The 115343-nt window shown below is 28.3% G+C and carries 105 protein-coding genes and 1 tRNA gene (1 of these 106 running past the window's edge); 45 read left to right on the forward strand and 61 right to left on the reverse strand.

The genetic code is table 11. The annotated features are described in order from the left end of the window. Nucleotides 1-136 precede the first annotated feature (136 nt). Nucleotides 137-559, reverse strand: a complete 423-nt coding sequence (locus I0K12_RS13740) for a hypothetical protein (RefSeq protein WP_196888705.1) — start codon at nt 557-559, stop codon at nt 137-139. Nucleotides 560-684: 125 nt separating this feature from the next. On the opposite strand from I0K12_RS13740, the gene I0K12_RS22120 reads away from it, so the two are divergent. The 9 genes from I0K12_RS22120 to I0K12_RS13780 all read left to right on the forward strand — a co-directional run bounded on the left by I0K12_RS22120 (nt 685) and on the right by I0K12_RS13780 (nt 11888). Further along, the gene (locus I0K12_RS22120) at nt 685-819 is read left to right on the forward strand and encodes a hypothetical protein (protein WP_255552899.1); all 135 of its coding nucleotides are present in this window, start codon (nt 685-687) and stop codon (nt 817-819) included. A gap of 574 nt (nt 820-1393) precedes the next feature. Next, nucleotides 1394-2860, forward strand: a complete 1467-nt coding sequence (locus I0K12_RS13745; protein WP_196888706.1) for a cobyric acid synthase — start codon at nt 1394-1396, stop codon at nt 2858-2860. Further along, the gene (locus I0K12_RS13750) at nt 2857-3882 is read left to right on the forward strand and encodes a pyridoxal phosphate-dependent aminotransferase (RefSeq protein WP_196888707.1); all 1026 of its coding nucleotides are present in this window, start codon (nt 2857-2859) and stop codon (nt 3880-3882) included. Before I0K12_RS13745 ends, I0K12_RS13750 begins: the two co-directional genes overlap by 4 nt. Next, the gene (gene cbiB / locus I0K12_RS13755) at nt 3861-4787 is read left to right on the forward strand and encodes an adenosylcobinamide-phosphate synthase CbiB (protein ID WP_196888708.1); all 927 of its coding nucleotides are present in this window, start codon (nt 3861-3863) and stop codon (nt 4785-4787) included. Before I0K12_RS13750 ends, cbiB begins: the two co-directional genes overlap by 22 nt. Then, a complete protein-coding gene (locus I0K12_RS13760) occupies nt 4777-5256 on the forward strand; it encodes an AAA family ATPase (protein ID WP_196888709.1) in 480 nt (159 codons plus the stop codon). Before cbiB ends, I0K12_RS13760 begins: the two co-directional genes overlap by 11 nt. Before the next feature lie 317 nt (nt 5257-5573). Continuing rightward, nucleotides 5574-7463, forward strand: coding sequence for a T9SS-dependent choice-of-anchor J family protein (locus I0K12_RS13765; protein WP_196888710.1), 1890 nt, complete (start codon nt 5574-5576; stop codon nt 7461-7463). 121 nt (nt 7464-7584) lie between these two features. After that, the gene (locus tag I0K12_RS13770) at nt 7585-8388 is read left to right on the forward strand and encodes a TrmH family RNA methyltransferase (protein ID WP_196888711.1); all 804 of its coding nucleotides are present in this window, start codon (nt 7585-7587) and stop codon (nt 8386-8388) included. A gap of 4 nt (nt 8389-8392) precedes the next feature. Continuing rightward, nucleotides 8393-9628: a M48 family metallopeptidase gene (locus I0K12_RS13775; RefSeq protein ID WP_196888712.1), complete on the forward strand. Its 1236-nt coding sequence runs from the start codon at nt 8393-8395 to the stop codon at nt 9626-9628. Between the two features lie 43 nt (nt 9629-9671). Further along, nucleotides 9672-11888 carry a RelA/SpoT family protein gene (locus I0K12_RS13780; protein ID WP_196888713.1) on the forward strand — a complete coding sequence of 739 codons (2217 nt, stop codon included), beginning with the start codon at nt 9672-9674 and terminating at the stop codon, nt 11886-11888. Between the two features lie 124 nt (nt 11889-12012). On the opposite strand, the gene I0K12_RS13785 is transcribed toward I0K12_RS13780, so the two are convergent. The 3 genes from I0K12_RS13785 to I0K12_RS13795 form a co-directional block, all read right to left on the reverse strand. Beyond that, a tRNA-His gene (locus I0K12_RS13785) sits at nt 12013-12088 on the reverse strand. 79 nt (nt 12089-12167) lie between these two features. Then, the gene (gene bshB1 / locus I0K12_RS13790) at nt 12168-12887 is read right to left on the reverse strand and encodes a bacillithiol biosynthesis deacetylase BshB1 (protein WP_196888714.1); all 720 of its coding nucleotides are present in this window, start codon (nt 12885-12887) and stop codon (nt 12168-12170) included. Nucleotides 12888-13027: 140 nt separating this feature from the next. After that, nucleotides 13028-13381: a hypothetical protein gene (locus I0K12_RS13795; RefSeq protein ID WP_196888715.1), complete on the reverse strand. Its 354-nt coding sequence runs from the start codon at nt 13379-13381 to the stop codon at nt 13028-13030. A gap of 225 nt (nt 13382-13606) precedes the next feature. Here I0K12_RS13795 and I0K12_RS13800 point away from each other — a divergent pair, with 225 nt between their 5' ends. Continuing rightward, nucleotides 13607-14266, forward strand: a complete 660-nt coding sequence (locus I0K12_RS13800; RefSeq protein WP_196888716.1) for an alpha/beta hydrolase — start codon at nt 13607-13609, stop codon at nt 14264-14266. Nucleotides 14267-14441: 175 nt separating this feature from the next. Here I0K12_RS13800 and I0K12_RS13805 read toward each other — a convergent pair whose 3' ends face one another. The 8 genes from I0K12_RS13805 to I0K12_RS13840 all read right to left on the reverse strand — a co-directional run bounded on the left by I0K12_RS13805 (nt 14442) and on the right by I0K12_RS13840 (nt 21947). Then, nucleotides 14442-15287, reverse strand: coding sequence for a metallophosphoesterase (locus I0K12_RS13805; protein WP_196888717.1), 846 nt, complete (start codon nt 15285-15287; stop codon nt 14442-14444). A 102-nt stretch (nt 15288-15389) separates the two neighbouring features. Beyond that, complete coding sequence (locus I0K12_RS13810; protein WP_196888718.1) at nt 15390-16328, reverse strand: hypothetical protein; 939 nt, start codon at nt 16326-16328, stop codon at nt 15390-15392. Then, nucleotides 16312-17373 carry a DNA polymerase beta superfamily protein gene (locus tag I0K12_RS13815; protein WP_196888719.1) on the reverse strand — a complete coding sequence of 354 codons (1062 nt, stop codon included), beginning with the start codon at nt 17371-17373 and terminating at the stop codon, nt 16312-16314. Before I0K12_RS13815 ends, I0K12_RS13810 begins: the two co-directional genes overlap by 17 nt. Nucleotides 17374-17386: 13 nt before the next feature. Then, nucleotides 17387-17959, reverse strand: coding sequence for a hypothetical protein (locus I0K12_RS13820; RefSeq protein WP_196888720.1), 573 nt, complete (start codon nt 17957-17959; stop codon nt 17387-17389). 8 nt (nt 17960-17967) lie between these two features. Then, the gene (locus I0K12_RS13825; protein WP_196888721.1) at nt 17968-18723 is read right to left on the reverse strand and encodes a DNA polymerase beta superfamily protein; all 756 of its coding nucleotides are present in this window, start codon (nt 18721-18723) and stop codon (nt 17968-17970) included. A 133-nt stretch (nt 18724-18856) separates the two neighbouring features. Then, entirely contained in the window at nt 18857-19546 is a 690-nt protein-coding gene (locus tag I0K12_RS13830) for a hypothetical protein (RefSeq protein WP_196888722.1), read from the reverse strand. A gap of 87 nt (nt 19547-19633) precedes the next feature. Next, entirely contained in the window at nt 19634-20740 is a 1107-nt protein-coding gene (locus tag I0K12_RS13835) for a hypothetical protein (protein ID WP_196888723.1), read from the reverse strand. An 88-nt stretch (nt 20741-20828) separates the two neighbouring features. Further along, nucleotides 20829-21947 carry an FAD-dependent oxidoreductase gene (locus I0K12_RS13840; protein WP_196888724.1) on the reverse strand — a complete coding sequence of 373 codons (1119 nt, stop codon included), beginning with the start codon at nt 21945-21947 and terminating at the stop codon, nt 20829-20831. Nucleotides 21948-22028: 81 nt separating this feature from the next. Here I0K12_RS13840 and I0K12_RS13845 point away from each other — a divergent pair, with 81 nt between their 5' ends. The 3 genes from I0K12_RS13845 to I0K12_RS13855 all read left to right on the forward strand — a co-directional run bounded on the left by I0K12_RS13845 (nt 22029) and on the right by I0K12_RS13855 (nt 24678). After that, nucleotides 22029-23381: a hypothetical protein gene (locus tag I0K12_RS13845; RefSeq protein WP_196888725.1), complete on the forward strand. Its 1353-nt coding sequence runs from the start codon at nt 22029-22031 to the stop codon at nt 23379-23381. A gap of 133 nt (nt 23382-23514) precedes the next feature. Continuing rightward, nucleotides 23515-24156: a hypothetical protein gene (locus tag I0K12_RS13850; protein WP_196888726.1), complete on the forward strand. Its 642-nt coding sequence runs from the start codon at nt 23515-23517 to the stop codon at nt 24154-24156. A 117-nt stretch (nt 24157-24273) separates the two neighbouring features. Next, complete coding sequence (locus I0K12_RS13855; RefSeq protein ID WP_196888727.1) at nt 24274-24678, forward strand: hypothetical protein; 405 nt, start codon at nt 24274-24276, stop codon at nt 24676-24678. 81 nt (nt 24679-24759) lie between these two features. On the opposite strand, the gene I0K12_RS13860 is transcribed toward I0K12_RS13855, so the two are convergent. Then, nucleotides 24760-25626: an SDR family oxidoreductase gene (locus I0K12_RS13860; protein ID WP_196888728.1), complete on the reverse strand. Its 867-nt coding sequence runs from the start codon at nt 25624-25626 to the stop codon at nt 24760-24762. A gap of 105 nt (nt 25627-25731) precedes the next feature. Between I0K12_RS13860 and I0K12_RS13865 the strand changes: the two genes are divergently transcribed. Next, complete coding sequence (locus I0K12_RS13865; RefSeq protein WP_196888729.1) at nt 25732-26091, forward strand: winged helix-turn-helix transcriptional regulator; 360 nt, start codon at nt 25732-25734, stop codon at nt 26089-26091. A gap of 2 nt (nt 26092-26093) precedes the next feature. Here I0K12_RS13865 and I0K12_RS13870 read toward each other — a convergent pair whose 3' ends face one another. The 8 genes from I0K12_RS13870 to I0K12_RS13905 all read right to left on the reverse strand — a co-directional run bounded on the left by I0K12_RS13870 (nt 26094) and on the right by I0K12_RS13905 (nt 37582). Beyond that, nucleotides 26094-26537, reverse strand: a complete 444-nt coding sequence (locus tag I0K12_RS13870; protein WP_196888730.1) for a 4-fold beta flower protein — start codon at nt 26535-26537, stop codon at nt 26094-26096. A gap of 57 nt (nt 26538-26594) precedes the next feature. Then, nucleotides 26595-28304 carry a hypothetical protein gene (locus I0K12_RS13875; protein WP_196888731.1) on the reverse strand — a complete coding sequence of 570 codons (1710 nt, stop codon included), beginning with the start codon at nt 28302-28304 and terminating at the stop codon, nt 26595-26597. A gap of 116 nt (nt 28305-28420) precedes the next feature. Continuing rightward, a complete protein-coding gene (locus tag I0K12_RS13880; protein ID WP_196888732.1) occupies nt 28421-29692 on the reverse strand; it encodes an adenylosuccinate synthase in 1272 nt (423 codons plus the stop codon). Nucleotides 29693-29722: 30 nt separating this feature from the next. After that, complete coding sequence (locus I0K12_RS13885; RefSeq protein ID WP_196888733.1) at nt 29723-30187, reverse strand: Fur family transcriptional regulator; 465 nt, start codon at nt 30185-30187, stop codon at nt 29723-29725. Nucleotides 30188-30566: 379 nt separating this feature from the next. Further along, entirely contained in the window at nt 30567-31130 is a 564-nt protein-coding gene (locus tag I0K12_RS13890) for a DUF6985 domain-containing protein (RefSeq protein WP_196888734.1), read from the reverse strand. Nucleotides 31131-31220: 90 nt separating this feature from the next. Next, nucleotides 31221-32495, reverse strand: coding sequence for an efflux RND transporter periplasmic adaptor subunit (locus tag I0K12_RS13895; protein ID WP_196888735.1), 1275 nt, complete (start codon nt 32493-32495; stop codon nt 31221-31223). Nucleotides 32496-32869: 374 nt separating this feature from the next. Further along, nucleotides 32870-37177, reverse strand: coding sequence for a CusA/CzcA family heavy metal efflux RND transporter (locus tag I0K12_RS13900; RefSeq protein ID WP_196888736.1), 4308 nt, complete (start codon nt 37175-37177; stop codon nt 32870-32872). Between the two features lie 87 nt (nt 37178-37264). Continuing rightward, the gene (locus tag I0K12_RS13905) at nt 37265-37582 is read right to left on the reverse strand and encodes a DUF6660 family protein (protein WP_196888737.1); all 318 of its coding nucleotides are present in this window, start codon (nt 37580-37582) and stop codon (nt 37265-37267) included. 225 nt (nt 37583-37807) lie between these two features. Between I0K12_RS13905 and I0K12_RS13910 the strand changes: the two genes are divergently transcribed. The 4 genes from I0K12_RS13910 (at nt 37808) to I0K12_RS13925 (ending at nt 51813) form a co-directional block, all read left to right on the forward strand. After that, complete coding sequence (locus I0K12_RS13910; protein WP_196888738.1) at nt 37808-48025, forward strand: CUB domain-containing protein; 10218 nt, start codon at nt 37808-37810, stop codon at nt 48023-48025. A gap of 388 nt (nt 48026-48413) precedes the next feature. Beyond that, on the forward strand, nt 48414-50396 hold the full coding sequence (locus I0K12_RS13915; protein WP_196888739.1) for an endonuclease: 1983 nt from the start codon (nt 48414-48416) through the stop codon (nt 50394-50396). Between the two features lie 163 nt (nt 50397-50559). Then, entirely contained in the window at nt 50560-51273 is a 714-nt protein-coding gene (locus tag I0K12_RS13920; RefSeq protein ID WP_196888740.1) for a hypothetical protein, read from the forward strand. A gap of 24 nt (nt 51274-51297) precedes the next feature. Then, a complete protein-coding gene (locus I0K12_RS13925) occupies nt 51298-51813 on the forward strand; it encodes a hypothetical protein (protein WP_196888741.1) in 516 nt (171 codons plus the stop codon). A 54-nt stretch (nt 51814-51867) separates the two neighbouring features. On the opposite strand, the gene I0K12_RS13930 is transcribed toward I0K12_RS13925, so the two are convergent. Then, the gene (locus I0K12_RS13930) at nt 51868-52092 is read right to left on the reverse strand and encodes a VF530 family DNA-binding protein (RefSeq protein ID WP_196888742.1); all 225 of its coding nucleotides are present in this window, start codon (nt 52090-52092) and stop codon (nt 51868-51870) included. A gap of 113 nt (nt 52093-52205) precedes the next feature. Then, complete coding sequence (locus I0K12_RS13935) at nt 52206-53108, reverse strand: anti-sigma factor (RefSeq protein WP_196888743.1); 903 nt, start codon at nt 53106-53108, stop codon at nt 52206-52208. Between the two features lie 292 nt (nt 53109-53400). Here I0K12_RS13935 and I0K12_RS13940 point away from each other — a divergent pair, with 292 nt between their 5' ends. The 9 genes from I0K12_RS13940 (at nt 53401) to I0K12_RS13975 (ending at nt 59366) form a co-directional block, all read left to right on the forward strand. Further along, complete coding sequence (locus I0K12_RS13940; RefSeq protein WP_196888744.1) at nt 53401-53826, forward strand: hypothetical protein; 426 nt, start codon at nt 53401-53403, stop codon at nt 53824-53826. A gap of 15 nt (nt 53827-53841) precedes the next feature. Beyond that, the gene (locus I0K12_RS13945; protein WP_196888745.1) at nt 53842-54480 is read left to right on the forward strand and encodes an HAD family hydrolase; all 639 of its coding nucleotides are present in this window, start codon (nt 53842-53844) and stop codon (nt 54478-54480) included. Nucleotides 54481-54503: 23 nt separating this feature from the next. Beyond that, nucleotides 54504-55127 (forward strand): hypothetical protein, encoded by a 624-nt coding sequence (locus tag I0K12_RS13950; RefSeq protein ID WP_196888746.1) that lies wholly within the window; start codon nt 54504-54506, stop codon nt 55125-55127. Nucleotides 55128-55380: 253 nt separating this feature from the next. After that, nucleotides 55381-55608, forward strand: a complete 228-nt coding sequence (locus I0K12_RS13955) for a hypothetical protein (RefSeq protein ID WP_196888747.1) — start codon at nt 55381-55383, stop codon at nt 55606-55608. A 4-nt stretch (nt 55609-55612) separates the two neighbouring features. After that, the gene (locus I0K12_RS13960) at nt 55613-57130 is read left to right on the forward strand and encodes a S41 family peptidase (protein WP_196888748.1); all 1518 of its coding nucleotides are present in this window, start codon (nt 55613-55615) and stop codon (nt 57128-57130) included. A gap of 52 nt (nt 57131-57182) precedes the next feature. Then, a complete protein-coding gene (locus tag I0K12_RS21975; protein ID WP_231372768.1) occupies nt 57183-57374 on the forward strand; it encodes a hypothetical protein in 192 nt (63 codons plus the stop codon). Nucleotides 57375-57395: 21 nt separating this feature from the next. Beyond that, entirely contained in the window at nt 57396-57902 is a 507-nt protein-coding gene (locus tag I0K12_RS13965) for a phosphodiester glycosidase family protein (RefSeq protein ID WP_255552900.1), read from the forward strand. A 13-nt stretch (nt 57903-57915) separates the two neighbouring features. After that, entirely contained in the window at nt 57916-58995 is a 1080-nt protein-coding gene (locus I0K12_RS13970) for a WG repeat-containing protein (RefSeq protein WP_196888749.1), read from the forward strand. Nucleotides 58996-59030: 35 nt separating this feature from the next. Further along, nucleotides 59031-59366 (forward strand): hypothetical protein, encoded by a 336-nt coding sequence (locus tag I0K12_RS13975; protein ID WP_196888750.1) that lies wholly within the window; start codon nt 59031-59033, stop codon nt 59364-59366. A gap of 79 nt (nt 59367-59445) precedes the next feature. On the opposite strand, the gene I0K12_RS13980 is transcribed toward I0K12_RS13975, so the two are convergent. After that, nucleotides 59446-59925 (reverse strand): DUF4348 domain-containing protein, encoded by a 480-nt coding sequence (locus tag I0K12_RS13980; protein ID WP_196888751.1) that lies wholly within the window; start codon nt 59923-59925, stop codon nt 59446-59448. Nucleotides 59926-60009: 84 nt separating this feature from the next. On the opposite strand from I0K12_RS13980, the gene I0K12_RS13985 reads away from it, so the two are divergent. From I0K12_RS13985 to I0K12_RS14005, 5 genes are all read left to right on the forward strand, one after another. Next, nucleotides 60010-61095, forward strand: coding sequence for a glycoside hydrolase family 113 (locus I0K12_RS13985; RefSeq protein WP_196888752.1), 1086 nt, complete (start codon nt 60010-60012; stop codon nt 61093-61095). Between the two features lie 51 nt (nt 61096-61146). Further along, nucleotides 61147-61878 (forward strand): helix-turn-helix domain-containing protein, encoded by a 732-nt coding sequence (locus I0K12_RS13990; protein WP_196888753.1) that lies wholly within the window; start codon nt 61147-61149, stop codon nt 61876-61878. A 94-nt stretch (nt 61879-61972) separates the two neighbouring features. Continuing rightward, entirely contained in the window at nt 61973-62620 is a 648-nt protein-coding gene (locus I0K12_RS13995; RefSeq protein ID WP_196888754.1) for a peroxiredoxin-like family protein, read from the forward strand. A 2-nt stretch (nt 62621-62622) separates the two neighbouring features. Then, nucleotides 62623-63339: a 3-ketoacyl-ACP reductase gene (locus I0K12_RS14000; protein ID WP_196888755.1), complete on the forward strand. Its 717-nt coding sequence runs from the start codon at nt 62623-62625 to the stop codon at nt 63337-63339. 76 nt (nt 63340-63415) lie between these two features. Further along, nucleotides 63416-63847, forward strand: coding sequence for a hypothetical protein (locus I0K12_RS14005; protein WP_196888756.1), 432 nt, complete (start codon nt 63416-63418; stop codon nt 63845-63847). On the opposite strand, the gene I0K12_RS14010 is transcribed toward I0K12_RS14005, so the two are convergent. Further along, a complete protein-coding gene (locus I0K12_RS14010) occupies nt 63844-64410 on the reverse strand; it encodes a zinc-ribbon domain containing protein (protein ID WP_196888757.1) in 567 nt (188 codons plus the stop codon). The two genes, I0K12_RS14005 and I0K12_RS14010, sit on opposite strands and share 4 nt — an antisense overlap. Before the next feature lie 2 nt (nt 64411-64412). Further along, the gene (locus tag I0K12_RS14015) at nt 64413-65780 is read right to left on the reverse strand and encodes a short-chain fatty acid transporter (RefSeq protein WP_196888758.1); all 1368 of its coding nucleotides are present in this window, start codon (nt 65778-65780) and stop codon (nt 64413-64415) included. Between the two features lie 458 nt (nt 65781-66238). Between I0K12_RS14015 and I0K12_RS14020 the strand changes: the two genes are divergently transcribed. Beyond that, on the forward strand, nt 66239-67216 hold the full coding sequence (locus I0K12_RS14020; RefSeq protein WP_196888759.1) for a hypothetical protein: 978 nt from the start codon (nt 66239-66241) through the stop codon (nt 67214-67216). Nucleotides 67217-67373: 157 nt separating this feature from the next. Here the strand turns inward: I0K12_RS14020 and I0K12_RS14025 are convergent, their stop codons facing one another. The 14 genes from I0K12_RS14025 to I0K12_RS14090 form a co-directional block, all read right to left on the reverse strand. Next, nucleotides 67374-68072, reverse strand: a complete 699-nt coding sequence (locus I0K12_RS14025) for an SDR family oxidoreductase (RefSeq protein ID WP_196888760.1) — start codon at nt 68070-68072, stop codon at nt 67374-67376. Continuing rightward, complete coding sequence (locus I0K12_RS14030) at nt 68069-68692, reverse strand: DsbA family protein (RefSeq protein ID WP_196888761.1); 624 nt, start codon at nt 68690-68692, stop codon at nt 68069-68071. The genes I0K12_RS14025 and I0K12_RS14030 overlap by 4 nt, the downstream gene beginning before the upstream one ends. Before the next feature lie 393 nt (nt 68693-69085). Next, a complete protein-coding gene (locus tag I0K12_RS14035; RefSeq protein WP_196888762.1) occupies nt 69086-69895 on the reverse strand; it encodes a helix-turn-helix domain-containing protein in 810 nt (269 codons plus the stop codon). A 148-nt stretch (nt 69896-70043) separates the two neighbouring features. After that, complete coding sequence (locus tag I0K12_RS14040) at nt 70044-70448, reverse strand: hypothetical protein (RefSeq protein WP_196888763.1); 405 nt, start codon at nt 70446-70448, stop codon at nt 70044-70046. Between the two features lie 78 nt (nt 70449-70526). Further along, complete coding sequence (locus I0K12_RS14045; RefSeq protein ID WP_196888764.1) at nt 70527-70961, reverse strand: hypothetical protein; 435 nt, start codon at nt 70959-70961, stop codon at nt 70527-70529. 138 nt (nt 70962-71099) lie between these two features. After that, nucleotides 71100-72758, reverse strand: coding sequence for a serine hydrolase domain-containing protein (locus I0K12_RS14050; RefSeq protein WP_196888765.1), 1659 nt, complete (start codon nt 72756-72758; stop codon nt 71100-71102). A gap of 99 nt (nt 72759-72857) precedes the next feature. After that, on the reverse strand, nt 72858-75491 hold the full coding sequence (locus I0K12_RS14055) for a carboxypeptidase-like regulatory domain-containing protein (protein WP_196888766.1): 2634 nt from the start codon (nt 75489-75491) through the stop codon (nt 72858-72860). 7 nt (nt 75492-75498) lie between these two features. Then, nucleotides 75499-76284 carry a GLPGLI family protein gene (locus tag I0K12_RS14060; protein ID WP_196888767.1) on the reverse strand — a complete coding sequence of 262 codons (786 nt, stop codon included), beginning with the start codon at nt 76282-76284 and terminating at the stop codon, nt 75499-75501. 101 nt (nt 76285-76385) lie between these two features. After that, complete coding sequence (locus tag I0K12_RS14065) at nt 76386-76604, reverse strand: hypothetical protein (RefSeq protein WP_196888768.1); 219 nt, start codon at nt 76602-76604, stop codon at nt 76386-76388. Between the two features lie 425 nt (nt 76605-77029). Next, nucleotides 77030-77377, reverse strand: a complete 348-nt coding sequence (locus I0K12_RS14070) for a VOC family protein (protein WP_196888769.1) — start codon at nt 77375-77377, stop codon at nt 77030-77032. Nucleotides 77378-77426: 49 nt separating this feature from the next. Beyond that, nucleotides 77427-78785, reverse strand: a complete 1359-nt coding sequence (locus tag I0K12_RS14075; RefSeq protein ID WP_196888770.1) for a T9SS type A sorting domain-containing protein — start codon at nt 78783-78785, stop codon at nt 77427-77429. A gap of 112 nt (nt 78786-78897) precedes the next feature. Next, nucleotides 78898-79047 (reverse strand): hypothetical protein, encoded by a 150-nt coding sequence (locus tag I0K12_RS14080; RefSeq protein ID WP_196888771.1) that lies wholly within the window; start codon nt 79045-79047, stop codon nt 78898-78900. Continuing rightward, nucleotides 79041-79496 (reverse strand): hypothetical protein, encoded by a 456-nt coding sequence (locus I0K12_RS14085; protein WP_196888772.1) that lies wholly within the window; start codon nt 79494-79496, stop codon nt 79041-79043. Before I0K12_RS14085 ends, I0K12_RS14080 begins: the two co-directional genes overlap by 7 nt. A gap of 13 nt (nt 79497-79509) precedes the next feature. Further along, nucleotides 79510-79992, reverse strand: coding sequence for a hypothetical protein (locus tag I0K12_RS14090; RefSeq protein ID WP_196888773.1), 483 nt, complete (start codon nt 79990-79992; stop codon nt 79510-79512). A gap of 88 nt (nt 79993-80080) precedes the next feature. Here I0K12_RS14090 and I0K12_RS14095 point away from each other — a divergent pair, with 88 nt between their 5' ends. After that, complete coding sequence (locus I0K12_RS14095; RefSeq protein ID WP_196888774.1) at nt 80081-80362, forward strand: hypothetical protein; 282 nt, start codon at nt 80081-80083, stop codon at nt 80360-80362. A gap of 82 nt (nt 80363-80444) precedes the next feature. Beyond that, the gene (locus I0K12_RS14100) at nt 80445-82289 is read left to right on the forward strand and encodes a cystathionine beta-synthase (protein ID WP_196888775.1); all 1845 of its coding nucleotides are present in this window, start codon (nt 80445-80447) and stop codon (nt 82287-82289) included. Between the two features lie 91 nt (nt 82290-82380). On the opposite strand, the gene I0K12_RS14105 is transcribed toward I0K12_RS14100, so the two are convergent. Then, entirely contained in the window at nt 82381-82758 is a 378-nt protein-coding gene (locus tag I0K12_RS14105; protein ID WP_196888776.1) for a cupin domain-containing protein, read from the reverse strand. Beyond that, nucleotides 82758-83774 (reverse strand): GNAT family N-acetyltransferase, encoded by a 1017-nt coding sequence (locus tag I0K12_RS14110; RefSeq protein WP_196888777.1) that lies wholly within the window; start codon nt 83772-83774, stop codon nt 82758-82760. Before I0K12_RS14110 ends, I0K12_RS14105 begins: the two co-directional genes overlap by 1 nt. A 293-nt stretch (nt 83775-84067) precedes the next feature. Here I0K12_RS14110 and I0K12_RS14115 point away from each other — a divergent pair, with 293 nt between their 5' ends. Continuing rightward, nucleotides 84068-84727 carry a hypothetical protein gene (locus I0K12_RS14115; protein WP_196888778.1) on the forward strand — a complete coding sequence of 220 codons (660 nt, stop codon included), beginning with the start codon at nt 84068-84070 and terminating at the stop codon, nt 84725-84727. 151 nt (nt 84728-84878) lie between these two features. Then, on the forward strand, nt 84879-85331 hold the full coding sequence (locus tag I0K12_RS14120; RefSeq protein WP_196888779.1) for a GNAT family N-acetyltransferase: 453 nt from the start codon (nt 84879-84881) through the stop codon (nt 85329-85331). A 51-nt stretch (nt 85332-85382) separates the two neighbouring features. Here I0K12_RS14120 and I0K12_RS14125 read toward each other — a convergent pair whose 3' ends face one another. From I0K12_RS14125 to I0K12_RS14140, 4 genes are all read right to left on the reverse strand, one after another. Further along, the gene (locus I0K12_RS14125; protein ID WP_196888780.1) at nt 85383-86879 is read right to left on the reverse strand and encodes a hypothetical protein; all 1497 of its coding nucleotides are present in this window, start codon (nt 86877-86879) and stop codon (nt 85383-85385) included. 29 nt (nt 86880-86908) lie between these two features. Then, a complete protein-coding gene (locus I0K12_RS14130; RefSeq protein WP_196888781.1) occupies nt 86909-88723 on the reverse strand; it encodes a hypothetical protein in 1815 nt (604 codons plus the stop codon). A 484-nt stretch (nt 88724-89207) separates the two neighbouring features. Further along, nucleotides 89208-89612 carry a hypothetical protein gene (locus tag I0K12_RS14135; RefSeq protein WP_196888782.1) on the reverse strand — a complete coding sequence of 135 codons (405 nt, stop codon included), beginning with the start codon at nt 89610-89612 and terminating at the stop codon, nt 89208-89210. A 42-nt stretch (nt 89613-89654) separates the two neighbouring features. Further along, nucleotides 89655-90068: a hypothetical protein gene (locus I0K12_RS14140; RefSeq protein WP_196888783.1), complete on the reverse strand. Its 414-nt coding sequence runs from the start codon at nt 90066-90068 to the stop codon at nt 89655-89657. A gap of 140 nt (nt 90069-90208) precedes the next feature. On the opposite strand from I0K12_RS14140, the gene I0K12_RS14145 reads away from it, so the two are divergent. The 5 genes from I0K12_RS14145 to I0K12_RS14165 all read left to right on the forward strand — a co-directional run bounded on the left by I0K12_RS14145 (nt 90209) and on the right by I0K12_RS14165 (nt 95258). After that, nucleotides 90209-90598 (forward strand): hypothetical protein, encoded by a 390-nt coding sequence (locus tag I0K12_RS14145; protein ID WP_196888784.1) that lies wholly within the window; start codon nt 90209-90211, stop codon nt 90596-90598. A gap of 77 nt (nt 90599-90675) precedes the next feature. Next, nucleotides 90676-91752 carry a non-hydrolyzing UDP-N-acetylglucosamine 2-epimerase gene (gene wecB, locus I0K12_RS14150; protein WP_196888785.1) on the forward strand — a complete coding sequence of 359 codons (1077 nt, stop codon included), beginning with the start codon at nt 90676-90678 and terminating at the stop codon, nt 91750-91752. A 1-nt stretch (nt 91753) separates the two neighbouring features. After that, entirely contained in the window at nt 91754-93265 is a 1512-nt protein-coding gene (locus I0K12_RS14155) for a lipopolysaccharide biosynthesis protein (RefSeq protein WP_196888786.1), read from the forward strand. Nucleotides 93266-93275: 10 nt separating this feature from the next. Then, nucleotides 93276-94385, forward strand: a complete 1110-nt coding sequence (locus I0K12_RS14160) for an OmpA family protein (protein ID WP_196888787.1) — start codon at nt 93276-93278, stop codon at nt 94383-94385. A gap of 51 nt (nt 94386-94436) precedes the next feature. Continuing rightward, nucleotides 94437-95258, forward strand: a complete 822-nt coding sequence (locus I0K12_RS14165; protein ID WP_196888788.1) for an aminotransferase class IV — start codon at nt 94437-94439, stop codon at nt 95256-95258. Between the two features lie 58 nt (nt 95259-95316). On the opposite strand, the gene I0K12_RS14170 is transcribed toward I0K12_RS14165, so the two are convergent. The 15 genes from I0K12_RS14170 to I0K12_RS14240 all read right to left on the reverse strand — a co-directional run bounded on the left by I0K12_RS14170 (nt 95317) and on the right by I0K12_RS14240 (nt 112890). Next, the gene (locus tag I0K12_RS14170; RefSeq protein WP_196888789.1) at nt 95317-95877 is read right to left on the reverse strand and encodes a YqgE/AlgH family protein; all 561 of its coding nucleotides are present in this window, start codon (nt 95875-95877) and stop codon (nt 95317-95319) included. 102 nt (nt 95878-95979) lie between these two features. Beyond that, nucleotides 95980-96252, reverse strand: coding sequence for an HU family DNA-binding protein (locus tag I0K12_RS14175; RefSeq protein ID WP_196888790.1), 273 nt, complete (start codon nt 96250-96252; stop codon nt 95980-95982). A gap of 186 nt (nt 96253-96438) precedes the next feature. After that, nucleotides 96439-97383 carry a methionyl-tRNA formyltransferase gene (gene fmt / locus I0K12_RS14180; RefSeq protein WP_196888791.1) on the reverse strand — a complete coding sequence of 315 codons (945 nt, stop codon included), beginning with the start codon at nt 97381-97383 and terminating at the stop codon, nt 96439-96441. Between the two features lie 81 nt (nt 97384-97464). Beyond that, on the reverse strand, nt 97465-99375 hold the full coding sequence (locus I0K12_RS14185) for an ATP-dependent DNA helicase RecQ (RefSeq protein ID WP_196888792.1): 1911 nt from the start codon (nt 99373-99375) through the stop codon (nt 97465-97467). A 3-nt stretch (nt 99376-99378) separates the two neighbouring features. Next, complete coding sequence (locus I0K12_RS14190) at nt 99379-99912, reverse strand: AAA family ATPase (RefSeq protein ID WP_196888793.1); 534 nt, start codon at nt 99910-99912, stop codon at nt 99379-99381. A 464-nt stretch (nt 99913-100376) separates the two neighbouring features. Continuing rightward, a complete protein-coding gene (locus I0K12_RS14195; protein ID WP_196888794.1) occupies nt 100377-104300 on the reverse strand; it encodes a hypothetical protein in 3924 nt (1307 codons plus the stop codon). A gap of 180 nt (nt 104301-104480) precedes the next feature. Continuing rightward, a complete protein-coding gene (locus I0K12_RS14200; RefSeq protein WP_196888795.1) occupies nt 104481-105305 on the reverse strand; it encodes a GNAT family N-acetyltransferase in 825 nt (274 codons plus the stop codon). Between the two features lie 309 nt (nt 105306-105614). Beyond that, a complete protein-coding gene (locus I0K12_RS14205; protein WP_196888796.1) occupies nt 105615-105989 on the reverse strand; it encodes a hypothetical protein in 375 nt (124 codons plus the stop codon). A 3-nt stretch (nt 105990-105992) separates the two neighbouring features. Continuing rightward, nucleotides 105993-106409, reverse strand: coding sequence for a hypothetical protein (locus I0K12_RS14210; RefSeq protein ID WP_196888797.1), 417 nt, complete (start codon nt 106407-106409; stop codon nt 105993-105995). Between the two features lie 372 nt (nt 106410-106781). After that, entirely contained in the window at nt 106782-107192 is a 411-nt protein-coding gene (locus tag I0K12_RS14215) for a hypothetical protein (protein ID WP_196888798.1), read from the reverse strand. A gap of 179 nt (nt 107193-107371) precedes the next feature. Continuing rightward, nucleotides 107372-108016, reverse strand: a complete 645-nt coding sequence (locus I0K12_RS14220) for a response regulator transcription factor (RefSeq protein WP_196888799.1) — start codon at nt 108014-108016, stop codon at nt 107372-107374. Further along, nucleotides 108006-110111, reverse strand: a complete 2106-nt coding sequence (locus tag I0K12_RS14225) for an ATP-binding protein (protein WP_196888800.1) — start codon at nt 110109-110111, stop codon at nt 108006-108008. Before I0K12_RS14225 ends, I0K12_RS14220 begins: the two co-directional genes overlap by 11 nt. A gap of 85 nt (nt 110112-110196) precedes the next feature. Then, nucleotides 110197-110766: an outer membrane beta-barrel protein gene (locus tag I0K12_RS14230; protein ID WP_196888801.1), complete on the reverse strand. Its 570-nt coding sequence runs from the start codon at nt 110764-110766 to the stop codon at nt 110197-110199. A 231-nt stretch (nt 110767-110997) separates the two neighbouring features. Further along, on the reverse strand, nt 110998-111888 hold the full coding sequence (locus I0K12_RS14235; protein WP_196888802.1) for a 3-hydroxybutyryl-CoA dehydrogenase: 891 nt from the start codon (nt 111886-111888) through the stop codon (nt 110998-111000). A 36-nt stretch (nt 111889-111924) separates the two neighbouring features. Continuing rightward, nucleotides 111925-112890 carry a Gfo/Idh/MocA family protein gene (locus I0K12_RS14240; RefSeq protein ID WP_196888803.1) on the reverse strand — a complete coding sequence of 322 codons (966 nt, stop codon included), beginning with the start codon at nt 112888-112890 and terminating at the stop codon, nt 111925-111927. A 76-nt stretch (nt 112891-112966) separates the two neighbouring features. Between I0K12_RS14240 and I0K12_RS14245 the strand changes: the two genes are divergently transcribed. The 3 genes from I0K12_RS14245 to I0K12_RS14255 all read left to right on the forward strand — a co-directional run. Further along, nucleotides 112967-113608, forward strand: a complete 642-nt coding sequence (locus tag I0K12_RS14245) for a protein-L-isoaspartate(D-aspartate) O-methyltransferase (protein ID WP_196888804.1) — start codon at nt 112967-112969, stop codon at nt 113606-113608. 104 nt (nt 113609-113712) lie between these two features. After that, nucleotides 113713-114384: a porin family protein gene (locus I0K12_RS14250; RefSeq protein WP_196888805.1), complete on the forward strand. Its 672-nt coding sequence runs from the start codon at nt 113713-113715 to the stop codon at nt 114382-114384. Nucleotides 114385-114465: 81 nt separating this feature from the next. Next, nucleotides 114466-115343, forward strand: partial view of a TauD/TfdA family dioxygenase gene (locus I0K12_RS14255; protein WP_196888806.1) — the 5' portion only. Its footprint extends 169 nt past the window's final position; 878 of the gene's 1047 nt are visible here — the first part of the coding sequence; the start codon lies at nt 114466-114468; its stop codon lies off the right edge, out of view.

A 115343-nucleotide genomic window follows, 5' to 3' on the forward strand; every position in this document is an offset into this window, starting at 1 on the left:
TATCGAAATGGCAACCTATTACAAGAAATAGTTTCATTATTGAACCGCCGTATACGAGACCCGTACGTACGGTGGTGTGAGAGGTGCAACGTGAATTTATTGTTCACGTCCACCTACTCGATTGTGTAGCGTATTTTTAAATTCTCTTTGTTAATTTACCTAACCTTAAATAATTTTCTGATTCTATAAAATTAATTTTCTGTTTAATACTATATTCCTCTAATTCACCCATATTATTCATTCCTCTTATTTCTTCATCTAAACTTTTTTCATACCAATCAACAGGTAATTTAGCTTTTCTCAATATATCAATTAATATTTTTTCTAATTTCGAATTTATTTCTACTAAATAATCGTTAATATATAAACCTCCTGGACAGTATCCTTTTTCATAATTTTCAGACTCTAAAGCATTATCAACAATTCTAATCCACAAGTTTATTTTTTCTCCTTCGCAATAAAAAGAACTTCTTCCTCCATCTAAAATTCTAGAATTAGTTATTCTAAAAATAGTTTCAGTACTTAAATAATCTTCTAATAAATATTTAATTTCTTTCATTATTTTTTAAATGCTACACAACTTGCGTATAAACGGAATTCCGTTTATTTCCATTATATCCACAATGCTAATTTTTATTAAAATTAATGAATATCGCAATATTTTTGCTGCAATTTAGATTTTTAATGACTAAAATCAAAATCATCTATCTGATTTTTATTTGGTTTAAACTAACTGTTGTTTTTACAGCAAATCCACTTGAAGAAACAGAAAAGGAAGAGGAAGGAACAACTGAGACACTTGAAGGAACGGAAGAGTAAGTAGAAGGAATCACTCCGACAGTTGTTGTTACGACAAATCCACTTGAAGGAACAGAAAAGGAAGAGGAAGGAATAAGGGAGACACTTGAAGGAATAGAAGAGTGAGTAGAAGGAATCACTCCGACAGTTACATTTATGACAAATTTACTTGTTTTTAGTGCTGAGTGCCTTCGAGAGCCTCAGGTACCAACCTTCGAGAGCCTCAGGTACCAACCTTCGAGAGCCTCAGGTACCAACCTTCGAGAGCCTCAGGTACCAACCTTCGAGAGCCTCAGGTACCAGTAAATTACTTAGGGGGCCTTCGACTACGCTCAGGCACCAACGAAAGCTTCAGGTTTCTTCGTGTTTCTTTGCGAAAGGGATTGAAATGGAAAGCTTTTGTTTTTTCAAAAATTAGAAGTTCTTAAGAAATGGAGGCGACCTAAGAAGCCCACGGATTCTTTAGAAATTCTTTTTTTGAAAAACAAAAATTGGAAAGAAAAGCCCGACCTTTTTTGAGTTTTAGAAAACGAAAAATAGGATTCGCCCAAAATATAAATAGAACAATATTGGTCAATTTTCTATATTTGCCGCTATGAAAAATATCAAACCCCTAATGTTTGTTGGAACAGGTTCGGATGTTGGAAAGAGTGTTTTGGTGACAGGAATTTGCAAAGCTTTGAAGCGAAGAGGATTTCAGCCAGCACCTTTTAAAGCACAAAATATGTCGCTAAACAGTTATTCGACTCCTGACGGTTTTGAAATTGGAAGAGCACAAGCTGTGCAAGCCGAAGCGTGTGAGATTTCTTGTCACACAGATATGAATCCGATTTTGTTAAAACCAAGTTCAAAGAATAAATCTCAGATTGTTTTGAATGGAAAACCAATTGGTAGCCAAACTGCGAAAGATTATTTTTTAGGAAATAATAAAACGGCACTTTTTGAGGAAGCAAAAAAGGCTTTTGGACGTTTGGAACAAAAGTATTTTCCGATTGTGATGGAAGGAGCAGGAAGTATTAGCGAGCTGAATTTGAAACATCGAGATATTGTGAATATGCGGATGGCACAAGCTGCAAATGCGAATGTGTATTTGGTTGCGGATATTGATAAAGGTGGAGTTTTTGCGAGTGTTTATGGTACGATTGCTTTGTTGGAAGAATGGGAGCGAAAATTGGTGAAAGGAATCATTATCAATAAATTTCGAGGAGATATTAGGCTTTTTGAGGAAGGAATTAAGATTATTGAAGACTTGACAAAAATTCCAGTGTTGGGTGTTGTGCCTTTTGCGCAGGATATTTATATTGAAGAAGAAGATTCGGTTGCGCTGAAAAATAAGAATAAAAAAAGTAGTGAAGGAGCAGTGAATATTGCTGTGATTCATTATCCATATATTTCGAATTACACTGATTTTAATGTTTTAGAAAAGCAGAAAAATGTGCATTTGTATTATACTTCTTCAGAGAAAGAAATTGCAAAAGCAGATGTGATTATTTTGCCTGGAACGAAGAATACGATTCATGATTTACAGTTTTTGAAAGAGAAAAAAATAGATATTCTTTTGAAAGAATTGGAAGAAAAAGGAAAAACGATTATCGGGATTTGTGGAGGATATCAGATGCTTGGAACGGAGATTTCGGATCCTTTTCATGTGGAAGGTTCTGTAGAAAAAATCGAAGGAATTGGGATTTTTCCGATTCAGACTATTTTGAAAGAAACAAAAATTACGGAGCAAACGAATTTTAGTTTTAAAAATTATGAAAAATCTTGTGTGGGTTATGAAATTCATATGGGAGAAACTACGTTGGATGAAGCTTCTATATTGAATAAGACAAAGGAAGGAAATAAGTCGGAAGGATATCAGAAAACAGAAAATTGTTGGGGGACTTATATGCATGGGATTTTGGATAATGAGGTGGTGATAAATGATATTTTGAAACCTTTTCAGGAAGAAGAAATCTTTTTTAATTATAAAGAATATAGAGTAGAAAATTATCAGAAATTGGCAGATTTGTTAGAAGAAAGTTTGAATTTTGATCAGATTTTAAAAGATATGGAAGGATGATACACGGACATGGAGATGATTTGTATAAATATAAGACAGAGATAAAAGCCAATTTTAGTTCTAATGTTTATGCGAAAGGAATTTCGGAAACTTTGAAGAAATATTTAGAAAGTAGCATTTCGAAAGTGCAGAATTATCCGAATCCAGAAGGAAATGATTTACAGCGAAAAATTGAGCAATTTTATAGTTTATCTGAAAATAATGCAGTAGTTACAAATGGAGCTACAGAAGCTTTTTATTTGATTGCGCATATTTTTCAAAGAAAGAAAGCTTTGATTTTGACGCCAACTTTTGCAGAATATGAAAGTTCCTGTTCGATTTTTGATTTGGAGATGCATTTTCAGGATCGAAAACAATTTACTGGTGAAAATATTCAAGAAGATTTGGTTTTTATTTGTAATCCGAATAATCCGACAGGGGAGATTTTTTCGATTTCATTTATTGAAAAAATCTTGAAAGAAAATCCGAAAACGTATTTTGTGCTGGATGAAGCTTATACAGATTTTTGTGAAGAAGAAGTTTCGGTTTTAAAATTACTTTCTACTTATTCAAATTTGATTCTTGTAAAATCGCTGACAAAAGTTTTTGCGATTCCAGGTTTGCGTCTTGGTTTTATTTTGTGTTCAGAAAGAATTCAAAAAAGAATTTTGGGAAAGAAAATGCCTTGGAGTGTAAATGCTTTGGCTTTAGATGCGGGAAAATATATTTTTGATCATTTTGGTGAAATTAAAAAAGATTTTCAAGTAGATTTTGAAGCGAAAAAAAGTTTAGAAAGAGAAATTCAAAAAATAAAAGGATTTGAAGTTTTGCCAACAAAAACAAATTATTTTTTGGTGAAAATGAAAGAACCAAAAGTTTTTCAATTGAAAGAAGAATTGGTGAATCAGCATCAAATTTTGATTAGAAATGCTTCAAATTTTCGAGGATTAGATGCGCATTATTTTAGAATAGCATCACAATCTGAAGCGCAAAATCAATTATTAATTCAAGCTTTAAAAGAATGGAGTTTCAAGAATTTTTGATCATTTTAGTTTCCGCTTATATTTTGGATTTAATCTTTGGAGATCCACGTTGGTTGCCACATCCAATTCGAGTTTATGGAAATATGATTTCTTTTGGAGAAAAACTTTTGAATAAAGGAAAAAATAGAATCTTTAAAGGATTTTTATTGGTGATTTCAAGTATGATTTTAGTAGGAAGTTTTTTCTTTTTTATAACGAAATTTTTAGAGCCATATCCAGTTTTTTATTACGTATTTTCTATTGTTTTTTTATTTTATGCTTTGGCAAATAAAAGTCTTTTAGAAGAAGGAAAAGCAGTTTTTGATGCTTTAGATAAAGGTTTGGAGCAAGGAAGAAAAAGGCTTTCATGGATTGTTGGGCGAAATACAGAAAAATTGAATCCGAAACAGATTAGAACTGCTGTTTTTGAAACACTTTCAGAAAATTTGAGCGATGGAGTTATTGCACCATTATTTTATTTTGTTTTGTTTGGAGTGGAAGGAGCGATGTTGTATAAATTGGTAAATACATTTGATTCGATGATTGGATATAAATCGGAAAAATATTTTGAATTTGGAAGATTTGCAGCAAAATTGGATGATGTTTTGAATTTTATTCCTGCGAGAATTACAGCTATTATAATGTTATTAGTTACAGGGCAGATTAATAAACTAGGTTTTCTTTTTAAATATAGTAGAAATCATTCGAGTCCGAATGCAGGTTATCCAGAGTCGGCTTTGGCAGCAATTTTAAATTGTCGTTTTGGTGGACCAAATGAATATCATGGTAAAATTGTAGAAAAACCATTTATTGGAGAAAATGATCGAGATATTGAAGCGAAAGAATTTAAAAAGGTCTCCTATGTCAATCATGCGACAACTTTACTTTTTATTTTGATCAGTATTTTGATTTATTATGCAAAATAAACGATTTATCATCACAGGAGGGCCAGGAGCAGGGAAGACAACTTTATTACAAAAACTTCGAAAAAAAGGAATTTTATGCTATGATGAAATTTCGAGAGAAGTAATAAAAGAACAACAAAAAATAGGAGGAAAGGCAACACCATGGGAAGATGTGGAAGATTTTGCGAAAATTACTTTTTCAGAAATTGAAAAGCAATTGAAGAAAACACCAAATGAACTTTCTTTTTTTGATCGAGGTTTGGCGGATGTGATTGCTTATTTATCCATAGAAGGAAAAGAAATTCCAAAGTATATTTTAAATTATCCGTACCATGATTTTTATAATTCTAAAGTTTTTATTTTAAAACCTAAAAAAGAATATTATAAACAAGATTCGCAACGTCTTCAGAGTTTTGAGAAATCAATGGCTATTTATAATAAATTGTATGTTGTTTATAGTAGTTTAGGTTTTGATTTGGTTTTGTTGTGAAATTAAATTTATTAAAGTAGTATAAACTGTAATAAAATAACTTTAAAATGGGTAGTTTTCTATCATTATTATTTAAAAATAAATATTTTTGAAAAAATTAACATAAATACATGTTATTATTGATATGTTAAAAATATTAAGTTTTTATAGGGAGCTATTTTGGATATATGAGTTTTTAGAAGTTTAAATTATATAATATTTAAATTTAGTTTTTATAAAATACGTGTTTTAGTTTAATATAATACTTAAAAAGTAGAATTTAAAATAATATCTATGTTAAAATTGTATATTTGCTGCAAAAATTAAATCTTTTTATTATGATTAAAAAAATTACTACTGTTTTTACTTTCGCAGCTGTAGCACTTTTATCAAACAATGTTAATGCGCAAACAACTCATTTCACTGAAGACTTTGAAGGTGGATCAACTGGTTGGAGTTTAACAAGTGAGGATACAGATAATGTTTCTTGGGATATTTATGATTGGACTAATGGAGGACAAGCAGGACCAAATGGTCAGTTTGGAACTCAATCTTTAGTTTCTTTTTCTTCAAATCAAGGAACTGCAATTAATCCAAACAATTTAGCAATTTCTCCATCAATTAGTATTCCAGCTGATAATGCTGATGGAAAAAGATTGAAGTTTACTGTTGCTGCAGGTTCTGCTGATAACTTTGCTGAGACTGTTTCTGTATATGTAACTACTTCAGATGATCCTACTACTATTTTAGCTGCTGATCCTGTATTTGAAGCAACTTTTGAAGATGCTTTCATTAGAACAGAAGTTATTGATGTATCAGCTTTTGCTGGTCAAGATGTTCACATTACTTTCCGTCACCACACAGCTACTGCACAATTAGCAGTTGTATTAGATAATGTTTCAGTTTCTACTTATGATGCTTATGATGTAGAGATGACAGAAGTAAACTTATCTAAATATAACGAATTAAATGCTGAAGCGCCTGTAAGTTTCTTAATTAAAAACTTAGGAGCAGAAGATTTAAATTCAGTTACTTTAAAATGGTCTGATGGTGAGACTGAATATGAAGAGACTTTCACTTTTGATACACCAGTACCAACAGAAAGTTTTGCATTCATTTCTAATGAAGAAGGTAATAGTTATTACTCATTCACAGAGCAAGCTTCTTATTCTGAAGTTGTAAATAAAGATATCACAGTATCTGTTGTAAATATCAATGGAACTGAAACTGATATGAATACTGATAATGATGAAGCTTCATCTAAGTTTATTACAGTAAGTTCTAAGCCAAGTAGAAAAGTATTTATTGAGGCATTAAATGGAACATGGGCTGGAGATGTTACTACTTCTGGAGATGTTTTAGCTACTCTTACAGGAGATAATTTTGCTGGAGTTTCAGTGCATGCTCCTTCTAATACAGATACAGATCCATTAGCTTATGTAGATTATTTACAAAATGTTACAGGATTAACAAACTTAACTCAGTATAAAGTTGATAGAATTGCAAACAACTTATCTGTAGATAGTCAATCAACTGCTGATTATTTAGATATGGAAGAAGCAATTACTGAAGCTTCAGATTTTGTAGTTCCAGTAACTATTTCTGCTGAAACAAATGGAAGTTCAGATGATGTTTCAATTGAATTAACTGCGAACTTCGTTTCTACAATGCCAGATGCTGATTTAAGATTTGCAGTAATCTTAACAGAGGATGATGTTGATGCAAACGGAGAATCTTATGATAACGTTGCAAGAGAAATGATTTTAGGTGAGTATGACGGTGTTGAAGGATCAATTGCTGGTGCTGATATCGTTGATGGTCAATCTAAAACTCATACATTTAACTATTCTTTAGGAAATGGATTTGATTTTAACAAAGTTAATATTGTTGCTTTAGTAATCGATGCTGAAACAGGAAGAGTATTAAACTCTGAAAAAATCTATTTAGATAGATGGTTAGATACTGAAGAGCAAACAATCGAAACTATTGGATTAAAAGCATTCCCTAACCCAGCTTCAGATGTATTAAATGTATCTTTTGATGGACAAGGAGATTATTCAATCACAATTACTGATATGTTAGGTAAAAAAGTATTCTCTCAAAAGTATACTAACTTAAAAGGAGCTCAATCTATTGCTTTACCAGTTTCTAACTTAGAAACAGGAAACTACATTTTAAATGTACACAATGGATCTTCTTCTAACATCCAAAAAATATCTATCAAATAATATTTGATAAAAAATATATCTTCACTACCTCAGAGTTTACCGGCTCTGAGGTTTTTCTTTTTATAAAATAAATTCTAATAAACGTTTTCTTATTCGTAATTTTGAAACAAATTTCAGATGTATGCAAAATTATATTTCGAGTACGCAAAATTCGAGAGTTAAAGAAATTATTCAGTTAAAAGAAAAATCGAGAATTCGTAAGAAAAAAGGAGAGTTTGTAGTAGAAGGACAAAGGGAAATTTCTCTTGCGATGAGTGGAGGATATGAAATTAAATCTATTTATTTCTACAAAAATATTATTTCTTTAGAAGAAGTAAATTCATTAATCAATGAGGAGAATTCAGTTCAGATTTTTGAAATATCTAAAGAAGTTTATGAAAAAGTTGCTTATCGTGAAACTACTGAAGGAGTTTTAGCAATTTTAAAAACAAAAGAAAATACACTTCAAAATATTCAATTCAAATCTAAAAATCCACTAATTTTAATTGGAGAAGGAATTGAAAAACCAGGAAATATCGGAGCTTTACTCCGTACTGCAGATGCTTCAAATTTGGACGCAGTGATTATTGCAAATCCAAAAGCGGATTTTTACAATCCTAATGTTATTCGATCTAGTGTTGGTTGTGTTTTTACAAATCAATTGGCTAGTGGGACTACAGAAGAAGTAATTTCTTGGTTAAAAGAAAATAATATTCAAATTAATTGTGCTGCGCTTACAGCTTCAAAACCTTATCATGAAATTGATTTTACAGGAGGAACTGCAATTGTTGTAGGAACAGAAGCAACAGGACTTACAGACGAATGGTTGGAAAATTCTACACAAAATATCATAATTCCAATGCAAGGAAAAATTGATTCGATGAATGTTTCTGTAGCAGCAGCAATTGTAATATTTGAAGCAAAAAGACAACGAAATTTTAAATAATCTTATGGATCCAAAAATTGTTTTTTACATCATTATAGGAATTATTATCCTAAATTTTTTATTTGATAAAATCATTGGTTACTTGAATGGAACAAAATACGATGCTCCAATTCCAGAACTTTTGAAAGATGTGTATGATGAAGAAGAGTACAAAAAATCACAAGCTTATAAAAAAGAAAATTCAAAGTTTTCGAATATTTCAGGCTTAGTTTCTATTGCTGTTACTTTGGCTTTTTTCTTTCTTGGTGGTTTTCCTTGGGTGGATGGAATTGCTCGTTCTTTTTCGTCGAATGAAATTGTGATTACGCTAATTTTTATGGGAGTTATTTCTCTGGGGTCAAGTATCGTTTCTCTTCCTTTTTCTTATTACCACACTTTTGTAATTGAAGAAAAGTTTGGTTTTAATAAAACAACAAAGAAACTTTTTTGGTTAGATTTAATCAAAGGACTTTTTCTTGGTATGATTTTAGGAGGTGGAATTCTGACATTAATAACATGGTTCTACGAAGAAGTTGGGCAAAATTTCTGGATTTATGCTTGGATTTTAGTGAGTATCGTTTCTGTTTTTATGAATATGTTTTATTCAAAATTAATCGTACCACTTTTCAATAAGCAAACTCCTTTAGAAGATGGAGAGTTAAAAGACGAAATCACTGCTTTTGCTAAGAAAGTAGGGTTTACAATTGATAAAATCTTCGTAATTGATGGTTCAAAACGTTCCACAAAAGCAAATGCTTACTTTTCTGGGTTTGGAAGAGAGAAAAGAATTGTTTTATATGATACTTTAATTAACGATTTGGAAACAAAAGAGATAGTAGCAGTTTTAGCTCATGAAGTTGGTCATTACAAAAGAAAGCATATAATTTTTAACCTAATTCTATCGATTTTACTAACAGGTTTTACGTTATTTATCTTATCTTTATTGGTGAATAAACCAATATTTTCGGAGGCTTTAGGAGTTTCTATTCCTAGTTTTCATGTTGGTTTAGTTGCATTTGCTATTTTATATTCTCCGATTTCTGAAATCACTGGAATTATCATGAATGTGATTTCAAGAAAATTCGAATATCAAGCAGATGATTATGCAAAAGATCATTACGAAGGAAAATATTTGATTTCCTCACTAAAGAAATTATCGAAGAATAGTTTAAGTAATTTGACTCCTCATAAAGCAATGGTTTTTGTTCATTATTCTCATCCACCATTATTGGCTAGAGTTCAGAATTTACTTAAGAAATAATGCAACAACTTGTTTGTTTGAACTGATTAAAAAAAATGAATGTATGGCGTACAATGTTTCCATAGAAGAAGAAAATAAAGAAATCGCAAAACGATATAAAGATTTGCTAAAAGGAACGTATCAAAAACTTTCGGAAGACGATAAAAAGTTAATCCGTAAAGCATTTGATTTGGCCTTAGAAGCACATAGCGAGCAAAGAAGAAAATCAGGTGAGCCGTATATTTACCATCCGATTGCTGTAGCAAAAATTGTTGCTTACGAAATCGGATTAGGAGCTACTTCAATTGCAGCTGCACTTTTACACGATGTTGTAGAAGATACAGATTATACAATTGAAGATATGGAGCAACTTTTCGGAGAAACGATTGCAAGAATTGTTCATGGATTGACTAAAATTTCAAATTTTGATCATTCACAGGATATTTCGATTCAAGCAGAGAATTTCCGTAAGATGCTTCTGACTTTAAATGATGATGTTCGTGTGATTCTTATCAAAATCGCAGATAGATTACACAACATGCAAACAATGGATTCGATGCCTCCTCACAAACAGTTGAAGATTGCTTCGGAAACATTATTCATTTATGCGCCACTAGCACATCGTCTTGGACTTTTTAATATCAAAACAGAATTAGAAGATTTAGGTTTAAAATATACAGAGCCGGAAGTTTATAATGATATTGTTGAGAAATTAAAAAATGAAAGTGAAGATCGTCAAGCTTATATCGATTCTTTTTCAAATATTATTCGTGAATCTTTAGATAACGAAGGTTTTGAATACAACATTAAAGGTCGTACAAAATCTATTTTCTCTATTCGTAAAAAGATGCGAAAACAGGGAGTGACTTTCGATGAGGTTTATGATAAGTTTGCTATTCGTATTATTTATGACTCTTCGAATAAAAACGAAAAGTTCGATGCTTGGAAAATTTATTCGATTGTGACAGATAATTTTCAGCCTAACCCTAGCCGATTACGTGATTGGATTACACAACCAAAATCTACTGGTTATGAATCTTTACACATCACCGTAATGGGGCCAAATGGAAAATGGGTTGAAGTGCAAATTCGTTCGGAAAGAATGGATGAAATTGCGGAAAAAGGTTATGCTGCACATTATAAATATAAACACGGAAACACAAAAGAAAGTGGATTAGAAGAGTGGTTAAATCGATTAAAAGATACACTTGAAAACCCAAATATGAGTGCGGTTGATTTTGTAGAAGATTTTAAGTTAAATCTTTATTCAAAAGAGATTTTCGTATTTACACCAAAAGGAGAATTGAAAGCTTTACCAAAAGATGCTTCTGCTTTAGATTTTGCATTTTCTATTCATACACAAGTTGGAATGCAATGTCGTGGGGCTAGAGTTAATGGGAAATTAATGCCAATTAGCCATGTACTTCACAGTGGAGATCAGGTTGAGATTCTTACTTCTTCAAGTCAAAAACCAAATGTTCGTTGGCTAGATTTTGTTGTTACAGCTAGAGCAAGAACTCGTATTAAAACAGCATTAAAAGAAGAAGAGAAATTAATAGCTAAAGACGGTAAGGAGATTTTAGAAAGAAAACTGAAACATTTAAAGGTGACGCTTTCTGAAAAAGTAGTGAATGAAATGGTAAATCATTTTAAACTAAAAACTAGTTTAGATTTATTTTACCGTGTTGGAGTTGGTTCTATTGATAATAAGCAAATCAAGGAGTTTGTTAGTAAAAGAAGTAACGCATTTATTTCATTCTTTAAGAATAAGATTAAGAAATCTTCTGCAAACGAGAATATTGCTAAGGAAGAAATCAATCAGAATTTCGATTTATTAGTTTTTGGTAATGAAGAAGAAAGATTAGAATATACTTTTGGTAAATGTTGTAATCCAATTCCAGGAGATAAAGTTTTCGGATTTATTACTGTAAATGAAGGAATCAAAGTTCATAAGGTGGATTGTCCGAATGCGATTAGCATGCAAGCAAATCATGCTTACCGTATTTTAAAAGCAAAATGGATTGACTCGTCAAGACAAGAATTCTCTGTAATACTTCATATTACCGGAACGGACAAAGTTGGTTTAATTGGGCAGCTTACAAGAGTTATTTCTAACAATATGAATGTAAACATTCAAAGTATTAATATTGCAGGAAATGACGGAATTTTTGAAGGGAAAATCACAGTTGTGGTGAAGAATAATACGCAGTTAAGTAGATTGACACAAAGTATCCAGAAAATTGATGGAGTTGAGAAAATCAAACGTATTTATCAGCATTAAGAAATTACATTTTATAATAAAATAAACAAAGCCTGTAGACAATCTCTACAGGCTTTATTTTTAGAAAAACTATAATTATGGAATAAAAAAAGGATTCCAAAAAAGGAATCCTTCTAAAAACTAGGGGTGGAAGACCGGATTCGAACCGGCGACCTCCGGAACCACAATCCGGCGCTCTAACCAACTGAGCTACAACCACCATTTATAAAACAAAAGCTGTATGTTTTTGTAATACGGGTGCAAATATACAGCTTTTGATGATACTTGCAAGCTTTTTTATTAAAAAATATCACTTAAATTTTTCACTGCAATGTAACGTTCTGTAATGAAGCCTTCTGCATAATCAACATTTACAAGCCTTCCTAAATCTTGTGCGCGATATTTGATACTTTCTAAGAAATTCTGACTTGAAATTGGAGAAGAAGGTTCTTTACTGTCTGGATCAAAGAACTGACTTTTGTAAGCTAAAACAGCTTCTAGCTTTTTATCAATGAAACCTGTTACATCTACCACAAAGTCTGGCTCCAAAGGTTGCCATTGAATGTAATGATATACTTGTTTTGGTCTCCAAGCCTCTTGTTGTACGCCTTCATGCTCTGTTTCTATTCTTCTTAAACCAGAAAGAAAACAAGCAGCAGAAGCTAATTTATTTCCTTTTCCATGATCAATATGTCTATCTTGAGAAGGGTTTAAAAGAACGATATCTGGTTGGTATTTTCGAATTCTTTTAATGATTTCAATTTTATGGTCTTTATTGTCATGTTCAAAAAAACCATCCGCAAAACCTAAGTTTTCTCTTACACTTAAACCAAGAACTTTAGCAGCAGCTTTCGCTTCTTCATCTCTAATTTCCGCACTTCCTCTTGTTCCAAGTTCCCCTCTTGTAAGATCTAAGATTCCTACTTTTTTTCCTGAAGCAATTTCCTTCGCAATTGTAGCAGAACAACCTAATTCTACATCATCAGGGTGCGCTCCAATTGCTAATATATCTAGTTTCATAATTGTTTAATTTAAAAAACAAAAGTAACGAGAATTATAGCGATTTACAATAAATAGCATTTTAGAGAAGATTTAAAACAAAAAAATCCTGCTTCACAAGTGCAAGATTTATATATTAATTTTTGAAAAGTTTTTAGAACCTACATTCGAGTATAGACGTTTGGTTTTGGATTTTTTGCAAATAATGGGGTTAATATTAATTTATCTTTCTTTAAATCAATATTGTATTTGTATTGTCCAATTAATAATTTAATTCTCAAAATGAATTCTTTACCGTTTACATGATCAATATAATAATCATCATTATCTTCAATGTCAGCATTGTAAATTGTACGAAGTAGTTTTTCATTTACAAACTCTATAGTAACATCTTTGTCTTGGTGCTTCCATTTTCCTAAGATGTCCTCTTTTATTTTTTCTAATTCAGTTTGACCAAAAGCTATTGTAGAAGTTCCTATAAAAAGAAACATAAGTAAATATTTAATTCTCCCCATGATATTTATTTTTTATGTCTTGTTAATAGTTTTTTAAGAATTTGATTTCGTGTTTTAGGATGAAATTCTAATTCTTTTTCATATTTTTAATGAAGTTATCAGCAATATAATTATTTTTTTTGAAAATAATACTATTAAAATATGATTTAATGTTAAATATTTTTCATTTATTATTTTATTGTAAGAGTAAAATAGCTAAAATGATATAAAATTGTTAATAAAGATATGAATGAGAAAATCCCAATTTATTTTGTTCCAGGTTTGGCAGCAAGTCCAAAAATTTATGAGTATTTACATTTACCAGAAGATAAATACGAATGTATCTTTTTAGAATGGATTATACCTACAAATAGAAAGGAATCAATTTCTGATTATGCAAAAAGATTATGTAAGCAAATAACATACGAAAATCCAGTTCTGGTAGGTGTTTCTTTTGGTGGAATCATGGTGCAAGAAATGAGTAAAATTGTTTCGGCAAGACGTGTAATTATCATTTCTAGTATCAAATCCAATAAAGAATTTCCTTTAAAACTAAAAATCATACGAAAACTAAAATTATACCGTTTAGTTGCGCCAAGAGCTTTCCAAGATTTAGAGAAAATAGGTTCTAAATATTTCAATAAAAAAGCACAAAAACGAATGGAACATTACAAGAAGTTCCTTTCTGTTAGAGATCCGAGATATATCGATTGGGCGATTCATACCGTACTTCATTGGAATCAAAAAGAAGTTTTAAGCATCGTAAAACATATTCATGGTGATCAAGATTTTATTTTCCCAATAAAATATATCAACGATTGTTTTGTCGTAAAAGACGGAACGCACGCCATGATTATCGAAAAACACAAAAAAGTGAAAAATATAATGCTAGAAATAATGGAATAGAAGTATGATAAGTTTCTGATACAAATAAATATTTAGGAGCTTCCCCTCAATTTTTCGACTTCGTTACACTTCGCTCAGTATTCGGGTCGGGCTTTCCGCTATATCTTTTTTGCTAATTCAGCTTGATGAAGAAAGCAAAAAAGGATGCCGCTGCAATCCCTAAGCCGAGTAACTGCTAAGCTTCACGTTCTAGCGTAAAAATCGTAATTTCCGGACGAACATTAAAACGAATATGTTTGATACAGCCCAAAGCTCTATTGATGTATAATTTTCTGTTTTGATCTAAAGTAAAAGCTCCAGAAGTGTAATTTTTATTTTGCACAGGAAGCATTGGAGGAGGGAGGAAAGGTGGTTTTACTTGGCCTCCATGCGTATGTCCTGAGAGAATCCAACCATGGAAATCGTTCCAAATATCCAAATCACAAACATCTGGATTATGACAAAGTGTAATGTTCGCTTTTGAAGAATCAAAATGTTGCATTGCAACTTCTGGCTTGAAATTAGTTCCCCAAAAATCATCAATTCCAATAAAATTTAGACCAGAAACTTCTTCCGAATTATTTCGTAGCATTGTAATTCCAGCTTTTTCTAGAACATTTACAGTAGCATCTGCGACATTTTTTTGCGACCAATTTGCTCCATAATCATGGTTTCCTAAAACTCCAAAAGTTCCAAGTTTTCCTTTTGTAGCATGTTTCATTACTAGATTTAATTGTCGCAATTGTCTTGGAGAATGATAAGAAGTAAAATCACCAGTATAAACAACAAAATCAGGATTAAATTCTTTGGTTTTCTCTAAAGAATCGATGATATATTGGTAATCGAATTCATCTCCAATATGTAGATCACTTATTTGAATTAAAGTTTTTCCATCTAGTTCTTCAGGAAGATTTTTCAATGGCATTTTTTGCTGAGTAAATTCTAACCAAAAAGGTTCGATATTCCAAGTATATAATCCAACACCAATTCCTAAACCAAGGGTTCCAAGTATCGATTTTTTTAGAAATTTTCTTCGTTTCATTTTGATAAAGTCTATTTCTTATTTTAAAAACTGAAATATTATTTTTTTAATTTTAGGTTTGAACAATTTTTAGAATCTATTTTCAATTTAAAACAAAGAAAATTAATCTTCAGAATCTATTTTTTCTTCTTTTAATAAATCCGTTTCAATTTTAAGACCTTGAATTTTCTGATAAATAGAATTATAAGGAGGGAAGTTTATTATGAATTCTTCAAATTCATAAATGTCATTAACATTATGTTTAATTCTAAAATTAGTAATCTTTTTAAAATCAGCTTCTAAGAAATTACTTTTTTCAATATCAATTTCATGAATTCCTTTTCGAAATGAGTAGGAAATGAATTTGAACTCGTCATCTGTAATTTCGATATCATAAATATAAACATCCTTATAATCAGACCAAAATCGAATTAAAAGTAAGCTTATATAAATGAATAAAATTACAATTTTAGGTGCAAATTCATTAAAAAAATAAAAATAGACAAATCCAATACTTATCACAATGAAAGATATAATATTAGGTCTAATTTTCTCTTTTTTAATTTTTTTCTTAAAAGATTTTCTGTCTTTAACAATCTCAGTATTTTCACCAAGAATTTGAGCTACATTTTTTTCAAAGTCTCTTATATTACTATAAATTAGATCTGTTGTTGAGGGAGCATCTATCAAAAAAATAGTCTTCCATGAGACAATATTTACTTGATGTTTGATTGTAAATTCATTATTTCTATAAAACACCTCGTGTAAATCTTCTTTTAGAACTATTAATTCTTGAATTCCTTTAAAAAAGGAGTAATAAATGAACGTAAATTTATCTTCCTCATTTATTATTTTTAAGATATAGAGGTTTTTATATGTGGCTTCCCTGATAAGCCAAAAAAAATAAAAACTAAAGGTTAATATTAGACCGATTTTTCCAAAACCTTCTTCATAATTTATTAAAAAATAAGGAGCAATTAAAAAAAATAATAAAGACTTAGAGATATCTAAAATTATCTTTTTCTTCCATTTTTTAGTTTTCTTTTCAAATTCTTTTTTCATAAAGTTTTTCTCTTATTTCAAAAGTCAATTTATTAATCTTTTTCAAATCTGGTTTTTCAGATAAAGTTGAAATCTCAAAAGCAGTTTCTAGCTCTTTTTGTTTTTCATTTGCTAAATTTAGTAAATAATCATAATCAAATTCTCCTGATTTGATTTTTAAAAGAAATTCTCTATTCGGCCTTTTTACATTCACTTTTTCTTCTTTTGCTATTTCAATTGCCATTTCCAACAAACGAAACACATGCATCATGTTTTTTGCATCGTAATTTTTTCCATGATTTTGTGTGTTTTCATATCTGCTTTCATTTCTTTTTTCCACCCAATCCCAATATTCACGATATTCTTTACAATACGAAGAATAACCATCTTTATTAAAGAAAAACAAAGCTTCTTGCTTTTCTTCTTTTGGAATAGAACTCAATGAAATTTCATTAGCATTTTCATTTTTCATAATTCCTTTATAAATCTTTTTTTCAGAATGATAAAGGCCAAAAACGTTTTGCATATGCGGAATATTTACCAAACCACAATTTTCTTGTTTCCAGTTTTTAAGTTCTAAATATTTTAGAAGTGAAATCGAACCTTGCTCATGATTTACATAGCAAAAATGAAGAATGTTTTTTCGTTCTTTCGCTACAGGATTCACGATTTTTTTCTTCAATCCTTTTGCTTTTTTTATTTGAGATAAAGCAAATTTTCCGAAAGTTTTACTACAAAGTTTTGACAGAAAATATTCTGATTTCAACTCTTCAAAAACAGGATTTTTATAAATAATCGATTCTTCTGGAGTGTTTAATAATTCCAAAATATTCGGATTGTTTACAGAAAGTAATTCCATAAAACGATTGAATTCGTAAAAAACAATATCATTCGTTTCATTTGCAATTTGCGGAATGTAATTTAAACCATAATATTCTTCTTTTGGAAGCAGAAAAACTCCTTTTATATCTGTGTCAGAAGTAGGTGTGTTTAGTCCGTAGGCTCTGCTACCACTGATACATTCTAAAATTATCCAACCTTTTGTTCTTAATTCTTCAATGGTCATCTTTTATTAAATTTTAAATTTGTTCGACTTTACTTATAAGCCTATAATTTTTATCAAAATAAACTCGATAATAAGAATTTCCTTTTCTGAGAATTAAACAAAATTTATTAACATCATAACCGATCAATTCTAGCTTTTCTTCTAATAAAGATTCTTGAAATTTATGGTAGATTTTTTTATTTAAATAATATTCATTTGAATAATTAGTTTGTTTATATGCAGCAGAAAATACCATTAAAAACTTTTCTAATTTTGTTATTTCTTTAAGTTTATAATGCCCGTATAAATTACCTTCTTTGTTTTTAACATTAAAAATAAAATTTGTGTTAAGCATATCCATATTTGCATTATCAAAACAAACTTTTGATAAAAAAGGAAGTCGGTAAGTGAAATATTCATCTTCTATGATAGAATCAATCATAATATCCATTTTATTAATGTCGTATTGGATATTTTCTACTTTAAATACATGATTAAATTTAGATTGAATATTTTTTAATTTAGATTCACTTAAAGTAGTTTCATCTGAATACTTACAAGAAGTAAATAGTGAAATAATACAAAGTATAATTAGTTTTATTTTCATGTGGTATTTTAATCTAAAGTTTTTATAAAGAATTTGTTTAATTCGTCCATATTTCCATTTCCAGAAGGAAGTTTTTTCGCTTCTTTTTTTGCTTTATCCAGTGTTTCTTTGATGTATTCAAATAAAATTTCTTCTCCAGAATGAAAATAAGACTCGTTTTTTGTTGCTTTCAAATCGATTAATTCTAAAATTCGATTTTTAATACTTTCTGAAATAGAAATTCCATCTAAAACTTCTGTGAAAACAATTGGAGGAATTTCATTTCTTTCCAAAATCCATTGACAAGAAGCAGTAGACCTTAAAACATAAAACAATTTTTTTAGTTTATAAGATTCCGAATTTAGTTCACGAAACATTCCTTTTGCCAAATTCAAATGATGATGCATCGTTGCAATTTTTGAATAAGAATTTTGTGCTAGTTTCTTTATTTCTTCTACAAATTCTTTGTTTTCTTTATAAATAATTGGTGATTGAATTCTTTCCAACATAGAAACATTTGATTTGAAAAGAAGCTTCAAACTTTTGCGTAAATCCCAACCAGTAATGTCAATTTCATTTTCTTCAAACATTAAATCAATGGAATCTTTTTGTTCACTCAAACTCAAATACCAATTTTTCTCATGTTTATAAATAATTCGAATATCAAAATCGCTATCTGGCGAAGGAAACCCCCAAGCACGAGAACCTGTTTCGCAAGCAAGTAAAATTTGAATATCTTTTTCCTTTTCTAATTTTTCTAAATAATATGGTATTTTTTCTTTCATTTTGACTTTTTATTTTTGCAATTTCTTGTTTGCAAATATAGAAAAGCTAAAATCATTTTATACGCATCCATTGATTTTTCAATAACTGAGCAGAATCTTTTGGAAGAAATCTATTTAACAGAAAAATCTGTGTTTAAAATTTTTGTTCTATTAAATTAAATTTCATGTGTCCACATCTACCATATAAAACTTGAATTGTGGAATCTTGAAGTTTTAGACATTCAATAAATTTACTTTCATATTTTTTCCATGAAATATTTTTTAAATTATTTCCACTACACCTTTTTACTAAGCTAATTATATATTGATCATTTTGAAAAATAAAGCCACCACTTTTTACTCCTAAATTCATAGAGTTTTTTCGAATTTCACTATCTGTTTCGAAATTATCATTATTCACTTTTTGATTCATTTTTTTTAATAGATTGAAGGAATTTTTTGCAGATTTTTTAGTGTTATATTCTAGAAGGACAACATCAAATTGTTCGTAATAAAGCTTTTGATATTTTTCTATTTTTTTGTTTCCATAAATAGTTATTTTATTTAAATCAATTTTTGAGAAAGATTTAGTGTAGGGTGAATAGTAATTCTCTTGAGGATATAAATCTATTATAGCATAGTCATTTTTATACATCAATTTCAAAAATGTAATAATTTCTGAATTAAAATCTTTTTTAACGTTTTTTTCTTTAGTTAAAGGATTTTCTTTAGTTTTTATATTATTTACAGGTGATTCTGTAGGTTGTATTTCAGGTTCTCGTTTATCATTTTGACAACTAAGAAATAAAATAGTAAGAACAATAAATAGTAATTTTTTTTTCATGAAATAATGTTTTATTTTTTGATAAAAGATATCTCGAAAATTAAATATTATTTTTTAAGATTAAAGAAAATAATAATTTTCTCATGTTTAATTTTTTAAACTTTTAATAGCATTTTCAATTTCTTCTTTTGTCGTTTTTTTGAAATTTAAAAATATCTCCATTTGGTTTTGATTGGTTTCAAAATCCAATTCACAAAAAGTAAGTCCAATATTGTTGATGGAATAAGCTAAGATTTTTACTTCTACATCTTTTGGTATTTGTATGGTGTTACTTTTTTTACCATAAAAATGGTCTAAAACAACCATCTCATCTTTGAAAACAAGAAATATTTTTGCGAAATTTATTTTTTGTTTAGAATTCAAAGTTAAGGGTATTGTAGTAGTGAATTTTCTGAAATGATCAATATTATACCAACCCAATTCTAAAAGTTTGATTTCCTCATAAAAAGTATTCTTCAATTTTTTTGAGCTTTGGTTTAAAGTTCCTTTTTTCTTATAATAGACTAATGTAAATGGTCCCTCAGATACAGAGTCTAGTTCATAATTTGGATCATTTTCATAATCGTAAAAAACTTCATCTTCCAGAATTTCTTCCTCTGTTGTAATTTTATTAATAGAATTTGATTTTGTAATTTGTTCTTTTAAATCTTTTTGAAGAGGTTTCCAATTCATTTGATTTAATTCATTTCTATTTCCTTTAAATAGTTCCATTTTTTTCTCTGATATTTTAGGAAATTGAACAGAAATTCCATCTTTAATAATTTCAAGTTGTTTACCTTCAGAAGTCATATTAATAAAATAAGAACCACCAGATTCTAAGATTTTTCCATTCGAAACAGTTTGTAAATTATTCAAAACAAATTCGTATTTTTCAGTAGCTTCTATAATTTCTACCGTAATACTATCTCCTAATTTTGAATTATCAATTGTTTTTAAGTTTGCAGGATTTACATTCAGAATAGTTCCTTTTTTTGTAGTAATTGTAGATTTTTTTTGAGAAGAAATTTTATAGATATCAGGTTTTAGTTTAAGTTCTTCAGTAAATTCTAATAAGGAATTGAATTCTTGTTCTAATTCGTTTGAAATAGAGTCTTGTTTTTGTTTCACTTCATTTTTTGTGTCAAGCTCAGGTTTATCATTTTGACAACTAATAAATAAAATAGAAAGTAAGATGAATAGTAAAAGTTTTTTCATAAAATAATTTATTTGGTTTTAGATTTTTTGTTATCAAAAAATATTCCAATTAAATTATTATTGCGTGTTTTTGTAGAAAGAATTGAGATTAATGTTTTTTTAGAAAATCAGCAATCATTTTATGTTGTTTGAAAATTCGTTCCATTTCTTTTTCGTCAGGTTCCAAAGTCCAAATATTATCCTGAGCAGTTCCGCCTAAAATGATTCCATCTTCTCTTGGAAACATATAAAATGTATTTTTTCCACCATTGAAAACATAAGAATAATTAATTTCTTTTTGCGGAAGTAAAACATGAAGTTGTCCTTTAGACGGAATCAGTTTTTTATCTTTGAAAAGTTCTCTAGAACCAAGACCAGTACAATTCATAATCACTTTTTCTTTCAGTTTTAAAAGTGTTTCTTTTGTGTCAAATTCTTTAATCTCAATTTTTCCTCCAGCTAAATAAAAATCTTCGATAAGCGCATTTAAATATTTTGGAGTTTGAATAACTAAAGAATACACTTCTTGAACTTTAGGAAAATCAAATAATTTTTTATCCGTATGAATTTTTAAACCAGGAAAAAGATTTTTACCTCCCCAAAAAGCAAAATTTCCATCTAAGAAATAATTTTTAATCCAAGAAACACCATAGCGTTCTCCAACCAAATCTTGGAAAATACGATGTGAAATCTGAGAAGATTCATTGAATTGTGTTAAAAAATGTTCTGAAATTTTATTTGGATCATAAGCTTGTGCTGCGGCATAATATCCACCAGCAACATTGGAAGTCGTATGTGGCGGCATTTCTTTGGTGTAAATTATTACATTATATCCTTTTTTTTGAAGTAAAATTGCAGTTGACAAACCAATGACTCCGCAACCAATCACCGCAATTATTTCTTCTTTTGGAACATCAACCATGTCTACAGCTTTTTGTGCAGTTCCCCACGAAAGAGAAATTCCACCACCGCCATGTCCATAATCATGAATAATTGTTTTGTTTTGAAATTTTTCTTTTTTCAAAACAAATCCTTCTGCTCTATAAGGTCGTAAACCAACATCATTTCGGATAATTCGTTCTTTTGAAACTTCAACAGGAAGTAATTTGAAATCGTGTAAAGGTTTGAGATTTTTGTCTTTTGAATAGGTTGTATTTGAACTTAAAAATGAGATGCCTAAAAATCCAAAAGTTCCTTTTTTTATGAAATTTCGTCTGTCGTTTGTCATGATTTAGGATTTATCAACTTATTTAAATTTACGAATAAATAAAGAGAGTTTAAAAATCATTATATTGACAAAAAAAATAATATGAAAAAACAAATTACAATTTCGATCGTTCTACTATTCATTTCTATTACTTGTTTTGGACAATTAAAAGATATTGAGAAAATAATTTCAGGAGATTTTATTGCGATGAAAGAGAATAATGTGAAAACGATAAAATTGAAAGAAAAAGATAGTGTTCTAATTTCTATAGAAGTTTTTAATAAAGAAAATAGACTTATTTTAAATAGAAATGATTCAAGATTTTACGATTTTATTAATTATAGCTTTGATTTAAATGGGAATGTAAAAAGTATTTATGATGGGAAAAATACATTTAGTTTAAATTTTGATTCCAATAAAGTACTACAAAGAATTGAAAGAAATTTTCATGATGAAAATGAAACTATTTACCAAGCTACTTATAAGATTGATTCGACTAATTTGAGAAGTTTTCGAAATGATTTTGTGAGCATAAATAAAAAGACTTTGGAAACTAAAAAAAATAGTAGAAAGTTTGTTTTTTGCAAAAAAGACTCTCTTTTGAGCTACGATGAGAAATTATTTGAAGACCGTTTTGAAAGAAGATATTGGAATAAGACAGAGGTAAAAGGACAGGTTTTAAAGGATACAATAATTGTCGATTCTATTTCAAATGGAAAAAGTATTATCAAAAAATACATTAATTCAAGAAATAAATCTTTAGAAAGTATAAGTAATGGAAATAGAGGGGATTTAGAATCAAAAATTATCAAAGAAGAATATGGGAGTAAAATTTTTGAAGAATATTTTTATGATAATGGGAAGTTATCTAAAATGAAAGAATATTTTTATGAACCCTATTTTTCATCCATTTCTGATACTATTTCGAATGGGGATATTCTCTGGGAAATACGAACATTTGACTTTAAAACACAAAAAAATAAAAGTATATATCCATCAAAAAAGAATTTTAAAAAGAGAAAAGGAAAAATAATTGATAAACAGAAAGGTGTAAGTTTGTATACTTGTTCTATAAGAGGTTGTGGGACAAAAAAACATATATTCCCCGAAGTTATTGTATATAGTCCATCTATAATAAGTACTTCTAAATTAATGATAACGATTTATAGAAGAATAGATAATTATGTTTTTGGAGAAAAACTAAGATATTATAATTATTATACAAAAGACAAGTTAACTAAGAGATATAAGAAACTAAGTTTTTCAAATAATATGCATGAATTTATGAAAAGGGGATTAGATATGTTAAACCTTAGACATGATTATATTGTTGAAATTGTTACAAATGATAATCAGGTTTACTCAATTCCTCTAGATGATTTGTATGAAAAATTAAATATAAAGTTTGATATTTTTTCTTATCAAAATGACATATATTTTACAAGCCAGTTATGATCATGCTTGAAATGAATTTTGAATCAAAAAGTTAAATGAATTCTTATACAAGTTTTGAATATTAATAGATATTGATGTTGTTAAAGTAAAATAATTATTTTTGCATTTAATAAATAAAATTATTCTATAAATTATGAAAAAATTATTAGTCTTAATAGTAACATTTGTGTTATTTGTAAGCTGTAATAATGAAAAAAGTATTCCTGAAAATTTTGATTATGGTACTGTAGAGAACGGTTTATATACCAATAAGTTTTTTGAAATGACTATTCCATTTAACCCTAATTGGAATGTGCAAGATGCTGAAATGATGAGACAACTTCAAAAAGTGGGTACGGATATAATTACAGATGGAAATGAAAATTTTACAAAAGCTCATTTAAAAGCTGCTGAAGTAAATTCTGCAAATTTATTAATGGTTACGAGACATGAGATGGGAGCACCTGTTGATTATAATCCTTCTTTTATTGTTGTTGCTGAAAATTTAAAATCTTCTCCAGGGATTAAGATAGGAAAGGATTATTTATTTCATTTGAAGAAGAATTTAAGTTTAACTAAGCTTCCTTACCAATTTGAAAAAGAAGTTTATAAAAAGAGAATTGGAAACGAAGATTTTTATGTGCTTGAAGCTAAAATTGAAAACGAAAGCATAACTATGGGACAGATTTATTATTCATGTGTTAAAAATGGATTTAGTATTGGTTTTATTGCTTCTTATATGACAGAGGAGGATAAAAAAGATTTAGAGAAAATCGCCAATAGAGTTAAAATATAATTAAACTATAAAAGCTGCCAATAGGTAGCTTTTAATTTTTTAGATTAAATGCAAAATAAAATATTTATACTAGTATTAAGTAGCCTTTTTCTAAGCTGTTCAACTAGTTCGACAAAAATGGGAACTAAAGAAGAAATTAAAAATGTAGATGAAATTTCTAGAGATTCTCATATACATGATGAAATTCATGATAAAGAAAGTATTGATATTCAATTTAATACATTTTTGACTAAATTTTTTCAAACGAATGAATTTCAAAAGAGTAGGGTGGAGTTTCCTTTAAAAGCTACTATTTTGAATGAAGATTATGAAAAACAAAGTATTAAAATTAAAAGTGAAAATTACAGAATTTCCCAAGTTGAACTATCTGGAACTACAGATTATAAAGTGGAGGTTTTAGAAGAAGGTAGTTTAGGGAAAGTATCTCTTTTTGGAATTGATAATGGAATTTCAACGAGTTATACTTTTATTAAAAAAGATGGTAAATGGTACCTTAATGAATTATCTGATTTATCTACTTAATGAAATAAGAAATATAAATCTCAAAAAAAGAGTCAAAATCCACGAATTTTATCTTCAGATTGATTTTGACTCTTTTCAATTTTACTTCCTAAAATTATCAAGTGTATAAATTGGTTCTCCAAGTTCTTTCCAAGTTTGCTCTGCTCTAAATTCTTCTTTATAATTAGAAAAAAACGTTCCGATTTTTCCAGCCAAACGAGCATCCTTATTAAATAATCCAATAAACTTCAACATAGAAATTGGAGCTAGTTGCACTTTTAATTTTGGATTAAACGAATTTGCATAACGATGCAAAGCTTTTTCAAATGTCACAGCTTCTTTTCCTTGCATGATATAATCTTTTGTTTGATTATGATCCGAATTTACAACAGCGTTAGAAATCATTTTTCCTAAATCTTTACCTGCCAACCAATAAATTGGGTGTTTTATAGGTTTAAAAGCTTGTAAAGTATCGCCTTTTCTCATCGTAAATTCCATAACATCCATAATCCATGAACAATGAAAAAACGTGATTGGAATTCCTGAATTCTTTAATAATTCATATCCTTTTTTTCTGATTTTATTGATAAAAATATCTGCTCCTTGCGCAAATTCAGGAAATGGAGCTGTAACAGCAGAAACATGAAAAATTCTTGAAATATTATTTTCTTTAGCAACTGTAATCACATTTTTAATTCCATCAATTTCTGGTTGAAAACTTGCTTTTTCATTTTGTGTAGAAAGATTTAAAAATATAGTATCTACTCCAGAAATCAATTTTCTCAAACTCTCTATATTATTTAAATCACCCTTTAAAAGTTCAATTTCTTTCGGAAAATCAGGATTTTTTTCTACTTTTTCCATATTTCGAACAAGTGCTTTTATTTTAATTCCTTTTGCTAATAATTCTTTATAAGTAAAAGGAGCGAGGTTTCCTGTTACCCCTATAAATACTATTTTCTGTATCATTTTTTTAGTTTTAATTACTCAAATTTACTACATTTGATATATAAAGTATAGTATGTAATTATTAAATAGTACTATACTTTTGTATAGTAAAAACGATAAAGCCTTATGAATCCTAGTAATATTCCTGAATGTCCGGTTACAACAATTTTAGCATTAAAAGACTGTTTAGCAGTTTTAAGTGGGAAATGGAAAGTTCCAATTATCGGAACTTTATTGTTTGGAGCTAAAAGATTTAAAGATTTAGAAAATACCATCCAAAAAATAACTCCAAGGATGTTATCCAAAGAGTTGAAAGAGTTAGAAATGAATAATATTGTAAAAAGAATTGTACATGATACCAGACCAATTCTTATTGAATATGAATTAACGGAATCTGGATATGCTTTACAGCCAATTTTAGAAGCGATGGTGAAATGGGGAGAGGATCATCGAAAAGATTATTTAAAAGAAGTAAAAAAGGAATAAACTTAAAATCTTCTTTTTCCAAAACTTAGAAAATCAACCAGAGGAGTCGAACTCCAGTACCTTGACCAGATAGGCTTCATTGGTGCAAATTTTAAGCTAATAGGTCTTATTGGAGTTATTCCTTGAATTCCTTTAATTGGTTCTATTTTAACTCTGATTTTATCTTCACGATCTTGAACACCAACAACGTTACCTTTTTCATCATAAATTGCTCCTTCTTCATACCAACCCATGAATTTTCCATTGAATCCATAAATCAGATTATCATCACCATCTTCTTCTAAAAATGCAACTGGTGTTCCATTCCAAAGAAAAATAGTTACTTCCTCATCATAATCGATATAAGCTACAGGTTTGTCTTGTTTGTTGTAAAGTGTAATTTGTTGCGCACTCAATTGGATAAAAGAGAAAAGAAAAAGTAGAATCGTAATTGTTTTTGTTTTCATAGTTTTTAGTTTATTTCATTAAAATTTAAGTTTAGCAAGTTTTAATGTGTAAAAAAATTAAATCTTTCCATATTTTCTAAATGCAGTAATTGTTTGATAAATTCCATAACTAATAAATATTCTTGAAATCCATATAATTAAACTTACATCCCATTGTTTATTAAGTTCAGAATATTTTTCCAATTCTAATTTAGGAAAAGAACTAATAAATAAAATATAATTTTCAATAAGCGTATTTTGACTTAAATTTAGATTTAAATTATTTATATATAATGAAAAAAAAAGATAACCTATAGATAATGTAAAAAGAACACCTCTAAACCAACTGTTTCCATTATTATTGGAAATCCAATTTAGAAATAAAATTATAGAATCAAAACTTAATGATTTTATTATAACCATTTTTTTAAATTCTAAAGATTTGAATTTATTCATATGATCAATGTCTCCATTTGTTTTCGCTATAATTTTAAGTTGACTGTAAATATTTTTTAAATTTCTATTACTATATTTTTTACTCCCATAACCTTTAAGAGGATTTGAACTATATGACCTTATTTTTTTAGGATATTTATTTAGAATAAGACCTTTTAAATTACTATTAGAAATTATTATTTCTTCAAAGTAATTAATATCTTCATTAAAAAAATTCAAATTACCAACTATTGAATCTTGAATAACTAAATCATATTTTGAAATTAATTTTGTAAAAAGAATATCTCCTTTATTATGAAAACCTCTAATAATTAAATTTTCAATAATCATATCTTTAAAATACAAATTTCCCGTATTTATACCTGAAAATGTTATGTCAATGTAAATATTTTCAATTATTACATTACCTTGATTAAAACCGTCTAAACTAAAAGAAGTATAATTTTCATTTTTTTTATCACTATTTAAGCTAAATGCTTTTTCAAAGTTATTATTAGATAGGTTTAAATATTTAATCTCTTTGATATAGACACTAAAATCTTTTTCAAATTGACAAGAATGAATAGCTAAATCATCTATCAGTAAGTTTTTTGATTTCTTAGTTAAAACATCTATTCCATAAATTAAAATTAAGCCTTTGAAACTACTTTGATTAAATGAAATATTATCAAAATTCCCTTCATTAAAATCAATTCTATCGTTAAATGTAGATGAATGAAAATAAAGGTTTTGGTTTTTAATATTACCATTAAAGTTTAATTTATCATTAAAAAAACCATCAAACCATATAGAATTATATATACCTTCTGTAAAACAAATTTGAGAATAGTTTGAAGATGATTTAAACTTTAAATCCTCAACAATATTTTCATCATCATTGAATTCTATCTTTTGTTCCTCAAAAGAGTATTCATTGTTTACATCAATAAGTTTTATATTCCGAACGTTTATTTTTTTAAAGCTTAGATTATTATAAATACCGTTTAAATCAATATTAATTGCATTAACATAGTTAAAATTTGTATCTATAAAACATTTATTCTTATAAAGTGAGCAGTTTTTAAATTTACATATAGTAAAATAAATATTATTAAATTCGGAATCTGATAAAAAAAAGTCTTGATGAAATGTACAATTCAAAAATGAAATACTGTAGGCTTGAATATCTTCAAAAGCTACAACTTTTTTAAAAGTACAATTCTCAAAACTAATTTGTCCTTCTGTTTTAAAATTTGTTTCCTTTATATAATTTTCAAAAATTTGATCTTTATAAGTTAGTTTATCAGTTAAAGTAATAAAACTATTTTTTGAATTAATTGGTTTCTTTTTCATTTTTTATTTAAATACAATAGATGGTAAGGAAATAAAAATTAATTTTTATTTTTTTGAAGCAATTTTTTTAATTTAATAGAAACAAAAAAGCCGCTATATAAAGCGGCTTTCAAATATTATCTCATAATTGTTTGATTTCTGTCTGGACCAACCGAAACGATTTTGATTGGTACTCCAACTTCTTCTTCGATAAAAGCGATATAATCTTTTAAGTTCTTTGGAAGTGTTTCATCAGAAGTCATTTCTGTTAAATCTTCTGCCCATCCTGCAAATTCAGAATAGATTGGTGTTACATTTTGCTCCTCAACATTGTAAGGGAAATGCGTGATTTGCTCTCCTTTATAGTTGTAAGAAGTACAAACTTTGATCGTTTCGAAACCAGAAAGAACATCTGCTTTCATCATCATTAATTCTGTAACTCCATTTACTTGTACAGCATATTTTAAAGCAACTAAATCTAACCAACCACACCTTCTTGGTCTTCCAGTTGTTGCTCCAAACTCATGACCAACTTTTGCCATTCTTTCTCCGTCCGCATCAAATAATTCTGTAGGGAAAGGACCAGAACCAACTCTAGTTGTATAAGCTTTGAAAATACCTAAAACATCACCAATTTTGTTAGGAGCAATTCCTAAACCAGTACAAGCTCCAGCAGCTGTAGTGTTTGATGAAGTTACAAAAGGATAAGTTCCGAAATCGATATCTAATAAAGATCCTTGCGCTCCCTCTGCTAAGATTTTCTTATCATTTTTAACAGCGTTGTTTAAGTATTCTTCACTGTCAATAAAACGTAATTCTCTTAATTTCTCAACACCAGCTAAGAAATCTTCTTCTAATTCTTCTAAGTTATAATCTAACTGTACATCGAAGAACTCGATCATCTTAATGTGTTTTTCAACTAAAGAATCATAACGCTCTTTCCAGTCAGCTAATTCTAAATCTCCTACACGCATTCCGTTTCTACCAGTCTTATCCATATAAGTAGGACCAATTCCTTTTAATGTAGAACCGATTTTTGCTTTTCCTTTAGATGTTTCACTTGCAGCATCTAAAAGTTTGTGTGTTGGAAGAATTAAATGTGCTTTTCTAGAAATTAAAAGCTTTGATTTATAATCTACAGATAATTTATCTAAATTATCTAATTCTTTCTTGAAAATAATAGGGTCAATTACCACTCCGTTTCCTACAACATTCATAGCTGTTGGATGAAAAATTCCAGAAGGAATTGTGTGTAATACGTGTTTTTGTCCGTCAAAAATAAGCGTGTGACCAGCATTTGGTCCACCTTGGAATCTTGCAATAATGTCGTATTCTTTTGTAAGAACGTCAACAATTTTACCTTTTCCTTCATCTCCCCATTGTAGACCTAATAATAAATTAACTGCCATTTTTAATTGTGTTGTATGTGTTGTTGTTAACTAAGATTCAGTTTCGTTTTCGTCTTCTCTCGCTGTTGCATAAAAATACAATGAGTGTGAATGTATTTTTATGTTGAAAGTATCCTCAATAGTTTTTTTGATAGTTTGGATTCTTGGATCACAAAATTCCATTACTTCTCCAGAATCTGTCATGATTACGTGATCATGCTGTTTATCAAAAAAGCTTTTTTCAAAATGTGCCTGACTTTGCCCAAATTGGTGCTTTCTTACCAAACCACATTCTAGTAATAACTCAATAGTATTGTATAAAGTAGCTCTACTTACACGATAATTTTTATTTTTCATGTTGATGTAAAGCGATTCAATATCAAAGTGATCCTCTAAATCATAAATTTCCGAAAGGATTGCAAATCTTTCAGGAGTTTTACGGTGTTTATTTGTCTCTAAAAACTTTGTAAATACGTCTTTTACAACTTTTTGATTCTCGCTATTGTTATTAGTCATTTTCTCTGTTATATTTTTAAGCAACTACAAATTTAAACTTATTTTTTGAACTAAAGAATTATTTACTCTCGGATTAAATTTATTTATCCTTTTTTTATTAACAATGAAAATGATTTTTGAACTCCTTTAAACTTTTTTACCAAAACTAGGAGTTTTATCTGATGTTTATTGATGGTGAAGGAAAAAAATTTCAGCATAGCCTTAGCTATGGTTAAAATTTTTTACAAGCCAGTAATGAACATGCTTGAAACGAATTTTGAGTCAAAAAGTTTAGATGAGTTCTTTTAAAACAGATTGAATTTTAAAGAAATAGGAATCAATCAAAAACAAAAAACCACACCTTATAAGATGTGGTTTTAATAAATTTATTAGTAATTATTTAATTGATTCTACAACAAGCCGCATCATCCCAATCACCCAATATTTTAACTTCATCTTTATAAAAAAGAATCCCTATTCCATGTCCAGAGTCCCAATTACATTTACCTTTAAGTCCAAAATATTTATATCCATCTTTTTCTTCTTTATGAATATAAATTTTATCAATATAGAAATGTCTTGTTGCTAATTTATAATCTTCATATATCGGAATTCCATATTGTTTTTCTGCATCAAAAGCTTCGTAAATTTTGATTAATTTTTCATTTTTACATATATATTTACAAGCATTTTCTATAATTTGATCTATATTCTCAGAAATATATTTTACTGTTTTTAGAGAAATATTTGATGGATTTTTTTCAGATAAATCAATTGTAAATGAATCTCTAATATTTAGATCTAAACAATCATACCACTCAATACCTTCTAGATTTTCAGTTGAATTGTATTTTGATAAATCTAATTCAATATATAGGTCTTCGTCACTATCAAATTCAAGTTCTTCTACTTCAGATACTATTTCATCAATAAACTCTTTATAATAGTCAATTTTTACACTCATATTTCAATTTTTATAATTTCAAAGCAAAAATAAAGAACAACCACGCCAAACTATGTCAGTGTAATTGTTCTTTAATTTTTTTATATTTTCTTAATGATGATGATGTCCACCCATTTCTCCAGTACTTTGCATTAAAGCTCCTTTCACATAATAAGCTCCTTTTGTTACAATCGGAACATTAAAATTATCTCCTTCAATCGCTTTAATTTCTGTAAAATCCATCTGTACAACACCAACTTCCACTTTTGTTTTTACAAACGAATTTTTCTCTTTTTCGTTCACAACAAAAATGAACTTTTCTCCAGCTTCTTCAAAAATTGCAGCATTCGGAACAGTATAAACATTTTTAGCATCATTCGCATAAATAATCGCATCAATATACATTCCTGATTTCAATGTTTCTGTCGAATCTTCAAAATGTCCATGCACGTCTACAGTTCTAGATTGCTCATCCACTTTATTACTAATCAACTCAATTTCTCCAATATGAATTTCATCCGTTCCATTTGCCTTAAATTCAAACTTCGAACCTTTTCTTACCTTGAAAATATCCTTCCCAAAAACTTGTAATTCTGCATGCATATGATCTGTATCAATAATTTCATACATCATCTCATTTTGCGCAACATATTTCCCTTTGTTCACATAATTTTCTGTGATATATCCATCAATCGGAGATTTAACAAAAATCGTTTGTTGAATTCCATTTTTCTGAATCGATTCTGGATTCAATCCACTCAATTTCAAATTAGCTTCCAAACTTTGTAACATTGCATTCGAAGAATTATAAGTCGATTCTGCTTCTTGTAAATTCTTCAACGATATAATTTCTTGCTTATACAAATTCGATTTTCTATCAAAATTTTGCTTCGCCAACTTATAATCATTAAAAGCTTTCAAATATTGCTGTTGCAATTGTAAAAAACTCGGATGCGATAATTTCGCAACAATTTGCCCTTTTTTCACCACATCACCAGGAAGTAATTTCGCTTCTTCCACAAAAGCTTCTAAAGGTGCATAAACAGTTGCTTTACTCTGTGGTGGAACTTGAATTTCTCCTGTCACAACCAAAGATTCTTGCAAAGGTTTCAACTCAATTTTTCCAGTTTTTATCCCAGCAATCGCCAATTGTTTTTCTGTCAAATGCACTTCTTTTCCATTTCCTTCCTCATGCTCGTCTCCGTGCTCGTCATGATGTTCATCTCCGTGCGAATCGTGTTCGTCACCATGTTCGTCATGATCATCGTGCTTATCTTTATGTCCAGCTTCCTCATGTTTATCATGCGAATCTGCCTTAGTTTCCGAATTATTTCCACAAGAACCAAAAACAATTCCTAGTGCCAAAATCCAAATTATTTTTTTCATCTCTTTATATATTTTAATCTTTTGATTTCTATTTTTTTTAATCCCCTCCTTCAAAAGGAGGGGTGCCGAAGGCGGGGTGGTTACCACATTCCAACAACCATATTTTTAATTCCCCTCTCGAGAGGGGCTAGGGGTGTGTTTACTCATTTTTACACTCCATAAAATTTAATCGAACGTTTTTATTTGAACATTTTCGAAGGGCGTTCCCTTCGGTCGGGCTTTCCGCTATATCTTTTTTGCAAACCAACTTTATGAAGAAAGCAAAAAAGGATGTCGCTGCAATCCCTAACGCAAAAACTACTGCTCAAAATCAATTTCCGTTTCTTCCTTAAGTTATTACTAAAGAATCAAGGTCTCTGAGCGTAGTCGAAGAGTTATTCCACATAAAACGAATATGCAATAACCGTTTGATTATAATTATTAACAACATCCAAATAATTCAACATAATCTGCGAATACGTTGTAAAACTCTGTAAAAACTCAAAAGCATCAATTTCTCCTTCTTTATATGCTGTTTGAATTTTTGATTTAAAACGTTCTGATTTCTCCACAATATTCGGATCAATCACATCCAATTCTTGTTTCATATACAATAATTGTTGCTTCAACTGATCCAATTGATTTTCTAAAGAATTTTTAGCAGCAGAAGTTTCTGTCTGAATCTGATTTCTTCGAATTTTTTGTTGTTTTACTTTCGCACTCTTCGACCAAAAATCTAAAGGAATATTCAAGCCAACAACATAACCATTATAAGCTCCAATAGATGTATTTTCACGATTTACAAAAGCAGCAACAAACTGCGGACTATAAAGTGATTTTGTAGCTTTCACTTCTTTTTCAGCAACTGTATTTTGCGCTGCTAAAAGATTTTGAAATTCAGCATCCAAACTTTTGTTTACATCAGGAAAATCAAAACGTTGAAAACTATCTTGCATTTTTGGTTTTATTGAATAATCAATCACCAAAAGATTTTTAAGTTCAGTTTCTACTTTTCTTAATTCATTATAAATATCCAAACGTTGCGCTTGATAATTCACCGATTGCAGTAAAGAAAGATCTCTTTCCAAACCTCCAATTTCTCCTTCATCAAAAAACGTATTTGAAATGTTTTTCACTTTATTTACTACAGTAATTTGCGAATCGATCAATTCTAATTTCTTATATAAATTCGCCCAGTTTTGATATAAAGCACTCACATTTCTCTTGATTTCTTTCGTTTTTATCAAAAGATTTTTTTCTTCAAAAGAAAGTTGTGCTTTCGCCACTTTTCTATTTTGAATTTGTGTGATAATTGAACCAAAATTCTGACGAATCATAAGCTCATTCACATCAATATTTTCATCTACACCAACGCTTCGATATTCTACTTCTGTTGGTTCAAAACTAATTGCAGCAGTTTTGGAAGCACTTGCAATATTTACATTTGCAATAGCATTTTTGATTTCTACCGAATTTTTAATTGCCAAATCAATAGCTTCTTCCTTAGAAAATTCTTGAGAAACTTGCTGCGCATTCATAAAAGAAGTCGCTCCAACTAAAAATAAAATAGTCATTGCAGCTTTTCCTTTCGATTTTATTTTAAACATTTTCGATTCCATTAATTGATATAAAGCAGGTAAAATTAAAAGTGTCAAAATAGTTGCTGTAATCAATCCTCCGATAACTACAGTTGCCAATGGTTTTTGAACTTCCGCTCCAGCAGATGTAGAAATTGCCATTGGTAAAAATCCTAGAGAAGCCACAGCAGCAGTTAAGATTACAGGACGTAAACGAACCAAAGCTCCTTCTTCTATAATTTGACGAATTGTCCAATCTGGGTGCTCTTTTCTCAGAGAATTAAAATAACTAATTAATACAATTCCATTTAACACGGCAACACCAAAAAGTGCAATAAATCCAATTCCAGCAGAAATACTGAAAGGCATATCACGAAGATAAAGTGCAGCAACACCACCAATCGCAGAAAGCGGAACAGCAGTGAAAATCAATAAAGCATATTTTACTGAACCAAAAGTGATATAAAGCAAGAAAATAATCAGTAAAAGTGCTACAGGGACCGCAATTGATAATCTGTCTTTTGCTTTGTTTAAATTCTCAAATTGTCCACCATATTTTAAATAATAACCAGGAGCTAAGTTTAATTTTTCATCCAAAACTTCTTGAATTTCTGTAACTAAACTTTCCACATCACGATTACGAACATTTACACCAATTGTAACTCTTCGTTGTGCATTTTCTCTAGAAATCTGATTTGGTCCATCTTCATAAGAAACGGAAGCAACTTCACTAATTGGAATTGAAGCTCCTGTGCTTGATTTTAAAAATAATCTTTCTAAAACCACATCTTTTTTATTTTGCTCATCCAAACGAACTACTAAATCAAATTTTCTTTCATTCTCAAAAATGGTACTTGCAGTTTCTCCAGCATAAGCCGCTTTGATAATCATATTTACATCCGCAATCGAAATTCCATATCGAGCTAATTTGTTTCTATCATATTTAATCAGAAGTTGCGGTAAACCTTTTGTTTGCTCTACAGATAAATCTCCAACTCCTTGGATTTTTCCAATTAATCCTGGGATTTCACTTGCTTTCTTTGCTAAAACATCATTGTTTTCTCCAAAAAGTTTAATTGCAATATCTGCTTTCGAACCACTAATCAACTCATTAAAACGAAGTTGAATTGGTTGTGTCACTTCAATAGCTAAACCAACAATAGATTCTAATTCTTCCTTCATTAAATGTGCTAATTCTTCACGATCAGAAGCAGAAGTCCACTCACTTTTTGGTTTCATCACCAACATAATATCGAAATTTTCAATTCCCATTGGATCTGTTGGAATTTCTGGAGCTCCAATTTTTGAAACAACATGCTTTACTTCTGGGAATTTACTTAGAATTAATTTTTCAATTTTATCCGTATATTTAATACTTTCAGAAAGCGAACTTCCAGGTTGAATACTTGCTTGAAGTGCCATATCACCTTCTTCTAATGTTGGAATAAATTCTCCACCCATTCGATTAAAACCAATTACAGCAACAATAAAAATTCCAATTACAACAGCAACAGCTTTTTTACTGTGATTTAAAACAAATTTCAGTGCTGGGAAGTAGATTTTTTTACAAACATTAATGATTTTATCAGCTAAAGTTTCTTTGATTACAATATTCTTTTTCAAGAATAAAGCACTCATCATCGGAACATAAGTTAAAGAAAGAATTAAAGCTCCAAGAATTGCAAAACTTACGGTTTGCGCCATTGGACCAAACATTTTTCCTTCGATTCCAACTAAGGCAAGAATTGGTAAATACACAATCAAAATGATAATTTCACCAAAAGCAGCCGATTTACGAATTTTTGAAGAAGAATTGAAAACCGTTTCATCCATTTCAGATTGTGTAAGTTTTCTGTTTTTTCCTAAATATAGTTTATGTAAAATAGCTTCTACCACAATAATAGAACCATCGACAACCAAACCAAAATCAATCGCTCCAAGAGACATTAGGTTTGCAGAAACTCCGAAAATATTCATCAAAGTAATTGCAAAAAGTAATGAAAGCGGAATTACAGAAGCAACAATAATTCCCGCACGAAGATTTCCTAAAAGAAGAACAAGAACGAAAATTACAATTAAACCTCCTTCAATTAAATTGGTAGAAACTGTAGAAATTGCTCTATCTACCAAAGAAGAACGATCCAAATAAGGATAAATATGAACTCCTTCTGGAAGAGATTTTTTTACAGTTTCGATTTTTTCTTTTACATTTTCAATCACTTTTGCAGAATTTTCACCTTTAAACATTAAAGTAATTCCACCAACAACTTCTCCTTTTCCGTCCATCGTCATAGCTCCAAAACGAGGCGCACTTCCAATCTGAACTTTCGCTACATCTTGAACTAAAATTGGTTGTTCGTTTTTATTTGTGATTACAATTTTTTCAATATCTCGCATATTATCAACCAAACCTAAAGCTCGGATGTAATAAGCATTGTTTTGTTTTTCAATATAACTTCCACCAGTATTTTGATTATTCTTTCCTAAAGCGTCAAAAACATCTGTGATTGTGATATCATAATTTCTTAGAGAACTCGGATTTACAGCAACTTCATATTGCTTTAATTTTCCACCAAATGTAGAAATCTCAATGATTCCTTTGGTTCCAGCAAGCTGGCGTTTTACAATCCAATCTTGGTAAGTTCTTAAATCTGTAAGCGAATATTTATCCGCATGTTCTTCATCAACAGTCAAAACATATTGATAAATTTCACCTAAACCAGTAGTAATTGGCATCATGGTAGGTTTTCCGAATTCACTCGGAATTTCTTCTTCCGCTTCTTTAATCTGTTCTGCAACAAATTGTCGCGCTTTCAGAATGTCTACATGATCTTTAAAAACAACCGTAACAACAGACAAGCCATAACGAGAAATTGAACGAATTTCTTCCGTTTCTGGAATATTTGCCATCGCAATTTCCACAGGATATGTGATAAATTGCTCCACTTCTTGAGGTGCAAGGGAAGTAGAAGTTGTTACAATTTGAACCTGATTATTTGTGATGTCAGGAACAGCATCAATAGGAATTTGTTTGATAGAATAAATTCCGACAGCAATTAGGGCAAAAGTAAGCAGCCCAATAATTAGCTTATTTTGTATAGAAAATTTGATGATTTTATTAAACATATCAAATTTATTAAGTTAATAAACAACGTGTTGATTCCTTTTTCATTATTTCGAAAAAAGACATATGTATCCCTGGGTTTAATTAACTTAAGCTATTGGAGGCTGGTCTATTTCTGTAGTGAAAATAAAAACTTGTGAAGTGAGTTCTGGAAAATTATTTGAAATAGAAATAATTGGATTGATAAAATCCGCAATCTCCATATTCTGATATGAAACTACAATTCCACAACATTCGCAAACACAAATTGGAGAACAATTATCTCCATCATGATTATCATGTTGGTGTTTTTTTTCTACGTGGGTAATTTCATTTTGTGAAGTATGAATATCAGCACTGTCTTGACATTCATAAGTTGTCAAGGCAAACATATATAAACTTAATATGATAGCTAATACTTTATTCATAAAGAGGAATAATTTCCGTCTGCAAAGTTAGGGAAATATTTTGAGAATGTAGACGGTCTTTATTTTTTAAAGTAGAAAAGAGAATTAGGTTTAAATTTTTGTTTGAATTTAATGTAATAAGAAGTAAATATTAGCTTGAAAAAGTAAAGATGTTAAAAATATGAATTTAAACTTAGGTTTAAAGTTAAAAAATAAATATTTTCGCAAAAAAATATTGTAAAACCAATGAAAGTTTGTTTTTTGAAAAGTATATTGATAAGTATACTTATGTTGCCATTATTGGCTTTCCCAAATTCTAGTTATGAGAATGATTGGAAAATTACTTCAAATGTTGAAGATTTAGATTCAGAAAAAAATGACCAAAATATTACATGTGAAAATTATTACACAGAGAATGAAAACACTATTAGTTCTGGTACTGAATTTGATGTTAATTATGAACATCAAAGATGTTTTTGGTTTATAGAGCCTGAGGAAGAAATTGAAAGATATAAATTAGAATTTGAAAATTTAAATATCAATGGAGTTTTATATGTTTATGATTTAGAAACAGACGAGGAATTGATTGTTTTTAATAGAAGTTCAATTCCACAGACATTCTACACACCTTTGGGAGTTACTAAATTAAAAATAAGATATTATAATAGTTTTAATTCTAGTGATGAAGTAAATCCAGGATGGAAATTAAATTACAAAGGTTATAAAGTTGGAGAATGCCCAAATATTTTTGAATATAATAATTTTCAAGATGAAATACAGTTGACAGGTTTAGAGTCAGGATATTTGCCAAATCAAGAATGTGGATTTCTGATAAATTTAGATGATAATTTTTCAAGAATTCAAATTTTATTTGGAGATTTTTCTTTAGGTGAAGGTGATAGTTTAAAACTGTATAATGGAATTGATGATAGTGCACCATTATTACAAACATATACTGGGGCAGAAATACCTGAAAATTATATTACAGAACATGGAGTTAATCAAGTTTATTTAAAATTTACTTCTGATGATAATATAGAATCTACAGGTTGGAAATTAAAATATTTCGGATTACATGAAGATCAGACTTGTCTGGGAGAAGTTGTGCTAACGGAACCTTCAGGGATTTTTACTGATGGAACAACTGGAAATGAGTTGTATTCTTTGTACAAAAATTGTGGTTGGCTTATTTCAGTAGAAAATGCAGAAAGATTAAAATTAAATTTAAAGAATTATAATATATCGGGAGCATCATTAAATATTTATGCAGGTCCAGATAATTCATATCCTGAACTTGAATTTTACAATAATCAAATAATAACAGAAGAAGGTGTAAATGAGGTTTTTGTTGAGTTTGTTAGAAATTTTTTAGAAGAAACCTCATATCCAGTTCATGGTTTAGGTTGGGAGATAGAATATGAATCTATTCAAAATAATTGTTTTGAATTTTTACAATTACAAACAAACAATGAACCTGTAAGTATTGATGATGGGAGTGATGAAAATCTTTATCAAAATAATTTACATTGTAGTTGGTTACTGACAAATGGTGCTCCAGAAGTAACAGAGACAATGTTATTAGTCGAAAATTTAGATTTAGGCGATGGTGATTTTGTGAAGATTTATAGTGGGAATTCTACGAATGGAGTTTTATTAGAGACTTTAGAAGGAGCTATAAACAACCAAATTATTTCGAATTTAACAAATGAAACTTCCTTTTATATGGAATTTAAGACTGATGCATCTAATGTTGGTGAAGGTTGGGAAATAACTTATCACTCTAAGGCTTCAGATACGGATTGCTTTATAGAGAATTTATTTTCAGAAAACTCGGGAGAATTCATTAAAGAATATAATAAAGAATGGAATTGTGAGTGGATCATTAAACCTGAAACTACTGAAAGAATATATTTAGAATTTTCAGATTTACAGATTGGTTCTGGAGAATTAGAAATTTATGAAGTAACAGAAGATGGAACAGAATCTTTATTAAAAATAGTAAATAATGATTCTTATTTTATTGAAACAGTAACTACAAATAACGAAAATAATTATTTGATAATTAAGTCTAATTCTTTAAATAGTTATTCAAAATACTCAAAATGGAAATTCACATATAAATTATTTGAAGAAGAAGAAGCTTGTCTTTATAATGAAATAATTAATGCTGAAAATGGAACATTAAGTGATGGAAGTGAAGCTTCTTTATATGAGAATAATTTAAATTGTAAATGGATTATTAAAAACGAGGATGCTTATAGGTTTACTTTGAATTTTACAGAATTTGATTTAAAACCAAATGATTTTGTAAAGATTTATGCAGGAACAACTGATGAAGATCCTTTAATTGCTAGTTATACAGGTTCTTCAATTCCAGAAGAAATTACTACAAATATTGGGCAAAATATAGTTGCGATATATTTTATAACTGATGCTTCAAATGCTGGTAATGGATGGACTTTAAATTTTGATTCTATTACCGATTATTGCTCTAATATAACAGTTATTACAGAAAACAGTGGAATTATTGAAGATGGAAGTTTTATTTATCCATATGATTCAGCAAATTGTTCTTGGTTGATTTCGCCAGATCCAGAAGCTAAACAAATTCAATTAATTTTTTCACAAAATGAAATTCTTGATGTAAACTCGTTGAAAATATACGATGGAGCTGATGAGTTTGCGCCATTATTAGAAGGGATTTTTGATGAAAATCACCCGAAAGGAATTTTTACAACAACTTATGGGGTAAATGAAATGTACATAAAATTTGAAGGATCTTCATCTACCCATGATGGTTGGAAAGGTACCTTTAATACTTATTTTGAAGGAGAGTGTAATGAAGGATTTATTCAAAGAAATAATTTTGGAGTAATTTCAGATGGAAGTTTTGATGGAAATTATTCTAATAATTACTCATGTTCATGGGTTATTATTCCAGAAGGTAGTAGTAATTATATAAGTTTTGATTTTGAAGAATTTGATTTAGGTTATGGAGATGTTTTAAGTTTTTATAAAGGAACAAGTGCAGAAGGAGAATTAATAGAATCTTATTCTCAAGAAAATATTCCAAGTAATTTTATTTTAGAAGAAAGTAAAGTTTTTGTGAAATTTGAAACAGATTTAGTTGAAACTGCTAGTGGATGGACTTTTAAATATAAAGCTTTTGAAGAATTTGCAAATTGCTTTGGTCTTACGACTTTGACAGATGAAAAAGATTCCATATTAATAGATAATTTTATTGCAAATAATGAATGTTCTTGGCTTATTTCCCCAGAAACAACAAGCCAAATACGATTAAGTTTTAAACAATTAAAACTATTTGATGATGAGACTTTAACTATTTATGATGGATCGGATGATAATGCTCCTGTATTATTAACTTTAGATGCAAGTTCAGATTATCCTGAGAATATCTATAGTTCTGTCGGAATTAGTCAAGTATTTGTGAAATTTACCACCTACGAAATTACTTCAGATCAAGGATGGTGGGAATTATATTACAATTTATTTGATTCTAATGCAGATTGTTTTGAAAAAGATTTAATATATAAAGAAAACGGAAGTACAGGAACTATTGGAGATGGGAGTGAAGATGAAGATTATGATACAAATAGTTATTGTCAATGGTTGATTCAAAATATTGATAATGGAAATGTTGTTTTAGAATTTACAGAATTTGATTTAGGAGAAGGTGATTTTCTAAGAGTTTATGATGCTGCAAATAGCAATGATTCGGATGAATTAATTGGAGAGTTTGAAGGTGATACAATTCCTGATATTATAGAAAGCACAGGAAACGCATTATATGTCGTATTTGTTTCAGGAGATGAAGATGTGAGTTCAGGCTGGAAAGCTACTTATAAAACATGGAATTATTTTTGTATAGATTCCGAAATTTTGACTGAAGAAACAGGATTATTACATGGTAAAAGTGAAATAATTCAAGATTATACTTACGGAGATTTTACTTGTTCTTGGTTGATAAATCCAGATAGTGATGGAAAAATTTATTTTGATGTAGATAATATTAATTTAGATCATGCCGAATTATTGTTCTACGATGGAGAAGATGAAATAGCTCCTTTGCTAAAAAAATATGATGAATTTAATCTTGAATCAGGAGCTTTTGTTTCAGAGAATACAGATAAAGTTTTTGTGAAATTTGTTGTAGATGATGAAGATTTTATAGCAGATTTTGATATTAATTATGAATTAGTAGAAGAAAACCAAACGTGCTTCAATGATATTATAGAGCTAAATGAAAATGGATTTTTAAAAGACGGATCTAAAGATGAAAATTATCAAAATGATTTAAATTGTTCTTGGATTTTAGATTTATCTGGAAATGATTCTTACAAAATCAAACTTACTTTTACAGAATTTGATTTAGGAGCTGGAGATTCAGTTAAAATTTATGAAGGAACAGATAATACAGGAACATTAATTAATGAATTTACTGGGACAGAAATTCCTGAAGCTTTTATAACAAATTCAGGAGTGAATAAAGTTTATATTGAATTTGAAACGGATGCTTCTGATACAGGAGATGGTTGGGTATTAAATTATTCAAAGTATTCAAGTTCATTTGAATGTATTGGGGTAACAACTTTTACAGAAGATTTTGGTAATATTGGAACATCCGAATATTCCTCTTTTTATGGTCTTCAGTTATATACATGTGGGTGGTTGATAAAACCAGAAAATGAAGGAGATAGAGTTCGAGTTTATCCTAAAGAAATTAAACTTCCTGAAAACCCAAGTATTATCAATATTTATGATGGACCAGATAATTCTTATCCTTTATTAAAAAAATATGAAAATACGACTCAAAATCAAGATTATTTTGAATCATCATCAGGAAATACAGAAGTTTATATTGAGTTTATTTCTAAAAAAATAGGATATAATACAAATTTTGAAATAAGTTATTATCTAATTCAAGAAGAAGAATGTACTGAGAACCCAGTAAGTTACGCCAATTATGGAGTGCTAAGAGATGGTTCTGGAGATGAAAATTACGAGAATAATTTTAGTTGTTCATGGGTGATTTCAGTAATGGATATAAATCAATTAAGGTTTCAATTTTCAAAATTTGATGTAGCATCTGGTGATGAAATAAGAATTTATGAAGGAACTACAAATACTTCTCCTTTAATTGCAACTTTGACAGGAAATGAAATACCTGAAGCTTTAGTTACTTCGTCAGGAATTTCAGATGTTTTAATTGAATTTGAAACAGATGATTTTGAAAATGCTCAAGGTTGGGAACTATATTATAATGAATTTAATGAAGAAGATGTTTGTGGAGGACTAGTTAATTTAACAGAAGAGTCAGGGGAGATTTTAATTGATAATGAAAATTATAATAATATAAAATGTGGTTGGTTAATTGCACCGCCAAATGCAGAACAAATAAGAATTATACCAAAAGAATTAGATTTTCCATCAAATTCTGAAAATTATCAAGTAGAATTTTTTGATGGACCTGACGATTCTTATCCTTTATTAGGCGTTTATAATAAAGCCAATCAATATCAGGAAGTAAATTTTGAAACTACTTATGGAGTAGGAGAAATGTTTGTAAAGTATAGTCAAAAATTAGGAGTGAAATGGCATATTGAATATCATGCAATTTACCAATTATCATATTGTCAAAATATGCTTGTGTTTACAGACGAGAGTGATACGTTTAGTGATGGAAGCTCTTCAGAAACATATCATCCAAATAATAGCTGTACTTGGTTAATTAATCCAGGAGATGCTTTTGAAAGAATCCAATTAAATTTAAAAAATTCTTCAGATTTTGAAACTGGTTTTTCTATTGCAGAAGGAGATCATTTATACATTTATGATGGAGAGGATGAATCAGCACCTTTATTACAAGATTTAACAAATCTAGAAGCATTTGATCAAACGTTTACATCTTCAGAAGGAGTGAATACAATGTTTCTAAAATTTGTTACAAATGATTCCGGCACAGGATCAGGATGGGAAGCAGATTACACAGCTCAAAAACTAAATCAAGATTGTTTAGGAACAGTTGTTACAGAAGAAAATGAAGGGAGTATTTTTTATAATCTTGCTCAAGAAAACGATTTAGCAGAAGATTTTACATGTGAATGGATTATTGATGTTCCAGAAGCTGATAGAATTAAAATTAATTTAAATAATAAATATTTACCAAATAGTTACCTTAAAATTTATAGTGGTGAAAATGCTATATTTAATAATCAAATTAAAACATTTTATAATAATACAGAAGAAAATGTTTTGATGACAGATTATGGTATAAATAAAATATTAATTGTTTATGATAACAATAATCCAAGTTCATATTGGGATTTAGAGTATCATGCTATTTCTGAGGAAGAAGATTCTTGTATAGGAAATCAAGTGTTTACCGCTGATTCAGGTGTTTTTTCTGATACTTTTGGTACAAATCATTTGAATCAAGATTACGCACCTAATAGAAATTGTACATGGTTAATTAAACCAGAAAAAAATTACACAAAACTTTGGTTTGATCGTTTTGAAGTGGAAGAAGGAGATTTTGTAAATATTTATGATGGTTCAGATGCAAATGCACCTTTGTTGGCTTCTTATACAGGAAATGATAATTTAAATGAAATTATAAGTTCAAATGCTGAAGGAAATATATTTGTGGAATTTATTACAGATAATGAAAATGAAGCAGAAGGTTGGAAAATAAGCTATGAGAGTACGAATGAGCCAGAAAATTGTTTCGGTCAATCTGTTTATTATGAGGATTCTGGTGTTATAAATGGTCATTTTTCTGAGCAAAGTTGTATGATTTATATCGCCCCTGAGAATGCAGACAGAATAGAGTTGAAAATTACTTTTTCAAATGCAAATTATGCAAGAGGATATATATATTATGAAGATTTTTATCCTTTTCTTTCACCGTATAAAGAAATTCTATCTGATGATGGTCTAACACATTATTATATTACACCAAATAATTATGCTTTAATAGATTTTAGATCTTATTATGATTTTGATTGGGAGATTGAATATGGATCTTTGCAAAATGGAGAAACATGTTTAGGGTTTAAGGAGATAAATGAATTTAATGGAATTTTAGAAGATTCGCAAGAGGATCAATATGGTAATAATAATGATTGTAGTTGGTTAATTTCTTATGAAGATGGTTATGTTTCTTTGGATTTTTCCGAATTTTCTTTAGATGAAGATGACTATTTATATGTTTATGATGGTGAAGATGAATTAGCTACGCTTTTAGGAGCTTTTACAGGTAATGAAATACCTTCAGAAATTATCTCTAGTTCATCTAAAGTCTTTATAAACTTCAAAACAAATGAATCTGGTACAAGTACAGGTTGGAAACTTAAATACTTAAAAGTATCTGAAGAAGGATGTACAGAAACCCAGATTTTAACAGATCTTGAAGGTGATATTTTAGCAGATTATAATACTATTACTCCAGATGTTCCTGGGAAATGTGAATGGCTTCTAGATCTACCAGGGCAAGAAATGATTTCTTTTAATATTAAACAATGGAATTTAAGTTATATTAATAATGCAAAATTTTATATTTATGATGGAGAAAATGAATTTGGAAATCTTTTAGCTATTTTGGATGATAATAGTTCATCTTCTAGTATAAACAGTGCGGTCTTTAATTTCACTTCTGAAAAAATATTTATTGTTTATAAATCACCAAAAGGTGAAGGAGATGATAGTGTTGGTGCGACTTTATCTTATGAAGCATATGAGAATAGTTTTTCCATTTGTAATTCATATAATTTTTATACTGAAGCTTCTCATGAAATTTCAAAATATTCAGATATAGACCAATATGATCATAATTTAAATTGTGACTTTATTATTTCTGTGAATGATGCAGAAGCTATTCAAATTGTTTTTGAAAAATTCAATCTAGCATCAGACGATAGTTTAACTATTTATGATGGACTATCTGATTCTAGCCCAACTTTAGGAAGCTTTACAGGAGCAACATTACCAGAAATGATTATGTCTACTTCAAATGAGGTATTAGTTAAGTTTGTTACAAATGAAGAGAATTCATCTTTTGGTTGGAAGTTAGAATATCATGCTATTTTAAATGAAAATTATTGTGATGGAGTAGTTGAAATATCAGATTCTTCAGGGATAATTACTGATGGTAGTGGAGATGAAAATTATCTTCCAAATTCAGATTGTGGATGGTTAATTACCTCTCTAAATGCTGTTCAAGTTTCTTTTCGAATGACAGATTTAGATTTAAATCTTGCTTATATAAGAGATTATGTTGCTATTTACGATGGTCCAAATGATACATATCCACTAATAAAAATTTGGAAAGGAAGTAATTATAACCAAGATATTGTGTTTAAAACATCTATGGGGAATGGTCAAATGTTTGTTAAATTTTTCTCAAGTGAATCTGATCAAGACCCTGGTTTTGAAGCAGAATATGAAATATTAGAAGCAGAATCAGATTGTCAATTTCAATTTTTAGAATTTGAAGAAATTGGAACTTTAGAAGATAGTTCAGGTTCAGTAAACTATACATCAAATACTAATTGTAGTTGGGTTATTTCAGGTGAAGAAGATGAAGAATATTCTATTTATTTTACAAAACTTGATATTGGAGAAGGAGATACTCTAAAAATTTATGATGGAGTGAATGAAGAAGGAGAATTATTAGAAGAATATACTTCCTCATCTGAATTACCTGTTTTAATAGAAAATTTAAATACAATTTTTATTGAATGGGCAACAGATGATGCTATTGAAGCAAATGGTTGGGAGTTTGAAGTTAATAAAAATTTATGTGACATGTCAGAAATATTTACCTCAGGTTCAGGTTATATTAAACATGCTTTTGAAGATAATAATTATTATAATAATGAATATTGTTCGTGGTTAATTGCTCCAACAAATGCAAATTATGTTGTTATAGATTTTAAAGGAATGGATGTTGCTCCATTTGATTATTTAAAAGTTTACGATGGACCAAACTCAGATTCACCATTAATTGGAGTTTATAATGGAAATGAAATCCCTGAGCAAATTACGAGTTCTTCAAATGAAGTATTTATTCAATTTCAAACAAATTATTCAGTTACAGGTTTAGGTTGGTATATTTATTATACTTCAGGAAATGATTATTGTGATGCAATGGAGGTGTTAACTGATGATTCAGGAGAAATTACAGATGGTAGTGGAGATGAACAATATTTGAATGATATTTATTGCTCATGGCTTATTTCACCTGATAATGCAAAAAAAATCGTAATTGAAACAAATGAATTTGATCTGGATTATAATGATAAATTATATGTTTATGATGGAAATTCTATAGATGCTCCATTAATTGGAACTTATTCTCTATCTAATACACCTCCTACCAGTTTTTCTTCTTCAGAGGGTATAGGTGAATTATATTTTGTTTTTGAAACAAATTCTTCAGAAACAAATTCAGGTTGGAGTTTCAATTATAAAACTTATAGAGAAAACGAATTTTGTTCACATCAATTGTTAACAGAAACGATAGGAGTTATTTCTGATGGTAGTGATTCTGAAAATTATGAAAATAATACTTTTTGTTCATGGTTAGTAATTCCTGAAACCTTAACTCAAGAAATTTTCTTAGAATTTTCTGAATTGAATCTAAAAAATGGAGATATTTTAAATATTTATAAAGGAGATACTGCTGATGCGCCATTAGTACATTCATTTACAGAAGGAGATATAGTAGATTATTTATTTATTTATAGTGATAAGATTTATATTGAATTTTTGACAGATAATATAGAGAATGCTTCTGGTTGGGAATTAAATTATATTTCAGCAGCTGAATTTACATCTTGTATAGGAGAGCAAGTTATTACTGAAAATTCAGGAGTTATTGAAGATGGAAGTGGTGATAGTAATTATGGATACGATTTAGATTGTACATGGATAATTATACCTTCAGAAGGAAATAAGAATCGTATTGAATTTAATATGATTGATTTAGGTCCTAATGATGAATTACTTATTTATGATGGAGAAGATGAAACAGCACCATTAATTTATTCTTTGGACGAAACAGATCAGTTTCCATTAAATGTTGAAACTTCAGATGGAAATAATAAATTTTATTTAAAATTTATTACTGATAACGCTGAATCTAGAGATGGTTGGGAATTTTATTATTTTACGTCTACAGTAACAATTAATGTTGAAGAAGAAGAATTAGCATCTAAAATCAAAATATATCCAAATCCTTCAGATGGAATTATTACAATAGAAAATAATTTGGATATGAATGTAGATGTCGAAGTATTAAATATTATCGGTACATCGATATTAAATAACATACAAATTAATTATGGAAGTAATTTGTTAGACTTTTCTATTTTAGATAAAGGTGTTTATGTTCTGAGATTTAAATATAAAGGAAACAGTTATTCTAAGAAAATTATAATTCAATAGAGTTTATTTTAATTCTATTTTTAAAGCTCAATAAATTTGTATTGGGCTTTTTTCTTTTTTATAAGAAAAAAAATGTTCAAAAATCAAAAAATATTACTTACAATTCGAAAGTTTGAGAATAAATTAAGATATAAAATAAGTATTTAATACCTGTTTATCTCTTTTTAAGTGTTAAAATAGCTATTAGTAATGTTATCAAATAGTTATGTTTTTTATTGAAAGTAATAATGTTGTTTTAGTTTAAAAATATAATTATCAGTAATTTAAACTGATTATAAAATCCGTTTCTTAAATGTTAAAATTAGTAAGTAAATATTTAAGAAATGATTTATTAATATAACTTGATTAGTTTCGCTTTCGAATAATTTGAAAATTAAACGATCACAGTATGAAAAAACAATTACTATTTGTATTAATGGCTTTGGCACAGATATGTGTTTTTGCCCAAGTACCTAGTTACTACAACAATGTAAATGTTGATGCAACGGGAACTACTTTGAAAAATGCATTGACATCTAAAATTTCATCGACACACACTACAAATCTTTCTTATACTCCTGGAGTATGGAATGCTTTGAAACAAACAGATTTGGATCCAAATAATTCGGCAAATGTTTTTTTGATTTATGGATACAATGATTCAGATTCGGACATTCATAATGACAGAACAAGAGATAAAGATGAAAATGGAGGAGGAGCAAACGATTGGAACAGAGAACACGTTTATCCTAAATCTTTAGCAAATCCAAATCTTGGAACTTCTGGAGCTGGAGCAGATGCTCATAATTTACGCTCTGCAGATGCAAACAAAAATAGTACAAGAGGAAATAGAAAATTCGTAGATAACTCTGGAACTTCTAGAATTATCAATGGAAACTGGTATCCTGGAGACGAATGGAAAGGAGATGTTGCCAGAATGATTATGTACATGTACTTACGTTATGGAAACAGATGTCTACCTAAAAATGTAGGAGTTGGTTCGGCTTCAAGTTTAGATTCAAACATGTTAACTGTATTTTTAGAGTGGAATGCAGAAGATCCAGTATCTGAATATGAATTACAAAGAAATCCGATTATTGAAGGATTACAAGGAAACAGAAATCCATTTATTGACAATCCAGCATTTGCAACAGCAATTTGGGGAGGACCACAAGCAGAAGATCGTTTCGGATCTACGACACAACCACCATCAAATGGAGCAACATTATTTATTTCTGAGTATGTTGAAGGATCTTCAAACAACAAAGCTTTAGAGATTGTAAACAAAACAGGAGCTTCTGTAAATCTTTCTGACTATTCATTAAAGAAACAATCTAACGGAAGTGGAAGTTGGTCTTCAACTTTAAACTTATCAGGAACTTTAGCAAACAACGAAACGTATGTTATCGTTTATACTTATGCTTCTTCAACTTTAAAAGCAAAAGCAGATTTAACTACAAATAGTTCAGCATTAACTTTTAATGGAAATGATCCTGTTGGATTATTCAAAAATACAGCTTTAGTAGATGTTGTAGGAACATACAATGGAGGAAGTTCTAATTTTGCAAAAGACGTTACTTTAGCTAGAAAGACTTCAGTTTCTCAAGGAAACACAACTTTCAACAAAGCAGGAGAGTGGAATACTTTAAGCAAAGATACTTATTCGGGGTTGGGTTCATTTTCAGGTAGTACGACAACTCCACCAGCACCAGTAGAATATTGTGATTCTGAAGGAGGAAATTCTTCTTACGAGTGGATTGATTATGTTGCTTTAGGAAATATGTCAAATAGTTCTGCTAGTAACGGAGGGTATGTGGACGTGAATAAAACGGCTACGGTTTCAAAAGGATCAAATACAATTACTTTAAGTGCAGGATTTTCTGGGCAAAGCTATACAGAATTCTGGAATGTTTGGATTGATTTTAACCAAAACGGAACTTTTGAATCTAATGAAAATGTAGTAAAAAGCAGTTCATCATCTTCTTCAAATTTAAGTTTCAATTTTACAATTCCTAGTTCAGCTTTATCAGGAACAACAAAGATGCGTGTTTCTATGAAATGGGATTCAGATGGAACAGCTTGTGAGAGTTTTTCTTATGGAGAAGTTGAAGATTATAAAGTAAATATTTCAAATGCAAGATTTGCTAATACACCTGTAATTACTGAAAAAACTACAGTTACTTTATATCCAAACCCTGCAAGTTCTGTTTTAAATATTAGTTCAGATGCTACTTATAACTTTACAATTTATAACATGTTAGGGAAAGTAGTGAAAACTGGAAAAGTATCAAATAAACAAATTGATGTTCAAGATATGAAAGCTGGAGTTTATTCTATTATTTTAGAAAATAACACAGATAGAATTTCAGAAAGAATTATGATCAAAAGATAATTTTAAGATATAAAATTTAAGTTGGATTAAAGCCCTGTTTTCTTAATTGAAATGGGGCTTTTTTGTTTTGTAAAAGAAACTATATTTGTGAGTCTGTTGCTGTGAAATTAATTTTGAAAAAAGAAGAAAAAGAAGCTAATAAAAAAGAATATAATTTAAAATAATGAAAAGACAGATTTTAGTCTTAATATTTTTGTTTTTGACTGTGAAGTTAATGATTAGTCAAAACTTGCAAAACGGATTAATAATACCACAAAATAGAGTAGAAGAAAGCGAAGAATTGTATTTATTACCAAAAAATGGATTTACAGTTTATAATAAACCAAATGGAGAAAGAATAGGAATTATTTCTAGGGATTTTGAAAATTTAGAGGATGAAGAAATTTATTTTATAAACAATAAAGGAGAAAGAATTGATTTGAGTAATGAATATTTTGAGGAAATTGGTAATGAAGAGTTAGTTTTAAAATATTGGAAAAGAAAAAATGGTTTTCTTCGAATTTTAGATTCAAGAAATGAATATTGGATAAAAGAATCAGAAGTAAAAAACAAAAATTTTAAAGCTAGTCATTGGGATATTTTTTTAAAATATTTGAATTATCCATTTTACGCTAAAGAACCAGGTTTAAACGTTAGGCAAGATTCGAATATAAATGCTGAAAAGTTTTTCACATTAAAAAGTGATTTACACGAAATAACAGAAATTATAGAACTCGATAAACTTTGGGCTAAAGTGAAAATAAAAATCTATAAAATTCATCCATGCGAGTCTGATTTGTCTGAAGAAGAAAATATAATTGGTGAATTTTCTGGTTGGATAAAATTATTAGATGATAGTGGAAAACCAAATGTTTATTTTTATTCTAGAGGGTGTTAAGATTAAAAAACTTAAATTGTGCAAATGAAAAATATAGAGATTCAATTAAATTACAACAGAAAAGATTTTGAAAATATTTATTTTAAAAATAATCAAGGAAACTATTTTAAGAGTATGACCACAAAAACACTGTTTCATAGTGCGTTATTCTTTTTTATTTTGTTGGTTTTGTCCGTATTCTTTTCATTTTATAAAAACAGTTTTGAAATTGCAATGATTAGTTCTTTATTATTTTTCGTAGTATTGTTGTTTTATTTTTCTGCTTGTTTTAAACTATTTAAATGGAAAAAACTAATTCATGATTTTTTAGATCAAATAGAAACATATAAAGAATTTAGAATCGAGTTAGGTTCTAATTCATTTATTTTTATTCAAGGAGAAAATGAATTTATGGAGAATTGGACGAATTTTAAAATAATAAAGATTCTTGATGATTATTTTGAATTGGAAGGAAGTCAAATTTATGTTATTCCAAAGAAATCTATGTCCAATCAAGATTGTGAAGTAATGAAAAATATTCTAAAAGAAAAAATGAAATAAATTTAAGTGTACACCTTAAAAAAAAAGCTTTATCAAACCGATAAAGCTTTTTTTTTATGAAGTTTTGCGTTTCATTTCGATATATAAATCTTGCACTTTGTTTTTCGCCCAAGAGTGTCTTCTTAAAAAAGTAATACTAGAACCAATAGAAGGATTATTTTTAAAACAACCAATCGGAATTTTATATCCTAAATGTTCCCAACCATAATAGTCGACAAGTTCTACAATCATTTGCTTCAATTTTACTCCATGAGAAGGATTATTCGGTTGATTTTCCATAAATATAATTTAAAATACAAAAGTAGATAAGTTCTTTCAAATAAAAAAAGAGACTATATAAATAGTCTCTTTTCATTCAAATCCAAATAAAACTTAGAAAATCTCTTTCTAAATTATCTTGTTACTGTTCCTGTAGGAAAGTTATTTTGTAGTTCTAAATCATGTAAGTTTGCACCACCAATCATTTCTCCAGCAGTTCCAACTAAAGGTTTTAGCGTAAAAGGTTTTGCGTCATTATCTGGGAAAGGTTCCACAGTAATAACTACCGTTTTTCCTCTTACATCTAAAGGGAAAGTTACACCGTCAGGAGCATTAACTAAATAATCTTCACCAGGGAAGAATCCGTTTTCACCATTTGGCATAGGAAGTGCAACTGGTCCACTGAAAGGCGCAGCTTCATCTGTAGCAGATACATTTGTAAAAGTTCCTGTTGTTAATGGTTTTCCGTCTTCTGTTACAACCCAACCTTCATATTTCCAACCTTCCTCAAGCTCCGGTAAGTTTAAAGAAGCAACAGGGTTTTCTCCTGTAGGATTTACAAACCAAATACCATATTGATCATTATCAACTACATCATCTGTTGGACTAGCTAAAATAAATTGTCCACTTGAGTTTGAAAAATCTCCTACAATTGCTGTATTAACAGAAGCAGAATTTCCGTTGAAATCACCTACTAAATATTTTGTGTTTGAAGGAGCAGGATCTGTATCGTTTGCTGGCTCTATTGTTAAAACAAATTTTGTTGCAGCATCTAAGTCTGCTTTGTTCAATTCAAAATCTTTTTTAGACAAATTACCAGTACCATCCACAGTAAAAACTCCTGTACTGATAGCGTTTCCATCTACAATAATCCATCCTTCATATGCATAATTATCACCTAAACTTTCAAGACCTGTTAAGTTTAAATTCAACATTGATTTTTCTTCAACTGGTGTTGAGGTTGTGTCGTCATCACTGCTACAAGAAGCAGCTACAAGTCCTAATGATAATAATGAACCATAAATCAGTTTTCTCATTTCGTTAGTTATATTTATTAAATGTTAGCAAATAATTTCATTGCTTATTTAGAACGTATTAAATTTTTAAGCTTACAGTTAAATATCTTCTAGTTAATGTTTTAACAAAAAATTAAGAAATGGCTGAATTTTATTATGGAATATTTTGAGTTAAATAATGCTTTTATTGATTTAGTTTTTATGATTATTTTGAAGTAAAGTTTTTGAATTTTTTTATTGAAAATATGATAATTACATTTCAGTTAAATATGTTAAATAAATCATATATTGCCGATAAATTAATAAAAATATTATGGAAAAATTAATAAGGTTGATGGTGATTGTCGCATTGGTATTCGCTTCTCCTGTATTTATGATTGCGCTTTTTACAATTAACAAGCAGGTTTTTTATTTTAACCTAGAGGAATTGTTTCTTACATTTATTCTTTTCCTAGGACTGTTATGGTATATAGGTTTAGGTATGTATTTGGTTGTAAATAAATCTCGAAATCAGGAAATTATAAATAACGTTCTTCTTGGAACAGGCTTTATCGGATTTTTCCTTTTAATTTTTAATAATGGTGAGATACCTTCTTTTAAAAGTTTGTTTAATATTGAACGACCAAAAGAAATATTTTTGATATGGTATCCTGTATTAGTCACAACTTTTTTAATGACAAAAATTACTTTAAAATTAAAAGGTAAAGAATTACCAAAACCGAATTTTAAATTTTCTTAAAAATAAATTCAAAATATGAAACTTATAATCTTCGATATAGATGGAACGCTGACAGATTCGATTCCTATTTATAAGAAAATTTATCGTGAGATGATTTCTGAAATTGGGATAAAAGAATTCAATGCGGATTTTGATAATTATAAACATCATTCAGATTCTTTTATTGCAAAAGAGATTTTTGAAACTGCAACTGGAGAAAATTTTACCAAAGAAAAATTGGAAGAATTGGAGGAAATCATGTATTCGAAGATTATAAATTTTGATTTTGAAGAAATTAAAGGAGCCAAAAAGCTGATTGAAAATTTACAAGCAAATTCACATATTGCAATTTGTTATGCAACGGGTTCTCTAGAAAAAACAGCAAAATATCGCTTGAAATCTATTGGAATTCGTTTTGAAAAGGAACAATTGGTAGGTTCAAATAATTTTTATTCTAGAGAAGAGATAGTTTCTCAAGCTATCGAAAATGCCAAAAAGTTTTATGATGTTGAAGATTTTGAGCAAATAATTTCTGTTGGAGATGGACTTTGGGATTTAAAAACTGCTCAAAATTTAAATATTGACTTTATAGGAATTGGAAATGTCAATAAGCAAAAAATGTTAGAGAACGGAATGACTAAACATTTTGAAGATTTGACAAACTTTGAAATATAAGCTTACTGTTTTTAAATATTGGTATGAAACTTAGATTTGATAAGATAGGTATTACTTTTAGAACTATTTATATAAACTTTATGTTTTTTATGGTTTTTGGTTTAAGCTTTGGACAAACAAATACTTATGATCGTTTTAATAGTTATTTTGAAATAGATTCCTTAAAAAGATATAATTCCTCTTTAGATTCCTTTTGTGTTCAATCTGAACCTAAATCGATTGAAAAAATACCTTTTAAATTTAAAAAAGTTAGAGAACGAAAAATAGAAAATATTTTATTTTCTGAGTATGAATATAAAATAAAAGGAAAAGAAAGATTTTTTTCGGTAGGTTTTAAAAAGGATCGATTTTATTTTATTAATGATGAAAATAATGTAATTGAAATAAAAGAATATAGTTCTGAAGAATTGAATATAAGTCCTTTTTCAGAAGATTATCAGGTTTTTATTAAAGAATTTAATGTTGAAAAAGTAATAATAGCAGAACAAGAAGTTTTGGATGGAGTTATAATTTTAAGTTTTATTCCAAAAGAAAAATCAGATTCTCTACAATTTTTTGAAATGCAAATATGTCCTAGATTAGGAATTTATCTTGTAATGAAAAAAGAACAAAACATGTATAAAACAAGTTATTTTGGTTGCTATTAAATATAAATTACTTAGAATTTTATTTATTATCCTTCTTTTTTTCTTAAATGCTTGTAATTCTAATTTAAAAAATCAAAAGATTCTTTAGTGTTTGTAATTTTATAAATCGTAGATAGTTAATGATTTAAAAGGTGTTTTAGATATTGATAGAATTGCTGATAATAAAAAAGTTGAAAAAATATTTGAAAAAAATGATGTTTTAACAAAATATGCTTTTAACTTTAATGAAAAATTAACTTCAATTGTAAGAAGGGTGAAAAATAAACAATATATTTTTTACTTAAGTGAGCTGAATGAAGGAGAGTTGGAACTAATTGATACTTTAATTACGAATAACATTTATGACGTTACATGGCTAACTTCATTTCAAAAATATAAGAAAATGAACTGTTTTTTTATGAAAAGTAGTGGAGAACAAGGGAGTGTTTTTGTAAGTAAAAGAGAAGAAAATAGAATTGAAATCGTTTATTTAAAAGAATAAAAAAATGAAAAAACTTTTACTTTTATTGTTTGTATTGAGTTTTTTAGCTTGTGAAGAGAATGCTAATAAAGAATTTCTAGATTATGAAGAAGTTCGATTGGATTTAAAAGCATTGACCAAATATTTAGATCAAAAATCTGCTTATCATCATGTAACAGATTTTGACTATAAAGAAGCTTTTGATAAATATTTAAAAAAAAATGAGGGTAAGGAGTTTATAAATAAAGCTGAATTTGGTATTTATTTAGATAATATTCTTGGAGAATTTGGAGATAGACATGCGTATGCAAAAGGATTTGAGTTGAAAGATGTTAAATATTTACCTTTTACATTAGCTCCTTTAAATGATAATGTATTGGTTTTAGATAATGAAAAGTGTGATAAAGAATATTATTTTTGGAATATAAATTACCCTTATCTTAAAGAAATTGATTTAAAACCAATCGAATATTTTGCTTTAAATGGAGTTCCAAGAGATAAACATGCTCCAGATAATGCAAGGTTTTTAAGAGGTTTAAATGAACTTAGAGATGTTTCAAGAATTTATACAAATTTAAATTTACCACTTAAAGATTCAATACTTTTTACATTTACAGATGTTTTTCAACAAAAAGACACAACTTTTTATGTGAAAATGGTTGAAAGAAAAGAAAGAGGAAGAATATGGAAAGAAAAAATTGAAGCTAAATACTCTAAATATAAAGCAGAAGATTATAATAATAAAAAAGTATGCAAAAAACTATTTTCAATAAAGGATAGTGTTGCGTATTTGCATGTTCCTGAAATGTTTACGAGGAAGAATGTTCCGGGGTTTTTCAACTATTTCAATACTTTTATGAAACAAATAAAAAATTCTTCTAAAGCTTTAATTTTAGATGTACGAGGAAATAAAGGAGGTTATCGTGATTTTACATACGATTTTGCTAAATATGTAATTCATCCAGATTCAATTTATATTACAAATGCGGCGAGATTTAAAGGGGCAGGAGCCCTAACTGATCGTCAGAAAATTGGTATAGAAAGTCGTCAATTAGTGGCAGAAGAAGAAATGAATGAAGAAGAAAAATTGGCTCTTGAAAAATTTAATCAAAAATTTAATCCAAAATATACGTTTGAAGATGGTATTTTTGGATCATACTACTATATGGTTTTTAATGGGAAAAAGACCGTAAATCCTGATTATTATTACGATAAACCTATTTATATATTGTGTAATGAAAAATCAAGAAGTGCTACATCAGTATTAGTAGCAGCATTTAAAGGTTTACCAAATATTACAATTGTTGGTGAGAAAATAGATGGATCAAGTAGTGTAAGTCCTAAAATTCATTTGCCACATTCTAGACTTGAATTAAAAATTAGTATTATGATTTCCTATCAAAAGGATGGAAATCTTTTTGATTGTGTTGGTACAGATCCAGACATTGAAATAAATAGAGATATTGATCAAGTTTTTTGGATAAGAGATACGCAGCTTGAAAAACTAAAACAGATTATTAAAGAGAGGAATAATGATGTTTAATTATTTTTTTGAGATCATTTTGGATGATTATAAAAAGGTGTTGAAAATTAAAATGAAAAAAATTCTATGGATTTGTAAGATTAGTTTAATAGCTATTGCTATTTTTTCTTTTATTAATTGTGTTAAACCTGAAAAATCGAACATTCTATTTTATGAAGTAAATCTTAAAAGTCAAGATTTAAGAATGTTTTGGAAAAATGAAAAAGGACAAAATTATAAGAATTTTGAAAATCTTATGCGTTAGTTAAAACATGATGGAAAAGAGTTGGTTTTTGCCATGAATGCTGGTATGTATAAAAAAGATTTAAGTCCACTTGGGTTATTTATTGAAAATGGAAAAGAGAAGAATTCTTTAAATAGAAAAAAAGATGCTTATGGAAATTTTTACATGCAACCAAATGGTGTTTTTGTAATAACAAATGATCAAAAAGGAATTGTTTGTAAAACTGAAGATTTTCAGAATCAGAATGTAAAATATGCAACACAATCTGGACCGATGTTGTTGATTGAAGGTGGGATAAATTCAAAATTTCGAAAACCATCAGAAAATATTAATATCAGAAATGGTGTTGGAATTTTACCAAATGGAAATGTCCTTTTTGCAATGTCTAAAGAAAAGATAAACCTATATAATTTTGCAGATTTTTTTAAGTCTAGAGGTTGTAAAAATGCTCTTTATCTTGATGGATTTGTTTCTAAAACATATCTCCCAAAAAAAGATTATGGGCAATTAGGAGGTAATTTTGGTGTAATAATAGGGGAAATTAAATAATAGAAAAAAAAAGATGAGTGTAGGAAAGCAAATTTCAGGTGTTGTTCTTTTTTTGGTAACATTAATTCAAGTAATATTTTTTATCCGTGATTTTAATAAGGATGTTGACTATGATTCACCACTAAGTGAAATAAAAGATATTAGAAGAAAAATAAAAACAAATGTTTCAGAAGGATTATTAGGCGTTATAAACAAAGGGAAATTGGGGTTTATTAATTTAGAGGGAGAGCTTGTGGTTCCTTATGTATATGATAATGTTGAAGATTTTTCAGAAGGTTTTTCAAAAGTATCTAGAGGTTTTAAATATGGATTTATTGATAGGTTTGGTAGTGAAGAGATTCCTTTGATTTATGATGATGCTCATTCCTTCTCAGAAGGATTATCTTCAGTTTCTTTTGATCTTAAAAATTATGGTTATATCAATAAAAAAGGAGATAAAGTGATTCCTTTTAATTATTTGACTGCAAAATCTTTTAAAGAAGGTTTAGCTCCAGTACAGTCTTCTGAGAATAAATTGTTTGGAGCTATAAATAAAAAAGGAAAAGTAATTATTCCATTCAAATATGATAATATGATGGAATTTTCAGAAGGTATAGCAGTTGTTACAAAAAATGATAGATATGGTTTTGTAAATAAAAAAGGGAAAGAAATTATACCAATAAAGTATGAATATGCAACGAATTTTCAAGATGGATTGGCTGTTGTGCCTATAGATAATAAATGGGGTTACATTAATAAAAAAGGAAAAATTGTAATACCTACAGAATATGATGATGCTACTTCTTTTTCTAATGGATTAGCAAACGTATTAAAAGATGGGAAATGGTTTATAATAAATAAAAAAAATGAAATTCTTTATGAATTAAATTATGATAAAGTACATAGTTTTAGTGAAGGATTTGCTGCTGTTTCTAAAGATGGATTTTGGGGGTTTATTGATAGGAAAGGCCAAGAGTTAGTTCCTCCATTTAATAAAAGCTTCAAACCTTTTAAAAATAATTATGCTGTAATTTTGACTAAAATTGATTTTTATTATGTGATAGATTCTACAGGGGAAAATATTAATCATCATGTGAGTTTTGATTTAAAATAAAAAATAAATATCGTTTAAGTTAATTAAAATAAATAATGAAATTATACACAGTTTGTTCTTCTTGTAAAGAAGAGATAAAAATAAAATCATTTGCTAGCACAAGACCTGAATTGCAAATGGAGAAGGGTAGAGAATTCAATGTAAATTGCCAAAATTGTGGTGTTTTTGAAAAAAAGCATATCAATGATGTGAAAGCAGAAATCGGAAAATTAATGCTTTTGATAATAGGTTTTTCAGGAATAGCTTTCGCTGTTTTTTTGTTTTTTTTCTTAGGTATGATCAGTTCATTAATATCATTTATTCCAATGATTTTTTGGCAACAGGAGGTAAAAGCAGTTCGTTCATTTAATTCTTATTTGGTGAAAAGATGAAAAAGTCTATTACAAATAGGCTTTTTTTTATGTGAATTAAATCGATGAGGTTTATTCAAACAGATTTAAAACTTATCTTTTAAGTTGAATAATCTCTCCAAGTAACCAAAAACCATTGATCATCTATTTTTTTAAATTCATAGAAGACAGCCAAACCATTTTCAATTCCTTTAATAGAGATAATCGCTTCGTTTTCTTTTATTTCAATATCCTGTTTATAATCTCCATTGTTTTTATCATAAGGAAGAAACTTTTTAATCCAATAATCTGTAATAAAAACAGTTTTGTTTTTTAATTCTCCTTCATAAATATCCATTTGCTGTACCTTTAGAGGAAAACGAACTCTTTCCATTTGAAATGTAGAATCTGCGCTGAAATACATCAAAAATTCATTAAAACTATAATCTACAGTTTCTGGAATATAAATTCGTTTTTTCTTTTTCTTTACTTTCTTCTTTTCAATTTTTTTTGTTTCTAAAGGTTTAGGTTTTTCCGTATTTTCTTTACATGAAATAAAGAGCATAGAAATAATTATAAAACTAAATTTCAAGAATTTCATAATTCAATTATTTTTTACAATTATAAATAAACTTCCTGTAAATTCTCTTAAATATCTTCGACAAAAAGAAAAATGTATTTCTATATGTCTAAAAATATTCTTTTTTCATTTTTTGTAATATTCTTTTTTTCTTGTCAAAAGGAAGACTCTTCTCAAATTATAAATCAAAATCCAGAAGAAAATTGCACCATTGCTATTTCTGAAAAAATAAATGGAGGATCGATTTTACAATTTAATAGTGTTCATGAAGTTTATCAGCCGAATATTTATATGCATAAAAAGACAGGAGCGAATTGGCTTGCGATGTCTGAAATTATTAGATTGAAAACAGATGATTTTGTGAATATGAATAGGCCTTATGAATTTCGTATTCCAGAATATTTAGAACTTTTAAATAGAGTGATTCCAGTAGTTTTGAACAATAATGGTATAGATTATATTCTTTTAAAACCGCTTACAGATTTTTCATATTCTACAGTAGAGTTTTGGGGAGATTTTTATGTGGAAACAGAAGAAGAATGGCTAGAAATCGAGAATACATATTTTGAATTATTTGATGAGGTTGCAAAATTATCTTTGGAATATCCTCAAATCAAAATGCTTTCTATCGGAAATGAATTGCGAGAATTTACAAAAAGAAGACCGCAGTTTTTTAAAGGTTTAATCTTGCATTTGAGAGAAAATTACCCAAATATTCAATTGACTTATGCCGCAAATTGGGATGAATACGAAGGAATTACTTTCTGGGAAGATTTAGATTTTATAGGAGTGAATTCTTATTTTCCTTTGGTGAATAAAGAAACGCCAACAGTTGAAGAAATTAAAGATGCTTTTCAACCAATCAAAAATAATCTAGAAGATTTTTCATGTTTTTATAATAAACCAATTCTTTTCTCAGAATATGGTTTTCGTAGTATAGATTTTGCTGCTTGGAAAGCTTGGGAACTAGAACCTTTCAGTGTTTCAAATGTAAACCACGAAGCTCAGAACAATGGTTATGAAGGTTTTTATCAAACTTTCTGGGGTGAACCTTGGGTTGCTGGTGGTTTTTTCTGGGAATGGGAAATTTCGTTTACAGAACACGTTGGTGGGCATAATAATGGTTGGCAAGTTTCAGGAAAACCTGCTCAGGAAATTATTAAGAAATATTATACAAAAAATGTAGACTAGAATTTTCAATAATTTTTTACATTTGACATCTCAAAAAAAGGAGATTGACTTATGTTGAAAGTATTGAGAAATAATCAAAAAGTAGAAGCTTCAGAATTAAATATTTGTGTTGTTTTAAGTGGAAATATCACGATTCAACTTCAAGAAGAAATTTTCCCAATTCCTTCCAAAAGCTTTTTTTTCTTTAATCAACCGTTTGAAGTTATTGCTGCTTCGCCATATATCGAAGGTTTTATTTTAAATTTAGATACTGAATTTTTGCAAAATTTTTCGGACTTAAAAACAGAAATCAATTCACTTTCAAATTTCTTTCAGGTTCTTCAAATTAATAATATAGATGGAATAAAAAACCTATTGAATTCTATTTCTAAAATTGAAGAAAACACACAATTAAGAAATAGTTATCTTCATATTTTAACCAATGATTTTATTTCTAATTATAAATATAGTTTAAAGGAAAAATCTGTTGTGGAGCAATTTTCAGATTTGATTGAACAACATTTAGAAAAAAATTATTGTGCAGGAACTTATGCAGAAATGTTAGATATTCCTCTGAAAAAACTAATTAAAGAGGTTAAAAAAACAACTGAAAAAACTCCGTGTAATTTTATAAAAGAAAAAGTAATTCAGAGAGCTAAAAATTTACTTGTCAATACGGAAGATACTAGCCAGATGATTTCTTATAAATTAGGTTTTGAAGATCCTTATTATTTTATTAAATACTTCAAGAACGACACAGGTTTGACGCCTACACAATACAGAAAAAAGTTCAACATCAACTAAGTGGGAATATTTTCCATCTTTTTTAATTTTTCTACATTTTCTAAACCTTCATTTTAACTCATTTTTGCTTTATAATTAAACAAAGCAAATGAAGATGGATTTAAATAAACAACTTGCTGAAACAAAAGCAAACAATAAAGCAAACATTCCAACAGATATTTGGAATGTGATGGAGGAGAGTACCAATAAATTAATTCAAGAACAATTAAGTAAAAATGCTTTTCAAGTTGGTGATATTTTGCCTAATTTTAATCTGATTGATATCCATAATAAAGAAGTTTCTTTAAACGATTTCTCTGATGATTTTTTGGTGATTTCTTTCTATCGTGGTGGTTGGTGTCCTTATTGTAATTTAGAATTAAAAGCACTTCAAAATATTGTTCCACAACTGAAAGAATTGAATACTAGCTTGATTGCGATTACACCAGAAACTCCAGATTATTCATCGGAAACATACCAAAAAAATAATTTGGATTTTTCAGTTTTAAGTGATTTGGATAATGTGTATGCGAAATCTCTAGGATTGGTTTTTCAAATGCCAGAAGAACTACAAAAAATATATGATTGTTTCAATATAAAAGTAGATAAACATAATGGAAATGATGATTTTGAATTGCCAATGCCTGCAACGTATGTTTTAAACAAACAAAGAGAGATTATTTACAGTTTCATTCCTGAAGATTATACAGAAAGATTAAATCCTGATACAATTTTAAGTGAAATAAAAAATAATAATAAATAAAAATGGAAAGTTTAAAAGGTAAAAAAGCATTAATTACTGGTGCAGGAAAAGGAATTGGGAAAGCAATTGCTTTAGCATTAGCAAACGAAGGTGTGGATGTAGCATTAGTTTCTAGAACTCAAAAAGATGTAGATTTAGTTGCTGCTGAAGCAGAAAAATTAGGTGTGAAATCTTATGCAACTACAGCTAATGTTGCTTCCTTAGAATCGGTAAATAAAGCAGCAGAAGAAATTAAATCTAATTTTGGAGACATCGATATTTTGATTAATAATGCTGGAATCGGAAGGTTTGGAAAATTCATGGATCTTGAGGTTTCTCAATGGGAAGAAGTAATTCAAATTAATCTTTTAGGTACTTATTATGTTACTAGAGCATTTTTACCAGAAATGATTGAAAAACAGGCTGGAGATATTATCAATATTTCTTCTACTGCTGGACAAAAAGGTGCTGCTGTAACAAGTGCTTATAGTGCTTCTAAGTTTGGAGTTCTTGGACTTACAGAATCTTTGATGCAAGAGTTGAGAAAACACAATATCCGAGTATCTGCGCTGACTCCAAGTACTGTTGCTACGGATATGGCTTTAGATCTTAATTTAACAGATGGAAATCCTGAAAGAGTAATGCAACCAGAAGACATTGCAGAATTAATTATAGCGCAATTAAAACTGAACAGAAGAGTATTTATCAAAGAATCTGGTATTTGGTCAACGAATCCATAGATTTTAAAAAATATATTTATTGAAAGCTAGTTCTTATGAGCTAGCTTTTTTTATATTACAGCTCACAAAAAAATCTATGAATTTTATACAAAGACAAAATATTTACTTCGAAACTTCAAAATTTTTTATTTTTTTCATTCTATTAATTCTTGTAATTGGAATATTTTTACCATTTATAGCTTCTATTTTAGGGATTATAAGTATTCCAATTTTATATATAAAATTACATTTTAATTTAAGTAAAAAGTTTTCAGGAATTGTTTCTATAAATCACAGGACATTATTGTTCCCAATTTTAGCTTTCTCCATTTTATTGCTGTGTTTTAGAATTTATATAAGTGAAATAATCAATCTAAATGCAGGTTGTATGAAGGAAATTTCTGATGAAAAAAGATATTTTAATTATATGATTTTTAGTTTTTGGTCAAGTATTTTGTTGTGGGAGATTTGTTTTAATGTTTTGAAAAATAAGTTTTTAGGAAATAATTTGAATACAATTAAAGATTAATTCTTTAGTTTTTTTTTCAATTTATTTTGATAAAATTTTACTTTCTCAATTTTATCCCATTTTAAATAAATTTCTATTGCCTTTTCTAAATCAGAAATAGAAATTTCTTTTTCCTCTTTTTTAAAAATATCAGATAGTAAAGTATTTTCATTTTTTCTTAATCTCTTTTCCTTTCTACATTTTACACAGTTTATAGGACGATTATCATTTTTAAATTGCATTTCTTCATACCAAAATTGTTTTTCTTCTTTAAAGAAAGTGAAATCGGTTTTACAAGTAGAACAAACTAATTTTAAATCTGAATAAAAAAAATGACTAATCCAAGAACCATTTTGAAGTTCAGGATTAGCTTTTAGAGTTTTATTAGCATTTATACAATTATCACAAGCCCAATCAAAATTAGAATTAAAAAAAGATTCATAGGGATTTAAGTCTAACTCATTATAATGTTTGTATAATTTTCTTTCATGATTTACATATGCCGAAATAGATTTTTCCATTTCAGATTGGTATTTTCCATTTCTACAAGATGGACAAATAGGAAATTCTTTTTCTTTTTTCATTCTTAAAAAATCAACAATCCTCCAATATAAATCACAATTCCAACTAACATCAAAAGAAGCGTATAAGGAAGAATTTCTTTCGCTTTTAATTTTGTAATTCCAAGAAGCGGCAAAGCCCAGAAAGGTTGCAACATATTTGTGATTTGATCTCCATAAGCAAGCGCCATGATGGCTTTTGAAAGTGGAACATTTAATTTCATTGCAGCTTCTACAATAATTGGTCCCTGAATTGCCCATTGTCCACCGCCACTTGGAACAAAAATATTAACCAAACCTGCACTGAAAAATGTAAAAATAGGAAGTGTTGTTTGTGTTGCAATTTCCGCAAAGAAATCCGAAACTTGCGCTACCATTCCAGTAGATTTCATGATTCCCATAATTCCAAAATATAGAGGGAATTGGATTAAAATTCCAGAAGTTCCTTTGATTGCTTCTTCAATGGCGTTTAAGAAATTTCTAAAATTTTGATGTAATAAAATACCAAGACCAAGCATTAAAAAGTTGATTCCGTTTAGAGTAAATTTTAATTCTAAAACTTGTTTTCCAAATTTGATAAAAAATGTAACTAAAAGAACCAAACCGAAAATAGTTGCTAAAATCCTAGAATGATCTAATTTTTCTGCACCAATAAGCTTACTTAATTTATTCGACTCTTCCATTTGATAAGTAGGAAGATTAATTTCTGTAGGTTTTACTTTTTTGGCTAAAAAACTTAAAAATAGAGGAGTAATAATCAACAATGCAGCAAAAATTGCCATATTAGAAAAACTGAAAATCGTAGTATTTGTAGGAATATATTCTGGAATATTTTGAAGAGAAGTTCCTTTTAGAAGCTTTTCTAAATGTCCAGCTTCGGCAACTTTTAACGGAGCAGAACCACTTAATCCTCCGTGCCAAACCATTAGTCCAACATATCCGGCCGCTCCAACTAATGGGTAATTCATCGGAATTTGATTTTTCTGTGCATATTCACCAACTTTTCTAGCTAAAATTGCTCCGAAAATTAAACCTAATCCCCAATTGAAAAAAGCAACAATTATGGTAGTAAAACTCACCAAAACCACAGCTTTTGAAGTAGAAGTAGCAAAACTTGTAAGTTTTAAAATCAGTTTATTTACAGGTTTTGTCAAAACTAAAACATGTCCCAAAACTAAGATTAACATCATCTGGTAAGCGAAAACTAACAATCCGTTTGACCAAATTCCTGTTTCCCAAAAAGATAATATTTCTACAAAATGATTTCCTTCTGTTTGACTTGGCGTGAAAAAATAAGCCAAGACAATTGTTAATAAGGTTAAAAATATAGCAATTGTAAAAGGAGATGGTAAATATTTTTTAAAGATTGTCTCAATTACACCAGTTATGTTCATGTTTTTCTATTTTTTTTCAAAAATAAACTTTTTCATAAATAGTTAATTCTTTATTAAATGATTTACTGAAAATTTGTAGACTATTAAAAATCTATAACTTTATGCTTGTAAAATTTTAAAAATATATAGCAAACATTCTTATTCTATAATAAATATTATCACGTTTAGATTTGTATAATAACATACAGATTGTCAAGTTCCCCTCTTGAGAGGGGTTAGGGGTGTGTTTTAGATTAAAAAAAACTTTACTCATAATACGTACTAATGTTTATTCTTTCCTATAATTCAGTTTTCAATATAAAAGACCTATATGTAGAAAAATTAAAAAAGTAAATTCAAATAATATAAGAATCGAATTTTTAATAATACCTAAAAGATTTACGACTTAAATTCTTTCATATTTATTACCAAAAAGCAACACAACCTTACTTCAATTTTTCAACTTTAAAACTAAAAAAATGAAAACAAAGGTAATGAATGAAGAAATGCAAGATTGGATTGATTATATCTTCGATCAAGCAGATGCAGAAATTTCTGAATGGAATAAAAATGTTGTTGAGAGTCAAGAAAAAAACACAAAAACTGAAAATCAAACACCACAAAAAGCGCAAAAAATTAGAGCTGGTAAAAAAGCAGGATTGCCTTCTGAGTCGATAACAACAGATTTGTTTTTAGCATGTTTAAAAACACCAAGTATGTTTTACAAAAAGTGCTATTTAACCAAAAAAGAAACTTCACATCATAATCAAATTGAAAATATTTTGGATGAAGATTTATTTTCAGAAGATTTGAAAAATATTTCAAATGTACAAGGATTTATGCGAAATGGTTGGAATAGTGACCCTTCTTGGAATTGGAAAAAAGCTTTAGAACTAGCAAGATTAATTCGAAACTCGGGAAGATTACCGATTTTCAACACGAAATTATACAAAATGCCTTCTGATAAAACAATGAAAAAGCTGGCTTCTTATAAAGCTGAAATAAGAATAGCAATAAGTGTTTTTGATACCAGAATGCACTTGAAATCTTGTTTTGAATTTGTAGAAAATTATCGAAAAATGGGAGGAGTTTCCATTCCGATTTTGATGAGTGCACATTATAACAAAGGAGTTTTAAACCGAAAACAAACGAAAATTGTTGAATTTATAAAAGAAAAAGACATTATAGGAGCAGAGCACAGTATTCAGTTTCCTGAAAATTCTCCACTACATAAAATCATTGATGCGAATAAATGTGAAAAGAAAGAAGAAACGAAGAATTATTGGTGTGGAAGAATTTTTTCTGAGGAATTAAAAGTGCCGACAATTAATGCAATTCCACCATATTATTTAGGAATGCAGAATAGTCTTTTATCCAAAAATGAAGATGCATTTTTAAATTCTTTGTGGTATCAAAAAATTAAAACTAATGAAGAGATAAAGCTAAAACTAGATTAATTTCATAATTCGAATCTGTTTTTTTGTTCTTTTTTCCTGATGAAAAAAAGAATAACCAAGTAATCTTGCAAAATTGGCATAGGGGTTTTATTATAATTTTGCAAGTAAAAAGAGTGTTGTGTAACACTCTTTTTTATATATAGGTATAATCTAAGGTTTAGGGATTTGTAGCCCAAATATTCATTTGAGGAACAAAAGCCCTGGGGTTTAATTCTAAATTGTGAAGAATCACCGAAGAAATATCTTCAGGATTTAAAAGATTTTCGTCCTTTGGAATTGGTGTTCCATAAGCATTATTGTTTGTATCCGTACACCAACTTGGGTCTATATGAAACATACGGATGTTATCTTTTCGGAATTCCAAAGAAATATTTTTTGAAATAATATTCAACGCAGCTTTACTACAAGAATAAGCAGTTCCTTTAGGAAAAGCATAATGTCCGCCAGTTGCACCAATATTTACAATATCTCCACGTTTATTTTTTTTGAAATAAGGAAGCGCAAGTTGTACTAATTGTGCTGGAGCAATCGTGTTTATAGCAAACATTTTTTCAAAATCGCTTCTTTTTAAATCTTCAAAAGCTTCTGCGATTACAAATCCTGCGTTGTTGATTAAAATATCGATATTTCCTAAAAATGAAATAGCATTTTCGAAAAAAGAAATTAACTCAGCTTCTACAGTCAAATCAACTTTAAATCCTTTAGCTCCTGTGTTTTTTTCTACCTCAGAAACTAAATTTTCTTCCAAACCACAAAATGCGACTTGCGCTCCTTTGTTGCGTAAATCGGTAACTAATTGTTTCCCGATTCCAGAACTTCCGCCTGTTACAATTACTTTTTTCAACTCCCAATTCATTTCAATTCATTTAATTTTTTAATCATTTCTTCTTTTTGGAAATAACCATTTGCTAATAGAAAATATTCTTCGTTTTCATTTTCTAAAATCATTGTAGGAAATCCGTTTGCAAAAGCGCTAGCTTTCTTAAATTCAGCTTGTGTTTCCGAAAGATTTTCTTCTGACATCCAAGCGGTTTCAAAATCAGAAATATTGATGGTATATTTCTCCAAAAGAGGTTTGTAAGTTTCTAACTGATCCAATCTTTTACCTTCGATGAACATTACTTTTTGTACATCTTTAGCAAAACTAAAAGAAAAGTTTGGAGCTAGTTTTTTCACTAAAACTATAGCAGCACTTGGCTCCAAACTACTAAAAGCGTAGGATTCGTCTTTAGTTAACTCATAAAATTTTTCTGAAACTTCAGCTCCAGTATATTCAGACATTCTTGGCGCATTTGCTTTGATGAATTGGTTTAAACTATCTCCACCTTTTGGTGCATTTTCTCCTAACCACATTCCACCAACAAGAAATTCAAATTGATAATCTTTATTAAAAATTTCGTAGATAGATTCAATGTTTTCGTTGTTTCCGTAACACCAACCACATTGAGGATCCATGATGTATATAATTTTTTTCATTTGTTTAATTTTTGAAGCGTTTGTAAAACTAAAAAATCCAAAGACAAAAGCGCATATCGTTAAGAGGTATGGTATCAGGTGTTTTGGCATTTTATTTTTTGTTTGAATCTTTAAAATAAAAAGAAAAATTGGAAAAGCGCATGAAAAAAAGGGGTAGTTTTTAATCATACGCTTATACTAGAAGAATATATTGAATAATTTGAAAATATAGTTTAATAACTACAGTACGTATTCTTCTTAAATTGAAGATTAAAATCTCAAAATTTTAATCACAAAAATTTAAACATTTAACAGGGTATTCCAATTTCTCTTTCGCAAAAATGGTGTAAAAATGTTTGTGATTATGGTAGTAAAATGTGTAAAAATGGTACTTTTTTGAACTTGGTCAGAATTTTAGTCAGAAACAGAAAAAGCATTTTGTTTTCTATATTCTTTTGGAGTTGTATTTGTGTGTTTTTTGAAAAATTTTGTGAAGTAAGAATTGTCTTCAAAACCAAGAGAATAAGCAATATTACTGATGTTTTTATCTGTGTATAAAATTTCTCTTTTTGCTTCAATCAGTAATCTTTCCGAAATGGAAGTCATGGTAGATTTATTCAGAAATTGTTTTAAAATCTCATTCAATTTTCTCGGAGTAAGATTTAGTTTTTCTGCATAAAATTTTGGTGATTGTTCTTTCAGAATATTTTCATCTAAAAGAATTTGGAACTGATCAAAAATATCTAAGTTTTGACATAAAATAGAATTCTTCGGAAGTTGTAATTGCTTGATATGATTTATTTTTTCAATAATCGTTTTTAGTAAATGAATGATTACCAAAGAATTTTTGGAATGATTTAAATATTCCAACTGAAAAGCTTTGAATAAATGCTCTACAATATCATTTTCTTTGTCAGAAATCTTTACATGGGAAATTGTATGAAATTTACTAAAAAGTAGGCGAGGGAAGTTGTCCAGAAAATCTTCAGTAAAACGAATTACATGCCCTTCTACTTTTTTATTTGGCATAAATTGATGCACTCTTCCTTTCGGAAAAACAAAAACAGAATTTGCTTCAATATGATACAAATCTCCATCTACAATAAATTTTGCAGCTCCTTCCTGAATCCACATAATCTCGTGATAATCTCTTTGTCTTGGAGGTTTTGGTTTTTCAGAAACTTCTTGAATTTCTTGGTTATTTATCTTAAAATATTGAAGCATTTTAGAATATTTTGATTTCGTAAAAATATTTAAAAAATATATTTTTTGAACAAATATTCTATGTATTTAACAAAACTTCAATTTATTAAAAGCGTTTTTTTAAGAATGTGAAAAAAATATTTTAGGAAATTACTTTTGTAAGAGTATTTTATCTAAAAAAGATACTCTCATGAGACATTGGCCTTAATTGCTCTAAATCATCCAGCCATATTTTGATTTTGTTTTCCAGCTCAACTTCATTTGTTATATTATAATATGTTTCCGTTTTTAGAAGATAATCTCGCCAATCCATATCATAAATTTCATATTCTTCTACATCAAAAGAATTATTCAACTCAGTATATTGAATTTCATAATCAATAAAATAATACTTTGGAACATTTCCACGACAATCCGCTCCTTTATTCATTATAATACTAATCCATGCAATATTGTTTGAGTTTTCTGAAGTAGGTTTTACTTTTGCACCAACTCTTCCGTCATTTGTTTTTCCATTAAGTAGTTGGTTTAATATTTTGAAATCAATATTTGATTTGTTCTCTTTTTTGTTCATAAGTGTATTTTTTGTAAATGTAATAGGAATATCTTAGAATTTTATTTGAAAAGAAGTAATAATGTTTTTCTACATTTTTTAATTTTTAATCCTTTTCAAAACATAATAAAATAAACCAAAAGCTAAAATTAAATTTCCTGTTATTTGTGCGAAAAATACATTTTCTTCTCTTTTTTCAAAAACTTCATCTAATTCTCCACTTATAATAGCATTTCCACACCATCTAGGACTATAATCATATTCATGTTTGTATTGTGAAATGAAAAAAAGAATAACTGTCATAGATGCGAGTTTTATTAAATCTTTTTTGTTCAAGTTTAAAAATCTTTCAATAGATAATATTTTGAATATAATTAGTAGTTCTATCAAAATCATATAAACATGAAACCAAGGAATGTATTCATAAGGAATAAAGAACAATAAATTAGAAAGTAAGGCACTTAAAATAATAATACCTAAATGAATAGAAATAATTAATAAAAATCCAGCAATGTAGTTTTTTTGGGTTTGCATTTTTTGTAAAAAATTAATGAAAAGTAAAAATACATGATTTTTAATACGTTCTATTTTATGTTTTTAGAAATAATTATAAAAAAAATCATGTCAAAATTAAGTCATGACATGATTTTTAAAATATTTTAAACTAAAGAATTATTGCTTCGAAAATTTTAGATTTTTAACTCTTCCTGTAGATAATCTAAATTCCTTTTTATTACTGTCAAACTCTAAGGTAAATGCAGAACCTAGTTGCAAAATGTTTTCTTTTATTTGTTTCAAAGGAGAAATTTTATTCCCTTTTACATATAATGAAATACCATTTTCTTCATTTTTTAAAGTATAAACAATATCCAATTCAGGGCTATAATATTTTCCAGCATAATTTTCTAAATCGGAATTACTGTAAGAATTTAAAGGAGTATATTCTTTGTAAGTTGATAAACTACTACCTGGAATATCCAATATAAATTCCTTTGGACTTTTCGATTTAGTGATTTCAAGAGTTATTGGAATATTCGGTCCAATCCAATGAAATTTATTTTTTGCAATAGGAACCATTTTTGTAGCAACTCCATTACTTCGAACATAATACAAAGTATCCTCTCTGATTTCTAATTTTCGACTTAATTTATGATCATCACTCCAGTAAATTCCCTCGTATTTTCGTAGTTTTTTTCTAGAAAGTGAGATTGTTTTAAGGTCATTTTTCTCAGAATCATCATTTGTATTTTCTTTTTCAAACACATCTTCCAGAAAGATATCTGCAATTTGATTTGCTTTTCTTGATGCTCTTGCATCAGCTCTATTTGCTAAAAGAATCACACTAAAATGTTGTTCTGGAAAACGAATCATTTCTGCCCTAAAACCAACAAAAGAACCACCATGACTTATTGTTTTTTGACCTCTGTAATCACTAACATCCAAACCTGCTGCATAAGTGATTTTTTCTCCATTATTTAAAGTTCCTACTTCCGTCATTTGCTTCCAAAAATCTTTGTTCAAATTTTTTGAATCATAAAAAGCATCATCCCATTTTTTTAAATCTTCAATACTTGTGAAAATTCCTCCATCACCAATCATATTTAAATTTGTCATACTTATGGAAAATCCATTTCCATTTGGAGCATATCCAGAAGCACGATTTTTTACAACTCGACTATAATCATTATGAAAATGCGTTGCATTCATTCCAAGAGGTTTGAAAATTTTCTGATCTGCATATTCTGCCATCGAAACGCCACTTACTTTATTTACAATTTGTCCAAGTAGCCAATACCCAGAATTACTATAAGTATATTCTTCTCCAGGGTTGAAATTTAATTCTTGTTGATTTACAAGCCATTTCATTAAAGTTTCATCTGTGTAAAAATCTTCACTTTCAAAACTAGAAAGTTGTGCCAACACAAGATAATCTCTGATTCCACTTGTGTGATTTAGTAGATGTTTTACAGTGATTTTGTCTGCATAAGAAGGAAATTCTGGAAAGAATTTAGAAAGATGTTCCTCCAAAGATAATTTACCTTCTTGAGCTAAAAGTACGATACAAGCAGCTGTAAATTGCTTGGAAACAGAAGCGATACGAAAAACGCTTTTCGAATCATTTGGTATGTTGTATTCTAAATTTGCAGCTCCATATCCTTTGGCATAAATCAGCTTACCGTCTTTTATAATTCCTAGAGAAGCTCCTGGATTTTCAAGAGAATTCCAATCTTCAAAAATAGCGTCCACGCTTTCTTGTTGCGGAATTTGATTTTGAGCTTTTAAAACCATAAAATTTAAGAATAGGAGTAGAGTTAAAAATGAATATTTCATTAGAACGATTTTTTGTTTTAAGTTTTTTTGTGATTTTTTTCAACGTTATAAACGATTGAAATGTGTTGTTTAGTGTATTAATTTTAAACATACTTTTTTTTAAATAGAAAATCGAACTTTAAACAAAAACTGTCTTGGCCTTAAAGTGAAATTTGATTCCACATAACTGTAATTATTTATGTTTATCGTTTTATATTCTTCATTGTTGAAAATGTTGTTGAATTGAAATTCAAAATCAATTTTTTTCTTTTTCCAAGTATAACGATAAACGATGTCTGCAAAGAAGTTTTCTGTGTTTTGTGAAAACAAATTATTTTTTACAAATTCAGTTTTTAATCCCAAATATTGATTTTTTTTAGGATAAAAATTTACATTGAATTTATGCATTTGCTGTGTGATAGTTTGGTTGTTTTGTTTTTGAATTTCATTGTTTGAAAACTGAAGAGTGCTTTCAATTTCTGTATTTAGCCAATTTGTAATATCCGTATCAATTTTTCCATTTAAGCGCCAAGTTTGTGTGGCTATATCCGTAATTTCAGAATTTAATATTTGCTGAAAATCCTGTAAACTATAATTAACTCCAATTGTGAAATTACTCTTTAAATCACTAAAATATTTACTAATTCTACTCATCAAATTATGACTAAAACGCTCATTGTCTTTTTGAATCGCTTCTAGTTCTGTAGCGCCGTTTTCTAAGATTTTATTTTCATACAAAACATTATTATCCGTTTTTGAATGACTATAAATAGCACTAAAAAATAAAGACTCAATAGGATTTCTATAATTTATAGAAGCAGAATAATGTAAGTTTTGTGTTTCAGGAAGTGGTGCATCAATTCTTTGAATTTTACGGTAATTTTGTAAAATATAATTATAATAAACCTGATTTATAGTTCCAAACTGATTGCTCAACTGTGCCGAAGTAGACAAACGCCAATAGGAAGTTAAATCGTAAGTGATTGAAGCTCTTGGTTCAAAAGTTAGTCGGTTTAGATCTTGATTTTTATGAAGCGGTTTATCTTTCAGTTGATAATTATGAAAAAAAATAGGAGTATTCAGTTCTATTCGCCATTTCTTCTTTTTGTATTGATTTTGTAGAAGTACATAAAATTTAGAGCGTGTCCAGTCCAAATTATTATCAAACTCTCCATTCAAATTATTTTCAGAAGTTTGAATATCACTTTCTAATTTTTGAACTTCAAATTGAAAACCAACTTTAGGAGAAAAGCTAAACGCTTTCCAGCCTTTTGTAAAGCCTAATGAGTTATTTGTATAAAAAGTATTTAGCTCTATATTTTGAATTACTTCGTTATAAGTATTTCCATTATTCAGTAAATCGTTAAACTGTCCAGGCTGAACAGTCAATGATTGTGGAGTTTTGTATAAACCAACATAAGATTTTAAAGTAGCAATTTGATTTCCTAAAGAAAATAAAGTTTTAAAATCGTTATTTAATTTAAAATATCTATTACTCAAATTTTGGTTAATATTTTCCTCATTTTGTTGAATAGCTCCATGTTCGCTATCCCAAAAACCTTGAAATTTTAAACTGTTTTTTAAATATTTATTATCTGTGTTTTTTTGAAGTGTAAGATTAGTTTCAAGAGTGTTTGTATAAAGTTTATTGTATTTTTTTTCAAACAAAGAAATCGTTTCATTTGCTGTAAAAAACTTAGTGTTTGTATAACCATTTTGCTTTTGATAATCATTCAAATAAGAAACATTTAATCGTAATTCATAATCATTTTTCAGTTTTTGTAAATAATTCAAAGTAATCAAATGAATATTATTATCCAACCAACGTTTTTCAGAAAAATTAGGTGTGCTTAATTGTTGAATCGAAAGCCAATCTTGTTTGCTATCGTTGTGTTCAAATTTCTCCAATAAATCTTCGATAGTCAAAGTTTTTAGTTGAGAAGCCACATCATCTCCAATATTATTTGCTTGATAAGAATTCAGCATTTGTCTTTTTTTTGAAAACAACATTGGCGTTGCATTTACATCCCAAAGCAAAGGAGAAAAACCAGAACCTAATTCAATTTGTCCAGTTACTGTATAGCTGTTTTTTAATTTAATATTAATAGCAGCTTGGTCTGAATATACCAAGCTGTCTAAAACCTTAATTGGTTGATGATTTTCTAAAATTTGAACTTTATAAACTTTTTTATGTGGTAAATTATTATTTGCAAGATTATATTTTCCTTCAAGTAAATCTAATCCTTCAATATAATATTTGTTGATAGGTTTCCCTTGATATAATATTTTTCCATCATTTAAAACTTCAATTCCTGGCATATTTTTCAAAACGTCAGAAATAGAAATATCTTCTTGCTTAGAAAACGCTTTAACCGAATAATTTATAGTATCTCCTTTTTGAGTTATTCCTTTTGGTTTTACTACCACTTCTTTTAATTCAGTAACTTCTTCTTCTAAAACAAAATTTAATTTTTGAGTTTTATTATCAATGATTTTTACAATTGTTTTAAAACCCATCGACCTAATATTAAGCTGAATTTTTTCATTATTTGATTTTAAAGAAATAGAAAAATTCCCTTTAGAATCTGAAATATCATAGCTAAGAATAGTTTCTGTATTTACTTCGGTAATCGTAATACTAGAACGAGAAACTGGATTTCCTTTTTTTGTTGTTAATTTTCCATTGATTATAGATTGAGAAAAACTACTAATCGTGAAACAAAAAATAAAAAACGCTATAAAAAAATGCTTCATTCATTATTTAGTTTAACTCGATCGGATTGTTTTTATATTTATTTCTTTCTCTATGATTTCTATCGTATTTGTCCATTCCTTCTTTAGGAATTCGAATTCCTGGATTGTATAAAATTAAAGAAGGTTTTTGTTTGATTTTTTTCTTAAAGTCAGCAAATTTTTCTTTCGAAATAGTTTTAAAATCTGATGTTATCAAATATGAATTATAGTCAGCTAGTTTTTGAATCGAAAATGCTTTAAAAGAATAATGGTTTTGATCGTCATGAATTTCAAGAATTAATCCTGGTAAACCTTTGAATTTATAAGGTCCATCTTGAATAGAAATCTCATTCGTATACCACGCGATATAATTTCTTCCACCATAAGAAACGGTTGCTTTTCTTGCATTATAACCCAATATTTTTTTCTTCTCTTTATTATCCAATTTCCAATTTAGATTTACATCTTCAGAAAGTTTGAATTTATAAGCCGTATAATCATAAAAAGAGTTTATTTTTTCTCCATCACTATTTTTTACGATACTATATCGAAATTTAGGTTTTGTAATAGAAAAAAGCGCATTCGGATTGTTGGATTGTAGTATAGAGTCTTTTAAAAAGACAGATTCAGGTCTAAAAAAAGATTCATTTTTCTGAGAAATATCCAAATACATTATATCATATTGAATATTATTAGCATCGGTAGAATCAATTTGATAAGTAAGCTCGTATTTAATTCTGTAATTGTTTTGAGAAAAGATAGATTGGGCAGAAAAGATTACCAGAATTAGAAATAATAATTTATAGTTTTTCATGTTTTTGTTTAATATTGATAAAAAATCACTGTTTAAATAAATTTACGGATTAATTTGAAATAGAGTATGCTTAAAAAAAGCATACTCCATATTCTAAATATTTATTGACATCCTCCGTCCCATTCCCAAAGGAATGCTATTAAATCTACAGTACTTACATTTTCGTGACATACTTCCCAAGAACCACCACAAGAATCATTAAAATCGAAACATTCCATAAAGGCTGCTTCTTCTTCTGAAATAGAAGGCTTTGAATCAGTGCTTGCAAAACTTAAAGCTGTTGCTAATACAAAAGTTAATGTTAAAAGAAAATTTTTCATTTTATTTTAATTTAAAAAGGTTAGAAATACTAAACTTTATAAGTTTTAGGTCATTATTGTTTAGTTTGTGGACGTTCCACTTTTTAGACCTGACTACTTTAATTGTGCACTTTCAGAGAGTCATTTTTTAATTTCATGTGTTTGGGAGTACTCCTCAAAAATATTTATTCCTAAAACCAAATATTTTTATATCACGCTTTATGTAAACATTTGTTTGTATTAAAATTAATATTTTAACATGAATAAATCAAATATTAAGAGTTTTTAATTTTAAATATTTAATAATTACGTAGTTTTGCTTGTTTCGGAGTTTTGTGCGTTTTCTAGAAACGGTGTGGGTTTAGCCTAAAAAAAGAAGTTTTTAAAAAAATAAAATAATTTTTGAGAGAGTAGGTAAGGGAGTTAAAATTCTTTTTAAAAGAAGTTTATTTATTTTTCAATTCAATTTTTCGTCCATCCAAATCTTGAACAATTGCAATTTGTCCCCACTCAGTTTCTTTTATTTTTGAAATGACTTCCCAGTTAGATAATTTTAAAAGTTCCATTTTTGATTCTAAGTCTGGAATTTCGAATCCAAGTCTTAAAGAATTATCTGCTTTGTTCATAGATTTAGTCAAAGGATAAATTTCAAAAACAAAACCATCTATTTCAGAAGAATAATGAAAAGGACCATTTCCATGTCGATGATAAGTAAAATCAAAACCAAGCAACTCATATTGATTTTTTAATAATTCAATATTTTCAGTTCGGATTACTATTAGGTTTATTTTCATTATTAGAGTTTTTTAATGAAGTTTGATTTTAGGGGACAAATTTTTATGTTTAATTTAGAATATAAATAGATTTCGTAAATGATTTGCTTCCTTGTTTGATAGACATAAAGTAGATTCCTGAATCTAAATTTAATTCCATTTTATTTTCTCCTTTGTTTAAAGAAAAATTGGAGATCACAGCATGTCCTAAATTATTAAACACATTTAATGTACTTTTATCTTTTTCTATATTTATAATTAGTTGATTTGATGTAGGATTTGGATAAATTTTAATTTCATTATCAAATTCATTTATATTCAAATTATCAGAATTATTTAAATGAACAGAAAGCTCTTGAGACCATAAAATATCAGGAAGATTATCATTATTCAAATCGCTAGAAAAAACTTGATCTGTAAAAGGAAGATTTCCTTGATATACTAGATTTTGAGTACTAAAATTTCCTTCACCGTCATTTTCAAACCAAACTAATTTTCCAACTTGTGGTAAAGCTGTAAATAGATCAATGTCGCCATCATTATCGAAATCATTTGAAGTAATCGACAAACATTGTTGAATATTTGAGTCAATTTCTTTTGGAGAAGAAAAATTTCCTTGTCCATCATTTTCATACCATTTTAATGAATTTGCAGCAGCATTTTCAACTAACAAATCAAAATCACCATCATTATCAAAATCATTCGAGTTTATAAGAAATACCAAGTGATGATTGTCAGGAATAGATTCCGTTCGTTCAGCATCATAACTAATAACACCTTCAGTATTTTTATAAACTATTGTTTTAACACCTCCAACAATTATATCTTTAAATCCATCAGTATCAATATCGACAACTTGTAAATCATAAAATTCTGTATTAAGACCAGAAGGAATAATACTTTTTTCAAAATTTCCAGAGCCGTCATTCAGATAAATAATCAAAGCAGTATCAGCAATTAGAATAATATCTTTATGATTATCATTATTGATATCATCAATTTTTACTTTTTTCGGTTGATAGATTTCAGAATCTAAAATGATTTGTGAAGAAAACTCACCTGAATCATTTTTGTAAAGAAATAATTTTCCATTATTCGTAAAACTCTCAAACGTGACAATATCTTTCCAACCGTTTCCATCCAAATCTTCTGAAGCAACACTTAGTGGAAAATTAATGCCATTAGCGATAATTTGTTGATTTTCAAAAGTTCCATTTCCTTGATTTAAATAAAAACCAATCTGATTATTTTGCGAAAATTTCTGAGAAACAACAATGTCTTCAAAAGAATCATTATTCAAATCTGCTGTGATTATTTCTGTAATTCCAATTGCATCAGAATCAATAATAGTTCTGTCAGAAAACTGACCAAATCCATTATTAATTCCAAATAATGAACATAAAGTTAAAAGTTTAATAGTGTTTTTCATTTTGTAAAATATGTTTTGTAGTGAAAGATATACAAATAATATTTTATTCGATAGGAGTGTATTCTGTTTTAAAATTTTTTCCATCCACAAAAGGAATAATTCCCAAAAACATCTATACAAATCTAGATTCCATAATAATTAAATCATTATTTTCTGTAAGTCCAAAATATTCGATATTATTACTAAATTTCCATAAAACAACTAATGAAAAATCCGATTTCCATTTTTTTATTTTGATATGGGAATTAAAATATTTTAACACAGTGTACCCTTTTGAAGTTTAATTGTATATTTATTGTTAGGTAAAAATTGTATACGATAAACAGTTGGTATCCATTCTTTAAATGTAAATGACTCAGTTGTCATAAAATTAAATCGAACATCGTAAATGTTTGAGTTGATTTTACGTACAACAAAATTTTTCCTTTTCGCATTTGGACAATAATATTCTCGATCCCGTTTAACTATTTCAATAATTTCAATATCTGAGTATTTTTTTATTTGATTTCTTTTTTTAAGAATCTCATCTTTTTTTTGTAATTCATTTACTAAAGAGTTTAATTCTATATTTTGTGAATTTATTATACTATCCTTTTTAGTTAAATTATTTTCAAGCTCTGAAATTTTTTCCTGAAGATTATTTATTTTTTCTTGATTACAACTTGATATTAATATTGTAAAACAGATTAATAATATTTTATTTTTTTTCATTTATATTATGAATTTATTCTTTAATATATAATCCAATTAGATAATCATCTCTTTCTGATTGATAAGATTTTCCAATTTTTTTAAAATTTAGTTGTTCTAATATGTTAATCATCTTTTTATTCTCATCTCTTACAGTTGCATATATATAAGGTTTGAATTCTGATAATATTTTTGTAATAATTTTACCATTACCTACTTCTAAAGAAACTATCCATCCTAATTCGTATTTAAATTTTTCAGGGTTTTTAGAAGTATTTGCTTTATTAAAAACTTTATTTCTGTAAGTTGTATTTGGAATTTTTAGAGCACCTACAGCTTTTGGTGTCTTAGGATTCGGATATAAAATAAGAATAGGATTTTTATATATTAAATTATCAAAATGAGAAATATTAACTTCTCCAGCTTTTAAAACAGTTTTTTTTATGAAGTTTATTTCTTTTGATGTGAAATAATTAGATTCTCCAATTTTGTAGTTAGTTTTATTTTTTGATTCCATATAAAATTATTTTGTCTATTTTTTTCACTATAAATATCCAGAAAACTAAAGTTCATAGCAGTAGACAAACAAATATAATTGATACGTTATGAAAAACAAAAATTATATAATTATAAATCTATTTGTTTTAAAGAAAAATGCAAGAGTAACGAGAAGGTACACAAGAGTAACGAGAAGGTACACAAGAGTAACGAGAAGGAACACAAGAGTAACGAGAAGGAACACAAGAGTAACGAGAAGGAATGCAAGAGTAACGAGAAGGAACGCAAGAGTAACGAGAAGGAACGCAAGAGTAAGGAGAAGGAATGTAAGAGTAACAAGAAGAAACGTAAGAGTAAAAGGAATTTATTACAAAGTAAAACTAGATTAATTTTCAGAAATCATTAAGAAATCTACCCTTTTCAAAAAAAATCAAATTACCGTATATTTGCAGCCTATCTAAAGAAGAAATTATGCAAGAAAATAAAGTGCTTAACTATATAAAAGATGTGTTAGAAAATATGCCAAATGATTGGTTACGATTAACAACACATCGTCTAGATATTTACAACGAATCTTTGGCAAAAACAGAGTTTTTAGAGCAATTTGAGAATTTATTCAACGAAAATAACTCAGAAAATGTTGTTTTAAGCGAATTGCCAACTGCTTATGATTATATTCGTTTAGGTCATCCGCTTTCTTCGGTTTTAGAATGGGGGATTGCCAAATTAAATAATTTAGACTCGAAAAGTGTAATTAGTTTTTCTTCGAAGACAGTTCCAGTATTGGCTGTATTAAGAAAAAATCTTTTTGAAAAGAAAAACACACAAATCGTTTATACAGACGAATTGCCAGAAACTTTTGATGCTGAGGTAATCAAAAAAGTTTATGGTTATGATTTTGAGTTGAAAAAAGTAAATGCAATTGAAGAAATTCCAGTATTTGATGGAACTACGATTTTCATGACACAACAAGAAACTGTTTCTTGTTTCAATTTACCAGAATCTGTTGATTTCTTAATCAATACCTATCCACAGTTTGGAAGTATTCTTTTAGCAAACGGAGAAAAGAATGCAACTTATGTTTCAGAGATTCAACATGTGCGTAGAAGAGAAACAATTGCAATGACTCCAGCAAATACATTGGCTGTATTAAATATTTTAGTTGGAAATACTTCTTTCGAAAATAAAGTAAGCGATTTTGCAAGGAATAAAGCTTCTGTAATCAATTCTATCAAAGAAATTACAACAGCAAATTCAAAAGCAGTTGTTGGTTCTAGTGGACTTTCGATTCAGTATGCAATCATGATGGGATTAGTAGATCATGCGATGGAAAATCATGCAGGAAAGAAAATCCGTTTTGTGGTGCCGCCAAACTGTTATGGAGGAACAAATGATCAGGCTAGGAGAGTAGCAGCATGTAATCCAGATATTGAAGTGATGGATTTACCTGTTGATGGTGGACAAGATATGGTGCAAAGTATTGATGTGGTTTTAGAGAAAATTGCACAAGAAGATGCAGTTCCATATATTATTGCAGAGATTCCAACAAATCCAAGAGTTGAGGTTCCGAATTTAGAGAAATTAAAAGAAGCTTTAAGTAAAGAACGAAAGACTGCAAACGGAGAAACAGCAATTGATCCTGTTTTTGTTTTAGATCAAACTTTTTGTCCGAATGTACATTTCTTAGGAGATAATGATATACTTTCTGCGGTAAGAACGATTGCTTATGTAAGTGGATCGAAATTCCCAAGTGGAGGACTTTGTACAGCTGGTTACAGTATTGCAAACACAAAAGCTGCTTCGTTGATGGATAAAATTGAGAAGCATTTACATCTTTGTGATAATGAAGCGACGGATTTACAAATGGAAATTCTTGCAAAACAATTACCTTCTATGAACCAAAGAATTCACGATGCGTATGTTTATACTCGTGATTTTGTAACTTTTGTGGAAGAGAATTTACCAGGAGCGAAAATCAATTTTGTTTCAGAAGAATTGGCTGCACAAGATTTTACGCCATCTGTTTTCTCATTGGATTTACCAACAAAAGGAGATACGGAAGAAGAAAGAGAAGCTTACAAAAGAGAATTGAATTTGAAATTAATCAATATGATGATTTCTGAAATTCCAAACGAAAGTAAATTCTGTGTGAGTTATGGACAATTAAAAGGTTGTTATTGGACAATTCCTGCAACTTCTACACAAGGAACAACCAAAGAAGGAGATAAAGATTATATCGTTCGTGTGGCACTTTCAGGAAACATGGATTTAGATTTACACAAAAAAGTGTTCCTAGATTTTGTGAAAGGACTTTAATTTAATAGAAATTGGTGACTGAGCATAGTCAAAGTTATTTATAAAAAAACAAAAGCATATTGAAAATTAAATGTTCAATATGCTTTTTCTTTTATTTGTTTTCACCTATAGGATCAATTGCCGAGGTTTCTACCATTAACATTACAGTCTTTTCAGGAGCAATAGGACGATGCATTACACCTTTCCCAATAGTTGTCCCTTGATTAGGATTTAGTTCAATTATTTTATCTTCAAGCTCAATAATCAATTTTCCACTTAAAACAAAAAAGAACTCATCATCATTTTCATGTTTATGCCAATGATATTCTCCTTCTACAATTCCAATTCTAACAACGCTATCATTAACATTTGTAAGAGATTGATTAAACCAATTATCAGTACATTCTTTAACAATTTCAGGAACATCAATAACTTCATGATGTTTATACTTGATATTCATTAGTTGATTGTAATTAAAATTATTTTCCATTATTTCTGATTTAACATTATAAACATTCCTTTGTATTTTGGTATGATGTTTTTGGCTTCCAAATGTGTTTTATCAATGATTTTATAATTTAATTTTTCATAAAATTCAACAGCTTCATTTTGAGTATCCATTACTTCTAACCAAATTTGATAATTACTAAACTCTTTTCTTAACCATTTCAAAATTTCAGTTCCTATTCTTTTTCCTCTAGATTTTTCATGAAGATAAAGTCTTTGGAGTTTTATACTATTTGAATGAGAATCACTTAACCAACTATCATTAATAATAAATCTTAAAATACCAACTATTTCATTTTCATAAGTAATGAAGTAATATTTAGCTTTCTGATCCGATAATTCATATTTCAAATTTTCTTCAGAATAAACCTGATTTATATAATTTTTACCTTGATCACTCCAGATATAAGAGTAGACTTTAAAATAAATTTCACGAATAAGTTTGTTTAAATTTTCAAAATCATTGATGTTAATTGGTTGTAAGCTTATTTTATTATTGATTGAAATTTTTTTACCTAATAATTCACTTACTCGTATAATTGTATTTTTTTGGTTTAAAGAATTTTCAATATGACCTAATTCATTTAAGAAAACATCACTTACATACTGTTCATGAACTTTAGCTATTAATTCTAAATGCTTTTTAATTTCAGGTATTTCTTTAATAGCTGTATCAGATAATGCATACATTTGTTTTCTACTATCAGTTTTAGATTTATAAGTAATTAAATATCCTTTATTCACCATTTTCTTAGCAATTTTAATAATTGCTGTATGCGTAAAATGTAGATAGTTTGCTATTTCCGATGCAGATAATTCTTTTTTTTCCTCTAAAAGTAAAAGAAGTAAGTGCCAATTAGGCTCAATATTCAGGTTCAAATTTTTGTAGACTTCTTTTCCCATAGCCATTAAGCTATCGTTTAATCTTCTTATTCTTGCTGTATACCCTATTAGTCCTAGATTTTTTATGAAATCATTTTTTAAATTAAATTGTTTCATGTCTTAATTCTTTTTATTAATGAAATAAGTTTTACAAATGTATTTAAAAAAATACGAAACTAGTTTCATAAAATTAGTTTTTATTTTATTGATATATTTGTTAAAACAAAAAACGTTATGGGATATTACTATTCAATCTCTACAATTGTATAGGAAAAAAATATTGAAAAAAGTTTAAGATGGATTGTTGAAAAAAGTGCACGTGATGATATACGAATAGAAAATAATCAAATAAAAATAGAAGGAGATTTTTATGAGTCAAAAAGTCTTTATAAAACATATAATTTATAAGAATGAAAAAAATATTAAACACATTGAAAAAATCATTTAAATATCTTTTAATTGTTTTTATCAATTTTATAATTCTCTATTTTTTGTTTTATCTTTCATTAGATGCAATAACACTTAAGTTTAGTTCAGGTTTTTCAGAATTATTTGAGCTATTAAAACTTGTTGGAATTTCTATTATTACTTTATTATTCTTGAGAATTTTAATTTTTTGGTTTGAATCACTAAAAATTAATTCATTGAAAAGTCGAGTTCTTTTCTCAATCGTTTTGACTTTATTGATTTCGAGTAAATTTTATTACAGTTATTCAAAAGATATTTTATATAGAATTACATCAGAAAAAAGAACTATTATTAATTCTGCTACATCCAAAATTAATGAACATGTTGGAGGGTTAACTTTTGGATATAAAGTTGAAAAATTAACCATTGGGGAGTATCAAGAAATAATTAATATTAAAGACTTTCCTAAAATTCAAAAAATGGCAAAAGATATTTCTTTTTTATATACTTATGATGGATTTTTACCAGATTATACATTTAAACTTTCGTATAAAATTCCTCTAAATGTAAAATTGGATTCGACAGAATTTAGACATGGCAAAATTACATTAGATACAATTAATAAAAATGTTGAGGTAAATTATTTAGAAATTGAATATTAAAAAAATAAAAAAGAATTTACAATCTCGTTTATATTTTCAGTTTGTTTAATCGTCGTATGACCTACAAGTTTTTTTTATTACAATTTTCTGGATTTATATTTCAGGTATTGATGGTTTTAAATCTTTAAATTTGCTGAAATATTTATAAAAAATGAATTTAATTGTAAAAGAAATTACTACAGAAGATACTTATCCGTTAAGAAAAAATGTTTTACGAGAGAATATTCCATTATCTTTTCAGTTTGCGGAAGATAATCTAGAGACTACAAGTCATTTTGGTGTTTTTGAGGAAGAGAAATTAATTGGAATTGTGACTTTTATTCAAAAAGAAAATGAATATTTTAAAAATCAAGAAGCAGTTTTTCAGTTACGAGCAATGGCTGTAGATAAGGCTTATCAAGGAAAAGGGGTAGGGAAGCTATTTCTTGGAGAAACTTTAAAATTAGCAAAAGAGAAAAATATTAGAAAAATTTGGTTAAATGCTAGAGAAATTGCAGTTCCGTTTTATAAAAGTTTAGGTTTTTCTGTAGTTGGAGATGTGTTTGATGTAAAGTTTGTTGGAAATCACTTCAGAATGGTTCAGGAACAAGATAAATTCAAATAAATATTTAAAACAAAAAAAGCATCTATATTATAGATGCTTTTTAAAATGTATTTATTTTTTATCTGTTTTAGGTTTGTTGTATTCAGCTTCGCTAAACATAAAATTATAATCTGAAGCAAAAACATCTGTCTTAAATTTTGATGCATCCATTTTATTTAAATGAATTGAAGCATATTTATGACAAGTCATACAGCTTTGTGTTTGTGTAAATGATTCTAAAGTAACATTTGCCATGCTAACTGGTGTTATAGCTCCTGTTTGTAATGGAACATTTCTTCCGTCATTAAATTTAGAAGAAACAGGACTTTCAGGCCACTGAACACTAATTAATTGATAATATTGCCAAACAGAATTAGAATTTGTTTGTGAAATTAATTGCTTAACATATGCATTCAAACCTTCCACATCTTTAGGGATCGCATTTTGTTGAATTCGGACAATTTGAGAAGGAATATTTAAGCTATCACTTATTGTGTTTATTGGCTGTTTACTATCTTTATTATAGAAATTATATCCACCATTTTCTTTCATAGCATTAGATATTTCTTCTTCCTTTGCATTTTCAGTAGGTGCATTCCAGTCATGTTCAAAAGTCATCCAAACAAACTGGTTTGCTGGCTGAATTTTTCTAACAATATGTAATCCTACTAATCCTAAATAAACTTCTTTCATTGGACCATATTCAATCACTCTTTTCCCTTTTAGATCTTTTACTTTTACCCAAGAAGGAACCATTGCTTTAGAAATTTTATAATATTTCTTTAATTTATTAAACTTTGTATCAGGTATAATTTTCCAAGAAGCTTTTAATTGCATTGCTCCTTGCTCAAATCCATCTGTACCAGCAGAAGGTAACCAAATCCCATTATTTTTATTTGCATATTCTCTTTGTGTTGGATAATCATATAATTTATTATCCATGATAAATTTATATTCATCATGATTCATTTTTACTTCATACCAGACAAGGCTTGTATCTTGATCAATTAAGAAAGCTTCACTTCCTGCTTGTAAAACACTTTTCAATTTACGAAGTGATTCGTCTGTTGGAAGAATTTTATTATCTGGAATTTGACTTAATTTTTCAGTTAATTCTCCTAAACTTTTAATGCTTTTTACATAATCTTTAGTATTGATGTTGTTCCAATTTTCAGGTGGAGAATCTCTAAAAACATCTTCTCTTTGTAAAAAAGATTCCCAAACAGTTGGCCTTAAATTTCCTGGATTCCCAAAATTGTTTGCTGTAATTAAGGTATCTGCAACACCTCTTATATTTGATGACTCCCAGTTCAATGCAATAAAATTAGTCCATGCAAAACAATTGATTACTTCTTGATTTGGAATAGATCCAACACAAGTATTATTTGGTAAATTCCACGTAATTTCGGGTACTCCACAAGGTGCTCCACAAGATGGTGTTGTAATTTCAGCAGTTTCTGGTTTTGGTGAAGCTTTTTTAGGTTCTTCGCAAGAGGAAGAAATAATTAAAATTAAAACTAGAGTAAATATTTTATATATGTTGTTTTGGAATGTATTTATTCGTTTCATTTTGAATGCTTTTTAAAGATTGATTATTATTAAATATTCATGTTATTTAAATCGAATTTGACAGAGTCCGAACTAGAATATTCTGCACTCATATCTAATTCAAATTTTCCAAACACTCCATATCTAAGGTTTTCAGTATCTGTTTGAATTGCACAAATACTTACACTTCCATTCGTATCTTTTTTTCCTATAGCATCTACAAGAAGTGCAAAAGAACCATTACCTATTTTTTTTATTTGCCTAATAGTAAAATCAATTTCATCATTCATAGCGATTATTTCTATTTTATCACTATATGCACCATCTACAAAAATTAAAATATTTTTAAAAACAGTTCTATTATTTACTCGAATTGGAGTAGGGTTTGCACTTGAATATTTAAATAATTTATTTTCATTACTTACTTCAAATAATCTCGCTTCCATGCAATAACCTATACTTGGAAGTGGTAAATAACTTACTGGTAAAAATTGATTTGGAACTTTAGCTTCTGCTGTTGGAGGAATTCCTGTTGCTGCTAATTGTACTTTAAATTGTTCTGCAATTTGTGATGCCCATTCTAAAGGCATTCCTTCTACTTTAATATCAGACAACGTAAAATCATATCCCTCAGGAACTTCAAAACGAGAATGTAATATCATGTCATTAGGATAAAAACTTTGCGTAATATCTTTATGTTTTAAACCTCTAACTACAGTATATAAATCTTGAATTGTTAACCCTTTTGCTGAATCAGGAAGTTGAAAAGCATCCCATCTTTCTGGTTGTTGCCCATATAATCCAATCGGATTTGTCAATCCTAAACGTAAACCTACATTTCGAACAAAAGCATTTACAGATTGTCCAATTCTTGGATCACTATTTCTAAAAGGCCTTCCAAAAGCTCCTGCACAAATCAAAGCATCTACATCAATTATAGGATTTCCATTTACATCTTTTCGTAACATTGTTGCACCAGCTCCTAATTCAATTTCTGCTCCTAATGTATTTGGATTACTTGTCAAATGGATTGCTCCTCCTTTTGTTTTATTTGCGGCAGTTCCATAATTCCATTTGTTAATAGGATTATAAGCAGGTCTTCCTGTTTGCTCTTCAATTACTGGATTTCCTTTTTTATCTAATAAATACAAATCTGACAATTGAATTGTATCATTCTTTAAAATATTTTGATATAATTTCAATACATTATTTGGATCTTGCTCCCATAAGAAAAACCAATATTCTGGATTTTCATGTGTAAAATTAATCGCTGTAATTTGTCCTTCTTTATTTCGCTCAACTGACCATTCACAATATTCATCTTGCCAACCTCTTGGTCCTATTGGATCGTACTGAACTAAATCAAACTCTTTTGTTTGCTTAGCTTTTGCTACTTCATCTGTATTTTCTAATAAAGGTGCATTTATAAAAGCTACAGGTAAATTACATCTACTCTTAGGAATATCCATAAAAACATTATACTTTTCAGAAAAAGCAGCCGGTCCAATATCCGCTAATTCATAAAGTCTTTTTAAATAAATTAATTTTTCTTCTGCTGTTGGATTATTTGGCGTAAAATATTTTTGAAATTTATTACTGAAATAGAACTTAATTCTATTCGGAAAAGCAGACCATTGTACTGGCATTGTATTGTCATTTGTCGGCTCTCCATCTTCTACAGTAGTATAGTTATAATAAAAAGATCTTGGAGCATTATTTGTAGATGACCAAACATCTCCAAGTAATGAATTTTCTGTACATGAATTTACATAATTGTTCCATCGATTATGGAAAACAGGAAGCAATTCTGAAGGGACATCATGTTCCGCCCAAAATGCTGGTGAGTTAAATTTTTTGGTTTTCATTTTAATTTGGTTTAAATACTAAAAATTTTTACTGTTATTTTTTAAATAGTGTAAAACTGTAATTATAAACGTTGTTAAATTGTATTGAAAGATTGTATTTTAAAATTGTACAAGAATGCTTTTCCTTTGAATAGAATATGATTTATTTCAACCGTTAGTTTTTGTTATTTAAAGTTTGCTCTTTTTTTTTAATTATAAAAGAAATTTCAGGAATAAATTTTTGTAGTCTACTGGTATTAAGTGTGTTGTGTTTATTTATTCTATATTGAAGTTGAAAAAAAGTGTAGTTAGACCAAAAAAATCACATGAATTTTTTAAGAATATAGGAAATTTAAAATTTGAAAGGTTTTGTAGATTTAATTGGCTTAGGGATAGCAGCGGCATCCTTTTGCTGCCTGCATTTTTGCAGCAAAAGATATAGCGAATAGCCAGACCTTTTTCCTGAAGTTTTTTACGAAAGGAAAAAGGGAAGCTCCAAAATAAATTAAAACTTGATAATCTCTTTTTTGTCAATACTGATAAGCGATTTTAGTTTATCGCTTACTTTTTTCAATTGCCCTCTGATTTTATCTTTTTTTTCTAAAGCTTCTTCTAGATTTGAGCAAGGAATTGTAAAGTCGTTTCTTGAAAGTAAATCAATCAGAAAAATAGGAATTTCTTCTTCTTTTAATTCTGCATCTCGAAAAATCGTTGGTTTTGTATAATATTGTTCTGTAAATTGGATAATCAGTAAGCTGCCCAATTCTTGATAAAATTTGCTCATAATATCTAATTCTTCCTCAGAAAAATAGATTTGTGCGGTCAACATATAGTATATAAAAATTTGTTCTTTTTTATAGGTAAGCTTAATGTTTCTCTCGATTTTATCTAGTTGAAATTGGACTTGCATTTTTTATTTTGTTTCTTGAAAATGAGTTGTTAAGATACAAAATTATCCAGCTAAATTTAAAATTTCTTTATTATGAATGCTTACTAAAACTTTCAATTTCTTATTAATTACTTTCAGATTATCTTCAATTTTTTTTCTATTTTCAAATAAATCATTTACGTTTTCACAAAGCGTGTTTAATTTCATATCAGCCAAAACATCTGCTAAAATCACATTTTTATTTTCAAACTTTAGTTTGCTTCCAAAAAGTTTTTTAGGTCCATTATACACCTTAGTTGTCACAATTGGATAATCACAAAGAAAATTTCCAAGAGTTTTCAGCATGATTTTTTCGTCATCTGATAAAATAAAATTTGCTTGAAGGTATTTTAAAATCTTCGTTTTTTTTGAAGAAAAGAAAACTTGTGAACAATTATATTCGATTGTTTCTTGGTGATAGCTAAATTGTACTTGCATGACTTTTTGTTTTTATCTCTTTTGTTATCACAAAGATAAATTAGTATATCGCCAAAGGGTGTCGGATTAATTACTTATATTTTTTTTAACTAAAAATAATTTTAATAAATAGTAATTTAAGGAGATAAAATGTTGAGGATATGTGGAAGAAATTTATTTATTTTTTAGTTGGAACTTTATTTTTGGTAGGTTGTAGTAGCGATGATAATGGAGATAATTTTCAAATTTCAGCGAGTTATTTTGAAAATATACGTTTGAATTCAGAAACGCCGATTCAGGTTTTAATTCAACCTGTGATAAATTCTACGGATTCGATTTATAATTATTCTTATAATCTTGATGGAGCTGGGCAAATTCAGATTAAAGATGGCGCTGTTTTAGAGCCAGATGATGAATTTCAGACACAAAAATTGACGAGTACTTTTTTGTTTACACCAACACAATTAGGACCAAATTATATCAATTTTCGAGTTTATAATGCTTCTACTAATAGAGAGTTTAGAATTTTTTATGATGTGATTGCAGAATAATTTACTTTTGTTCTTTCCGTTTTAGAGGAGAAGATTTATTTTACAGAAAAATAAATTTGCATAATTCAAAAGAAAGAATGAAAAAAATAGTAACAATATTAGGAGCTAGGCCACAATTTGTGAAGGCAGCGGTTTTAAGTCGTGTGATTCAAAAATACAATGAAATTGAAGAAGTAATCATTCATACTGGGCAACATTATGACCAGAATATGAGTGATATTTTCTTTGAAGAAATGCAGATACCGAAGCCAAAATACAATTTGCAAATTAATGGACTTCGTCATGGAGCGATGACAGGGCAGATGTTGGAGAAAATTGAAGAGATTTTGGTAGAAGAAAAACCAGATATTGTTGTTATTTATGGAGATACAAATTCTACGCTAGCAGGAGCTTTAGCAGCGAAAAAACTACATATCAAAGTTGTTCATATTGAAGCAGGATTAAGATCTTTCAATATGAAAATGCCAGAAGAAATCAATAGAATTATGACAGATCGTATTTCAGATTTATTGCTTTGTCCAACAGATGCTGCAGTAGAAAATCTGAAAAATGAAGGTTTTGAAAATATGGATGTTATTTTCGAAAAATCTGGTGATATCATGAAAGATGCTGTAGAATATTATAGTACACTTTCAGAAGAAAAATCTTCCGTTGTGGAAGATTTAGATTTAGAAAAAGGAAATTTTGTTTTAGCTACCATTCATCGTCAAGAAAATACGGATGATATTGAGAAATTAAAAGAAATTTTTAAATCTTTAGAAGAAATCAATTCTAAATGTGAAGTTGTAATTCCTTTACATCCAAGAACGAAAAAAATATTAGCAGAACATGATTTAATGTTTCAAATGACAGCGATAGAGCCTGTCGGATATTTTGATATGTTAGAGTTGTTGAAGAATTGTAAAATGGTGCTTACAGATTCTGGAGGATTGCAAAAAGAAGCTTTTTTCAACCAAAAACCTTGTATTATTGCAAGAGAAGAAACTGAATGGACAGAATTAGTTTCTAATGGTTTTGCAAAATTGGTTGGATCTGATTTGGAGAAAATTTTGACTGCTTTTTATGATTTTTCAGAAGAAAACCTTGATTTTTCAATGAATTTATTTGGTGAAAATGTTGGAGAAACAATTTATCAATCCATTTTAAAATTATAATATGAGTGTTGTTTTATCACAATCTTTTCGAAACACACTAATTCTTTTTCTTGGTTTTGCTATTGGAGGAATCAATACGTTGTTTTTATACACACATTTTATTGATGAGGATTATTACGGTTTAGTAACTTTCCTTTTTTCTGCCGCCAATCTGATTTTACCTTTGGTAGTTTTCGGTACACAACACACAATTATCAAGTTTTTTTCAAGTTTTTCGACCAAAGAAAAACAAGATCAATTTTTGAGTTTTACTTTGCTGATGCCTTTGTTTTTTATCATTCCTCTCGGGTTGATAGGAACCACTTTTTATAATGGAATTTCCACATGGATTTCTTCTAAAAATGCAATTATAAAAAATTATAGTTTTATTATCTTTTTCTCTGCAATTTTTATGGGATATTTTGAGGTTTTTTATGCTTGGACAAAAGTGAAATTAAAATCGGTTTTCGGGAATTTTGTCAAAGAAATATTTCATAGAGTTTGTGCTACAATTTTGTTGTTTTTGGTTTATTTTAAAGTCATAAATGAAGAGCAATTTGTTTTGGCAATGCTTGCTGTTTATTTCTTCAGAATGCTGATTATGATTGTATATGCTTTGATTGTTTATACACCAAAATTCAATTTTACGATTCCAGATAATGTAAAACAGCTTTTTTCTTATTCCTTTTTTATTATTGTAGCTGGTTCAGCTGGAAGTATTTTGCTGGAAATTGATAAAGTGATGATTCCTCAACTGATAGAAATTGAAGAAGTTGCTTATTATTCGGTGGCAATTTATATTGGTTCTGTAGTTGGAATTCCACTTCGTGCTATGCAACAAATCATTACGCCACTTACCGCAAAAGCGTTGAATAATAACGATAATAATGAAGTAGAACGATTGTATCATAAAAGTTCGATTAATTTGTTAGTTGTTGGAGGTTTGTTGTTTCTATTAATCAATTTGAACATTTTAGATATGTACAAAATTATTAATAAACCAAGTTATACGGAAGGAATTTGGGTGGTGTTGATTATTTCTATTGCAAAACTTTTTGATATGCTTTTAGGAACGAATAAAATCATAATTGCAAATTCTAAATACTACAGATTATTCTTTTATATTTCTGTGGGAATGGCTTTAACTGTGATTGTTTTCAATAGAATTTTAATTGCAAAAATTGGAAATGATGGAGCAGCTTTAGCAACTTTGATTACCAATGTAATTTTCGGAATTGTTGGAATTGTTTTAGTCAAAAGAAAATTTGGTTTTCTTCCTTTTACATCTAAAACTTGGATTTCCATAGCTTGTATTGTGATCGCTTTTTTAGGTTTTTCTCAAATTCCAAATGATGCTTTTACTTTTATAAAAGATATTATTGTTTTTGATAAAAACATAAGTCCAGTACTTTCTATAATTATTCGATCTATTTTGGTAAGCTTCTTGTATCTTGTTGTAATTTATAGTCTTAAATTATCGTTAGATTTAAATAAGACAATTCAAAATATCATTCAAAAACGAAAATTATTTTAAAATAAAATATATGAGAACAACATTACTTTTTTCTTTATTCTTAATCGGAATTTTAAATTCTATAGGACAAAATTTGGTTAAAAACCCGAGTTTTGAAAACACAAAAGAATGTGCGCATACTTTGGATATGATTCAAGGAAATGTAGAAAATTGGACAAAAGGAAATCTAGCAACACCAGATTTGTTCAATGCATGTTTTAAAGAAGGAAAAGAGAATGTTGGTCTGATTAATAATTTTGCAGGATCTCAACAAGCAAAATCTGGTCAAAACTATATTGGATTTATTGTTTTAAAAGATGGCGGAAATTATCGAGAATACATTCAAGGAGAGTTAATTGATACATTAGAGCAACATAGAAAATATCGTTTGAGTTTTTATATCAGTAGTGCAGAATCTTATAATTATTCGATAAAAGATTTGGGTGTAGTTTTTTTAGAAAAACCAATAATTGTTCCTACAAATAAAATTATCACAAAACCAGATATTCAGCGATATTCTAAGAAATTACACTATAAAGAAATCAATTCTGATACTTTTTGGGATGATCAAGAAAATTGGCAAAAAGTAACTTTAGAATTTATAGCAGAAGGATATGAAACCTTCTTTGTGATAGGAAATTTTAGAGCTACAAATGGTACAGAAAAAAAGGCGAAACCTGGAGAATTTGAAAAGAAAGGTTATGCATATTATTTTTTAGATATGGTTGAAATGATTCCTTTGGAGAAAATTGAGCCAGAACCAGAGCCAGAAGTTGAGGAAATCGCAATAGAAATAGATACAAAATATACTTTAAAAGATGTTTTGTTTGAAACGAATAAAGCAACTTTGGTAGAAGATTCTCTGAAAGAATTAGAAAAACTTGCAGCTTATTTGAAAAGACATCCAGAATTTAAAATTGAAATCCACGGACATACGGATAATGTCGGTAGTTTGTTGTTTAATCATAATTTATCCATTGATCGAGCAAAAGCGGTTGCACAGTATTTTATTTCCAAAGAAATTGAAGAAGAAAGAATTAAAACAAAAGGATATGGAAACTCTCGACCAGTAGCTTCTAACGAAACAGAAGAAGGAAGAGCAAAGAATAGGAGAGTGGAGTTTTTTATTCGAAAAAAATAGCGAAAAATTAGAGAAGTCTAGTTACATTTGCATTTCAAAATTTTATACAATATGTTGAATTTTAATGGAAGTGTAATTACGGAAGCAGAATTGAATATTTCTAGTAAAAATAGAGCTTTCAATTACGGAGATGCAATTTTTGAAACGATTAAAGTTTTAGGTGGAAAAGTGGTTTTTACTGAAGATCATTATTTCCGTTTAATGGCTTCAATGCGAATGCTTCGTATGGAAATTCCGATGAGCTTTACACTTGAATTTTTTGAAGAAGAAGTTTTAAAAACAATTCCAAATAAAGAAGATAATTTCCGAATACGTTTTACAGTTTCTAGAAAAGATGGAGGATTATACACACCAGAGTCTAGAGATATTGATTATTTAGTTACTTCTGCGCCTTTGACAGTTGCGATTAAAGAAAAATATACGGTAGATTTATTTAAAGATTATTATGTGTATTCTGGTTTACTTTCTACAGTGAAAACAACAAATAAAATGTTGAATGTTGTAGCGAGTATTTTTGCAGAAGAAAATGAGTTGGATAACTGTATTTTATTAAACGAGAAAAAACACGTTGCAGAAGTAATCAACGGGAATTTCTTTTTGGTAAAAGGAGATGAAATCATCACACCAGCATTGACAGAAGGATGTGTAAAAGGAGTAGTGAGAAAGAAACTTTTAGAGATTATTTCAAAGAATATGAACATGACTTTAAAAGAGGCTACAATTTCTCCTTTTGATTTACTAAAAGCGGATGAGTTGTTTATTACAAATGCAATTGTAGGAATTCAATCTATTACAAATTATAGAAAGAAAGTTTACGGAACAGAAGTTGCAGACGAATTAAGAGTACAATTGGAAAGATTAATGAATATGTAATTTTTCAAGAAAAAATAAAGAAAAAAGGATTAAGCTTTTCAGTAAGTTTAATCCTTTTTTAGTTTAAGTTCGGATTGCTAGGAGCGTTTGCCCAAATAGCGTAGTCGCCACCCATTTTTAGAAGCTGATTTTTCCAGATGTTAGAATCATCAATCTTCAGAATGTTTTTATATTTATTTTCAACAACAAGCCAAGAATCGATTTTGATTTCTTCTAGCAATTGAGAAGAACCCCAACCAGAATAACCTAAAAAGAAACGAATATCGTCTTCACTTAATTTATCTTCATTTAAAAGAGTATTTACAATTTTAAAATCTCCTCCCCAAAATATTCCATCAGCAACTTCAATACTGTTCGGAATCAAATCAGGAACTTTATGAATAAAATAAAGGTTTTCTTGTTCTACAGGTCCACCATGATAAATCTTAAAAGAGCTTTTTACACTCGGAATTAAATCATGTAAGGTGTATTTTGTAGGCTTGTTCAAAATAAATCCAACAGAACCTTCATTTTGGTTATGCTCGGTTAAAAGTATAACAGTTCTATTAAATGAAGAGTCATTTAAAATAGATGGTTCGGCAACCAGTAAGTTTCCTTTTATTGGATTTTTTAAGATCATTAGAAATAAATTTTTGAATACTTAAATTTAAATATTTTAGGTACAAAAAAAGCTTTCTTTATTGTTAAAAGAAAGCCTTTTAATTATATTTTAATATAAAATTTAGTTTACAGAATCTGCTAAAGAAGCTCCTGCTTTAAATTTTACAACATTTTTAGCAGCGATTTGGATTTCTTTCCCTGTTTGAGGGTTTCTTCCAGTTCTTGCTTCTCTCTTAGATACAGACCAAGTTCCCCATCCTACTAAAGCAACTTTATCACCTTTCTTTAAAGACTCAGTTACGTTGTTCGTTAAAGACTCTAAAGCAGCTTTTGCAGCAGTTTTAGAAATTCCTGCGTCAGCAGCCATTGCATCAATTAAATCTGATTTGTTCATAATTTAAAATGTTGAATTAATTTGGTTAAACAATATATTTATTCAAAAATTGTATAACAAATATAGACGGAATGAGGGTTTACACAAGTTTTATCCCAAAAAAAACCATAAATTGTTAATAACTCAGTGAAATTGTTAATAACCTCCTCGCTAAAAAGCTTGAAATGGGCTAAAACAATAGTAAAATCAGTACATGCGAGCGTTTTCCTCAAAGCTAAATCCGTTCATCAAACTTTTAGAATCCATTAACTTTTTTCCTGATAGTTTTAAAGAGTTAATTTTCAAAAATCCGTCCTTTACAGCTACTTTTAAATCCGATTTTGAAGCTACAATTTGTCCGTTTTCTAAAGAATGTTCTTCATATACTTTTTCTACATTATAAATCTTAGCAGAAAGTTCTTTTTCTCCAGAAATTATATTTGTCCAAGCTGCAGGATATGGATTTAGACCACGAATATGATTATAAATAGCTTCTAAATTATTTTCCCAATTAATTTTACAAGTATCTGTGTGGATTTTGTATGCTGTCTTTTCTTCTTTCTCAGGTTGCTTTTGTGTTGTTACTTTATCTTCTGCAATTAATTTTACAGTTTCTACAACCACCTCACTTCCCATGTGCATCAAACGATCATGAAGTTCTCCAACAGTTTCTGATTCTGAAATTGGTGTTTCTTTTTGTAAAATAATTTCTCCCGTATCAATTTTTTCATCGATAAAGAAAGAAGTAACTCCAGTTTTTGTTTCTCCATTGATAATTGCCCAGTTAATTGGCGCAGCACCACGATATTCTGGAAGAAGCGAAGCATGAAGATTGAAAGTTCCATATTCTGGCATTCCCCAAACTACTTTTGGCAACATACGGAAAGCAACCACAATATTTAAATTTGGCTTATAACTTTCTAATTCTGCTAAAAACTCCTCATTTTTCAAATTTGTTGGTTGTAAAACAGGAAGATTTTTCTCTAAAGCATATTTTTTTACCGCAGATTGATTCAATTTTCTTCCTCTTCCTGCTGGTTTGTCTGGCGCAGTAATTACTGCAACAACATTATAATTATTTTCTAATAATCCGTCCAAAATAGTCACAGCAAAATCTGGTGTTCCCATAAAGACGATTCTCAAATCTCTCATTTTAGCTTGGTTTTAATCGTTAAAATTAGACTTACGATTTTCTTTTGAATTGATAAATAGAACTTTAGTTTAAAAATAAGATTATTTGACTAATTCAAAATTGTTTTGCGAAGATAATCGAATTAATTTTTTTTCAAGAAGAATATTTAAAGCATAAAGTGTGTTTTCTTGACCAAAACCAAAATGCGCAATAATTTCTCTTGAAGTCGCTTTTTCTTTTGTTTTTAAATAGCTCAAAATACTTTTGCAAAAGCTCTGGAAATCTACTTTTTTACTTTTCGATTTTTTAGAAATACAAACATCACAAATTCCACAATCTGCATCTGATTTTTCAGAGAAATAAGCCAAAATTTGCTTACTTCTACAAATATCATCTTCTTCAATCAAGGAAACAAAATTGTCGATTTTATGCTTTTTTAATTTATTTTGTTGTTCTATGGTTTTCGAAATCCTATTTATCGTTCGATCATCTTCTCGTGGAACTAAAAACTGAAGTTCTGCTTTGTTCGAAGATTGTCGATATTCTAAAATTTCTTCTTGTTGTAATTCTTCCAAATATTGAATAATCACTCTTTTAGAAAGATGTAATTTTTTACTTAAAACACTTTCATCAATTGGAACAAAATTTTCAAACAAACCTCCATAATTTCGAATCAAAATTTTCAGCAGATGACTTTTTAAAGTATCTCGTTCAATATATCGAATTGCATAATTACTCGGAACTAAAACCTGTAGCGAAGATTTTTTATTAAAATTTCTATCAATTGCAATGATATTTTCTCTTTCTAAATAATTAAAAGCATTGAAAGCTTTTTGAGGCGAAAAATTATAAGTAGTACAAAATTCTTGTAAATCAAAAAGAAAAGTTTCTTCAGGAATTTCTCCATTTGAAATACGAAAATATTGATTCAACTGTTTATAAATACTTTTTACAAAAGAAACAGAAGCTTCGTTTTTCTCATTTTTAGTTCTAAGCTGGTATAAATCTTCCTCATTATATAAAACTGCCGAAAATGCTTTTCCCAAATCACGACCAGCTCTTCCAGCTTCTTGCACATAATTTTCGATAGAATTTGGCAGCGTATAATGAATTACTACACGAACATTTGCTTTGTCAATTCCCATTCCGAAAGCATTGGTAGCAATAATCGTAGAAGTTTTTTCTTCAAACCAATTTTCAAAAGTTTTGTCTTTTTCTTCCTGCGTCAATCCTGCATGGAAAAAAGAAGTAGAAAATCCTCTTTGATTTAGATAATTACTCAATTTCTCCGTTCCCATTCGATTATTGGTATAAATAATCACAGGTTTATTTCGAAATTTCTGTAAAATCTGTTCAATTCTCGAAATTTTATCTTCTGTTTTAAAAAACTGATATGCTAAATTTTTCTTGTAAAAGGATTTTTTGAAAAAAGTAAAATCTTTAAATTCTAGATTTTTAGCAATGTCTTTTAAAACTTGATTTGTAGCCGTAGCAGTCAATGCAACAATTGGAATATTCGGTTGAATTTCTCGAATTTTTTTAATCTGCAAATAAGAAGGTCTAAAATCATGTCCCCATTCCGAAATACAATGCGCTTCATCAATTGCCACAAAAGAAATTGGTAATTCTTTTAGTTTTTCTTGAATCAAACTAGATTGTAATCTTTCTGGAGAAATATAGAGAAATTTATATTTTCCAAACTTCAAATTATCAAAAGTTCGGACAATATCATTCTGCGTCATTTTTGGTAAAAATGACAAAGCTCGAATATTTCTTTTTTCTAATTGTTGGATTTGATCTTTGATCAGAGCGAGTAGGGGAGAGATAACAACGCAAATTCCTTCAGAAAGCAAAGCTGGAACTTGGTAACAAATGGATTTTCCTCCTCCGGTAGGTAAAAGTGCAATCGTATCTTTTTTGTCAAGAATCGATTGAATTATTTCCTCTTGACCTTCTTTAAAAGAATTATACTTCCAATACTTTTGTAGAATGTCAAGAGGAGATTGTTGCATTTTTTAGTTTATATTTTTTAGAATAAATTCTGTTCTTTCTTCAATATTTCCAAAAGGAACTTCTACAATTTTATAACCTAGCTCTTCGTAAGCTCTTTTCAAATGGTTATGAATTGCTAATAATTGCTCAAAAGACTCGTATCTTTCATTATCAGTGATGTAGATTTTTTCCCAAGGTGGCATTAAAAATACTTGATCGTATTTATATTTCAAACTACTTTCTTTATAAATTTCTGGATAGTCGATGCTGATGTAGTTCATGTAAGCGTGAACATCTGGAATTCCTCTGTCGAAAAACACTACAGAATTATCTGAGTTTTCTGCATCTATATATTGTTGGATTCTTCCTTCTAATAACATTTTACTGAAAAGTAGCGGATCTGTTAAAAATAACTGATCAATACCTTCCTCTTGTGCTTTCCTTGTAACTTCTCTCGAAATCTCTGGCATACACAAATATTCTCTACGAATCAACTCATTTAAAACAGTTGATTTTCCCGTTCCTGGACCACCGATGATTAATACCTTCTTTTGCATGTGCAAAAATAGTATATTAGTTGAATTTAGAAAGTTAAAAGCTTAAAAAAGATAGATTGCTTCAGGGTTTTGGTCGGTTTTGATGATTTTTAAAAATAAATATTTGACATGAATTAATTGTAGTAATGTTATTTTTAATTTCATTTATTTTTATTTAAATATATTTTTAATGTTAAATAATTAAGAAAAATATAAAATAAAAAATCAATAAAATGAGTGTTTTTTAAGGTGAAATTTGTTTGAAATTAAGCTGAAAAATGTCCAATTTAGAACAGAAAATCAATTTTATTCATTGAAAAATTTACAGAAAAAAGCAGATAAAATGATTTTAATGGAAAAAAATGTCTCAAAAAATAGTTTTAAAAAAGCTTTTAAATAAAAATTTCCAAAACGAAAAAGAGAATTCATTTTGGAAATTTATTAGATTTTATCAGGCTTACTCTGAGTATTCCCGAATTTAGAAATTAAATACTGTTTTCATCCCAGCGCCAAGGCCAAGAATATTTATTTAAATAGTTATAGTTTATAAATAAATCTAATGCTTTTTTATTTTTAAAATCGGTTTTAATTTCATTTTGATTTGTGATTTCTACACTGAAAATTTTGCTTTTTTCTTCTTCTGAAAACTCTTTGTTATGATCAATTGTTTTCATGTAATCAAGATTGCTCAATCGGAAAGTCTTTTTGTTACGAGATGAAATTGAAAAATACTCATTTTCTTTTTCTTCTAGGTTTTGAAAAACTGAAACAGCTTCTTCAGAAATTGGAAAATAAGTTCCACTTTCTAAAGGATTTTCAGAATAGTTTTTGTTGAAAATATCTATAGTTTGTAAAAAGCTTTGATTGAAATATCTTTTCGTTTTCTTTGAGAAAAGATTTTGAAAAACAATAATATCATTATTTCCATCAATTGGATTTGCGATGATTTCCCCATTTTGAGTAAGTTCAACATTGTTGAAGTTAGAAGAGAAATCCCAATGTGTTATTGGTTTAAACTTTCCATCTTGATATTGATAAATGATACTTCCATTTTTTTCATTTAACATAAACATATTAGAATCCAAAGACCAGAAGAAATTAAAACTTCCAAAACGATCATAATCCAATTCTAAATCTAGTCCTTCTGCATTTGGAAGTACTTGAGCAGTTACACATTCATTGTTTTTCCAATAAGAAATAATTCTTTTTTTATGAAAACAAAATACATCCTCATTGTGTGGATTTACAAACAATAGTCTCGCACTTTTATTTTCATAACTGAAAACTTTTTCCAACTCTGGATAAACTTCTAAATCTATCAAATAATCTGTGATATACTCTTTATTACTATCATATGGAATGTTCAAATAAAATCCATGAGCCTGTGCTAGTTTATTCGATTTATTTAAAACAAAAGACCTTGGATTTATCTCATATGCTTTTTCGTCCGAATCTACTTCTTCCAATGTTTCAGCGTCATAAACATAAAGATAACTATGGAAAAGTGTTTCTCTATATTGATAATCGTCTAAGCGAATGAAAAAATATTTGTCATTTCCAGCCCATTCTGGATTCAGAAAAGTGTAAGATTTTACATTATGTGGCGTGTCAAATTCTTCTATTTTATAGTTTTGTAAATCAGATGCATCTAAGTGAATGATCTTTGCTTTTTCACATTTTTGATTAAACAAAACAATTTTAGTTCCATCCGAATTTATATCCCAATAAGGTGTGTTTTCTCCTTTTATTTCAATACTATTTTCTCCAAAATTTTTAAGAGGAATAATCCAAAGAGAACTGTCTACAGCAACTGTAAAATAATCGCTATTTGGACTCCATTTCAGATAATAATTTTCAGCATAAGAAGAATCTGTATTTCCATTTAATTGAATTGCATCGATAAATCCTCCAGTTTCATTTTCCCAAAGTTTTAAGCAAGTTTCTCCATCTTCTATTTTTGAAAAATAGATATTTAAAGAAACTGTATATTTTCCATCAGGACTCAAATATTTAAAATTTTGATAATCCTTCTTTTCCATCACAGTGAATGGTGTTTTTAAAACCAATTTATCTTTCAATTTATTGGTGATTTGATGATGTAAATCTGTGATTCCTTCTTTTTCTTCTAAATCAAAAAGATATGTTCTAAGTTCCTCAAAGTTCGTTTCAAAATCATAGTTTTCCCAAGAATCTGGTAGTTGAAATACTGTTTTTTTCTTTGGTAAAATAGCTTCTTTGAAAGAAATATTTTTATGTAATCTTTTTAAATATTCTTTTTCTAGAGCTTCTTTTTCTTTTTGTTTGATTGTTTCAGAATCTACTTCTTCTGTTTCTGTAATTTCTTTTACTAAATAATCAGAAGAAATCCTAGATGCTAAAGAGAATGAATAAATTCCATGATCCTTTTCATTGATAAATACGATGTTTTCATCTTTTGTATAAAAAGGAGCTTTTATTTTTATAATTTCTGAAGTTAAATTTTCATGACTAAGTTTTTCTTCTTTAAAATCTATAGTTATAATTTTTCCAGAATTTAGAATTATTTCAAAAATATCTTCTTTTGGAGTAGGGTAGAAACCAACAGAATTTTCATAATTTGGATGTTCATATTCGAATTTTTTAACCAAAGTACCATCAAGATTGTACTTTGAAAAAATATAATTGAAAGAATAGCGTTTTTTTCCTCTGATAGTTTCTTCAGTGATAATATAAATATGATTTTCATGAACCATATAGTCTATCAAATTATGTAGTCTAATTTCCATCATAAACCATTCCGATAATTTTGTAGTTTTTTCATCAAATTGGCAGAATATGAAATTATTATCATCAATTTGTTTCAGAATTTCAAATTTAGATCTTTGAAAAAGAGGGTTTTTAATAATAAAATTACCTTTTGCAATTTCTCTTTGTTCCATTCCAAAAACATCACTGTAAATCAATTGTTCGTCGGTTCCTTGTAATATTTGATTTTTTTGAGTGATAAAAGTATTGAAGCGAAAAGGAGGAAGAGCAGATTCTATTTCAATTTTATTTTCAACATTTAGATAATAAATTTTCTGATTATTAATCAATAAAACATGATCTCCAAAAGCATCGAAAATAGTACCATATAAACTAGTAAGATTTTCTTTTAGTTCTAATTTTGAATTATTTTTGATGTTGATAAATTTGTCATTTTTATTATTAAGGATAATATTGTTTTTGTGACAAAATAGATAAGAAGTCTTTTTAAATGTTTCTATAAAATAATTATTAGGAGTCCTGAAATCAGAATATTTTTCTGCAAAAGTAGGATAATCATGTTTTTGAACGTAAAAAATCTCTTTATTGTATTTGTCAAAAATATTTGGGATTTCTGTTAGATGACAAGTGTAAAAAGCATCTTCAAAAATAATAGAAACAGAATTATCAATTAAAAAATAAATGCGAGTATTCTTAGGAATTTGATAAGAATCAATTGTATTTTTATGAGAGCCATCAGAATTATTCAAATCGTATCTTCGAACTCTTAATTTGTATTTATCATATTCCTGATATTGCTGAAATATGTTTATAGTATCTTCATTGTTATTCCAGTGATAATCTTCTAATGCTGTATAAGAATCAAAATAATCAATTTCTACAGATTTTATTTCTTTAAAATTTTCGAGATTTAAAATATTAAACTCACCATTATTTCTCATAAAAGTAAGTTTATCTCCATAAATTTTAAAATCAATTCCATATTTTGTTGTTTCTAAATAGTAGAATTCATTTTTTAAAATATTATAAATCCAAATAACATTATTTTGAGATTTATTCTTGAAAATATAAATAACATGAATTTTATCTTCTAAAAAGTAGCAGTTTTTTAATTTTTTATCCTCATGAGGAAGAAGAAATTTTTTTATAGCTTCAGAACAATCTTCTTCAGGTTTAAAATCAGGGTGAATTGTTGGTTTTTCATTATGCAAAAATGTTAGATTTTCTCCTGAATATTTATCAAAGGAAATCCAGCCTTTTGAAGTAGATAAAACTAATTTTCCGTCAATTTCTGTAATAGCTTTAGTTTTATCAAAATTACTTAAGAAATGAGATTTATCATCATGTCGAATCGTGTATTTGTTTTTAATCAGAACTTCATTATTTTCAAAATTAAAAAGACAAAAATCTAATATAAATTGATCTTTATAATCATCTAATTCATATGCAATATATTCATTTGGAACATTAGTTTTAAAAATTCCACTTATCTCCATGAAAGGGTCTAGTTTACAAAGTAATTTATCTTCCAAAGATTTGATGTATAAGACTTTATTTGTTACAAGAAATAGCAATTCATTTTCAGAGTCAAAGAATTGAATTGGAGTGTCGATTCTACAATGGATATAAGATTCATTTGGTTCTAATAAAGTAGTTTTTTTCATAATTGTTAACAAATTTTATTTTAGATATAATGTTTTTATTAAAAGTCTAATTTAAGAATTGAATTTGTTTTTGACTTGTTTCTGAAATAGATAATTTTAAATATTGAAATAAAAATTAGATTATCGAATTTACTAGATGATTTCTTGTTTTCGGTATTTAATAATTAATTGTTCAGTGGTTTAAATTTTCATTTCCATTTCAAATTGATCTACAATAGTTTTAAAATTATTTTTTTCAATAAATTGAATTTTCTCTTCATATTGTTCTTCAATATTGATCAATTTTATAGGATTTATTTTTGAATTTATTCCATAAAATAATCTTTCATAAATCTTATTTATAGAATTATTTTCTATAATTTGAAATTGAGAAATGTTTCCAAAAGAATTGATGATAAAATAAGATTCGATTTTGTCTTTATTTTGAATATAAAAATACTTAGATTCCCCACTTGTGATAGAATTCTTGTGATTATCCCAAGAATGAATTTCATTAGGATAATTCCAGTTAAAATTTTCTTTTTCAACAGATTTAATTTCAAAATCTAAGGATGAAACCTCTATGTTTTCAAAATCAGAAATATAACATTTGTATTTTTTACAAATTTCAAAACCAACTTTTTGATACACATGAATTGCATTTTGATTTTCTCTTATAACTTCTAATTTCAATAAAGTAAAATCATTTTCTTTCAAATGTTTTAAAGCGAAATCATAAATTTTACTAGTAATTTTTTGCCCTCGATAATTTGGAATTACTCCAGTTCCTGTATTGAAAGCAACTTTTTCTCCATCACGAAAATCAATTCCATGAATAATTAATCCAACTAATTTTTCTTCATCAAACATTCCATAAGAAAATCGAAAATCCACTTTGGCAGCTTTCCAACGAATTTTATAATAATCAGAATCTTGTGGCATTTTTACATAATAATCAGAAAAAGATTCTAAAAAACAATTTAATATAACTTCAAATGGTATGTTTTCTAAGGTTTTTATTTTCATTTTTTAAATAGATTTAATTTTTCTCCCTTGAATTTTCTCCAAAAGATAGAAATAAAACATTAATAGAATAAATATTTTATATAACACTTGAAATCAAAAGGGAAATAGATATTATAGAAATGAAGATATAAATAGGATGAAAATAAATATTATGAAAACCAAAGAAATAAAATTGAAGTAGGAACTAAGAGAGAAATAATTAGTCTTAAGAAACTATTTAATAAAATAAAAAGTACATTAACTATTTTCAGAATAAGAGATTTTGGGTCGAAAATAGTTGAATGTACTCTTTAATTACTAACTCAATTGCTACCATCTTGGCTCATCATGATGCCAACCTGGAGCTTCAAACTCTGTCTTTAGAGAATCAATATATTCAGTTGGATACTGAATAGCATTTTCAAAAACTGGAAGTTTTACAACAACATCTATATTTTCTGAATCCAGTTTTTTAATTTCATTATCAAAATTATGAATCCAATCTTCTGCAAAGAATAATAAATTCATCAATTTTTCTCTATCCACATCCTGAGAATAATGAAAATTATATTCAATAATTTCAATCAGTTTTTTATACGCTTTTTTTAATCGCATTCCCTGAAAAATCTTCTGATTTGATTCAAAATGAGAAGCAGCCATTTCACATCTTTCCAGCGCGATAATAAGGTGTTTTACTTCGTACATAGTTTATCTTCTAACTTTTTTACAAAAAACCTGCTCCATATAATATTTATACATAAAAAATGGATCTAAGTTTTTCTGAAACATTTTAGGATATACAGCTTTCCAAAGGTCATCTTCTAGAAAACGAACCAAAATTTTCGTTTCTTCTGGCGTTTGATGAATAATTACTGGAGTGAACGAATCATTTCCAACAACTTCATCTGTAGTGTATTGATATTTAATTTCTGTCATATCTTTGAAAATAACTTCTTTTTTGTATCGATAAACTTTACAATTCAATGTATCTTCAATATCTCGAAATTCAATCAAAACATCGCCTTCTGACTTTTCTCCAATGGAAAGAATTTTTACTGTAAAAGGAACCGAACCTTCATTTCCAACATATTGATGGACGTTCATTCCTAGTTTTGGTTTTGCCATAGTTTTAAAAAAAGAGAAAGTTTGAAAAATATAGATAAATCTTGATTTCGAATTTTATAACCCCCATTATAAAATATGAACAAAGTAATTTTTACTATTTAGCTTTTCGAGTTTTGTTTCTCAACTCAAATAAATATTTTTCATTTTTCAAACTTCTCTTCGGAATTTAGATTAGAGCTTAATTATATTTGTGTCAGATTTATTTTGTAGCTTATTAAATTGCTATTTTGAAGGCTTTTTTGGAGTGCATAGCATAGCTATGGACGAGAAAAAAGACAAAAAAGAGCTTTTAAGAAACGAACAAAATATTTTGATATAAATTTAAATAAGCTCTCCTTATTATAAGCAACATTTTAAAATGTCAAAAAAAGATTATAGAGCCCCCTCGATAAGTTCTTTTAAATAATAAACTCTGTCTTCCACATTACCAATATTAGTTGTAGTTTCATGATCTAAAGTCAAAATCCCATCTTCAAATTTTGCCCAATCTCTTGCTGACCAAATATCGTTTTCATTTTTGATAACAATCTTTTTCAACACCTCTTGCATAGCTTCTTTCCCCATATCATCTTGGCAAATATCTTTGAAAGTTTCAATTTGTGGTTGGAAATAAATAGCAGGAATTGCTTCATCATATAAATCTACATTTCCGTCTTTTGCTAATGTTTCCCACTCAACTTCTACAGGAACATCAAATCCTAAAGTGTCAATTAATTCCGATTTTAAAGTTTCGAAGTTGTTTTCTTGAAAGTTTTTTATTGCTCTTTTTTCTTTAAGTCCCATAATTGTTATGTTTTTTTAGTTTTTGTTGATTACAAAATTCCTAAACAATCAGGAAGATAAAAACACAAGAAATTGGGTTATTTTTCACCCTGTTTTCAGGGGGTAATTTTTTGAATAAAAAAAGCTATTTCAAAAATAGAAATAGCTTGTTGTGATTTTTTTACTTGAATATTAAGTTATTAACATTCGATATACCCTTTTTTGATCGCATATTTTGTAAGCCCAGCAATGTTTTTAGCATTGATTTTTGCCATAATATTTTTTCGATAACTTTCTACAGTATGTTTACTGATAAATAATTTTTCAGCAATTTCTAAAGTAGTAAACTCTTGAGAAATTAGTTTCAATACATCAATTTCTCTCTTTGTAAGTTTAATTTCTTGTGTGTTTTTCGAGTTGATATTATACTCCAAAAAGATGTTTTTTATTTCTTGCGAAAAATATTTTTCTCCATTCAAAATAGTTCGAATAGCCTTTAAAAGCTCCGAAATCTCCGTGTTTTTCGGAATATATCCATCTACTTTTGCATCAATCAGCTGGCTGATAATTCTTCCTTCCAAATGCATACTTACCATCAGAACTTTAATATTCGGATGTTTTTCTTTGATATAATTATTCACTTCCATTCCGTTCATTTCCGGCATAGACATATCGCAAATAATCAAATCAATTTGTTCATTTTGGTTAATATCAATGTATTTTATCAGTTTTTGTCCATTATTTGCTGTGTAAAGTATTCTGAAATCTTCTTCAAGCTTCAATATTTTATGCAGTCCATCTACAAAAAGATTATGATCATCAGCAATTAATAAATTATATTTCATGTAATATTTCCTTGTGTTTTTTCAGTGGTATGGTAAACGAAAAAGTAAATCCTCGCATCGGATGTGCGTCAATATTACTAATTCCATTTAGTTTATTCGTTCGTTTTTCAATACTTTTTAGTCCAAGACCCGAATTTATTTCTGTTAATTCAAAGCCTTTTCCATCATCTTCATAAATAAAACTCACTTCATCTTCGTGTAAAGTGATGTGAATCTCGACATTTTCAGCATTTGCATGTTTCAAAGTATTACTGATAAGTTCTTGGATTATCTTATAAAATTCGACTAAATATTTTTCCTCTAAATTATTTATTTCAAATTCTGGAAACAAATTTAAATGAAATTCTATTTCTGTAGAGTTTTCTATGTTTTGAATGTAATTTGAAATTGTTTCAGAAAACTTTCCTTGATAAACTCTGTTTTCCATTAAGCTATGCGATAAATCTCTAACTTGCTCGTAAGTATGATTTATTTGCTTGCTGATAGAATTCCAACGTTGGTGTTTTTGGATTAAATTTCCTATCTGAAGCTTAATTGCAGCAATATTTCCACCAATCGTATCATGAAGTTCTTGAGCAATTCGTTCCCTTTCTTTTTTCTGACCTTCCAGAGAAGCATTAATGATCTCAATTTCCTGATTTTTAATCAAGCTTTCGATTTTTTGTTGGTTAATGATTTCCTGTTTTTGGTGTAGTAAGTTTTTGGTTTTTAATTTTTTTAGATAAAAATAAATCGCAATAAAAATGAAAATTAAAATAATAGAAATACTAATAATTGTAATAATACGAATCATTCGCATTCTTTCATTTTTTTCTTTTTCTAAAGTTCTTTTTTTCTGTAAAAGTTCTAATTCTGTATTTTGAATCTTAGCTAAATTATTCAGTTTTTCAATTTCAAATTTCTGAGATTGCTCTTTTAGTTGATTTTCAAGCTCCAGATTTTGATAAGCTTTTTTCTGATTTTGAATAACTAATTCTTTCTCTTTTTTCAACATCTGAAGTGCCTGAATTTCTTTTTCTTTTCGATAAGCTTCAAATTCGATTTCTAGTTTTTTAATTTCTTTTTCGTTCTGTAATTCATCAATTTCATCTTGAAGTTGCGTGTATTTTACCAAATAATCATAAGCTTTTGATTTATTATTATCTGCGAGCTCACAAAGTTCTAATTCCTTTAAAATCTGCAATTGACGACTTTTGATATTTTTATCTAAGCTAGTAGGGTAAATAGACCAAAGAATTTCTTTAGCTTTTTGATTTTCGCCAATTTCTCTAAAGAGCATTGCTTTTTTCAAATAAATATCAAGAGAGAAAGCATCAAAATTATGCTCATTAGAATAATCTTTTGCAATATTTAAATAATCCAGAGCTTCCTGATATTTTTTTAGGTTTAAATAATTTCCCCCAAGATTTAAATTTCCAATAATCAATCCTCTTATTTGATTATTTTCTTTACTTAATTCAATAGCTTTAAAAAGGTAATTATTGGATTTAGTATAATTTTCATTATCCGAATAAATCAAAGCAAGATTAATTAATGCTGCGATAATAAATTCTGGTTTTTCTTTATAATTCAAACATTCTTCAAAATATGGAACGGCTTTTTTATCTTCATTTTTATTTGTATAACATAGAGCCAAACCATTTAAGTGACGATAATAAAAATCCTTAAAATTTATCTTTTCAGCTATTTTCAATCCTTCAATATGCCATTTGATCGATTCGTCAATTAAACCTTCATTTAGCAAAGAAATCGCTTTAGAATTATAAGCGGAAGTCAATCTTTTCAGAGATAATTCATCGGTTCTATCACCAATAAGTTCAATAAATTTTGAATTATAATATTTAGAAGAATCAATATTTCGATAAATACTATGATATTGATTAAGCAGATTGACCGCTTTTATTTTTGAATTAAAATCTTTCTCATTTTTATAAATATAGTGAAGTTTTTTATAGATGTTTTCACTTTCTTTCCCGATAAGTTTTAAATGTGCAGTTTTAAAAAATAACGGCACATCTTCAATTTCTTTTTGTTGTGAAAAAAGAGTAGAAGAGTAGAAGAGAAGGCATAAAAAATAGAATAGATATTTTTTCATGCTCGAAATTAAAGAAGAATTTTTGGAAATAAAAAACTCAAGACCTAAAAGATCTTGAGTTTCGAAATTTATATTTGGTTTTTGTTTAGTTCAAAAAAAAGGAGAAACCTGTTCTAAAATTAAATCTAGAATTGTAATATTCATAACCACTAAAGCTAGAAGGTTTTGAGTAAACATATTGTGCTGCTACATCAAAAGATACATTTTTGAAGATAAAAAAAGCAACACCAAAACTACCACTATAAGTATTTATTTTTTTTTCAATCTCGTTCGCATTTTTATAGAAATATTTTTCTTTTCCAAATAAATATGCTCCTTCTATGAAAGGCTTTATTTTTTTACTTGCAAAATAGTATCTAACATATGGACCAATATTAAAAACTTTAGTTTCATCTCCACGATATTTTCGATTTGTGTATCCAAGATTTATACCTCCAGCAAGATTATTTAAGATAAAATAACCTCCACTTATTTCTATTCCAAACAAATTTTCTTTAAATGATGTAATCGAACTATCATATTCTTTAATTTTTTGAGTTTTTTTACTGAAAGAGAAACTAGTGTTTCCATTTACAAGAAAAGAACCTTTTTCTGTTTGAGCTTTAATGGTTAAAGTACCTAGAAAAACCATGCTTGCTAGAATCCATTTTTTCATGCTAATTTTTTGTTTTTTATTTAAACGGGTGCGAAATTAATGTTAAAAAATAAAATAAACAATAAAAAATAAATTATTTATAAGTTAAATGAAGATAAGTAAGGTTAAAAATATTTGGTAAGTATATGAAAGAAAAAAACCAGCTAAAGGAAGCTGGTTTTTTAACTAAATCAATTAATACTAAATAAAATCTTTGTTTTGATTTAGTACTATAACTCTTTTTTATTTATTTTATTTTAAAAACTGTGCAGAAAGTTTTTCAGCTTTTCTAGATTCAGAATAATCGTAGAATCCTTCACCAGACTTAACTCCTAATTTTCCAGCAGTTACCATGTTTACTAATAATGGACATGGAGCATATTTTGGGTTTCCAAATCCTTCGTGTAACACGTTTAAGATAGATAAACAAACATCTAATCCGATGAAATCAGCTAATTGTAATGGTCCCATAGGGTGCGCCATTCCTAATTTCATTACAGTGTCAATTTCATAAACTCCAGCAACTCCTTCGTATAAAGAATAAATTGCTTCGTTAATCATTGGCATTAAGATTCTGTTTGCGATGAATCCTGGGTAATCGTTTACTTCAACAGGAACTTTCTTTAAAGTTTTAGATAATTCCATAATCGTTTCAGTAACCTCATCAGAAGTAGAATATCCACGGATAATTTCTACTAATTTCATGATTGGCACTGGGTTCATGAAGTGCATTCCGATTACTTTTGCTGGTCTTCCAGTTACAGAAGCAATTTTAGTAATAGAAATAGAAGAAGTATTTGTAGCTAAGATTGTTTTCTCAGGAGATAATTCATCTAATTGCTTGAAGATTTTTAATTTTAAATCTACGTTTTCCGTAGCAGCTTCTACAACTAAATCAGCATCTTTTACACCTTCTTCCATAGAAGTAAGTGTAGTAATGTTTCCTAAAGTAGCATTTTTGTCCTCTTCAGAGATTTTTTCTTTTGCTACCATTCTATCTAAATTCTTAGAAATAGTTGCAATTCCTCTTTCTAAAGAAGCTTCAGAAATATCTACTAAATTTACTGTAAATCCAGTTTGAGCAAATACGTGAGCAATTCCATTCCCCATAGTACCAGCTCCGATAACTGTAATATTTTTCATGTTATTTTGTTAATTTTTTAATTATTCTTGGGTTTATTATTTGTTGAAACAAGCAATAATTTGATGTGCAACTTTCAATGCGTCCGTTCCATTTTCTAATGTTACGATAGGATCTGTATCATTATTAATAGCATCAGCAAAAGTTTCTAATTCATCAAGAATTGCATTGTTTGGATGAATCTTAGGATTTTCGAAGTAAATTTGTTTTTTTACTCCTTCTGCATTTTGAAGAATCATTGCGAACTCATCTGGACTTTCAGGAGCATCCTTCATTTTTACAACTTCACTTTTCTTTTCTAAGAAATCAACAGAAATATAAGCGTCCTTCTGGAAGAAACGAGATTTACGCATATTTTTCATTGAAATTCTACTAGAAGTTAAGTTCGCTACACATCCGTTTTCAAATTCTATACGAGCATTTGCAATATCAGGAGTTTCACTAATTACAGAAACACCACTTGCGTTAATACTTTTTACTTTAGATTTTACGACACTTAAGATAATATCAATATCGTGAATCATTAAATCTAAAACTACAGGAACATCAGTTCCTCTTGGGTTGAATTCAGCTAAACGATGCGTTTCGATAAACATTGGAGAATCCATCACGTCTTTAACAGCAGTGAAAGAAGGGTTGAATCTTTCTACGTGACCAACTTGTCCTTTTACTCCGTGTTCTCTTGAAAGTTCTAATAATTTTTCAGCTTCCTCAATTGTGTTAGTAATTGGCTTTTCGATGAAGATGTTCTTTCCTTTTTCAATGGCTTGAACAGCACAATCAAAATGAGAAAGTGTTGGAGTTACAATATCTACAACATCTACGGCATCAATTAATTCATCAATTGTAGCAAAGGCTTTATATCCAAATTCTTCTGAAACTTTTTTTGCATTTTCCTCACTTGGGTCATAAAAACCTACAAGTTCGTATTTCGAAGATTGTTTTAATAACTTTAAATGTATTTTACCAAGGTGACCTGCACCTAAAACGCCAGCTTTTAACATAAAAATTTGTTTTGAACAAAAGTAACATTTTTTAATGATAAATATTTAATTTTATAGATTCAAAAAAGAAGGGAAAGTGAAAGATACATTTAAGCATCAGGGGATGAGAAATCAGCTAGTGAAAACGCTGATAGATAAAGGGATAAAAGATGTAGATGTCTTGAAAGCAATACAGAAAATTCCAAGACATTATTTTATGGATTCAAGTTTTGAAAGTTTTGCTTATCAAGATAAGGCATTTCCGATAGCTGCTGAACAAACAATTTCGCAGCCTTATACGGTTGCTTTTCAATCAGAATTATTAGGTGTAAAACCTAATGATAAAATTTTGGAAATAGGAACAGGTTCTGGTTATCAGACTGCTGTGCTTATTGAGATGAAAGCAAAAGTATATACTATAGAAAGACAACAAGAATTGTTTAAAAAAACAAAAGATTTTTTACCACAAATAGGTTATAATCCTAGATACATGTCTTTTGGAGATGGTTATAAAGGAATAAAAGAATTTGCTCCTTATGACGGAATTATAGTTACAGCAGGAGCTCCATATATTCCAAAAGAATTATTGGTTCAATTAAAAATTGGAGGTAAATTAGTGATTCCTGTAGGAGTAGAAGAACAAGAAATGACTGTATTGACAAGAACCTCAGAATTGGATTTTGAGAAACGTAAATATGGTAGTTTTAGATTTGTTCCTATGTTAAAGAAAAAGAATTAATTGATTGATTTTCAATTATTTTAACAAATATTAGTAATTTCTTATTAAAAACATGTTTGAGAATTATCTAATTTAGATACAAGTAAATCTTAAAGAAGTTTATTATGAGAAATTTGTTATTAATAGCTCTATTGTTTGCAGGTGGAATATTTGTGTCAAATGCACAAACGAACACAACTCCACAAACAGAAACAACGAGTAATGCTATAGAAATGGAATGGGGAGTTAAAGGAGGTCTTACTATATCAAATTTAGTGGATAGTGATGTCTATGGAGGAGACTCAAAAGTAGGATGGAATGCAGGTATTTTTTATGAAATTCCAATTACTGGAAGTTTTTCGATTCAACCAGAAGTTATTTACTCTGTAGAAGGTTCTAAAAATAGTTATCAAACACCTTATGGAGGTGATGCAAATGCATTTACGACTATAGAAAATGATATAACTTTTCATTATATAAATGTTCCTATTTATGCAAAATATTACATTATTGAAGGATTTAGTGTTTATTTAGGTCCGCAAATTTCGTTTTTAGTTAATAATGAAAATGACATGACGATTACCTATCCATTAATTCCAAGACCAGCAGTTATTAATATGAAAGAGAAATTAAATTCTACTAATAACATTAATTTTGCAGGAAGTGTTGGTTTAGGTTATAAATTTGACTTTAATGTTATTGTAAATGCCACATATAATTATGGATTTACAAATGTGATTAGCAAAGATGATGGTAAAAATTCAGTATTCAATTTTACATTGGGATATGAATTTTAATCCAAAGTTTAGATAAAAATATAAAGATGTTATAATTATTAGTTTAATAGTTGTAACATTTTTTTTTAAATAATAAATAGGATGAGAGGAGTGGAGAAAGAAACAAAAACTTTGTTTGAAAAAAGATTTTCAGATGAGGAAAAGGAATTGTTATATGATGAGTTAGTTGGTATTTATTATCCTGAAGAAAATTATAAAGAATATTTAGAAAAAATCAGAGCAGTTTTTGAAAGAAATAAAGAAATGTTTTCTGATTTGATAGCTGTAAGAAATTTAAGTAGACAACCACCACATTATTATGGCTGTGTAAAAGTTACTAATCTTCCAGTAGATAAAGAAATTCCTTGGCCAGAATCGAACCATTGTCAATTAAAGAAAATAGAAAAGAAAACCTATGTTTCTGAAAATGCACTTACTTTAATTGGAATGATTTTCGGAGAACCTTATTCTATGTATTGTGAAGGAAAAGGTTTGGTAAATAATCTAATTCCTAAAAAATGTTCGATTAAAGATTTGACTGGTTTAGGTTCCAATTCTGATTTAGGTTTTCATGTAGAAAACGCTGCTGCCCGTTTTCTACCAAAAGTAGATTGTTCTCCAAAAGCTTTAATGTTTATGGGAGTGAGGCAACAAGAAAATCCTCCGCATACACCAATTACAGATACTCGAGAAGCTTTAAAATTAATGGCAAAAAAAGAGATTGAAGAACTGATGAGTTCTCATTTTAGAGTAAAACTTCCTTATCGTTGGCGTAATCATGGTGAGAATTATAACATTCTTACTACTGATTTTATTCCTTTAATTGAATATAAAGAAGGGTTTTTACTTACAAATGGAGCATTTTATGGAGATATGCTTTTTGAACCTAAAACTACAGAAGCAGAGAGAGTTGCGCAAAAGTTCAAAGAAGCATTAGAAACTGTGAAGTTTCGCCCAATAGTTACTCCAGGTGAAATTAT

The organism is Aureivirga sp. CE67 (assembly GCF_015767245.1).
In the GTDB taxonomy this organism is placed as follows: Bacteria; Bacteroidota; Bacteroidia; order Flavobacteriales; family Flavobacteriaceae; genus Aureivirga.

Excerpts from the sequence above, each read along its gene's own strand:
- I0K12_RS13740 (WP_196888705.1), bottom strand. The coding sequence starts at position 559 with ATGAAAGAAATTAAATATTTATTAGAAGATTATTTAAGTACTGAAACT.
- I0K12_RS22120 (WP_255552899.1), top strand. The coding sequence starts at position 685 with ATGACTAAAATCAAAATCATCTATCTGATTTTTATTTGGTTTAAACTA.
- I0K12_RS13745 (WP_196888706.1), top strand. The coding sequence starts at position 1,394 with ATGAAAAATATCAAACCCCTAATGTTTGTTGGAACAGGTTCGGATGTT.
- I0K12_RS13750 (WP_196888707.1), top strand. The coding sequence starts at position 2,857 with ATGATACACGGACATGGAGATGATTTGTATAAATATAAGACAGAGATA.
- cbiB (WP_196888708.1), top strand. The coding sequence starts at position 3,861 with ATGGAGTTTCAAGAATTTTTGATCATTTTAGTTTCCGCTTATATTTTG.
- I0K12_RS13760 (WP_196888709.1), top strand. The coding sequence starts at position 4,777 with ATGCAAAATAAACGATTTATCATCACAGGAGGGCCAGGAGCAGGGAAG.
- I0K12_RS13765 (WP_196888710.1), top strand. The coding sequence starts at position 5,574 with ATGATTAAAAAAATTACTACTGTTTTTACTTTCGCAGCTGTAGCACTT.
- I0K12_RS13770 (WP_196888711.1), top strand. The coding sequence starts at position 7,585 with ATGCAAAATTATATTTCGAGTACGCAAAATTCGAGAGTTAAAGAAATT.
- I0K12_RS13775 (WP_196888712.1), top strand. The coding sequence starts at position 8,393 with ATGGATCCAAAAATTGTTTTTTACATCATTATAGGAATTATTATCCTA.
- I0K12_RS13780 (WP_196888713.1), top strand. The coding sequence starts at position 9,672 with ATGGCGTACAATGTTTCCATAGAAGAAGAAAATAAAGAAATCGCAAAA.
- bshB1 (WP_196888714.1), bottom strand. The coding sequence starts at position 12,887 with ATGAAACTAGATATATTAGCAATTGGAGCGCACCCTGATGATGTAGAA.
- I0K12_RS13795 (WP_196888715.1), bottom strand. The coding sequence starts at position 13,381 with ATGGGGAGAATTAAATATTTACTTATGTTTCTTTTTATAGGAACTTCT.
- I0K12_RS13800 (WP_196888716.1), top strand. The coding sequence starts at position 13,607 with ATGAATGAGAAAATCCCAATTTATTTTGTTCCAGGTTTGGCAGCAAGT.
- I0K12_RS13805 (WP_196888717.1), bottom strand. The coding sequence starts at position 15,287 with ATGAAACGAAGAAAATTTCTAAAAAAATCGATACTTGGAACCCTTGGT.
- I0K12_RS13810 (WP_196888718.1), bottom strand. The coding sequence starts at position 16,328 with ATGAAAAAAGAATTTGAAAAGAAAACTAAAAAATGGAAGAAAAAGATA.
- I0K12_RS13815 (WP_196888719.1), bottom strand. The coding sequence starts at position 17,373 with ATGACCATTGAAGAATTAAGAACAAAAGGTTGGATAATTTTAGAATGT.
- I0K12_RS13820 (WP_196888720.1), bottom strand. The coding sequence starts at position 17,959 with ATGAAAATAAAACTAATTATACTTTGTATTATTTCACTATTTACTTCT.
- I0K12_RS13825 (WP_196888721.1), bottom strand. The coding sequence starts at position 18,723 with ATGAAAGAAAAAATACCATATTATTTAGAAAAATTAGAAAAGGAAAAA.
- I0K12_RS13830 (WP_196888722.1), bottom strand. The coding sequence starts at position 19,546 with ATGAAAAAAAAATTACTATTTATTGTTCTTACTATTTTATTTCTTAGT.
- I0K12_RS13835 (WP_196888723.1), bottom strand. The coding sequence starts at position 20,740 with ATGAAAAAACTTTTACTATTCATCTTACTTTCTATTTTATTTATTAGT.
- I0K12_RS13840 (WP_196888724.1), bottom strand. The coding sequence starts at position 21,947 with ATGACAAACGACAGACGAAATTTCATAAAAAAAGGAACTTTTGGATTT.
- I0K12_RS13845 (WP_196888725.1), top strand. The coding sequence starts at position 22,029 with ATGAAAAAACAAATTACAATTTCGATCGTTCTACTATTCATTTCTATT.
- I0K12_RS13850 (WP_196888726.1), top strand. The coding sequence starts at position 23,515 with ATGAAAAAATTATTAGTCTTAATAGTAACATTTGTGTTATTTGTAAGC.
- I0K12_RS13855 (WP_196888727.1), top strand. The coding sequence starts at position 24,274 with ATGGGAACTAAAGAAGAAATTAAAAATGTAGATGAAATTTCTAGAGAT.
- I0K12_RS13860 (WP_196888728.1), bottom strand. The coding sequence starts at position 25,626 with ATGATACAGAAAATAGTATTTATAGGGGTAACAGGAAACCTCGCTCCT.
- I0K12_RS13865 (WP_196888729.1), top strand. The coding sequence starts at position 25,732 with ATGAATCCTAGTAATATTCCTGAATGTCCGGTTACAACAATTTTAGCA.
- I0K12_RS13870 (WP_196888730.1), bottom strand. The coding sequence starts at position 26,537 with ATGAAAACAAAAACAATTACGATTCTACTTTTTCTTTTCTCTTTTATC.
- I0K12_RS13875 (WP_196888731.1), bottom strand. The coding sequence starts at position 28,304 with ATGAAAAAGAAACCAATTAATTCAAAAAATAGTTTTATTACTTTAACT.
- I0K12_RS13880 (WP_196888732.1), bottom strand. The coding sequence starts at position 29,692 with ATGGCAGTTAATTTATTATTAGGTCTACAATGGGGAGATGAAGGAAAA.
- I0K12_RS13885 (WP_196888733.1), bottom strand. The coding sequence starts at position 30,187 with ATGACTAATAACAATAGCGAGAATCAAAAAGTTGTAAAAGACGTATTT.
- I0K12_RS13890 (WP_196888734.1), bottom strand. The coding sequence starts at position 31,130 with ATGAGTGTAAAAATTGACTATTATAAAGAGTTTATTGATGAAATAGTA.
- I0K12_RS13895 (WP_196888735.1), bottom strand. The coding sequence starts at position 32,495 with ATGAAAAAAATAATTTGGATTTTGGCACTAGGAATTGTTTTTGGTTCT.
- I0K12_RS13900 (WP_196888736.1), bottom strand. The coding sequence starts at position 37,177 with ATGTTTAATAAAATCATCAAATTTTCTATACAAAATAAGCTAATTATT.
- I0K12_RS13905 (WP_196888737.1), bottom strand. The coding sequence starts at position 37,582 with ATGAATAAAGTATTAGCTATCATATTAAGTTTATATATGTTTGCCTTG.
- I0K12_RS13910 (WP_196888738.1), top strand. The coding sequence starts at position 37,808 with ATGAAAGTTTGTTTTTTGAAAAGTATATTGATAAGTATACTTATGTTG.
- I0K12_RS13915 (WP_196888739.1), top strand. The coding sequence starts at position 48,414 with ATGAAAAAACAATTACTATTTGTATTAATGGCTTTGGCACAGATATGT.
- I0K12_RS13920 (WP_196888740.1), top strand. The coding sequence starts at position 50,560 with ATGAAAAGACAGATTTTAGTCTTAATATTTTTGTTTTTGACTGTGAAG.
- I0K12_RS13925 (WP_196888741.1), top strand. The coding sequence starts at position 51,298 with ATGAAAAATATAGAGATTCAATTAAATTACAACAGAAAAGATTTTGAA.
- I0K12_RS13930 (WP_196888742.1), bottom strand. The coding sequence starts at position 52,092 with ATGGAAAATCAACCGAATAATCCTTCTCATGGAGTAAAATTGAAGCAA.
- I0K12_RS13935 (WP_196888743.1), bottom strand. The coding sequence starts at position 53,108 with ATGAGAAAACTGATTTATGGTTCATTATTATCATTAGGACTTGTAGCT.
- I0K12_RS13940 (WP_196888744.1), top strand. The coding sequence starts at position 53,401 with ATGGAAAAATTAATAAGGTTGATGGTGATTGTCGCATTGGTATTCGCT.
- I0K12_RS13945 (WP_196888745.1), top strand. The coding sequence starts at position 53,842 with ATGAAACTTATAATCTTCGATATAGATGGAACGCTGACAGATTCGATT.
- I0K12_RS13950 (WP_196888746.1), top strand. The coding sequence starts at position 54,504 with ATGAAACTTAGATTTGATAAGATAGGTATTACTTTTAGAACTATTTAT.
- I0K12_RS13960 (WP_196888748.1), top strand. The coding sequence starts at position 55,613 with ATGAAAAAACTTTTACTTTTATTGTTTGTATTGAGTTTTTTAGCTTGT.
- I0K12_RS21975 (WP_231372768.1), top strand. The coding sequence starts at position 57,183 with ATGAAAAAAATTCTATGGATTTGTAAGATTAGTTTAATAGCTATTGCT.
- I0K12_RS13970 (WP_196888749.1), top strand. The coding sequence starts at position 57,916 with ATGAGTGTAGGAAAGCAAATTTCAGGTGTTGTTCTTTTTTTGGTAACA.
- I0K12_RS13975 (WP_196888750.1), top strand. The coding sequence starts at position 59,031 with ATGAAATTATACACAGTTTGTTCTTCTTGTAAAGAAGAGATAAAAATA.
- I0K12_RS13980 (WP_196888751.1), bottom strand. The coding sequence starts at position 59,925 with ATGAAATTCTTGAAATTTAGTTTTATAATTATTTCTATGCTCTTTATT.
- I0K12_RS13985 (WP_196888752.1), top strand. The coding sequence starts at position 60,010 with ATGTCTAAAAATATTCTTTTTTCATTTTTTGTAATATTCTTTTTTTCT.
- I0K12_RS13990 (WP_196888753.1), top strand. The coding sequence starts at position 61,147 with ATGTTGAAAGTATTGAGAAATAATCAAAAAGTAGAAGCTTCAGAATTA.
- I0K12_RS13995 (WP_196888754.1), top strand. The coding sequence starts at position 61,973 with ATGGATTTAAATAAACAACTTGCTGAAACAAAAGCAAACAATAAAGCA.
- I0K12_RS14000 (WP_196888755.1), top strand. The coding sequence starts at position 62,623 with ATGGAAAGTTTAAAAGGTAAAAAAGCATTAATTACTGGTGCAGGAAAA.
- I0K12_RS14005 (WP_196888756.1), top strand. The coding sequence starts at position 63,416 with ATGAATTTTATACAAAGACAAAATATTTACTTCGAAACTTCAAAATTT.
- I0K12_RS14010 (WP_196888757.1), bottom strand. The coding sequence starts at position 64,410 with ATGAAAAAAGAAAAAGAATTTCCTATTTGTCCATCTTGTAGAAATGGA.
- I0K12_RS14015 (WP_196888758.1), bottom strand. The coding sequence starts at position 65,780 with ATGAACATAACTGGTGTAATTGAGACAATCTTTAAAAAATATTTACCA.
- I0K12_RS14020 (WP_196888759.1), top strand. The coding sequence starts at position 66,239 with ATGAAAACAAAGGTAATGAATGAAGAAATGCAAGATTGGATTGATTAT.
- I0K12_RS14025 (WP_196888760.1), bottom strand. The coding sequence starts at position 68,072 with ATGAATTGGGAGTTGAAAAAAGTAATTGTAACAGGCGGAAGTTCTGGA.
- I0K12_RS14030 (WP_196888761.1), bottom strand. The coding sequence starts at position 68,692 with ATGAAAAAAATTATATACATCATGGATCCTCAATGTGGTTGGTGTTAC.
- I0K12_RS14035 (WP_196888762.1), bottom strand. The coding sequence starts at position 69,895 with ATGCTTCAATATTTTAAGATAAATAACCAAGAAATTCAAGAAGTTTCT.
- I0K12_RS14040 (WP_196888763.1), bottom strand. The coding sequence starts at position 70,448 with ATGAACAAAAAAGAGAACAAATCAAATATTGATTTCAAAATATTAAAC.
- I0K12_RS14045 (WP_196888764.1), bottom strand. The coding sequence starts at position 70,961 with ATGCAAACCCAAAAAAACTACATTGCTGGATTTTTATTAATTATTTCT.
- I0K12_RS14050 (WP_196888765.1), bottom strand. The coding sequence starts at position 72,758 with ATGAAATATTCATTTTTAACTCTACTCCTATTCTTAAATTTTATGGTT.
- I0K12_RS14055 (WP_196888766.1), bottom strand. The coding sequence starts at position 75,491 with ATGAAGCATTTTTTTATAGCGTTTTTTATTTTTTGTTTCACGATTAGT.
- I0K12_RS14060 (WP_196888767.1), bottom strand. The coding sequence starts at position 76,284 with ATGAAAAACTATAAATTATTATTTCTAATTCTGGTAATCTTTTCTGCC.
- I0K12_RS14065 (WP_196888768.1), bottom strand. The coding sequence starts at position 76,604 with ATGAAAAATTTTCTTTTAACATTAACTTTTGTATTAGCAACAGCTTTA.
- I0K12_RS14070 (WP_196888769.1), bottom strand. The coding sequence starts at position 77,377 with ATGAAAATAAACCTAATAGTAATCCGAACTGAAAATATTGAATTATTA.
- I0K12_RS14075 (WP_196888770.1), bottom strand. The coding sequence starts at position 78,785 with ATGAAAAACACTATTAAACTTTTAACTTTATGTTCATTATTTGGAATT.
- I0K12_RS14085 (WP_196888772.1), bottom strand. The coding sequence starts at position 79,496 with ATGAAAAAAAATAAAATATTATTAATCTGTTTTACAATATTAATATCA.
- I0K12_RS14090 (WP_196888773.1), bottom strand. The coding sequence starts at position 79,992 with ATGGAATCAAAAAATAAAACTAACTACAAAATTGGAGAATCTAATTAT.
- I0K12_RS14095 (WP_196888774.1), top strand. The coding sequence starts at position 80,081 with ATGAAAAACAAAAATTATATAATTATAAATCTATTTGTTTTAAAGAAA.
- I0K12_RS14100 (WP_196888775.1), top strand. The coding sequence starts at position 80,445 with ATGCAAGAAAATAAAGTGCTTAACTATATAAAAGATGTGTTAGAAAAT.
- I0K12_RS14105 (WP_196888776.1), bottom strand. The coding sequence starts at position 82,758 with ATGGAAAATAATTTTAATTACAATCAACTAATGAATATCAAGTATAAA.
- I0K12_RS14110 (WP_196888777.1), bottom strand. The coding sequence starts at position 83,774 with ATGAAACAATTTAATTTAAAAAATGATTTCATAAAAAATCTAGGACTA.
- I0K12_RS14115 (WP_196888778.1), top strand. The coding sequence starts at position 84,068 with ATGAAAAAAATATTAAACACATTGAAAAAATCATTTAAATATCTTTTA.
- I0K12_RS14120 (WP_196888779.1), top strand. The coding sequence starts at position 84,879 with ATGAATTTAATTGTAAAAGAAATTACTACAGAAGATACTTATCCGTTA.
- I0K12_RS14125 (WP_196888780.1), bottom strand. The coding sequence starts at position 86,879 with ATGAAACGAATAAATACATTCCAAAACAACATATATAAAATATTTACT.
- I0K12_RS14130 (WP_196888781.1), bottom strand. The coding sequence starts at position 88,723 with ATGAAAACCAAAAAATTTAACTCACCAGCATTTTGGGCGGAACATGAT.
- I0K12_RS14135 (WP_196888782.1), bottom strand. The coding sequence starts at position 89,612 with ATGCAAGTCCAATTTCAACTAGATAAAATCGAGAGAAACATTAAGCTT.
- I0K12_RS14140 (WP_196888783.1), bottom strand. The coding sequence starts at position 90,068 with ATGCAAGTACAATTTAGCTATCACCAAGAAACAATCGAATATAATTGT.
- I0K12_RS14145 (WP_196888784.1), top strand. The coding sequence starts at position 90,209 with ATGTGGAAGAAATTTATTTATTTTTTAGTTGGAACTTTATTTTTGGTA.
- wecB (WP_196888785.1), top strand. The coding sequence starts at position 90,676 with ATGAAAAAAATAGTAACAATATTAGGAGCTAGGCCACAATTTGTGAAG.
- I0K12_RS14155 (WP_196888786.1), top strand. The coding sequence starts at position 91,754 with ATGAGTGTTGTTTTATCACAATCTTTTCGAAACACACTAATTCTTTTT.
- I0K12_RS14160 (WP_196888787.1), top strand. The coding sequence starts at position 93,276 with ATGAGAACAACATTACTTTTTTCTTTATTCTTAATCGGAATTTTAAAT.
- I0K12_RS14165 (WP_196888788.1), top strand. The coding sequence starts at position 94,437 with ATGTTGAATTTTAATGGAAGTGTAATTACGGAAGCAGAATTGAATATT.
- I0K12_RS14170 (WP_196888789.1), bottom strand. The coding sequence starts at position 95,877 with ATGATCTTAAAAAATCCAATAAAAGGAAACTTACTGGTTGCCGAACCA.
- I0K12_RS14175 (WP_196888790.1), bottom strand. The coding sequence starts at position 96,252 with ATGAACAAATCAGATTTAATTGATGCAATGGCTGCTGACGCAGGAATT.
- fmt (WP_196888791.1), bottom strand. The coding sequence starts at position 97,383 with ATGAGAGATTTGAGAATCGTCTTTATGGGAACACCAGATTTTGCTGTG.
- I0K12_RS14185 (WP_196888792.1), bottom strand. The coding sequence starts at position 99,375 with ATGCAACAATCTCCTCTTGACATTCTACAAAAGTATTGGAAGTATAAT.
- I0K12_RS14190 (WP_196888793.1), bottom strand. The coding sequence starts at position 99,912 with ATGCAAAAGAAGGTATTAATCATCGGTGGTCCAGGAACGGGAAAATCA.
- I0K12_RS14195 (WP_196888794.1), bottom strand. The coding sequence starts at position 104,300 with ATGAAAAAAACTACTTTATTAGAACCAAATGAATCTTATATCCATTGT.
- I0K12_RS14200 (WP_196888795.1), bottom strand. The coding sequence starts at position 105,305 with ATGAAAATAAAAACCTTAGAAAACATACCATTTGAAGTTATATTAAAT.
- I0K12_RS14205 (WP_196888796.1), bottom strand. The coding sequence starts at position 105,989 with ATGTACGAAGTAAAACACCTTATTATCGCGCTGGAAAGATGTGAAATG.
- I0K12_RS14210 (WP_196888797.1), bottom strand. The coding sequence starts at position 106,409 with ATGGCAAAACCAAAACTAGGAATGAACGTCCATCAATATGTTGGAAAT.
- I0K12_RS14215 (WP_196888798.1), bottom strand. The coding sequence starts at position 107,192 with ATGGGACTTAAAGAAAAAAGAGCAATAAAAAACTTTCAAGAAAACAAC.
- I0K12_RS14220 (WP_196888799.1), bottom strand. The coding sequence starts at position 108,016 with ATGAAATATAATTTATTAATTGCTGATGATCATAATCTTTTTGTAGAT.
- I0K12_RS14225 (WP_196888800.1), bottom strand. The coding sequence starts at position 110,111 with ATGAAAAAATATCTATTCTATTTTTTATGCCTTCTCTTCTACTCTTCT.
- I0K12_RS14230 (WP_196888801.1), bottom strand. The coding sequence starts at position 110,766 with ATGAAAAAATGGATTCTAGCAAGCATGGTTTTTCTAGGTACTTTAACC.
- I0K12_RS14235 (WP_196888802.1), bottom strand. The coding sequence starts at position 111,888 with ATGAAAAATATTACAGTTATCGGAGCTGGTACTATGGGGAATGGAATT.
- I0K12_RS14240 (WP_196888803.1), bottom strand. The coding sequence starts at position 112,890 with ATGTTAAAAGCTGGCGTTTTAGGTGCAGGTCACCTTGGTAAAATACAT.
- I0K12_RS14250 (WP_196888805.1), top strand. The coding sequence starts at position 113,713 with ATGAGAAATTTGTTATTAATAGCTCTATTGTTTGCAGGTGGAATATTT.